The organism is Veillonella rodentium, assembly GCF_900187285.1.
Taxonomy (GTDB): Bacteria; Bacillota; Negativicutes; order Veillonellales; family Veillonellaceae; genus Veillonella; species Veillonella rodentium.
The window spans coordinates 1216543-1331885 of record NZ_LT906470.1 but is presented as its reverse complement, the minus strand read 5'-3'; the positions used below and the strand labels follow the sequence as shown (position 1 = coordinate 1331885).

Below are 115343 nucleotides of genomic sequence, written 5' to 3'. Positions count from 1 at the left end.
TGTGTCAGGTTTTGGGATATAGGTCTTGATAAAGTTACGTAAGTTATTCATCTGACCTAATGTAAACATAGGGGATATGTCTAATATAGCACTATAGATTGGATCTCGTAATTCAGTTGAGATACTTTCATCAAAGTTATGTAAAAATGCACATGGATGTAACTCAATAGGTCTCGTCTGTACATCTTCATTAAAGTTTTCAATGAGGCTACAGTATGACCAGGCTTGGTAGGAAGGGTGCGTGACCTCACGAAGTCCGCCGCTGAGATAGGTAGATACAATATTATCCTTATCTTCTACTTTGAAAGCTTCGCCCCATTGTTTTAATTCAACTATAATAACGTGTTCTTTATTATTCTGATCAAGGCCGGTAATAATAAAATCGACACGCTTTTGGGTGTTTGGAACGATATATTCAATGGCAACACCAGCTAAGTCCGGTATGGCAAGATCACGCATGACATTAGCCATATAGGATAATGAGGTCTGCCATGAATGAATCTCAGATTCGCCAACACGACGATATTTCTCTGTTAATGTTTGATGTAATTTTTTGACCAAGACACCTTGCTCGAAATCGTTGATAAAAGATTGTTTTGTGGATGAGTAGATAATCATTTTGTAATCCTGATTTAAAATGAAGGAATTTTCATGAAAAATGTTGAATAATATTATTATAACATTATGATTAGGTAAAAAAGAAAGTTGAGGAGTGTTTAAAATAGATAAAGTAAAACTTAAATTGCAATATGAAATTGAACAGTATTTAAATTTACTATTTTATTTACTATTTTATTAACTTCTTCTAAAAAGACTTTTTGTGGTGTTTTGTAATGTAATATATTACGTGGTAAGTTGTTACACAGTGAAGAGTTCAGCGTAGTGTATGTTCTGAGATACTTTCTATTTGTTTTACTTTCGGAATAAAGCGACGAAGTAAACCGTTATGTCTTTCGTTAGAGACTCGTTTCCAAGCTGAATAGGGCCTTGTATGATAGATAGTATATCATCTTCAAGGTCAGATATATTTGCAAATACAACTTTAAATTTATTACACCGGATTGTAGTTTAAGGGGTGAATTTAAAGTAGATGAGAGTAAGTGCTACAGAATTTTTTATAAATTGGATAAAAATAAGACCCTTAATAATCATTGGTCGTTTGATACTACTGTTGGATATGCTACACATAAGCGGGGAGGCTTAATGAAATGTGGTGTGTTAAAGTTTTATATAATTATTGTTTAGATTTAAGTAAAGGCATAAATTATTATTGTTGTAAATTAATGTTATCAATATTTATATATGGAGTATAATTAAGATGAATGTTATTGACTGTATTGACTATGTAAGCTATATATATTATATTTTTATATTAATACTATTTTATAAATTTATATATAATGCTTATTATAAGTGTCAATATGAGAAGATTTCTAATATTGGAAATAAAAAATTCTTATATATAATTAGTTGTTGGCTAGAAGAAATATTGATTTTAGCTTTTATTATTCCTGGTGCATTATTAATTACTATAGAATTGTGGGCGAATATTAATGTAACATATCCAATATTAAATAATAATCATAAAGATTTATTGATAGCATCTTTAACAGTATTTTCGATTACGACAGCGATATCATTAATTTGTATTAATTTTGAAAAAAATGTTTTTAGTAAATTTATATTTGAGTCTGATTTACCAATGAATCATAACCAACAGCTTGTAAAGAATATGCTATTTAAAATTAAACTGTTTTCTAGTGGGTATAAACATTTATGGATTTCTACTATATTAATCGCCTATACACTTTGGATTTTATTATGTTTAAGTGATAATACTTTAAATAATGGTCAAATACATTATTTTATTTGGTGGAAACTTATTATTGTGAATGGGGTTTCATTTATGAAAACATTAATAGAGTTTTCTTTTTTGAGTAGTAAATTTTAATTTTGATAATTAGCATTAGTTATAGATAGAAGGATGATTTGTCATAGATTTTGTTTATTATAACTTGAATTGCAATAAATAATGCGACAAAATTAAACCAATTTTCTAATCTCATGTTTAAACATGTCAAATGGGGTTTTAAACCCAAGGCATTTTTTAGGTCGATTATTGATCAACATTAGTGCTTCTGTTAGTTTATCTAGTGTTACTTTAGCTAAATCGATTTTCTTAGGAAAAAACTCTTGAAGTGAACCATTACTATTTTTATTAGATACGCGTTACCATGCTGCATAAGCATCGGCAAAATACATTGGTATTCCAAACTCGGTTTCAACCTGTTCATAGCACGCAAATTCTTTACCACGGTCTATAGTAAAAGTTTTAAGTAATTTACTTGTTAATGTGTTGGATAGCGAAATAATAGCTAAAAACATAGAATCCTTAGTTCGGTCATCCATTTTTATTGCTACATAGAATCGAGTTTTACCTTCAACAAATGTAACTAAACAGCCTTTGCTTTTGCCTCTAGATTAAACCATTGTATCTAGTCTCCAAAGCCAAAAAACTTCCCGGTTTTCAACTTCTTGAGTCCGTTCTTTAATGGTTCTTTTAACATTGAATCGTCCACGCTTTTTTGGTGTACCGGGCTTTTTCCCTTTCCGACGAAGTACTGTTTTCGTTATAGTAAGGAAATCACGATGAATCTAGGAATATATTGTCTTAAAGCTTAGAATTCCAACTAATTCAGCACCAACCAATTCTTCTGGAGACCAAGTTTGTTGTAATCCGGATTCAATTAAAGCCGCTAATTGAGGTGTTAGCTTTATTGGTCTTCCTTTATTAGCAGACTTGCTAGTTGCTACTTGTTGTGCTTTAATCGCAGAGTATTCGCCTTTAACACGATTTAATTCTCTTGCTACAGTAGAATGATGGACACCAATTAAACTAGCAATTTTACGAATAGAGTACCTCTCTTTTCTTAAAATTTCTATTTGACTTCGTTTTTCTATGGTAAGATGTATATAGCTCATATTAGAGACCTCCGTGTCATGTATTTGTGGTTATTTACATTTTACATGAGATCTTCAATATGAGTCTTTTTATTTGTCGCAATATAATTTTACAATTCACGGTTGTAAAATATATAGACAGTATTTATAAATAATAAGGTAAGGCAACTATGGATTATAAATATTATTGTTAGTGTTTAGATTTGTTTATCATTTTCATAGGTATATTTAACCCGTTTAGCATTGCTAATAAAATAAGATTAATATCTTATATATTTTTTTATAAGAATGAGTTATAATAGAGTCACAGAAGGATGTATTTATATACAAGACCTTGTGGAGCATTGTTAATAATGTCAAGCGAAATAATATATTTCGTTTGCTGTACTTGTGTTCTATATAATGAGCATATGCTATTAATAGTAATACACAGGTAACGACACTTGATATTATTAAAGTGTTGTTAAGTTGCTGCTGAAGTATCATCTTTAGTGTCTCCTTAATTATATCAAACATTGTTATTGATTTTAGTGGACGATTATGTAATAAAAATACATATGGTGTAAACTGTTAACCCGTAAACTTTAGCTATGCCACTAAGGCTTGTTTACGGGTTTTGCAATTTTTGGAGACTTTTTATGGATTTTCAAGAATGGGAAAATAGGGTATCTATTTTAAATAGAAAATATAATCATTTTGATTTATGGGTTTCTTATAATAAAGTAAAAAAAGCTTAATTGTAGAATGAAATTGAACAAATAAAAAATCCATAGTGAACCTTGTGTTATGATTTAGGTGCCTAATCAAAATATAACCGAGGTAATCACTATGGACTACAATAATCATAACACGACATTACGCACAAACAAACACTTAAACTTCGAAGAACGATTTTATTTAGAAAAGAGAATCGTTCTAGGAGACAGTATTACTGCAATTTCACGTGCACTGGGCCGTTCCAGAACAACTATTTATACAGAATTAAAACGCGGTACTGTAATTCAAATTCGACAAGGTAAATCTCAACTTGTATATTTAGCTGATTCTGGACAGGCAACCTATGAAAGACAACGTATGGGCTCCTTTAATACCATGAGAGTTGGTGCTATAGAATCTTTTATAAATTGGATTGAAAGCAAAGTTCTAAATGATCATTGGTCCTTTGATGCTGCTGTTGGATATGCTAAACATAAGGGTTTGTTTGTGCGTAATGAAATGGTTTGTGCTAAAACTTTATATAATTATCTTCACAAAGGTGTATTGAGAATAAAAGCAATTGATTTACCATTGGTAGTACGGCGTTCCCAACGAAAATCTATTTCTAGAAAACATAAGCGAGAACTTGGTAAATCCATAGAGCTTCGTGATCCTAATATTGAAACGCGCGAGGAATTCGGACATTGGGAATTAGATACCGTCCGTGGAATAAAAGATAAGACAGACCATGTTTTAATCTCTTTACTTGAGCGTAAAAGCAGATTGTATGTGGCTTTACGATGTCCATCAGCATGGGCTACTGATGTAAAAGAAACACTGCATGCATGGTTAAATACGTTTAAAGATGTTAATCTAGCCTGCTTATGTAAAACAATAACTGCAGATAACGGTTTAGAGTTTTCAGAGATATCTGATTTAGAAAATGAAACTTTGTCTATTTATTTTGCTCGACCTTATTCTGCTTGGGAACGTGGATCGAACGAAAGGCATAATGGTTTACTTCGTAGATGTATACCGAAAGGAATGCCAATAAAAGCCGTTTCGGAGGAAACAATTCAACGAACACTTCAATGGTGTAATAATTTGCCACGCAAGCTTCTAAATTATAGAACCCCTTTGGATGTCTTTCTTGAAGAAGTTAATAAAATTGTAGATTTGGATACTGTTCAATTTCATATTGCAATTTAAGTAAAGTAAAAAAATATATCCAAGATTCTAATAAAATTAAGTCACATGGCTTTTATCCATTAATTCATTTTGAAATACCGAAACCTAAATGGGTGAGATCATATAGGAAGGCCTCAATAAATTTTGATAAAAAGAGACATATATTTTATGCTGCACATATTGATAGCTGGATTTATAGATATTATGCTTATAAATTTAATGAGTCTTATAATCAATATTTAGAATCAAAACACCTAAATGAAGTTGCCGTGGCTTATCGAAATAATCTGAAGCAGAATAATATTGATTTTGCCAATAAAGCATTTTCTTTTATGCGTAATTTACAACAAGAGGATGAAGAATTATATGTCATTATTGGTGATTTTACAGATTTTTTTGATAATTTAGATCATGAATATTTAAAGAATAATCTAAAAATAGTTTTAGATAAGAAAAGATTAGATCCTGATGAATTTGCTGTTTTCAAAAATGTAACAAGAGCATCATATGTTGAATTAGTAGATATTATAAAATGGCATAAATTAAAAGATAATAAAAAATCTCGTCGTCTGATTAATAAGAAAACTTTTAATCGGGGACGAATTCTTAATATTAATTGTTTAGGTAAGAATAAGGTAGAAATTCATTCTGATAAAGGTGATAAGGGTGTTGCACAGGGTACTCCTATTAGTGCAGTGTTATCTAATATTTATATGATAAAATTTGATGAGAGTCTGTCTATTTTAGCTAATAGTAATGGTGGATTTTACCAACGTTATAGTGATGATTTTATTTTTATATTTCCTTCTTCTTTTTGTAGTATTGAGGAGATATTATCTAAACTTAAGGCTTGTGTTGTCGCTGTTCATGGGCTAACCTTTAAAGATGAAAAAAAGCAAATTTTTAAAGTAAGCAGTGATAAAATTGAAAATATTACAAATAAATATAGTAAAGAAAGTAATTTAGATAATCATAAGAGCTGTTTGATTAACTATTTAGGTTTTTCTTTTGATGGACATAATGTATCCGTACGAGGTAAAACATTGTCTCGATATTTTAGTAAAATGGCTATATCGGCTCATGCGATCTCACGGCAGAATAGAGCTATAGACACAATTGATTCTAAGCATAAAAAGATAATACCTTTATATAAAGTATTTAATAGATTTACATATAAAGGGACAAAATGGTATAGGAGAAAATATAAAAATTCTAAGCACAAAAAACATATACAATTAATTGAAAATAAGAATGGTAATTTTCATGATTATATTAATAATGCTCAAAAAGTTTTTTCCCAGGATGAAAATATTTCTTTTGTTACTAAAAAATCAGCTAATTATTTGAGAAAGTTTTTGAATAAAAAATATAAAAAGCTTAATTGTAGAATGAAATTGAACAACTAAAAAATCCATAGTGAACCTTGTGTTATGATTTAAGTGACCAAATATAATCTAACCGAGGTAATCACTATGGACTATATTAATCATAACACGACATTACGCACAAACAAACACTTAAACTTCGAAGAACGATTTTATTTAGAAAAGAGAATTGTTCTAGGAGATAGTATTACTGCAATTTCACGTGCACTGGGTCGGTCTAGAACAACTATTTATACAGAATTAAAACGCGGTACTGTGATTCAAATTCGACAAGGTAAATTTCAACTTGTATATTTAGCTGATTCTGGACAGGCAACCTATGAAAGACAACGTGTGGGCTCCTTTAATACCATGAGAGTTGGTGCTATAGAATCTTTTATAAATTGGATTGAAAGCAAAGTTCTAAATGATTATTGGTCCTTTGATGCTGCTGTTGGATATGCTAAACATAAGGGTTTGTTTGTGCGTAATGAAATGGTTTGTGCTAAAACTTTATATAACTATCTTCACAAAGGTGTATTGGGGATAAAAGCAATTGATTTACCATTGGTAGTACGGCGTTCCCAACGAAAATCTATTTCTAGAAAACATAAGCGAGAACTTGGTAAATCCATAGAACTTCGTGATCCTAAGATTGAAACGCGCGAGGAATTCGGGCATTGGGAATTAGATACCATCCGTGGAACAAAAGATAAGATAGACCATGTTTTAATCTCTTTACTTGAGCGTAAAAGCAGATTGTATGTGGCTTTACGATGTCCATCAGCACGGGCTGCTGATGTAAAAGAAACACTGCATGCATGGTTAAATACGTTTAAAGATGTTAATCTAGCCTGCTTATGTAAAACAATAACTGCAGATAACGGTTTAGAATTTTCAGAGATATCTGATTTAGAAAATGAAACTTTGTCTATTTATTTTGCTCGACCTTATTCTGCTTGGGAACGTGGGTCGAACGAACGGCATAATGGTTTACTTCGTAGATGTATACCGAAAGGAATGCCAATAAAAGCCGTTTCAGAGGAAACAATTCAACGAACACTTCAATGGTGTAATAATTTGCCACGCAAGATTCTAAATTATAGAACCCCTTTGGATGTCTTTCTTGAAGAAGTTAATAGAATTGTAGATTTGGATACTGTTCAATTTCATATTGCAATTTAAGAAAAATATAAAAATAATACTAGTAATATTTAATAGGAAATCATTAATTACAGTATTTTGTATATAGTTATATCGATTAGTGTTATCTTTAAATTTATTAGTAAAGTTTGGGGTAAGTTATAGAGCTTGAGTTTTATGTATTGGTATTATAGCAAAAATAAATAGATAAAAGGCTCCTAATAGTCATCTAGGTGACTATTAGGAACCTTATTTGTCTTTCATGAAATCTCTTTATTTTACTTGTATAATATTTTCATTAGTCTAATGAGAGGGTAGGTATAGATGAGAGATACTGCAAAGCAAATTATAAATTATTGGTATTCACTTGAATGTTTGCAACCGAAAGAGGTACCCAAATATAAAGCAATTCCTAAGAAGTATATTAAAGAGCTTATATTCACTACTGAAAACGATAGAACTACTATTTATCAACAGTCTGTAATAAAACCTTATTGGAGAAATCCAAATTCACGTGTTTCTACGTATGTAGTACCGTTACCAAATGATCCTTATAATTACTCTATTATTGATGAGATTAAATATTTTAAGGATGAAAAGGACTATGTTTTAGATGATGAACTTGCTGTTCTGTTATGTGTAGTTAAAGGGACTGAAGTATTAGAGGCCTTCATTGATAAATTAGAAATTGAATATCCTGAAAAACCATATTTAGGGAATGTGTATAGTGCATCATTTATCGTTGATACAGAGGGATACTATAAAGAGGGCAGTCTACAAATTGCTCCTTTTATTTGGGTGATTCATCAAATGATGTCTCAGCCTGATGTGGAGTTTAAAGATATTAAGTTAGATGGTTGGGATGAGGTTGTTAAAGAAATCGAGGATGGTTTTAATCTTCCTGAGGAAAAGGTATCCCTTGATGAGGCTGCACGTGTGATCAATGCGTATATACAAGAGCATATCTTGGATCCTATGCGCGTTACCATGTTTCGTGCCGGTGATATTTATGGTTATTGCGGTTTTAAGGAAGAGGAGATTCAGCTTGTTAAAGCTGATACAATGCCTATTAATGATTTAAAATCCAGTTTTTTCCTTGATGATTTACAGTTGGTGTTACAACACATTGATACATTAAAGGATAATGATAAGGTATTATCTTATATCAATAGTCTTAATCAGGATATTGAGCATTATGATTTGCTGAAAGATACTGAGCAGATGCGAAATTGGTATAATCCGAAGGTTTTACCATATGGTCGATGGCCTTCAAAGTTTAACTTATCCTTTTTGCAACAAATTGCTGTTAATATTGCTAAGGAGAATCCTAAAGATATCTTTTCTGTTAATGGCCCTCCCGGTACAGGCAAAACCACGTTATTGAAGGATATAATTGCTAGTAATATTGTTGAACGTGCTGCCAAGTTTTGTGAAAGTAATCATGTAAATGATATCTTCAAAAAGGTTGTGGGCCGGGATGGGACCTCTTTTTACTATGATATACCCAGTGATATTGCAGTATATGGCATGCTGGTGCTTTCATCAAATAATAAGGCCGTTGAAAATATTACATTAGAATTGCCAAATATTTCCTCTGTGGAAGAGGGGACTAATGGGTCTACATTATTTCATCCGGATTCCTCTGATCAACAGGTTGATTTATCTTATTTTGCTAAGGATAAGAAGTATCAATTTGTTAAATCTAATGAGGTATATTTTACCTTTTTAGCAGATCGTTTAGCGGAGAGTAATGAACAATGGGGCCTAATTTCTGCGAGACTTGGTAAGAAGTCTAATATAAACACATTTATGCCAGTATTAGATGTATTATCTTCAGATATGTCCTTTATTATGCGTATACCTAGTGCTCAAGATGCTTTTGAAAGCGCTAAAAAACAGTTTCAAGCTCAATATAATCTTGTAAAAGCATTATTTGATTATGTAACAGTATATGAAGACAATATCAAATTGATTCAAGCGTTAAAGCTTAAAACCGATAAGTTACAAGAGGAAGTTCTGGCAATCAATGAAGAGTTAAGTAAATATGATACTTTAGATGATGATTTGTTGAAATTGGTTGAGCATAAAGATAGTATTGAGTCTAAATTAATAGAGTTGAACAGCAAACGTTCTATTGTTGATAAGATTTGGAGTGCTACGAACTGGTCTATTTTAAAAGCCATGAGCAATACTGCATTGTTATCAGTTATTGAAGAGGAGACTACAAATCTTCAAAAGGTTAAAGGTCAATTGGATACATTACATCAGTTAGTTAATGAGCGTGAATCTATAATCAATACGAAAGATGGTCTATTATCTGATATTAAAGAACTTGATAGTACTGTTCAAAAAGCAGAAAATACACAGCAAGATATCCTAGGTATATTAAAAACTAGTGATAAAGATTTTATACATTGCTTTGATGATATAGAATCAAAGTTAATGTCATCTGATGAGGAGCGTGCACAGGCCCACACAGCTTTCTTATATGTGTGTAATTATTTGAATGAATGTAGAGAGCGTTTGTTATATGATGCCTTACAATTACAAAAAGCTGTAGTTATGAGTGATGCTTTCAGAAAAAACATGCAATTACTTAGTCAGTATTGGGGATCATTAAGTGATAGGAAAAAATTGCAGAAAAACTTTGATCTTAATATTATTTTCCCTGCACTAATTAATTCTTTGATGATTGCAGTGCCTGTTATTTCCTCCACCTTTGCTGCTGTGGAAAGGTTTTTGATTAATTGTAAAGCTAAAAACTCGTTAGGTACCATCATTATTGATGAGGCAGGACAAGCGTCACCTCATATGCTTGTAGGAGCCTTATTCCGTGCGCAAAAGGCAATAGTAGTTGGTGATCCTAAACAGATTGAACCGGTACAAACTGTGCAGGATTTATTTGTCGAAAAAATTGGTGGCGAAGGTATTGGTAAATATCGGAGTAAAGCGTTATCTGTACAAAGTTTAGCTGATGCACAAAATCCGTTTGCAGGCATTATTAAAAATCTTGATGGTTCCGAATCTTGGGTCGGTTGCCCGCTTGTTATTCATAGACGTTGTAAAAATCCAATGTTTACAGTCGCTAATGAGTTATCTTATGGTGGTTTTATGATTAATAAGACTACCAATTCGAAAGAGCCTATTGAGCCATGCAAAGAGAGCTGTTGGATAACTTATGATGCAAGTAATATTGAATCTACTACGGGTAAAGATAGATATGTACACGTACAAGGCCAAATTGCTTTTGAACTGATACAAAAATTACGAGCAAGAAATACCAAATTTAAAGATATTTTTATCATTACACCATTTACCAGTGTTGCGTATGGTTTTAAAAAGTATATGGAATCCGTCAGCGATGATATTGTGAACTGGACTAAAGAGGATAATAAGAAAGATTGGTTAGATGATAATATCGGTACGGTTCATACCTTCCAAGGTAAAGAAGCTAAAGTCGTTATTTATATGTTAGGCTGTCAAAGTGATGATTCTGCTAATGGGGCTATAAAATGGGTTAATGCTAACAATGTAAATGTAGCTTTTACAAGAGCAAGGGAATATATCTATGTTATTGGTGATGCGGTGAAATGGGCAGAACTCAATAAAAATCTTGCATTCGCGCAAAAATACCTACCTGTACATACTTTGGAGGATTTTTGAGTAAATTCATGAGTTGTGTAACTCTCGTTTACCATATAATTTTAGGACTATAGCAATAATTGTATTTAATGCGAATAAGAGAGCAAAGCATTCTAAAGCAGTAGTATAGCCATATCCTGCTTCGTGAAAATATGATACGAGCATAGGGCCAACGATGCCTGCCAATCCCCAAGCAGTTAGAATACGGCCATGAATAGTAGAAAGTTGGCGTATACCGTAGAGATCCGCAAGATATGCTGGCATACAGGCGAATCCGCCGCCATAGCAAGTGATAATGAGAAGGATTAAAATTTGAAATGTTAGCGCGCTATTGGTTTGGGCAAGTAAATAGAATGCGACGATTTCTATAATAAAGAATAGTATGTAAGTTTGTGCTCGTCCAAGGTAATCGGAAATAGTAGACCATGCAATACGCCCCCCGCCATTGAAGATACCGATGATACCAACTAGCGATGCAGCTGCTGCAGGTGTCATACCAATGGTTTCTTGTGCCATAGGGGACGCTAAGGATAGGAGGCCTATACCACAAGTAATATTAATAAAGAATACCCACCAAAGGGCACCGAATTGCCAAGATTTCATGGCATCATTGGCTAGCATGCCATGGTTATGAACGTACATGGTGGATTTATCTTTAGTAGTTCGAGTTAGGTGTTTTTGTTGAGGTGCTTTTAAATAGAGAGAAGAGGCGCCCATAATTACGAGATAGATTACGCCGAGGATAATGAAATTATTTACCAATCCAACCTGAGCTATGAGGTATTGCATAAGAGGCCCTGCAATGAGTGAAGCAAACCCAAAACCCATAATAGCTAAACCGGTAGCAAATCCTGGGCGATTTGGAAAGTATTTAACGAGTGTAGACACTGGTGTTATATAACCAATACCTAGTCCAATACCACCGATGATACCGTAGAAGAGATAGAGTAAGGTAAGATTGTGGATGTTAAGTGCATAGGCCGTGCCGAATAATCCGGTTACCCAGAATAACATAGCGAGAAGGCCGCTTTTTTTAGGACCTATTTTTTCTGCAAAGGATCCAAGAAAACCTGCAGATAGTCCGAGCATTAAAATGGCTAATGAGAATGTCCATGTTGTTTGCGATAAGGTAAAACCCATATCTACCATGATTGGACGTGTAAGTACGCTCCATGCGTATACGCTACCAATGGATATGTGTAGACCAATGGCTGCTAATGCAATAAACCAACGATTTCTCATAAGAAAACTCCTTTCGTATAAATGAGATACTCAAATATAGATAAAGAAGCCTTTGTTACGAGAAGGCGATAAAAAAGACCATCTGAACAAAAGCTTGCCCAGACGGTCGGCTATCACACGATGTGCGCTACTGTGCATGTAGTCAATTCTACGAATCCGTCAGCCCAGTAGTAATATATTACAAATATAGCAATTAAGAGGAAATCTTGTCGATGATATAAGTCACTATCGTATGCACTATGAAAATCTATAAATGAAAGAAGGAAAGAAATCCTTAAATTTCCTTCCTTGTTTATATATGATATAATTTATATCAAAGTGAGGGATAAATGGTTTGGACGCCAGACTTCGCTTCTATATTGATTTAATTTAAGCAACGGTCTGACTTCACCGTCAGGCCGTTTTTTATGTCCTAATGCCGTGAAAAGCTAGCTTTAGCTAGATGGCAATTCATTTAGCTGCCATAATAATGGTCGCCACAAGTATGCCAAAAGAAATCATTAACGATAACACTTTGTATGTTTGAAGTATTAGCTTCTTTCGTTTAAGGAGAAATCGAAATAGGTATATCTGGATTGGTTATTGCCTTCCTGTTTAATCCTTATGTAATTCCTATGATGGAGGCAATAGTGATATCATTTATTGAACTAATAAGTGGTAGGATTAAGGCAATATAGATAAATTTGAAGTTGTGGAGGGATGTTCTCTATGAAAACAATTATATTAAATGCGAGTCCAAGAAAAAATTGGAATACCGCCAAGCTATTAAAATCAGCTGCCGAGGGTGCTTTATCGACTGGTGCAGACGTAGAGTATATAGATTTATATGATTTGAGCTTTACGGGCTGTAGAAGTTGTATGCTTTGTAAACGCAAGGATGTAGAAAGATGTCATTGTTATTGGAGGGACGACCTATCACCAATTATTGATAAAGTATTTTCAGCAGATACGCTATTAATAGGTACTGCTATTTATCTAGGAAGACCAACAAGCCAGTATTTTGCATTTATGGAAAGACTGCATTTTTCAGCGCTCTCCTATGATGATTACAGTAATTATTTTAAAGGCAGAATAAACGTAGCTATGTTTGTCAGCATGAATGCGCCGAAAGAATTCTATGATAAATTATATAAAGAAAAATTTGAGGAGTATGCCAAAGAGTTGGAGATGTTAAACGGGGAAGTTACGCTGTATCCATGTTATAACACTCTGCAGGTAGCAGATTATTCTAAATTTAATATGGGAAGCTTTGACGAAAATCTAAAGAAGGTTGCGCATGAAGAGCAGTTTCCAAAGGATTTGGAAGCTGCGTACAGGATAGGAGCGCAACTGAGTCGATAGTTCCTATACCTAATATGGATACTATAAATAGATTTTCTTTATATCATTCTCAAGTCAATAAATTGAAATTTGTTTAAATGGCGTACAATAAAAATAGGGAAAGGAATCATATGACTTTTTTCCCTATTTAGATATGATATAATTTATATCAAAGTGAGGGATAAATGGTTTGGTCGCCAGGCTTCGCTTCTAGTTTTTAAAATTGAAGAAACGGTCTGACTTTACAGTTGAGATTAGAGGTTCCTAATAGTCACCTAGTTGACCAATAGGAACCTCTTTCATTTTGTAATTATTTTCATAAAAATGAATTAACTATGTTACAATACAGTTAATATTAGTGTTTAATGGGGGATGTATGTATGAAGCGTTGTATTACACTACTTAGTCTAGGCTTGTGTTTAGCAGTACCGATGCTTTCACAAGCAATGGATATCAAGCCTCTTATACATGTTACGAATGTACAAAATGGTCAATATGATGAGGCGTTAGATGCAATTACAGATACCAAGTTTTATGGACCGTATCAATTCCGAGTACTAAAAGAAGCAGTAGAAACAAAAGGTGAAACAAAGGATATCGACGGTAGGGTGTTTAGAACCTCCGATGGTGTTTTTATGCATGTGAAGGCTAGATCTATTGATGATACAAGTGCGACCTTAGATAATGAGATTGAAAAAATTGTTAAAGATAGAACGGTTCCTGAACCTACCGTAAAGATGGTATTGCCTATTAAGCATAATGTAATAGAGGTCAACAATGATGGTGTGCGTAGTTTACTAGCTGAATTTATGTATGGGTGGCCGTTGGAGTATCGTACAGATATGGTATTAATGACCGATTATGAAGGAACTCGTTATTATTATAATTTGCAATTTTATAGAGATAAGCTACCTGAAGGTGTTCGCATTGAGCAGTTGCGCCAAATGATTATGGATGCGCAGTTCAGTTATAAATAAACCATATTGCTTCAGATTTTTATATTCGGGCAGACAACAATATTAGTGAATGTATAATATTTAGATAAATAGGCATAGTGAAAGTAAATAGAAAAGAGGGTCCCCTTAGTCAGCTAGTGACCATAGGGAACCTCTTTTGTTGTGCAAGTAATTTATATAGTTAGTAAATTATTATAGAATACTTTTACCCATAGGGAATATAGTTTTGCCGAAAACTTTGTTAACAAGTACGGCACCGGAACCGTAGAATCCCAATAGGGAGATGAATAGTTCAGACCATGCTGCAAGAGCGAAGAAACCTGTTTTGCCGCCTAAGAATAGGTCTGTTGCTAGACCAAAGAATAGGAAACAGATTAGTAGCATAATAGCGAATACAACTTTATTTGTTTTTAAAGCTGCAATAGTACCAAAGATAGAGAAGATTAAAAAGCCCACAAAAGCGAATGCTAATTGTGTTACATCGAAACCTTTTTGAATTTCAGGACCGAAGGAGCCCATTTGGATCAACCAAACTCCAGCCATTGCAGACCAGAATAAACCGTATGCACCGAATACAACGGAGCCGAAAGGATTGTTTTTCTTGAAATCAAAATAACTTGCCATTAATTGGGCCAAAGAACCTAATAAAACAGCCCAAGGTATAATAACGGATGTTGTTGGGCCAGACCAGCCTACGCGGGATGTGGATACCACAAAACATACTACAGCGAGACCAAGTAGACCAAGACCAGTAGGATCTGCTACATTTTCACTCATTTCAACTTTTCTTATTTCCTTTTCCATTTGTTCCTCATTTCTCTGTCAACTAACTACAACCATACAGTAAAATATTCACATGATATTATGCGGTCATCTCCTGTTCAATACACTAGCTATTGAATTGACGGCGTATCTATGTGAAAGCACTGCCCCATAAATGTAACATATATCACATTTTTAAGGCAATAGATTTGGAATAGTAGCTATGCGTAAAAAGTATAATGTGAAAAATGAAATAAAATTGAGTAAATAAAAGAAAAACCGTACAAAATGAGAAGTTTAAGATTTTAACTCCTATTTTTGCACGATTTTAATTTATAAATCTCTTATTTATATGAATTTGCTATAGATTATTGACAAGAATTTAGAATATATCAATGACTATATTCAATATATGAGTAGTGCCTTGAATATGACTAATCTTATTATAAATTCCATGAAACGGTGCATATATTATTTATTTAAGGTTTCAATAATGCTTAGAATATCATCTGCTTTTCGGGCAATATGTGTTACGCCTAGTTCTTGATGGAGAGATTCCGCTCTAAAGCCCCATGTAACACCAATACAAAGTAGGCCGGAGTTTTCTGCAGTAGCTACGTCAACTTCAGAGTCACCTACATAAATAGATTCGTCCGGTGTAGAGCCTAGTTCTTTTAAGGCTTGGAGTACCATATCTGGTGCTGGTTTACGTTGTAATCCTGGTCTTTCACCAATGGCAACAGGTAAGCGGTCGCCAAAGTACTCTTTATTGAGTGGTGTTACACCTTCTTGGATTTTGTTGGATACGATAGCTAATTTATAACCTTGTTCACGCAATACATCAAGCATATCTAGGATGCCTGGGTAGGGCGCTGTTGTGTCTTTTAAATGCTCACCATAGTAAGCTTTGAATTCCTCAATGTATGGCTCTAATTCATGATCAGCTACTGTACTTGGGAGACACTGACGCATTAAATATGTTACTGCATTACCCAGAGCTGCTTTTACCTCTGCTAGAGATTTTTCAGGGAAGTTATGTGTACGTAGAACATGATTTACGGCGTTAGCTAAATCTGTAGCTGTATTGAGTAATGTGCCGTCGCAATCAAAAACGATGGTAGTATATTTCATAGAGGCCTCCGATATTAAATCAATATGTACTTTTTAAGTATATGATAAATATGTAGAAAATCAAGAGAATAGACCTATTAGTTATTATAATTGTGTTACAATAATAGAAGTAATAAGTACAGTGTATAGGAGGCGTAGTATGACTGAAATACAAGCTCTTTTATTGATAAAATCTATTCTCGAATCCGCAGATATTCACGGTATTGAACATATTTTAAGTGAAGATTGTGAGTATCTGTCTACAGGCCGTGGCATCATTGGACGAAACCGCAATGAAACTGTTGAGTTTTTGTCCTCTATGACTGAGTCCATCAAGGCTGATAATGTTCCTGTTACCTGTAGGGTCATGCATATTACGGATGTGTATGAGGAGGATGCGCTATTTCACGAGAACCGTCATGGGTTGACTGTTTCTTATGAAAGCGGAGATAATTATGTGTATATGATTTTTGTAGATGTAAATGATGAAGGACTTGTAGATCGTATCGTTTCAAGCCAAGAAAATTATAGTATTGAGTATGATGATCTTCGGTTTGGCGCTGATGAAAGCGAATATGCTTTTATTTCTGCACCAACCACTGTGAAAGACTGGATTACAGCTCTTAGTATGTGGCTTGAAACTGCGAATGTTGATGTAGACGATTTCTATCAGTACATCGATGAAGACACGCGCGTTGTATTCCAAAAGGGTGATGCTGAATCGATTACCCTTGAAAGTGGTCTTGATGTGGAGGACTATTTTGATCAATTAATGAACCAACACTTTGATGCGGTGCCTCATATCATTCGAGATGAAGAAGATGGATTAATCTTAACCTACGGCCCTATGAGTGCCATTGCTACCCTCAATGAAGAGGGAGCATTAGCTCTTATCAGTATCTATATCGACACCCGTGATGAAGATGAAGCGACTGATGAGGTTGGTTATATCGAAGAGGACTTAACGAAGGAAACTATTATTGAAGAGGATCTATATTAGTCGATACTACTCATTTGATATATCTAATCTAATTAGAATTAATAGATAAAATAAAAACTACCAGTTAAACATATATCTTTTAAACAGATCTTCTGCTATGGAAGGATAAGCCACTAGATATTATGAATAACTGGTAGTTTTTTGTATTATTTACATTTCATCATGGTCTTTAATGAGACCAGCTTTTTTCTTTTTCCAGTAGGAGTAGTAGAAAGGCAAGATTATGATACAGCCGCCTAGACCCCATAATAATTGGTTAGTTTGAGCTTGGGCAAGCATCCATAGGGATGTGCCGATAGCGATGACTGGGATTAAGTAGCCACCAGGGATTGTGTAGGAACGAGCTTTGTCTGCCCATTTACGACGGAAGATAATAACAGCCAAACAAGTTGGTAGGTATTGTGTAAAACGAGATACCGCACTAATGGCTGCTAGTGTTGTAAAGGAACCAGACCAGGCAAGTAATACACTGGCAATGGCAGTAACGATAGCTGCTACATATGGTGCATTGTAACGATTGCGTTTTGCTAAAGCACTTGGTAGCATACCATCTTCCGCCATGGATGTTGCCACACGAGGCGCATAGTAAGCTTCAGCAAAGTTGATACCGCCCATAGAGATTAAGGTACCTACTAATACGATATACATGCCAATAGGACCAACGATCACATTGAATGCATCTTGTACTGGAGCCTTGGTATTTGCCAAGTCAGTACCGAGTACGCCAATAGATACGGCGAGGATTGCCATATATAGGACAGATACGAGAAGCATACACATGATAATAGCACGTGGTAAATTCTTTTTAGGATTTTTCATATCTTCTGCAGCAATGGCAATAACTTCAAATCCTGTATAGGCAAAGAATAGAAGTACTGCTGCTTGTGCAAATGATCCATCTACATAGGTATCTTGTGGGAATACAGGCGTAAAGTTAGCTCCATTTATAAAGAAGATACCAATTGCAATGAATAGGGTAAGCGGAACTAACTTAGAGATAGTAATTAAGTTATTAACGAATTTTGATACATTAACACCAAATATATTTACAATCGTAAGGCCTACAATTAAGATAAATGAAATGACATCCTTTGCAAAATCACCACTTAAAGCTGGTACTGCAGCACCTAATGCTGTAGCAAAGCCAACGGCCATAGCCGCCCAGGCAATAACGGTTACGATCCATTTTAGAACGCCCACTTCAAAGGCCCAGAAATCACCTAATGCATGTTTTGCATATAGATAAGGACCTCCATTACGTGTAAATAGGCTGGCTGCCTCTGCAAAGCAAAGGGCGATACAACCTGCGATAATGGCGTCAAATAATAGGACGCCTAAGCTAGCGGAACCAATTATAGAATATGCTTTGTTTGGTAGTAGGAAAATACCTGTCCCTACAATACCATTGATGCCAAGGAGTACAATACTCCAAAAGTCAAATTTTCCTGTTTCTTTCATGATATAATCTTCCTACTATTTAGTTATATTTTCTCGAACTGCTTTTACGAATGCAGTAAATAAACGTTTTGCATTTTCATCACTTGTAGACATCATTTCTGGGTGGAATTGACAGGCGACTAACCAAGGATAGGATGGGTCCTCTAAACCTTCTACAGTACCATCCTTAGCTCTTGCTACAACTTGTAATCCTTTACCGACGTTTTTAACTGTTTGGTGATGATGGGAATTCGTAATCCAAGTATTGTAACCTATAGCACTAGCTAGTTTTGAGTTGGTCTTAATCTCTACAGTATGGGTACCAAGAGAAGGTGTTTGATTCTGAGAGTGTTTTATTGTACAGTTTTGATCATATTTTAAGTCTTGGAATAAAGAGCCGCCACGATATACATTTAAGATTTGTAAGCCACGACAGATACAAAAGATGGGAATTTGTTTTTCTTCTGCTGCTTTGATTAAGGCAAAGTCAAATTGATCGCGCTCCGGAAATACATCGCCAAGACCTTGCAAAGGTTCTTCTCCATAGTGGAGCGGGTATACATCATGGCCACCGGATAATAGTAAGCCGTCAAGCTTTGCTACCGTTTCGCGAGCTACATCAAGATTTTGGGTAAATGGAATTATAACAGGAATACCACCAGTTTTCTCAATAGAACGAGGATAGTCTTGGTTTACGTAGGAGCGCAATAAATCTACGTAAGGACCACCATTATCTCGTAAGATATTGCCAGATATGCCAATAAATGGTTTCGTCATAATATCACCTCATATGTGTAAAAATCTGTACAACCTTATGTTAGTGTATCAGATTTTATGGATAAAAACACTACTAGATAAAAACACTACTAATAGATATAATTATAAGACTTATAATAGAGAAGATATGTTAAAGTTGATACATTTTACTATATTTTCTTTCAAGATATAGTTGTATATGTTTAGTGCGAAACATGATATGATAAACTACGAATGAACTGTGCGGGAGGGTTACTATGGTTTTTCTAACATCTTTACAAAGTATCATACCTATTGTGCTACTTATTTTGTTAGGATATATATTAAAAGGGCGGGGCATGTTTAATCCTACCTTTAGCGGTAATTTATCGCGATTTATCATGTCGGTTGCATTACCAGCGGGCGTATTTGTATCTGTATTACATCACCTACATACTTCTGATATATGGAATTTACGATATGGCATGTTAGTGGTTGTCCTAACATATGTTATCGCATATATCGTAGCGTTTATTATGATGAAAATGTTGAAAGTTCCTAAAGGACGACGTGGTATTTTTATCAATATGGTAGTAAATGATAACTGCTTGTTTATTGGGTTACCAGTGCAAATTGCACTCTTTGGTCAAGATGCGCTGCCGTATTTCCTGTTATATTACATCGGTAACACTATTTCCGTATGGATGGTGGGAGTATTCCTTATAGAACTAGATCCACTGCCAAATTCTGAAGTAGATTTTAATAATGGCTCCTATAAGATTGATAGTATAAATAATAGTTCAGTATTTACTGAAGGTAAAAGCAAGAAACCTAAATTTGATTGGAAGAAGTTATTACCACCACCATTGATAGGTTTTTTTGTGGCCTTAATCTTCTTGTTCTTTGAAATTCCTTTACTTCCAATTTTGCATACTACCTTGAATTACTTAGGCGATATGGTAACCCCATTATCCTTGATTTATATAGGTGTTGTACTTCATGATGCGGGCTTAAAAAGCATGCGTTTAAATAAAGACTCCATCGGTGGGATTGTAGGACGATTTGTCATTTCCCCGATTATCATGCTCTGTTTGATTATGGCTTTACAATATGGAGCAGACATAGTTCTAGAACCAATTGCAATCATTACCTTTGTTGTACAATCAGCAGGACCTGTTATTGCAGTATTGCCAATTGTAGCTAATGAATCAAAAGCTGATTTGCCATTTGCTACAGGTCTTGTAATGATTAGTACCATACTATTTGTTGTAGTAATTCCAATCATAATGGAAATTTTAACAATGATAGGTATACAGGCTTAAAATAAGAAGATTAAAATAAGTAAATAAAAAATAGGTTCCTAATGGTCATATAGGTGACTATTAGGAACCTATTTTTATGTAAGTATATACAGCTTATCTAAAAAATCTACCAACGAGTGGCATGCTAGCACCATCGTTTTTATTGAGGCCTTTTAAAAGGACCATGATAATTACGTATAGTAGCAATCCTTCAATACCAGTGAGTATAAAGTTAGCCCACATAGGTAGGATGTCTATTAAGTAATGGTAACTCATGAAAATAAGTATACCCATAACACCAGCACTGACCACGTTTTTCCAAAGTAGGGAAATATCAAGGAAGTAGCCTGTGTATTTTTTGATATAAATCAAGTTAAGTAATGCGGCAAAGCCAATATCAGCAACGGTTGCCCAGGCGGCACCGCCGATCCCCAGCCAAGGAATAGCAGTCAGTGTCCAGTTAAGGATAACCTTGATTATGAGAGAAATCCCCATATTTATGACTGGAATACGTGGCCTGTTGAGACCTTGTAAGATACCTGTTGTTACTTGATGCACACCTAGGAAGAATATAGAGAACGCCGTGATTTGCGTTGCTAATTCTGCCTTAGGCGCATTGTAAATCAGTGTAACGGTGGGGGCAGCAAGTACATATAATAGCACTGTAAATGGTACGGTTGCCATAAATGTTAGTCGCATAGAGCCTGCAGTGCGATCATATATACCTTGATGATCGCGTTTTGCAAAGGCATGAGAGATAGCTGGTACAATGCTTGTCGCAAGGGCTGCGGTAATAATGGTAGCCAAGTTGATGAGCGGTACCGCCATCCCAGTAAGGTAACCGAAGAGTTCTGTTACTTCGTTCATCGGGAATCCAGCATCTAATAAGCGACGTGGAACGATAAGTAAATCGAGATTCGCCGTCAACGGTAACATGATACTTGCTAAGGAAATTGGTATGGACAATGTTAAGAGTCGTGACAAAATTTCTTTAGCTGATTCACGGGGACCATCGTAGCTTTCACCAGTACTACTAGCCTTAGGTAATTTGTAGTAATAATACAACAGCACCAGGAAGGCCCCAAAAGCACCTACACCTGCACCCAAGCTAGCGCCACCTGCCGCGGCCGGTAAACCGTAAGGTAATAAAATAGCAGCAGCACCGAGCATAATGATAACCCGTAGCAATTGTTCTACAATTTGGCTAATCGCCGTAGGCGTCATCATTTCATAGCCTTGGATATACCCGCGGAAACAGGAAATCCATGTTACAAAGAATACTGCCGGAGCGAGCGCGATGATAGAGTAGTAGGCACGGCTTTCAGCAATGAGACCACTAGAGATTAACCAATCTGCACCAAAGTACATGGCAAGACTGGCGATAAAACCTGTTATAGTCAACATTGTAAAAGAAATATTGAATACTCTCTTAGCACCACCAAAGTCGTGTAAGGCTAATCGTTCTGCCGTCAAAATAGAGATGGCAATCGGCACACCTGCGCTCGAAATTTGTAATAGTAACAAATAGATAGGAAAGGCCATCTGGTAGATACCGATGCCTTCACCACCCAAGATGCGAGATAGAAGAATCCAGTTGATACTACCGATGGCTTTCACTACGAAACCGGCAATTGTTAAAATTAAGGTTCCTTTTAAAAATCCACTAGCCATTGATTATAGTTTGTTAGAAGAACCTAATACATTTTTAATTTTGTGAGCTACCATGCCTTTAATAGCATCACGAGCAGGTCCTAAATATTTACGTGGGTCAAACTCAGATGGGTTTTGAGCCAAGTATTCACGTACAGATGCAGTCATAGCAAGGCGAAGGTCTGTATCAATATTGATTTTGCAAACCGCCATTTGAGCTGCTTTGCGAAGCATTTCTTCAGGTACGCCTTGTGCACCAGGGATGTTGCCACCAAATTCATTACATTTTGCTACGAATTCAGGCAATACGGAGGATGCCCCATGCAATACGATTGGGAAGTTAGGCAATAATTCGCCCACTTTTTTCAAACGATCGAAATCAAGGTAAGGGTCTCCTTTGAATTTGTAAGCACCATGGCTAGTACCAATAGCGATTGCTAAGGAGTCTACGCCAGTTAGGTGTACGAATTCAGCAGCTTGTTCTGGGTCTGTAAAGCGAGCATCTGCATCGGATACGTTTACATCATCTTCAACACCAGCCAAACGGCCTAATTCTGCTTCTACTACAACGCCATGAGCGTGAGCATATTCAACAACTTGTTTAGTGATTTTTACGTTTTCATCGAAATCATAGTGAGATGCGTCGATCATAACGGATGTGAAACCACCATCTACACAGTCTTTACAGATTTCAAAGGAATCGCCGTGATCAAGGTGAAGAGCGATCGGTAAGTTGCTGTCTTCAAGAGCTGCTTCTACGAGTTTAACAAGGTAAATATGTTTAGCATATTTACGAGCACCTGCAGATACTTGCAAGATAAGAGGAGATTGTTCCTCTTTCGCTGCATCTACGATACCTTGTACGATTTCCATGTTGTTTACATTGAAAGCGCCAACAGCATAGCCGCCTTCATAGGCTTTTTTGAACATTTCTGTAGTAGTAACTAATGGCATGTTGTCCTCCTTGGCTCTAGAGCCTGTCATATCATGTTATTAATACTGTGACTGTTAGTATTTCTAGCGCATATGAGCTAGATAAAAAACTAGTGTTATTGCAATCATATATCAATTCAAGTTAAGTATATCAAGAAACACTATAAAGGGCCAATATTTTTTGTATAACTTATACATAAAATTCGTCTTGTTATGTGACCCATGTGGGTTATTTCTGTGTAGGAGCATTTATTTAGGGTATTATATCAGCTCAATCGCTTAGCAATACTTTCATATCCTCCGGTATTTCTGCATGCAGTTCGAGCCATTCATTTGTTACGGGATGGTAAAAGCTTACGCGCGCTGCATGCAGTGCTTGGCGTTGGATAGATTCTAGATGACCACCGTATAAGTCATCACCAGCTAGTGGATACCCTAGTTGAGATAAATGAACTCGAATCTGATGGGTGCGTCCTGTGTGCAATAAGCACCGTACATGGGTAAACTGATTATAAGATGTAAGCGAGCTGTCAGTTAAACATACATTACTATTATTATTCATCGTAATCACATCATCAGAATTAATCTTACCACTACTGATTTTGCTTGTATTTTTACTAATAATAGTTATATCCGTGCGAGCTGGCTTTCCTTGGACTGTACAACAGCGCTCAATGATACTGCCTGGTTTACGACCTATAGGCCAGTTAATGCTTATAGGCACAGCAGGGAGATGTCCTTCTATAATGGCGTCGTAGCTTTTGTAAAAATGGGTGTATTTTTTATCAAAAGCATGTTGGACCACCGATGTTTTAGCAATGATGACAATACCTGAGGTATCCTTATCTAATCGGTGTACAGGATGGAAATCATAATGCTGATTTGTTTCTTGGTAGTAATGAAGTACACCATTTGCCAGCGTATGATCTCGGACGATAGAAGTAGGGTGCATAAGAATACCAGCCGCCTTATTAATGACTAAAATATATTCGTCCTCATATATGATATCTAAACTCATAGGGCTTAGGCTAAACTCTTGCTCTGGAGTTAACTTCATAACGAGATGATCGCCACCGTGAATGAGCGTATTCCAGGTAGCAAATTTACCATTAACTGTTATGATGCCATTATTTCGTAAACGGCGTCTCATGCGCTGGGAAATATGCTGTTGTTTTATAACATGATTTATAGATTGTGTGTGTACATTAGAGTCTACAATCAAGTCGATTATCGTTGCTGCTTTCATACGTATTATTATAACAAATAAAATATAAATGAAGAATTTTTCATAATTCGTTGTATTTATGAAGGTCCATATAGTATAATTTGAATTATTAAATTTTATACATTATTTATGTGTGAACTTTTTTACTGTAAAACTGTGTGTTTAGTTATAACAGTATATATTAAGAACTATGTATGTATGTTAATGACTGTATGGTTATAGCTTATTCTATAAAAGGAGAGGTTTATGAATATTAACAAGAAATCTGTATTAGTCGCATGTGTGTTAGCGGCTATGTCTACAACAACTTTTGCGGCATCTACTACAACATCTACTAGTAGTACAACGGTAACAAACCACGATACACCAACATCGACTAGTACACGTGTAACCCGTGAGCAACATACAACAACTACATCAACTTCTACTGTGCGCACAGAAAGCTCTAGCTCCATTAAAAGCACTAAAGCTAGTGTAGGCGTAATGACTCCTCAAAAACTTGAAGAACGTAGTGCACTTTCTGGTTATATCGCGGCTGATGTATCAAGTGCATTAAACCCTTATCGTGATGCACCAAAATCTTTGAAATCTGGTAAAGGTACTACTTTCAAAAATGATGAAGTTCTTGAGCATGGTGTATTAGCATCTATGAAACAAGGCGGTAAATGGGGTATTATTCGTCCAGATGGTACTGTTGCTATTGAACCTAAGTATAAAGAAATTAAAGATGTTGATTATAAAACAGGCAATGTGTTAGCTCAAGTAGATAAGAAAACAGAAACTTGGGTTACACCTAAGGGTGTGGAAATCTCTGAAGAGGAAGCTTTAAAAGAACGTGTTAAACAAGAAGCAACTCAAGAGTATCCAAGCGATTCCTATGTAGAGTTTAAAGAAAAAGGAAAATACGGCTTTAAGACTACTGACGACAAAGTAGTGATTGCTCCACAATTCCGTCAAGTTGTGACTGGTTTTAGCGAAGACCGTGCTTTTGTTAAGAATGCTAAAGGTAAAATCGTAGCTATTGATGGTACTGGTAAAGAATTATTTAATGCTCCTTCTAAAGAGGTATATGCATTCCGCAATGGTCTTGCTGAATATCGTCGCTCCGTAAGTGGGTTTAACTTAGGTGGTCTTGTAGGTGGCTTTATCGTGGGAGGTATCCTTGGTGGTGCACTTTTAGGTGGTCAACATTACCACGTAGATGGTTTTGCTTATGATGGTGCAAAACGCGGCTATATCGATCGCTCTGGCAACATTGTTATCGATAGCAAAAAAGATAAAGTATGGCCTATTACAGCTTATGGCACAGTAATTAAAGATGCTGGTAATTTATATTTCGTGAACCGTAAAGGTGAAGTTGTTATTCAACCTGGCGATTATGATGCAGGTGAAATGGATAAATTGAATGGTCTATTAGCGTTAAAAGATAATAAGACTGAAAAATGGGGCATTTTTGATGTATCTACAGGTAAACAAGTAGTGTCCTTTAAATATGATTCTATTTCCTTTGCAGGTACAGATCGTTTAGTAGTCGTGAAAGATCATGTTAAAAATCTTATTGATATGAGTAATGGTAAATCTATGTATTCTGCTCAAACAGAAGCAACTATTGAACCGTTCAACAACGATACTGTAACGTGGGTTCATACTGGTAAAGAGGGCTATACGATCATCGATAATGACGGTCATGTATTATTTAGAGATACAAACAAACTTATTGAAGATGCTAAATCCTTCAACCATGGTTTTAGCTCTGTTAAATCTAAAGGTAAATGGGGTATTATGAATTCTAAAGGGGAATGGATTGTACAACCTAAATATGATGCGGTAAACGTTTTGTAATATCAATTGGCTTTTAGGTCTTTATGAATTGCTATTGTCTTTAGTTATGGTTCATAAACTAAATACAACATAATAGAGTTATATGAGAACTAGCAATGTACATGTATTATGTATGTTGCTAGTTTTTTTGTGTTATTGGCCTTATGTATTGCATTGTGTATCGTATTAGAGAACTTCCACTATACTTATAAAAGCTTCATTAATACATAGCTAACAATTATAATTAAGAAAATCGATTTACCTAGAAAATAAGCCTGTTTTAAGGTATAATTATAGAGATATATTCTGTTTTGGTGTAGTTTTACACTTTCATTTGGAATATGAGGATGATGAAAGTAATGCTATGAACCTTATGCCCAACAGGTTCAGGTGTAGGAGGTATAAAATGGCTAAAGATTGTTCCTTTGATGTAGTGTCCGAAGTGGATATGCAGGAAGTGGATAATGCGGTAAATCAGGCGAGGAAGGAAATCGGCACTCGTTATGATTTCCGCGGCTCTAAGGCGGAGATTAGTCTTGAAGGCGACACTATTAAGATTGTCGGTGATGACGAATACAAATTGAACGCCATTATCGACGTATTAAAGGGTAAGATGGTTAAGCGTAATGTAGCGATCAAAAATCTTGATTACGGCAAGGTGGAACCGGCTGCGGGTGCTACGGTTCGCCAAGTGATTACCATCAAAAAAGGCATTACTAAAAAAAATGCCAAAGAAGTGGTAAAAGCGATCAAAAATATGAAATTGAAGGTCCAAGCGTCGATTCAGGAAGATCAGGTGCGCGTATCCGGTAAGGATAAAGATGATTTGCAAGCGGTTATCCAAATGTTGAAACAGCTGGATATTCCTGTTGAACTGCAATTCGTAAATTTCCGTTCCTAGTTACATGTGTTCATGATAGGGCGTGTTCGATTCTTTTGATCTGCTAACTCTATCGGTGTAGGAGGCCTTATGAGAGTAGAGGACATGAAGGGTGGATATACCACGGGTTCATGCGCTACGGCAGGTATGAAAGCTGGTTTATTGGCCCTCTTAGATAACAATATCGTGGAACAGGTGGTCATTGAAAATCCGCAAGGTCAGTATATTCAGGTGCCTATTAAAGCAGTGGAGGTTTTATCAGATACATCGGCGAAGGTAACCGTTATGAAAGACGGCGGTGACGATCCTGATGTAACTCATGGCAATGATGTGGAAACGACAGTGACCCTTGATGATACTGGTGAACTACGATTCCGAGCGGGCTTTGGCGTAGGGACCGTAACAAAATCGGGCCTTGCTATGCCGCCTGGAGAACCGGCTATCAATCCAGGACCTCGGACGATGATGAACATCGTCTTTGAAGAGCTATGTGTACGTGGACAAGGGGTTACCGTTACTGTTAGCGTACCGAACGGTATGGTATTGGCTAAGAAAACGTTAAACCACACATTGGGAATCGAAGGTGGCATTTCCATTATTGGTACTACAGGTATTGTTAAGCCTATGAGTGAAGAAGGGTTTAAGAACTCGTTAGTGCCCCAGTTGAAAGTTATGAAGGCTAACGGATGTGAAACAGCTGTTCTCGTACCTGGGCGTATCGGTCAAGATCTGGCAGAGCAAGTATTAGGTATTCATAAGAACCAAATGGCAGAAACGAGTAATTTTATTGGATTTATGCTTGAAAAGGCTGTACAGATTGGATTCAAACGAATATTAATCATCGGTCATATCGGTAAATTAATCAAACTAGCTAGTGGTAGCTTCCATACTCATAATCGCATGAGTGATGGCCGTATGGAAAGTATCGTGGCATATGCTGCCTTGGAAGGGGCGTCGCAAGTGGTTTGTGAAGAGTTATTTAATTGCCAGACTACAGAGTCTACGTTCCCTATTTTGGAGCGAGAAGGACTGACTGGTGTATACCAACGTGTTGTAGATCGTGCCTCTCTACGGAGTGAGCGATATATTGCTAATGAAGCAGAGGTAGGCATCATCATTACGACCTTAAAAGGCGAGATTTTAGCAATGGATAAGCATGCAAAAGAGATGGGAGAACTTGAACAATGGCACATACCTTGTATATCGTAGGCATTGGTCCAGGTAATCCTGATTATGTGGTGCCTAAAGGTCTTAATTTAATTAAACATGCTACGGTCCTGGTGGGCAGTGAACGATCTTTAGAGGACTTTCAGGAACCGGGACAAATTACATACCCTGTAACGGGAAAACTCAGTTTACTGTCTGAACAAATTGAGCATGAGCTCAATGACCATGATGTGGTCGTGATGGTCAGCGGTGATACGGGTTATTACAGCCTGTTGCCTTATTTAAAGAAAAAATTTACTGCTAATCCGATTGAGGTCGTGCCGGGCATCAGTTCGATGACATTTGCTTTTGCGCGTCTCAATGAGGTGTGGCATGATGCGGATCTGATGAGCTTTCACGGGCGCCAGCCGGCACCGGAACAGCTCGTCTACAAAGCAGGGAAAAAGATGGGATTTTTGACGGATCCCGAATATAATCCGGCGCATATTGCGCGTATTTTAATTGATGAGGGATGGCCGCCCGAAACGCGTGCAGCGGCCCTTGAGCGATTGAGCTACGATGATGAAAGAATCGTAGACTCCACGCTGGAGGTCTTAACTGAGCTGGAAGGCTTCGGACATTCCGTTATGGTGGTACTGGGATGAGACATTTTTTCGGAATTCCCGATGAGGAATTTATTCGCGGCGATGTGCCCATGACGAAGTGCGAGATTCGCAAAGCCGTTATGAATGAGGCGCGCATCGGGGAAGATAGCAACGTGCTAGATGTAGGTGCAGGGACCGGTTCGATTTCTATCGAAGCGGCCTTAGCTGCGCCGAAGGGGCATGTTTATGCTATTGAGCGATTTGATAAAGGCATCGAGCTGATTCATGAGAACATGAAGAAGTTCAATGTGAATAATATGACCGTCATCAAGGCGAAAGCCCCTGAAGGCATGGAAGAATTGCCTGAGCTTGATGCGGTTATTATCGGCGGCAGCGCCGGCGGCATGGGCGCCATTGTGGATGAAGCACAGCGCTTATTGAAGGTTGGCGGTCGCCTCGTTGTGACGGCGGTAACGATGGAAACTGGTTACACCATTTTGAAGGAACTGAAAGGACGTCCTTTCACCTATGAAGGGTACCAAATGTCCATCAGCCGTTACCGCAAGGCTGGTCCCTATCATTTGTTAGACCCATTGAGCCCGATTTTTATCGTATCTGCAACGCGTATCGCAGAAGGAGAGTAATATGGTTGACGTACATATCGTAGGCGCAGGCCCTGGAGATCCTGAGTTAATTACTCGTAAAGGGTATCGTTTAGTGCAAGAGGCAGACGTTGTTATTTACGCCGGCTCTTTGGTAAACCCTGCCATTTTAGAGGCTTGTAAACCAGGCTGTGAAATCCATAACAGTGCTACTATGAACCTTGATGAGGTGTTGGCTGTTATGAAAGCTTCTGTTGAGGCTGGTAAAAGCGTAGTTCGCCTTCACACAGGTGACCCTGCTATTTACGGTGCTATTCAGGAACAGATGGATGCTCTGGCCGGCATGGGTATTACCTATGAAGTCGTGCCCGGCGTAAGCTCATTTCTTGCAACGGCGGCGGCATTAAAACAGGAATATACATTGCCGAATGTATCTCAAACGGTAATTATTACGCGCATGGAAGGCCGTACACCGATGCCTCCGAAGGAAAAATTGCGCATGCTTGCCGCTCATGAAGCCACTATGTGTATTTTCCTCAGCGTACAGATGCTCGATAAGGTCGTGGAGGAACTCATTGAGGGCGGCTATGACAAGACGACGCCTGTGGCTATCGTGGTGAAAGCATCCTGGCCGGATCAGCGCATTATTCGCGGTACATTGGAAACCATCGCGGAAATCGTGGCCAAGGAAGGCGTATTACGTCAGGCTATGATCGTGGTAAGTCATGTGCTGGATAGTGAATATGAACTATCTAAACTGTATGATAAAGGTTTTGCTCATATGTACCGGAGCGCAAAAGACTGATGAAAAGCAAATCTTTTGTATCCGATACGAATCCAGGTGAAACAAACCATATGCGGCAAACCGGATCGGCAGATGTATCCATGAATGGAAAGCATCAAACGAAGACGGCGATTTTGTCCGTGTCGGAGCGTGGCGCTCTGTTGGGACAACGTATTAAGTCTTTGGTGGCACCTCATGCGGATTGTTATGAAAAATCGAATCGTACTTCCGGTGGGGAGGCAATCTATTTTGATTCCCTGAAAAATCATATCGAGCAGATTTTCAGGGACTACGATCAGGTGCTATGCATTATGGCCCTTGGTATCGTAGTGCGCATGATTGCCCCTTATATTGAACATAAATCTAAGGATCCCGCTATTGTTGTGATGGACGAGGCTGGACATCATGTAATCAGCTTGCTGTCGGGGCATCTCGGCGGTGCGAATGAATGGACACAAGCCATTTCATTAGCTATCGGTGCGGATCCTGTTATCACAACCGCAACGGATGTAAACGGATTGCCGGCACCAGATGTGTTGGCACGCCATGAACATCTGTTGGTGGATGACTTTCAAACGCTTATCAATGTAAATTCCGCCATTGTTGGTGGAAAGCAAGTCGACTACTGTATCGACAGCGGTTTAATCGATGCTGATCATTTGAAACACGCCGCACAACAACATATCGGTAACCATAGTGTGGTGCATTTGGTGACTGTCGAAGAGTTATTCGATAGCGTGAACGGGGTAAATTTCCGCGTTGTCATAACCGACAAGGTTATCCCCGAACATCCGAATCAACTGATTTTACGTCCTCGAACCTATACGGTGGGTATCGGATGTCGTCGAGATACGCCGAAGGAGCTCATTTTAGGCGCTATTCGTTCATCATTGGCGGAACATCAGCTTTCACCAAAGAGCATCGTAACAGCCGCATCGGTTATCGTGAAGCAAGATGAAGTCGGCCTGTTGGAGGCCGTTAAGGTGTTAGGGTGGCCCATTGTATTCTATACGCAGGATGAAATGGCACCGCTCATTGAAGAACAGAAATTAAGTGAATCAACATTTGTAAAAGGAACAATAGGAGTAGGAAACGTATGCGAAACAACAGCACTACTGGCGGCCAGGAGCCGAACATTAATACAACACAAAACGGTGTATCCCAAAACAACAATTGCCATTGCACAGGTAACATCAAGGTAATCGGCATCGGACCGGGTAATGCGGAGTTTATGACGCCACAGGCGCGTGAAGCTATTCTGGCGGCAGACCGCGTGGTAGGGTACTTGACATATCTCGATTTGATTGAGGATCTAATCAAAGGCAAGGAGACTGTGGGAACGGCGATGATGCAAGAGGTGGACCGTTGTCAACAAGCGGTTGATCTCGCTGTAGAAGGGCATCAGGTTGTGGTAGTATCCTCCGGTGACTCCGGCGTATACGGCATGGCGGGGCTTGTGTTGGAATTGGCTAATAAAGTGCCTGCCGACAGACGTCCTTCCGTAGATATCGTACCGGGTCTAAGTGCTGTTAACGTAGCGGCATCCATATTGGGGGCGCCGTTGATGCATGATTTTGCGGTGATTTCCCTAAGTGATTTGATGACTCCCTGGGATCTCATTAAAAAACGTGCTGACCTCTGTGCACAAGGGGATATGGTTATTTCCCTTTACAATCCGCGCAGTAAAAAACGCGTAACGCATCTTGATGAAGTTCGCGATATCGTTCTTAAATATCGTGATCCTAAAACACCGGTCGGCATCGTGCAAAAAGCAGGGCGTGCCGGTCAACATATGATTATTTCCGACCTTGAAAACTTTACAAACGAAGAAGTGGATATGCAGACCCTCGTTATCATCGGTAACAGCCAAACATATGTTGAAAATGGCCGTATGATTACACCGCGAGGCTACAAATTATGATATGGGTCATCGCCGGGACTTTGGATGGACGCACTTTAGCGGTAGACATTCAGGAGCGGACCGGTGAAGATGTACTGGTTACCGTGGTGAGTCAATATGGAGCGGAGTTGGCCGCTCATAAAGGCATTACAGTTCATACGGGACGCCTCGATCAACAGGCTATGCAGAATTTAATCGCGGAACACGATGTACGTTTATTGATTGATGCCAGCCATCCTTATGCGGCTATCGTAACGTCGACGGCTCAGGATGCGGCGAAGGCGATGGATATTCCGTTCGTTCGCTTCGAGCGTAAAGAGGTGCCGCTACCGGATTACGATAAATTGCATATCGTAACGGATGAAGCGGAAGCGGCAAATATGGCAGGCCGATTAGCAAAAGAAAACAACGGTCATATATATTTGACGACAGGCAGTAAGACGATGCATATTTTTGCCAAGTCTGAAGCTTTACGGGATTGTGAAGTATGGACTCGGATTTTGCCGACCGCAGAGGTACTCACCATGATGGAGGACCTCAAGGTGAGTCCGAAACGCATTGTTGCCGTACAAGGTCCGTTTTCATATGATATGAATCGCATCATGTTTCATGATACGAAGGCGAGCGTGGTGGTGATGAAAAACTCCGGCCTCGTCGGCGGAGCGGATACGAAACTGCAGGCCGCCATGGACCTTAATATCCATGTTATTGTTATCGACAGGCCGCGTGTGACCATTGAAGGGCCTATGGTTTCGTCGAATGAAGAATTTTTTAATTTATGGGAGGACACTAATGGATTACGTAAAAAATCCTAAAGCCATTGAAGATAAAAGTATGGAAATCATTTACGATTATGTAAAGGATTTGGGGTTAAGCGATGATGAGATCCGCGTTGTATCCAGAACGGTTCACGCTTCCGGTGACGTGGAATACGCACAACTCGTTAAAATGAGCCCTGATGCGGTACAAAAGGGCATCGAAGCGTTAGATAAGGGGGCAGATATTTACACTGATGTGGAAATGGTACGCACGGGTATTTCCAAACCGGCTCTTAAACTTCGCGGTAATGAAGTACATTGCCTCATCAAGGATGAAAATGTAGCTAAGATGGCGAAAGAATTGGGGGTTACGCGCTCTATCGCAGCCATGCGTACATTCGGCAAACAGTTAGAAGGCCAAATCGTCGCTATCGGTAATGCGCCGACTGCACTTTACGAAGTATTGCGCCTTGCTCTCGAAGAAGGTGTAAAACCGGCCCTTATCATCGGTATTCCTGTAGGCTTTGTGGGGGCGGCCGAATCCAAAGATTACCTCATGGAGGTGTCCCCTGTACCGTATATTACCGTAAAAGGCAACAAGGGCGGCAGTCCGATTGCCGCATCCGTATGTAATGCATTGCTTTATACAGATGTGAAACGCAATGACATGCTCTTTGTAGAAGGTAAACACGAGAAGTAAACTATGGGTACTGCAACTGATCGTAAAGCATTTCGTATGCTTGTTATGATTATTCTGGTGGGTGCCGTCGTATCCAGCATGATTTTTTCGTTATTGTACGGTTCCACATATGTGTCGCTACAGGATATTTGGCAAGCCATTACATCTTCGGAGCTGACATCAACTTCATCTCAAATCATTTGGAATATACGGCTTCCTCGTAATATTGTGGCCGCCTTTGTAGGGGCTTCTCTCGCCGTATCCGGTGCTATTTTACAGGCGGTCATGAAGAATCCACTGGCGGATCCTCAGATAGTAGGGGTATCATCAGGAGCGGGCCTTGCTGGCGTTATCGTTCTGATATTATTTCCCGGCTATGATTATATCGTGCCTTTAGTAGCTTTTTTAGGTGCTATGGGGGCGGCCCTCATGGTCTACGCATTGGCCTGGAAAAACGGCATCAGACCGAGTCGAATTATTTTGGCCGGCGTGGCCGTAGCCGCTTTCTTAGGCTCCGGTATTTCGGCTCTCCTCGTATTTTACGGGGACCGTGTACAAGGGGCCTTGCTTTGGATGGTAGGGGGGTTATCGGCTCGCAGCTGGCCTCAGGTAGAGGTGTTATTTCCGTATGCTATGGTAGGCCTTATCTTGGCCTGCTTAGGTGCAAAGCGCCTCACCATATTGAGCTTAGGGGATGAAACGGCGAAGGGGCTGGGTCTTAAGGTTGAGCAAACACGGTTTATGATGACCGCCGTGGCCGCTCTTTTAGCTGCCGGCGCGGTGAGTATTGCGGGGCTTATCGGTTTTGTCGGCCTCGTGGTACCTCACATGTTGCGCCTGATTATCGGCAATGATTACGCATACTTGTTACCGGGTTCTGCTTTGCTTGGGGCTCTTGTGTTAGTCGTGAGCGACACAGTGGGGCGCGTTATCGCCAGTCCTATTGAAATTCCCGTAGGCATCATCATGGCCTTTTTCGGGGCACCGTTCTTCTTGTATTTGTTGAGGAGGGATAGGTAATGAATCATAACGGTGCTGCGATCAGTGTGGACCGATTGAATATTATTCTGGGCGGCCGTCATATATTACATGATATTTCTTTCACTATTCCGAATCATGAGATTACAGCCCTCATAGGGCCTAACGGTTGTGGTAAAAGCACGCTTTTACGGTCTATTATCGGTCATGTGAAAGCCGATTCCGGCAATGTATCGATTAATGGGAAAGCGCTCGGAGACTATTCACAGAAGGAATTATCCACGTATATGGCATTTTTACCGCAGGTACCTGATATGCCGCGCGATATGACCGTTGAAGAGCTCGTCTACTGCGGTCGCTATCCTCATCAGTCTTGGTGGAAAAATACGGCGAAGGAGGATCGCCTTGCTGTGGATCGGGCACTGGAAATTACGAAGACATCCCGTTTGAGACATCAGATGATGCCGTCCTTGTCGGGCGGGGAGCGGCAACGCGTGTGGATTGCGATGGCCCTTGCACAGGAACCGCAGTTGCTCGTCCTGGATGAACCGACGACCTATTTGGATATCAATCATCAACTGGAAATCATGGAATTGTTGAAACGGCTCAACCGTGAACAGAATATGACGGTCCTTATGGTTCTGCATGATTTGACGCAAGCTGCACAGTACGCCGATTATATGGCGGTCATCAAGGAAGGGCATCTCGTAGTCGATGGAGCGCCTCAGGATATCATGACGGAACAGTTGCTGTTAGACGTCTTTAAGGTACGTGCTGTCATTGAAGATAGAACGGATAAGCCTTATGTAAAAATCCAGGGATTGGCATAAGTATATAAGGTTTATAGGACAGAACGTGTTGTTTTAATGCCGATGCAGTTAGTAAATAACTATGTGCATCGGCATTTTATCTTTTAAGTTAATTGTAAAAATCAGATTGGATATATTGTAAAAAAGGTGATAGTGAAATACGTATTTCACTACCACCTTTTTATTTATTGTCAGAGTGTATAGAATTGATTTGCTCTAAAATGTTACGTCTATTCCGTAGGCTTCTTTTACAAGCTTAGCCATTGCTTCCGGTGTATTGAGTCCCGGATTTAACAGGAATAGTTTAGACGGTAAGTATACAACGTGATTGTTTTGTACCGCTTTCAGATTATTCCATGCAGGGTTGCCTGTCATGGCCTGTTGCATCGCTTTTGTAATTTCTTCTTCCTTGCCCATGGTTACGACAAAGATAATGTCCGGATCATCTTCCGCCAATGTTTCCAACGAGTAAGGCACGGTTTTATCAGTGGTAGCCTTATCGAGATGAGCGGAAACGACGTTTGTCATGCCTAAATCCTTGACCATAGATGCGGTAATGGCTGCATCTGTTTCTGCCGTAACACCCTTACCGGTGGCGCGTAATACGGCCACGCGTGCAGGTGTCCGATCTTTGACGGCATCCTTAACGCGTTGAATGTTACTTTCATAAGTCGCAACTAATGTATCGGCCTTATCCTGGTGATTGGTGAGGTTACCAAGGAATTTGATAAGAGGTACATTGTCCTTGATACCTTCGTAATTAACGAGTACCGTCGGAATATGATTGCTGTTTAAGACGGATTCGTATTTTTTATGCTGTGATTCGAGGCCTAAAACAAAATCAGGGTGCAGGCTGAGCAGTTGCTCTATATTAATATTGGCCGTCTGACCTAATACGGGCAATGCTTCTAATTCCGGAGGCAATGGATCCGTTGTGCTGACACGACTGATGGCTTTACCGTCTACCGCATATAGCATTGAAAGCAAAGAGTTCGATAGAACCGCAATTTTTTCCGGATGTGCCGGTACGGTATAGGTTGTGCTGTCTAAAGTAATATCACGTGTATCTGCGGATGGTGCCGTAGATGTCTTTGTACATCCGCCCAGTACCATGAGTAAACTTAATAATACTGTAGCGGCAATCCAAATGCGTTTCATAATAACTCCTTATCAATTATTTTTGTAATGCATCCCAAGCTTCGTTAGCGCGTTCTACGAAAATTTTACGGATATTTTGGTTTTCCCCAAGACCGTGAAGGTATGTATCAACCTTGAAGCCTTCTTTTGTAAGGATAGATTTGTGAGAATCAGGTTCATCACCGGCCATATCATTATTAGCATGGTCGCCGGCTACCATCATGAACGGCATCAATGTAACATGTTTAATGCCTTTAGCTTTTAATTGAGGGATTATCTGTTCAAGATTTGGAGTACCTTCAACCGTGTAGATAAATGTATTTTTAAGACCTAGGGAATCGATGCGATCCTGGATAACTGCATAGTATGCGTTGGATGGATCCGGAGTACCGTGAGCCATGATAAGCACTGCATCTTCTTTACCCAATTTAGGAAATTGAGATGTTACGGCCTTCAATGTTTCTACTACTTCGTCGGTTTGATTTTCCTGGCCCATCCAGTACATGAGTGGAGTACCAAGAGTCATTTTTTTGAAGTTGTTTTTATATAAGTTAAATACAGCTACGTCATAATTGTATTCCATACCGGGGATAACATCTAATGTTGTAAGTGCAACGCGTGTATAACCGGCTGCTTTCAACTGATCCAATGCTTCTTCAGGTGTTGGGTAGGTAATGCCTTCTTTCGCTTGGATACGGTCACGAATGATATGGCTTGTGAAAGCTGTTACTACTTTTGTATTAGGATGTGCTGCTTGAATAGCGGCTACAGTAGCGTCGATAGTTTTAGTGCGTGTTTCTTTGTAAGTAGTACCGAAACTCATAACAACGATAGCATCTTTGTTTTCTTGGTTTTGAAGCTCTTTAGTTTCATGAGTGCGAACACCGATAGAAGATGCTTCCAATAATGCAGGTGTAGGATTTTTAACCTCTTCATTTAGTTGATATGCTGCGTCAGATACAACCGGTGCACCGAAAGATACGGCAAGACCTAATAGAGCGGATGCTAATGTTAATTCTTTTTTCATTTTAAAACTCCTATCTATAACTACAACTACACATATATACAGTTGCCGTAGTAGACGTATATTGAGAACTATAGATTTACTGTATATATATAACCTTAATGTCATCGTAGCAAAGGCGTATGGGAGTGTCAATAAACCCTATACCTGTAGCAGTATGAAGAAACAGACATTTGTTGCATAAAAATTAATGATAAATATAGGTCAAAGCCTAAGAACTGCTGGAGTATTCTCATTGGTTATAGGGGTATGAATATGGATGTATATATATTTATTTTTGGAAGAAGTGTTTTCTTGAATTGGCTTTAATAGGAAATTTATATTCTATTGCTTAAAAAAATTAATGTTATTATGACGTTATTTTTTGTAAACCTTATGTATAGATATTTTTTTATGATAACTTCATGTATATCTCATTTGATTTCATGAATTAATCACCATATAATAAGTACAGAATGTGTATACAGTAGTTATAGAAAGAGAGTGTTTATGAAATATAGACAACTATTGATGGGAATTACAGCAGTAATGAGTCTTCCATTATCCATACAAGCACAAACTATGGACCAAGTGGAACCGTTGGAACGGGCAAAAGAAGAACAGATAGCGAGAGAGGCGCGGCTAGGAGAGGAACGTATACAGTTACAAGAGGATGCTATAGCATCGTCAAGTACATCATCAGATGGTCATACTATACCGGCAGAGCAGCCAGTACAGGAAGGACCATCTTTTTTTGTGTCTCATATTCGCATTGTGGAGGAGCCGATACATGAGGAAACCGTTATATCCCGTGATTCTATTACGTCCTCCACAATGGAGACCACCACTTTCCTGGATAACAGTGTGCCGGCGAGTACGCGTCTGATAAAAGGCCCTTTATTTTATGACGCGCAGCGTACATCGTTAGTCCTGGATGCACCTAAGGAGTTTTCATTTTTAAGTAAAACGGCACATCCATTTGTCAATCGGAAAATGACTGTTGAGGATATTAATACATTAGCAGAACGGTTAAATATGGCGTTAGTTTCTCATGGGTATATCACGTCACGAATTGGCATTCCTGCACAGTCGTTAGCATCAGGGCAGTTACAGTTTAATTTGCAGGTAGGTCGTATTGAATCTGTCGTATATAAAGAAAAGAGTCCCCATTTACCATGGGAAAATGCGTTTCCATTACGTCCAGGAGATATATTGAATATTCGGGATATTGAACAAGGGCTGGAACAGATGAAACGAATCGGCTCTCAAGCTGTGACGATTGAGCTGGAGCCGGGAACCAGACCATTATCTTCCCGTATTGTTTTACAAACAACAAAACGCCCACCGATTCATGGTGTTATTTCTGTGGATGACTCGGGAATGAAGGATACAGGTAAACTGCAATGGAATGCGTCTATTGGTATTGATCGTCTTTTCAATGCGAACGATGTATTGCGTATCAGTGCTAATCATGATGGTGCCAATGAGGGGTATGTAAAGGGAACTAAAAACCATAGTATTAGTTATTCTATTCCGCGAGGTAAGGATACCTTTAGCATTGGATATAGTCATTTATCGTATCATCAATCAATTCAGTCTATAGTGGGACCTGTGATCAGTTCCAGTCGAGTGAAATCCGTTAGAGGCACGTGGCAGCATGTGTTCCATCGTGATCGAACTACTAAACGCAGTTGGGATGTGAGTATCAGCAAACGTAACTCACATAATTATATTAATGATGTGGATATTGCTGTACAACGGGCTGATACGGCCGCTTTGGAAGTGGGGGTGTCGGAACGGCGCTATATAAAGCAAAATACATTATACTCTCGTGTAGGCGTAAAGCAGGGGGTAGGCTGGTTCGGTTCCCAGCCAGATTTTGGCGGCGATGCACCTAGCACTCGATTTACCCAACTTCTTGCCGATGTAGATTATCAAATACCACGTCGGTGGGGACATCGTCCGGCCAGCATCACTACATCATTTCACGGTCAATGGACCTTAGGCGGTAAGCGGTTATTTTCTCGAGATATGATGAGTATCGGGAATCGCTATACGGTACAAGGTTTTGATGGGGAACGGACGCTTTTAGGTGAAAGCGGTTGGTATGTACGGAATGAAGTGGCCAGCTATATTCCTCGTCTTCATTCCAGTGTATATGTTAATGTAGATGTTGGTGCAGTATATGGACCTAGTACGGATATATTAACAGGACGAATTATAGCCGGTACGGCATTAGGTATACGCGGTCAATTTAAGTCCGGTTTGTTTTATGATGCTTTTGTCGGTGTTCCTTTATATAAACCGAACGGATATGTAACTGATCATGTAACGACCGGGTTCCAAGCCGGTATTCGATTCTAAGCATTGACAATACAGTTGTATATGCGTGAATGCAAGCATGATGCAGTTGTACTGTTCAGTAGTCGTTATGTGTATTGAACTGGCGGTATGCTATAGTGTATGCCGCCTGCTATATACAATGTATAGTGTATTATTATGTGTGGAGAAGAGAGCTGTATGAAACAGAAATCATTACAATATAAAATTGCTATATGGCTCACGATGGGATTATTAGTTGTGGATCCTGTTGTGATGCCTTTTTCGTATGCGGAACATCCGATTGAAGTGGATCGCCAGGCCCCTCAAGATCGTCAGGCTCAAGTCACTCAGGCCGGTAATGGTGTGACGTTAGTTAATGTAACAGGTCCTACGGCCGGTGGTGTATCTCGCAACGATTATACGAAGTTTAATGTGCCTGAGTCCGGGACTATTTTAAATAATTCATATGGTATGTCCAATACTACGCTCGCCGGTTATATACCGGGGAATGCTAATATGGCTCGTGGTGCGGCACGTGTGATTCTTAATGAGGTAACCTCTACGAATCCAACTGCTATGAAAGGTTTTATCGAGGTGGCAGGACAAAAGGCCTCGGTAGTGGTGGCTAATCCGAATGGTATCAGTATTGATGGCGGCGGGTTTATTAATACAGACCGTGCTGTATTGACGACAGGGAAACCGGAGTTCAATGGGGACGGTAATATTCAAACTTATCGTGTAGAACAAGGTGCGGTATCGGTTAATGGAAAAGGGTTAAACGCCAAAGGGGCTAATGCATTACAGATTTTAACGGAAACGGCCCACATTAATGCCGGAGTATGGGCCAATGAGGCGGATGTCCGTACCGGTAAGAATGTTGTGGATGCGAATACGTTAGATACACAGCGCATAGGCACGTCCAATCAAGTTGGCTTGGATGTAGCGGCTATCGGTGGCATGTATGCCAATGCCATTACCATGAAGGGTAGTAATACCGGACTGGGTGTGAATGTGAAAGGTGTCGTCAGTGCTGCAAAAGCTACGAATATTACCAGTGATGGTCGTATTGTTGTTAGTGGTGGCGTGACGAGTAACGGTAATACGGCTATATCAGGACAAGCTGTTACAGTAGGGGCATCCGGAATTGTACAAGGTGATGCAAGCGCTACCGTAGAGAGTCAAACGACGGTAGATAATGCAGGTCTTATTAACTCCGGAGATACTACACATGTGGAAGCGGGCACTGTAGACAACCATGATGGTGGACGTGTGTATGGGGATGTTGTATCTATTAAAGCTAATCACGTTAATAACCATACAAATCGCGAATTAGAAGAACGATATCATAAAGCCGGGGACGCATTAAAAGCGGCAAAGAAAGCACTCGATGATGAATGGAATGCGGACGTAACTGCGTACAAAACTCAAGAAGAGTTAGCTGCTCACAAACAACGTATCCAACACCTTACAAAAGCATATGATGAGGCACAAACACAGTTGACTGCTATCGAAACAGAGTTTGCTGGTCATACATCAGGTACCATAGCAGGTCGCAAAGAGGTGGATGTTGACGCGAAGCATATAAAAAATGAAGGCAGAGGGCTTATATATAGTAGCGGGTCTATGCGTGTGACAGCTAAAGAGGACCTGACGAATACCGGTGCTACGATTAAATCCGCAGGGGCTATGACGATTGATACGCCTGTGGTAAAAAATGAGAATGCGGCATTTGGAGCTAAGCGTGTTTCTGACGGTGTGACTAACAATCCTGATAAGCTTAAAGTGAATGATCCGAATCATAAGCTGGAAGGGCAAGTGTTTGATAAATCAGAGTTCCCGTATGCTGATAATAATGGTGGCTATGGTACACCTCGTGTTATACCGGTACATAGTGCAGAAGATGAAGCGTATAACAAAGAAATGGATAAGGATGAAAATCGTGTTCATAAGTTTACTATTATTCGTAGTCAAACTGAACATACCCATACTGACATTACCCATGATGATCCGGGAATCATCAGCAGCGGTGGGGATATGACTGTATCCGGTGCTATCCATAATACGAATAGCCGTATCGTAGCGGGTGGAACTGTACGTACTTATGGTGCGATAGATAATCAATCTGATGAAGTCAGTGAGAAAACGATTGCGACAGGTACAACGCAGGAAAGTTATACTAAACGGGTTAGAAAGTCCAGTGGTATAGGTCATAAACGTCGTCGGTACTGGAAGGATGAAGTGTTTATGACACCGTCTGTTACCGAACAGAATGTTAAACCTGTGGGTGTCGTAAAAGATCATGCAGAGGATGTGCTGTCGGCTTCAACAATGGCTAAGGTAAGTGAGAGTTTAGATCCATATGGTCTGGGTAAAGGAAACGGTAAGCGTAGCGGCACGATTGATGGGTTATCATTACCTACGGAATCACTCTACAGAATTCATCCGGAGATTACCGCCAATGCCCTGGTGGAGACAGATCCGGCTTTCACGGACCGCAAACAATTTTTATCCTCTCAATATATGATCGATGCCCTTAATCAGGACCCTGACCGTCGTCTTAAGCGTTTAGGTGACGGTTTCTATGAACAACAATTGGTGAATCAGCAGATTCTCGCTGCTACCGGTCGCCAATATTTGACCGGTTATACAGATAATGAGATGGAGTATAAAGCGCTTCTTGAGGCGGGCATTGCCTATGGCAAACAGTTTAATTTAACGCCGGGGATTACCTTGTCTGATGCACAAATGCAGGCGATTACAACGGACATGGTATGGCTCGAAACGAAAACGATGGTTGTCAATGGTAAAGAACAGCAAGTTCTCTATCCAAAAGTATACTTAGCGAAACAATCTGCAAAGAGTCTGAATGCTATGGGCGGTCTCATCAGTGGTCGCACGATTGTAAGCGAGACCGATGTTGATATACAAAACCAAGGTGTGATGACTGCCGATACCATTGTATTGAATGGACAGAATATCCATAATACCGGTACGATTGACGGACGTACTGTGGCGGTTGCAGCGAAGCAGGATGTGAATACTACGGGGGCTATTCATGGCGATACACACGTTGTGGTGAGTGCAGGTCGGGATGTGAATGTGGGCGCTCGTGTTAAGGCTTTGTCGAATCAGGATGTAGTTCGTCGTCAAGGTACAGTAGGTGTATCTGAACCGGGCGGACAATTATCTATTGCCGCCAATCGTGATATACATCTCAAAGGGGCCTTGGTTCATGGCGGTGCTAATACAACGATGGACATCACGGCCGGCCATGATGTGAATCTCGGTACGGAACAGCTGGCTGCGAAAAAAGATATGACCGTCAACAGCGATAATTATAACCGTACGGAACGTCGTACTGAATTAGGTACGACCGTTCTAGGTGATGGTGATGTGGCTATTCGTGCCGGTCATGATGTATCTGTTCGCAACGGTGTCGTAAATAGTGAGCAGGGTACAACGACGATGGCAGCCGGACATGATGTGAATGTGACACCCGGTGAAAGCTATAGCCGTGATGAATATGGTATTAAGTATAAGGAAAAGAGCTTATTATCTAAAACAGTGCGTACGCTACGTACTGATCATGAACATACGGGTGTTTTATCTTCAACCATCGGTGGCAATGCTATTGATATGAAAGCCAACCATGATGTGTCCTTAACGGGGGCTAATGTATTGGGTACGAAGGATGTAAACATTACTGCGGGACATGATGTGCGTACAGATTCCGGTGAAGAAAGACAGCGCGATGATATCTATGAACACAGCAAGAAAACAGGTTTGATGAGTGCCGGTATAGGCTTTACTATAGGCAGTAAAAAAGTAACGGATACACTGGATGGAAAGTATACGAATCAGGTAGAAACATTAATTGGGGCAGCTAAAGGAAAAGTTGCCATTCATGCGAATGAGGCCGCTCATTTGACAAGCGCTTCTATATTAGCAGGTACAAATGCAACGGTACAGGCGCCGGATATGGTCCTTGACGGCAAACATAATACGGCTGATATAAAGCAGACACATGAAGTTAAAACTTCCGGTTTAACTGTAAGTTTAGGAGGCTCTATTGCATCAGCTCTTAATGGTGCCTATGCGTTGCAACAAAAAGGAAAAGATCGACATGATAAACGATTGGCAGCGCTTGAATATGTAGAGGCTGGTAAAGAATTACGTAAAGGACTTACTAATATTAACGAATATAGGGCATATACGCCGGCTAATGTTGTTAATCATGCAGATAGTTTAATGGATTCCGGACTGCAAAAAATGGATTTTAGTGCGAGACTCGATCGGTTGGCATCATCCGGACAGTTAACTGAAAAACAACTGAAGACCGTAACAGGAATGCGTGACCGGTTCGCTGTAGAAGGTGCCCAGGAGTATCAGACAGGTTTTAATGAAATGGCTGATATACAGGGGGATCAGTCTCAATATAAAGCACAAAAGCGTGCTAAGAAGGATGGGTTAGCTAATATTCATGTCGGCATTGGATCCAGTTACAGCAAGAGCGTTACTGAATTACATGATCGCGACTATGCAGGTGGTAAGATTATATCCAATAATACTACTTCCTTATTAGCGAAATCTAATGCACTGAATACAGGAACGATCACGGCTATAGGTGAAACGATACAAGGTAAAACGGTTGATGTAGTAGCTGATAATACGATTAATTTGCAAGCCGCAACTAATACAAGTCGTAAAACAGAAAATAATGATACGAAAAGCTGGTCCGTAGGGGCTAATATAAGTGTGAATGGTGGAGGTATGTTAGGCTTTGATGCTAATTATAATAAAGGTATGCAACGAGAAAATACCGAGAAAGTATCATACGCACCTTCTCGAATAACAGCTAATACGGTCAATATGATTTCCGGTAAAGATACGAATGTAATAGGCTCTACAGTCAAAGGTGATAGAGTTGTTGCCAACGTAGGTGGTAATTTATATATTCAAAGTTTACAGGATAAAGAGACCTATGTGGGGAAACAGAAAAATACAGGATTTAGTGTTTCTACAAATGGAACTCAATTAGGTAATATTTTCGGTGAGCATTCTAAAGGAGATATGCGTAGCAACTATGCCGGTGTAACGGAGCAAGCCGGTATCTTTGCCGGTAAGGATGGTTATACAATTACTACAAAAGGTACTACCACATTAGAAGGGGCTGTTATAGATAGTAAAGCTGCTACAGAAAAGAATGTAGTATCTACCGGTCGCTTAGCGATGAAAGATATTGAAAATACGGCTGAGTACTCTTCGAAGAATACAGGTGTGAGTTATAACCATATAGGAAACTTTAAGTCGCTAAGTCAAGCGGGACAAGATGCGGTATATAATTCGTTAGGACTTTTACCGAAATTATTACCTGAATCGAAGGATTCCGCACATAGCACTACCAAATCTGCTATTGCTGATGGTACAATAACTGTACATGATGAATCTGTAGATATACGTTCGATTTCTAGAGATACCGCTAATAGTCTTAATAAACTGGATACGATCTTTGATAAAAAGAAAGTAGAGGAACGACAGGAATTAGCTCGGCTCTTTGCTAAAGATGCATTTGAACAATTGCATTATTGGGAACCGAAAACTAAAGAAGAGAAAGTGGCTAAAGCGATTGCTCATGGTGTAGTGGCGGAAGTATCCGCTCGAGTTGCCGGTAATAAGCCGGGCAGCGGTTTCTATGCCGGAGTTACCAATGAGGCGTTAATTGGTGACATTCAAAAGGTTGCCAAGACAAATCCTGCTGTGGCGCAATGGCTCAGTGCCGGCGTAGGGGCAGTAGTAAATGCGGGATTAGGAAAACCTGTTATTACCGGGGCGGCTGAAGCGCAGTATGGGACTCGAGATAATGCATATGGTAGGATGAAACAGTCTGATGAGTTATCTGAGTTTGAATCATATTATATTATTGCTTTAGATGGTGGCGTGTATAAGAGAAGTAGAGCTGGCGATGAACTGGTCGATCCATCGGTATTAAGTACTGATTTTATTTCTGGCGTTGTTGTACAAAATCCTGAAAAAGGACATCAATTAGAAGGACAGGAAGTCTTAATTAATTCGGATCTGAGTTGGACTAATATTGATGAACCTATGGGAAAGGTACATCCTTGGAATGAATGGACGTATAAATCAAAAGGGCATATTGAGTCTCAAGGTGAATATAGTGAAGCATTTTCACGTGCAGTTTCTGAAGATATGAAACGAAGAGAGAGTGAACCCTATGTGAGGGATACTTGGTATGATAAAGATACTTTAATGGCTTATAATGAATATAGTGATGGATCTACTGTTTCATTAGGAATGACTTGGGGGCAGTTATTAGAGACACAAGGCTATCCCACTAAACTAGGGGCTGATGGTGCATTTTATACGGGGAGCAGTACTACTGGGTGGCATTATAATCCGAAACCATCGTTAGAAGCAGCAAGACATGCAGAAACGGAATATTTTAAAAATAACAAAAATAAGGATCTTATAAATGCAATGTTTAAACATTCTACTGATGATGTAAATATAGAATTATCAAGAGTAGAAAAAGGCAAGGAACATTCTATGAATTTATTTGGAGTTGTTTATAAAGTTAGGGCAGGGGATAAGCCTAATACCGTGTATAGAACTATTGGAGCTAATCCTAGTTTAAATTTGACTAAGTTGTTAAAAGTTTCAGGTGTAATAAAAGATTCTATTCCAGATACATATATAGTGGACAATAGTGAAAATAGTGGGATTGCTTTTTTGGGAATGGGATTTGATAAAACAACGGTTCCATTTGATAATAGAGATATTGATACAAATAATTCACGATTTAAGGTTTTACATACAACTTTAGACTTCAATGATCCTAACTCTATCGTTACTCTAAAAAAAGTGGAGGACTCAAATTATAATATATATGGACCGGATCAAATCCGTAATCATACTGTATATGATATATCTAATTATATGAATGGAGTTCCAATAGGCATTGAAGCGGAATATACTAATACTTATGAGGTTAAATCTGATGTATCAGAAGAAGATGAGGCATTGGTTAGTAAATCACTTCCTAATATGGACATTGATAATATGAGGGCTGAGGCAGCTGCAGAAATATATCGAGGTCAAGGGAAAAAATATATTAATCGAAGTGATGGTAAAAAATATTTTGTTAAAGAGGGAAAATATGGGCAAAAAGAAGTATTTACTAATAGTGGAACCTTTGTTGCTATAAAAAAATCTATATTTGACGAAGATTTTTATGAGGAAGAAACAGATGATAGATAGAGAGACAGCCCTATTAAAACAAAATATATATGATTTATTGCATAATACAAGAATCCGTAGAAATGATTTTTTATTTATTTTAATAGGCTGTTTTTTTACCTATTTTATCGGGAATGGAGTTATTAATAATTTATCCCTAGATTGTGAGTTAATGTATTATGTAAGATACATTTATAAGTTATTGGGGGTGGGAGTAGTATTAGAATTAAGTAGGCGTAGACTGCATGATTTTGGATGCTCAGGAAAATGGTTATGTATATGGAGTTTAATAGGCGGCGTCGTATATGCTCGATATTATTATGAGTTATATTCTGTTGAAGGGTTATATGTGTCCTTTTTTGAACAAATCTTCCTTGTTGAATTAGCCATTATTTTCATTCCTCTAGTATTGCTGTATTTTTTACCTAGTAATCAATTTCACAATAAATATGGAGATAGTCGTGTTCAGATGGTTTCTTCAGAATGCTCTATTGGATATTTAAGTTCTAAGATAGCATTAGCTAATGAAAAGGGAATTCTAGAATATTTAATGGATATCTATATTTATCAATTATTTTGTTTCAATGGTAGAGCTAAACGTGTAGAAGCAATTATAGGCGTCGCTTCATTAAGTACAATTATGACTTTAAATGTAAATATATTATCAATTCTTCTTACGTTTAAAAATGCAATTGGAGTAGCCTGGCTTACACCTATATCTTTGGGGATATTTTTCTTACTATATTTTTATACTATTTTCTCGATTTTGATGTTATTTGCTCGTCGATTACATGATAGTTTATATAGTACCTTTTGGTTGATATTATTACCGATTCCATTTTTAAATATCTTTATAATCTATAGATTATTTGTAAAAGGCAGTTGGGATATAAGAAGCAGCATAAAAGAAAGTAGTTAATTATCCTGTAAATTATAAATAGCGATAATAAATTTGGCTCAGAGTAAAGATAAACTGTAGAGATTGATGGATAATTGATAAATTTTCTCATTGACTTCCGTGCACTAATCATGTAGTATTATTACATAGTAGTTGATAACAATTTTCATTTATGAACATTGTTTCATGTATGAGCAATATGGAGGTCACATATGAAAGGTATCATTATTGCATCCTTTGGATCAATTTATCAAGATGCGGTGGAAAAATCCATTGGCAGTATAGAACAAAAAGTGCGCACCATGTATGCTGATATGGAGGTACGTCGCGTATTCTTATCCGATGCACTGGTTGAAAAGTGGAATGAGAAATATGATGATAAAATTTCTTCTTTCACAGATATCATGCAGGACTTTGCACGTATCGGAGTGGATGAGGTGTACATTCAACCTGTTACATTGGTATCGGATCAATGTTATCAGTTGATGCGTAAACAGGCTCTAAAATTTTTACACAGTAACGATTACGGATTTTCGCAGGTGAATATCGGAAAACCGCTTCTTACATCGTTAGGTGTAAAAAATTATGCGGATGACTATGAAGCTACGTTAGAAGGTATTATTCGTCACGTGAATACAAAAGCGTTGAATAAATCTGTTGTATTGATGGCGAACGGCCAGAATCAGTTGGAGTTCAGTACGTTGCAGCTGAAAGCGATGTATGGTGCGGCCCCTAATATTGCGGTGTTTACGACGAACGGATTCCCTACATTTAAGCAGGCTCTTACATTGCTTGACCGCATGGGTCACAAAGACGTTCTTGTGGTACCGTTGGCGCTCATCGGCTCTACGCATCTTATGGATTATCTTGGCGGTGAACGTTCCGATTCGATTTATGCGTTGCTTGCGGAAGAAGGCTATAATGTATCTATCTGGAATGAAGGTCTTGGGGAAAATCCATATGTTCAGGATTTATTCCTGAAGCATTTGGGCCAGGCCATTCGCATGTCTGACCGTAGACGTAGTACGCCCAGAGAATCCGTGAAACCGGTTATGACATCCTCTTCTCGCGTTGAAGTACAAGGCTTGATTTCCTAGGGGCGTTACATTATTTTGAACTTAAAAATCCTCTCTATTAGATAACTAGTAGAGGGGATTTTTATATGAGGAGTATGATTTTTTAAATAGGATGTGTGCATATTTTACCGGGATTATCGTGACGTATCAGTGATACTTTCACTATGAAAAATACTTATAATCGCTATTTTATACGTACTATGGTATGACGTCTGTGAAATCTCTATGGTATGATTAACATATAATGATGATTAGATAAGGAGATTTTCATGAAACAAGCGATTTTAGTGGTAGCTTTCGGCTCCACGGTTGACAGTGCTCGTGAACAGAATATTGATTCCGTTGTGAAGTATATTAGTAAATCCTTTCCCGATTATACGGTAAAGCTTGCCTTTTCATCTCGTATTATCGTGAAGCGATTGCGCGAGCGGGGGATTACCATTCCTACTGAGCAGGGAGCGCTGGAACAGCTCATTCAGGACGGGTATACTCATGTGTATGTACAGCCGTTACATTTTACGGGCGGTGAAGAGTTTGATAAGCTGAAACATAACATTCTGGCTCATGAAGGGGAAGGTCGGCTTGAAGTGTTGCGTGTTGGTAGACCTCTCGTGTACTACATGGCACAGGAGGAGCATCCGGATGACTATCAGATTTTAATCGATCGTTTTATCAAGTCTTTGAATATTTCCGGTGAGGACGGTCTACTGCTGGTCGGTCATGGCGGTCTCGGTTCGGGGAATTCTTCGTATGGTAATTTACAATTTAAATTGATTCGTGCGGGTTTCACTAATGTCCGCGTGGCTGTTCTTGAAAATGCGCCATACATTACGGATGTGGCTTTGCCTTGGGACTGGCTGGATGGGAAGCGGCCGAACCGAATTTATGTACATCCTTTATTGCTCGTATTAGGTGATCATGCACAAAATGATCTCTTCGGTGATGCAGATGACAGTGTAATCAACGAAATTGCTGCGGCCGGTTATGAGGTTGAACCGATTAATAGCGCCCTTGGCGAATATGATGTGATCCACGATATTTTCCGTCAACATGTGCAGGATTGCATCGACGATATATATGGTAAGCGCAGTGCCCATCGGCCTGCTATTCCGAATATCAAATAGATTTTTGTATATGTTGCATAAATTGGTTATAATAGAAGTCAGATTGTAAAAATATAAATTTATATTAAAAACTGTTGAAATAGGAGATATACCATGAAAGGTAAGTTATATGGCATTGGCGTAGGCCCTGGTGATTCTGAATTGATGACTGTGAAAGCTGCGCGTATTGTAGGTGAAGCGGATATTATTATTACACCGAAAACGGAAAAGAAAGACGGCTCTGTAGCACTGAATATTGCACAGCCGTACATTCAGGAGCATACGGAAATCGTTCCCGTTGTATTCCCGATGGTCTTGGATGATGCGACTCAACAGGAAGGCTGGGAAGAGGCGAAACGCATTATTCTGTCCTATTTGGATCAAGGTAAGAGCGTCGTATTCTTAACCCTTGGTGACCCTATGTTCTACAGTACATATATGTATGTATATCGCTTGATTGAAAATACGGGTCATGAAATCGAAACGATTCCCGGCATTACGGCCTTTTGTGCTATCGGTTCGCACTTGGGATATCCTATCGTAGAGAAGGAAGAGGTTCTCGCTATTGTTCCTGCTACCGCGCCGAAGGAAAAAATCGATGCTGTACTGGCCGTTGCGGATGATGTGGTTATTATGAAAGTTTATAAGAACTTTGATGAAGTGCAAGAGGTGCTGTTAAAGCATAATATGGCGGATGATGCGGTGATGATCAGTCGCGTGGGTTTGCCTGATGAACAGGTTTTTGTAGGTCTTGATAATATGCCTAAAGATTCAAAACTTAACTATTTATCTACGATTCTTGCAAAGCGCAAGGACCGTTAACAAACACGTCGTAACTACGAGGTAATATCTATGAACACAGTACAGATTCCACGCGTTGTTATTGCCGGCACTAATTCAGGTGTAGGTAAGACGACTATTGTAGCAGGTTTATTAGCGGCTTATGCAGGGGAAGGACGTACGGTGCAATCTTTTAAAGTGGGCCCGGATTATATTGATCCGGGCTTTCATAAAATTGCATCCGGTCGAGATAGTTATAATTTAGATACGTGGCTGGTACCGTCTCACAAGTTGAATCCCTTTTTTGCATCGATGGCGAACGGTGTAGACCTCGCTATTATCGAAGGAGTGATGGGGCTTTACGATGGTGGACGAGAGGGCGTGAGCAGTACGGCTCAAATCGCCAAACAATTACAGGCGCCGGTGGTGCTCGTTATCGACTGCAAGGCTATGGGTGAAAGCGGCGCCGCTATCGCCAAAGGGTTTCGAGATTATGATCCGGAGGTTAATTTCGGAGGTGTTATATTAAACCGTTTGGGATCGGTTAACCATGAGCGCATGATTCGTGAAGGCATGGATAAAATAGGTGTTTCCGTAATCGGAGCTATTTATCGTGATGACCGTATGCATTCACCGGAACGTCATCTCGGGTTGACTCCGGTAACAGAGTCGGATCCGACGGAAGCTATTGCAACGATCCGCAGCGCTGTGGAAAAGATGGTGGACTTAGAGCGGTTGTTTTCTATTGCATCGAGTGCGCCGGCAATTGAATTGCCGGAAGCGACCGATACAACGCATATGCAGAAAAAAGCTAAAATAGGCGTTGCCTATGATGAAGCTTTTTCTTTTTATTATCCTGCCAGCCTTGCGGCATTAGAGAAAAAGGGGGCTGAGCTTGTATATTTCAGTCCTCTCAATGATGTTGAGATTCCTTCTGTTGACGGGCTCATTTTTGGCGGAGGATTTCCGGAGATGTTTTTACATCAGTTATCCGCCAATGAAGCTATGAAGTCATCGATTCGTGAAGCCAGCGAACAGGGAATGCCAATTTATGCGGAATGTGGCGGCCTCATGTATTTATGTGAAACGATTCATGATTTTGAAGGTTCTGTATATGATACAGTTGGTATCGTGCCCGCTAATTGCAAGATGCAGCAAAATCTGCAAAAGGTAGGGTATGTGACGGCTACGGCTAAACGAGATACCTTGTTGGGCGATACAGGGGCGAGCTTACGCGGTCATGAATTCCATTTTTCCACGATGGAGCCTACCATTGAAGATTTCCCGTGGGCTTTTCACCTGGAGGGCGGGCGTAAACCTCAATCCTATGATGGAGGTTATGCATCGAATAATGTGTTGGCATCGTATCTGCATTTGAATTTTGCCGGCACCGATGAAGGGGCTCAGCATTTCGTAAATCGATGTGAGGCATTTAAAAATAACCGATAATAAGGAGTTGCTTATGAGTGATCGTGGTTTGATTTTGGTCAATACCGGCAACGGTAAAGGGAAAACGACAGCTGCTTTGGGTGTAGCGTTACGTGCTGTAGGGCAAGGCTTTAAGGTCTTGATTTTACAGTTTATAAAAAGCGGTAACGGCTATGGAGAATTGGCAGGCCTCGCGAAGTTGGGGGATAATATAGAGATCCGTTCCATGGGGAAGGGCTTTATCTATTATAAGAGAGATGAAATATCTCCGGCGGAATTGGATCGACACAAGAAGGCCGCTCAGGAGGCCTGGCGTACTTTGGTTGATGAGGTTAACTCAGATAAATGGGATCTCATTATCATGGATGAAATTAATAATGCTATTAACTATGAGCTCATCGATGTGCAATCTGTAGTAGATATGCTACAACATAAGCCGGAACGCCTCCATGTCATTTTGACGGGCCGTTATGCAAAGCCTGAGATTATCGAGTTGGCGGATACGGTAACGGAAATGAAGGTTGTCAAGCACGCTTATGAAAAGGGAATCAAGGCTGCCAAGGGCATAGAATTTTAGGCGTTTCCTAGAGTAAAATTACCAAGTATTCTCAGCTGAAAAATAAATCTAAATTTTTCGAAAAAGTTCTTGCGTAAACTATATCGAAAATGTATAATATAGACATAAGCACAGCGTGTGCATGAGATTTATAAACATTAAGTATGTATATAAGAATTAACCAGGAGGTTATTATGGCTGTTCATGACTACATTAAATCCGGCGATTTCGCAACTGAAAAACACGTTCCTGTAATTGAAACTGTGGATACTGTAAAAGCAGGTGAAACTTTCCATGTAACATTGTCCGTAGGTAAGGACATTGCACATCCAAATACGGTAGAACATCATATCGATTGGATTAAATTGTACTTCGTAGCGGAAGGCACTCAATTACCTTACGAAATCGGTGCTATCGATTTCAACGTGCATGGTGACGGTGCAACTGCTAATGAAGGCCCTGTAGTGGCTGTTTCTGAAGGTACTCTTGCAGTAGCGTTGAAGAAATCCGGCAAATTGATTGCTGTTTCTTACTGCAACATCCACGGTTTGTGGGAATCTGAAAAAGATATCGTTGTTGCTTAATTGCAACTTTAATACCAGCTTTCGGGCTGGTATTTTTTTGCATATTTTTGTCCTCGTGAAAAAGATTAAAGTTTATTACTGGTGGAAAATGTGCTGTCAGAACCTTTACAGTGCGGTTCATTTTGTGGTAAAGTAAATGCATATTCATTTTTAGTAAGTTACGTTAAATGAGGGATTATTGTGGCCTTAATCGTTAAAAAATTCGGTGGCAGTTCTGTAGCAACACCGGAAAAAATATTCAATATCGTCGATCGCGTTATTAGAGAGAAGCAATCTGACGATCAGATTGTTGTCGTTGTTTCCGCGATGGGGGACACTACTGATGATTTGGTAGCCCTAGCAAAGCAAGTGACATCGAAACCATATGGTCGTGAAATGGACCGGTTATTATGTACCGGGGAACAGGTTACAATCGCGTTGATGGCTATGGCTTTCATTGAGCGTGGACAAAAGGCCATTTCCATGACAGGGGCTCAAGCGGGTATTACAAGTTCTGACAATTTTAATAAAGGTCGTATTCTTGAGATTGACCCGAACCGTGTGTTTACAGCCCTTAACGAAGGTAATATCGTTGTCGTTGCGGGATTTCAGGGGATTACCGATATTGGCGATATGGTTACCCTCGGGCGCGGAGGTTCCGATACGACTGCGGTAGCTCTGGCAGGTGCGATGGAAGCGGATGTATGTGAGATATTTACTGATGTTGACGGCGTGTATTCGACGGATCCTCGCGTGGCGAAGGAAGCTTTTAAATTGGAAGAGGTCACGTACGGTGAAATGCTTGAAATGGCCCGCCTCGGTGCAGGGGTAATGCAACCTCGCGCCGTAGAAATGGGTTTTCGATATGGCGTACCTATTCATGTGCGTTCTACATTCAGTGATACAACAGGTACAATTATTCGGGAGGATTATACAGTGGAAGCAAATAAACACGTTATTACCGGCGTTGCAGATGATACAAATACAGCAAAAGTGGCTCTCGTAGGCGTTGAGAATAAGCCGGGCATCGCGGCAACCGTATTTAAAGCGTTGGCAGAGAAAAATGTGGATGTGGATATGATTGTTCAATCTATCCGTTCTAAAAATGAGCCTAAGACGGATCTTATTTTTACAATTGCTTTGGATGATGTCGTATTGGCGCGTGAAGTATTGGCGCAACTGCAACAGTCCATCGACATTGAAGCTGTCAATATCGATGAAAAAATGGCGAAAGTATCCATCATCGGTGCCGGCATGTTAGGTCAACCGGGCGTTGCGGCTCAAATGTTCGATATCCTCAGTAAAGAGGGAATCAATATTGAAATCATTTCGACTTCTGAAATCAGTATCTCCTGCCTCGTTGCGGAAGATCGTGTGAAAGATGCGGTACGCGTAATCCATAATGGTTTGATATTAGACAAACGAGGTTAATTCCATATGGATAGTCTCGGTAGTTTTATGGATGAAATGCTCAATGATCAAGGTCGGAAGGAAGGCTTTATCAGCGATTTGCTCGGTAACTTGAAAAATCAGCCGATTCCCACCTTGGAGCAGGCTCAGACGGGATATACGACGATGAGCAATCTGCATGGTATATTCTACGATTATGATAAATCGGAAGTGACCATAACTTATAAGGTTGTTCCGGATATGTATGCGCCGTATACATTGAGTTTCGTACAATTTGAAGCTGTCTTGGAAGGTCTGTTAACCTTGCGTCGCAATAATAAGTGGCAGATGCAACATAATAAATAAGTTTACACCCTATGGTGCCTCGTCTAAGACGATGTATCCGTAGGGTGTTTTATATACAGCATATATTTGATAGTGATTCTTGTCCTGTATATTTAGATGTCGTGTCGTGATATAATAATATATTGAGATAATTAATTATATGTATATAGAAAGAAGGGATGGCATGGAGGTAAATAAAGTTTATTCTGGCTTTCGCCTTAATCGTATTGAGCGTATCGAGGAGATTAACGGTACCGCTTATGAAATGAAACATGAAAAATCAGGGGCTCGTTTGATTTATATCGATTCTCCAGATTCAAATAAAGTATTTAATATTGCATTCAGAACTACACCGCACAACAGTACGGGCGTAGCTCATATCATGGAACACTCCGTACTTTGCGGATCCCGTAAGTTCCCGTTAAAAGAGCCTTTTGTAGAACTTGTGAAAGGGTCTTTAAATACGTTTCTGAATGCTATGACCTATCCGGATAAGACCATGTATCCTGTGGCGAGCAAGAACGATAAGGATTTTCGGAATTTGATGGACGTGTACCTGGATGCGGTATTTTATCCCCGCGTTCGTGAAGATGCGGAAATCGTCATGCAGGAAGGCTGGCATTATGAGCTTGATCATGCGGATGATGAGCTGACGTATAAAGGGGTCGTGTTCAATGAAATGAAAGGTGTTTATTCATCTCCTGATTCCGTTCTTGAACGGCAGATGATGCGTGAACTCTTCCCTGATACGACATATGGGGTGGACTCCGGCGGAGATCCTGATCATATTACGGATTTGACGTATGAAGAATTCCAGGATTTTTACAATGTTCATTATCATCCGTCAAACAGTTATATCTTCCTGTACGGTGAAATGAACATTGAGGAACAGTTACGGTTTTTGAATGATGAATACTTGAGTCATTTCGATGCTATCGATATCCATACTGAGGTTACTCTGCAAACTCCGTTCAAGGAGGGAAAGGTTGTCAGTTATCCGTACAGTGTAGGTTCCGATGAATCTACGGATAACCGCACATTGCATTCTTATGCGTATGTATTGCCGTCCGTAACCCCTGAGCAGAGCCTCGCCTTTGAAATCTTGACGCATGCTCTATTGACATCTCCTGCGGCTCCGTTGAAACAGGCTTTGGTGAAAGCCGGTATCGGATCTGACGTGAGCGGTTATTACTTGGACAGTATTCGTCAGCCCATCTGGACAATTCAGGCATCGGGTTCCGATATGAGTAAGCAGGCTGAATTGCAACGTATTGTGGAGTCCACACTACAGGAATTGTGCGATAAAGGAATCGATAAGGAATTGTTGGAAGCTTCTCTTAACAGCATTGAGTTTGCCCTTCGTGAAGGCGACTTCGGCGGACGTCCAATCGGTCTGGCCTATATCATTCGCATGATGGATAACTGGCTTTATGACCAGGATCCGATTGAATTGCTGCACTATGAAGAGGCGTTAGCTAATATTCGTCACGGTTTACGGGGCTCATATTTTGAGGACTTGATCCGTCGCTCCATTCTGGATAATCAGCATAAAGCATTGGTATCCATCTATCCGGAACGAGGCTTACAGGAACGAAAGGACGCCGAAGTTAAGGAATATTTGGCTAATGTGAAAGCTAATATGGGTAAGGCCGAAATTGAAGGTATCGTTGAACAGACGAAACGCCTAAAAATACGTCAGGAAACTTCGGATAGTGATGAAGCGCTAGCTTCTATTCCTCTCCTTGAATTATCTGACTTAACACCTGAAATGGAAGCTGTTGAACGTTATGAAAGTAAAATCGGGTCCACTACGGTTCATTTTGTGCCTACTTTCACAAAGGGAATCAATTATGTGGCGTTCTATTTCAACTTGAGCTGCCTCACTGAGGAAGAGCTGTTCTATGCAGATATTTTGAGTGACATTATCGGTCGCATAGATACGAAATATCGTTCCTATAAAGAATTGGCAAATGACATCAATTTGAACCTTGGCGGCTTGAGTTCCGATATCACGGCCATAAGCAAGGATGGTAAACGCGATGAATTTGTACCGCTCATGATTGTTCGTAGTAAAGCATTGAATTCCAAATTATTGGATTTATGTCGTCTCATCAATGAAGTCGTGCAATACGCGGATTACAGTAATGAAGGTCGATTGACGGAACTCGTTCAGGAAAGTAAATCTATTTGGGATAATGAAGCATTCCGCAGAGGTAATTCGATTGTGAGTCAACGCGTTATGGCTCAGGTGTCTGCGGTCGGTAAATTCCGTGATGACGGAAATCTCGGATATTATCAAAAGATTAGTGAGCTTGCATCAAATCCTGCTGCACTACCGTTATTGCCTGAAAAATTGGCTGATGTTGCCAGAAAAATCTTCCGTGCAAATAATGTGGATATCATGTTTGTCGGTAAAGACGGTGAATTGGATAACTTTAAAAACCTTATGGAGCCGTTGTTAATGACGTGGAGTACGGAAGCGTTGCCTAATAATACATTGCAAATCAAGCGTGCTGAAGGCAATGAAGGGATCGTCACGGCCGGGAAGGTTCAATACGTGGCTCAGGGCGGTAACTTTATCGATCATGGTTTCAATCATATCGGGCCTATGAGTGTGTTGGAGACCATTTTGCGCTATGAATACCTTTGGATCCGCATTCGCGTACAAGGTGGCGCATATGGTGCATTCGCCAATTTTTACGATGATGGCAATATGATTTTCTGCAGTTATCGTGATCCTAATTTGGTGGAAACATTGAATGTATATAAGGAATTGCCGGATTATCTTCGCAATTTCACATTGACGGATCGAGAAATGCGTAAATATATTATCGGTACTATGAGCGCCTTGGATTTGCCGATGACACCGGCATTGCGCGGTCCTCGCGCAATGGGTATGTACTTTAGCGGCGCAAAACTCGAGGATAAAGTGGAATTCCGCAAACAAGTTATCGCATGTCAACCGGAGGATATTGTAGCTTTGGCCGATGTGGTAGAACCTGTATTAAAGGATAACCATATTTGTACCATGGGTAACGAGCAAAAGATAAAGGATGCAGGGGCTATTTTTGACCATATTATATCATTAGGATAAAAAGACTTATTAAATGTATTAAACAGATATAGGAGTTTAACATGAAGGGACGATTTGCACCGAGCCCAACAGGGTATATCCACCTGGGTAACGTGTGGATCGCCCTTTTGTCGTATATATCGACGAGACAGCAACAGGGGACATATGTGGTGCGCATGGAGGATATCGATCTACAGCGGTCGAAGCGTGAATTGGGTGAGGCTCTTCTCGATGATTTGGAATGGCTCGGGTTTGATTGGGATGAAGGTCCCCGTGCAGGCGGTCCCTTATCATCCTACTGGCAGAGCGAACGTCAAGGGTATTACGCTGTCGTTTTAGACCGGTTAGCCTTGGACCGGCGTGTCTATCCGTGTTTTTGTAATCGTACACGATTACAATCTATCGCTTCGGCACCTCATTCAGATGAAGCAGTTCACCGTTATGATGGACATTGTCGTCATCTTAGCTCTGAGAAAATAGATTTATTGCGATCCGAAAAGGAACCGTCTTTACGGCTTGCCGTGGATAACTGTGAAATGCATTTTATGGATCGTTGGCAAGGATCTCAAAACATCCGTTTAGTTGGTGGACTTGATGATTATGTGTTGCGTCGTGGCGATGGTATGTATGCGTACAATTTGGCCGTTGTTCTCGATGATATTGCCATGGGAATAACAGAAGTTATTCGCGGTGATGATTTGTTGGATACAACGGGGCAGCAATTATATTTATATAAGACATTGAAAGAGTCCTATCAATTTGATTTTAAAGAATTAATACAACACTTTGGTATGCGGTCGGATAATCTTAAGACTTATGATATAGCGTGTGATACATCCCCTATCGTGATTCCTTCTTATGGACATGCTCCTTTATTAATTGACAAGGATAAGTGTCGTTTATCTAAGCGACAGAAAAGTATTACCGTTCGCGAATTGCGCCAGCAGGAATGGGATCCTGAACGCATACTGGGAGAGCTTGTTGTGCAATGTGGACTTTTGTCAGAGACATCGTTGCCATCCCGTAAAATATCGTTAAAGCAGCTGCTCAGTATTGACTTAGATATATCTGCATTATGCAGGAAGTCGATTGTCGTAGATTGTATTGGCTGAGAGTGTATGGTGAAGGATTATACGAATATAAAACTTATATTATAAAATTCGATATAATATATTGACAATGTTCGATATTCTATTATAATGTTATATAAGAGGTGATCAAATGACAATTGAAACAGCTTTAGAGCAAAAGGTGTGGGCCGTTATCGGAGCCACTCATAAGACCGATAAGTTCGGATATAAAATCTACAAATGTCTTAAAGATCACGGATATGAAGTATATCCAGTTAATCCCAATATTACCGAAATCGATGGAGATACATGTTATCAAAATCTTTCTGCATTACCGGTTGTGCCGGCTGTAGTGGATTTTGTAGTTCCTGAGGCTGTAGGCCTGGCTGCATTAGATGAGTGTCATCGATTGGGAATCTTTACCGTATGGTTGCAACCGGGTGCAGATAAACCGTCTGTTGTTGAAAAGGCGAAGGCATTGGGATTGCATGTTATTCAGGATTGCGTATTAGTTCAATTACCGTAGGAGGGTACAATGAGCGAATTAAAAGAATTAAAAACTGCTGAGTATCAAGATTTAGTAAACCAAGGCGGTGTGACCGTTATTGATTTTTGGGCTCCATGGTGCGGATATTGCATACGTATGATGCCGATTATTGAAGAAATCGCCGGTGAATTAGAAGGTAAAGCAAATTTTGTAAAGGTTAATGCCGATGAAGAACCTGAATTGGCACGTTCCTTGCAAGTTGAAGTGTTGCCTACATTTGTAATTTTGAAAGATGGCGAAGTGGTGGACCGTAAAATCGGATTCTTGCCAAAAGGCGATCTTCAAGGTGCAATCGAATCTAAATTCTAATATAGTATTAAATAGAATATAAGCATAATAGAATGTTAGAGGTTAAGCCTCCATTGATGTATTGATTACATTGATGGAGGTTTCTTTTTTTTTCTATTAAAATCGAACATATGTATTTAAGAAAAATGGAGATAAATGGAGTTTAAAGTAGAAAAATCAAAAAAAGTGGTAAAAAAACAGATTTTTTGTTGTGGAAGGTGGGGAATTGTGGTAGAATTTACCATATAGTGGTGGGTAAGGAAGTGTTAGGCGGTGATAAGTATGTTCATAGGCGAATATAATCACACCATTGATACAAAAGGGCGGATGATTATACCTGCTAAAATACGTGAACAATTAGGGGAACTTTGTATTGTTACAAAGGGCCTTGATAACTGCTTAGCTATTTATACACAAGAAGCATGGGACAAGATTTCCATGGCACTACAATCACAATCCTCCACTAAAGCCAGCGTACGTGCTTTAAAACGATTTGTTTTTGGCAGTGCGGCGGAGCTTGAATATGATAAGCAAGGTCGTGTTCTTATTCCCGTACCGTTACGAGAGTATGCGAGTTTAGATAAACAAGCCGTTATTGTCGGAGCCGGGGATCACGTCGAAATCTGGAGTCGCGAAAAATACGATTATTATGATGAACAAGTGGCTGAAAGCATGGAAGAGTTAGCGGAAGGTCTTGAAGGGATCATGTTATAGGAGGCTGTTATGGAATTTAATCATACCAGCGTATTATTACGTGAAACCGTTGATGCCGTCGTAACTAATCCTACAGGTATCTATGTGGACTGCACACTGGGTGGCGCAGGCCATGCCCATGCAGTGGGCGAGATGTTGGCGCCGGAAGGAATGATTATCGGACTGGATCAGGACGAGGATGCTTTAAAGGTTGCTAGAGAACGCTTGTCGGATCTCACATGTCGAGTTTTGACGATTCCTACTAATTTTTCAAATTTAAAAAATGCCCTACAGGAACAGGGCATTTACGAAGTAGATGGTTTTATTTTTGATCTTGGCGTATCCAGTTATCAGTTGGATACACCTGAACGGGGCTTTTCGTATATGAATGATGGGCCTTTAGATATGCGTATGGATAAGACTTCACCGTTGACGGCGGAGGATATTGTTAACGATTATGATGCATCGGAATTATTGCGAATCATACGCGATTATGGTGAAGAACGCTGGGCGAAGCGCATTGTTGAATTTATCGTTGCGGCTCGCCAGGGAAAACGCATTACCACTACAGGTGAATTAGTAAAGATTATTAAACAGGCTATTCCGGCGAAGGCGCGCCAAGACGGACCACATCCGGCGAAGCGCACATTTCAAGCCATTCGTATTGAAGTGAATAGAGAATTAGCCATCTTACATGATAGTTTTGTAGATGCTGTGAGCATGTTAAAACCGCAAGGGAAAATTGGGGTTATTACATTTCACTCTTTAGAAGACCGTATTACAAAACAAACTTTCAGAGAATTGAGTACGGCTTGCATATGTCCTCCGGAATTACCGGTGTGCACATGCAATCACAAGGCTGTTGTAAAAGCAAAAAATAAGGCTATAGAGCCTAGTATAGGGGAGATTGAGTTAAATCCGAGAGCGAGAAGCGCAAAATTGCGCATCGCTGTCAAGTTGTAGTATTGGAAGGGGTTAGAGTATTTATGTTAGCGAGAAAGGCCGTTGCAGGACAAATTAAAAGTGATGTGTTGGTTGTTGCACAAGGGGGAAAACGCACCACCAGTGTGGCTCTTGATTTAAGTCCTATGATGAAACAAGTTGTACGAGCTGTTGCTGTGTTGGTAGGTTTCTTATTGATCATTATGGTTATGAATGCTTACAGCACAAAATTGGGCTATGAAGTGGTTAAAACACAACAGGCTGTAGTACAATTGACAAAAGACAATGATACACTAGATGTAGAGGTAGCTTCCTTAAAATCTCCTGTTCGTATCCAACAAATTGCGGAGGAAGAACTCGGGATGGTTTTGCCTGACTCTTTTGTTTACAGCACAAAAAGCACTGTTACCGAACGTAATGTGCAAGAGAAACAGCAAATTATAGACTAGCAGGCAAAGCAGCTCATACGGGCTGCTTTCCTTTGCGTGTAAAGGAGAGTATAAATGAAACGATTACAAGATATATTAACGACATTACCGACGGCTCATGTAGCGGGTAACACATCTGTAACTATCAATGATATTACGGCTGATTCTCGTGCCGTAAAAGAAGGCAGTCTGTTTATCGCTCTTGATGGGGCCACTGTTGATGGACATAACTATATAGATAAAGCCGTTGCAGCGGGTGCGGTAGCCGTTCTTGTATCAAAATCCGTTTCGGTGAGTGATGATATATGTGTTATTACCGTTGATGATACGCGACAGGCAATGATGGCTTGTGTACCGTATTTTTTTGATTATCCTGCTGATTCGATGCGTATGATCGGCGTTACCGGTACCAACGGTAAAACAACGACGACGCATATGATTCGTCATATTTTGAAAACTCAAGGCTACAAGGTTGGTGTTATCGGTACCGTACATATCATGATTGGTGACACATCGTATCCGATTCATAATACGACACCTGATGTGGTTGATTTACAGCATATTTTACATCAAATGGTCACGGAAGGGGTTACGCATTGTGTGATGGAGGTTTCCTCGCACGCATTGGCTCTCGGACGTGTAGCCGGCGTTGAATTTGATACAGCGATATTTACTAATTTAACGCAGGATCATTTGGACTTTCACAAAACATTTGAAAATTATCTGGCAGCAAAATGCAAATTGTTTGAGCAGGTTAGTGAAAGTAATCAGAAGAAATGCGGTAAAGGTGCCGTTATCAATATCGACGACACATACGGTCATCGCGTAATAGAAAAAACCAAGGCTCCCACAATTACCTATAGTATTGACGGGAAAGGCACATTAAATGCTCATGATGTGGAAATGACACCGAAATCGAGTCGCTATAAGGTGTCTTATGATGGATGTGAATTTACGGTGGCTATGAATACGACCGGTTTATTTAATGTATATAATACATTGGCGGCTATGGGTGCATGTGTATTGGAAGGTATTTCCATGGATGACATTGATAAGGCCCTTAAAACATTCAGCGCCGTTCCTGGGCGCTTTGAACTCATCGAGGAAGGACAACCGTTTGCGGTTGTGGTGGATTATGCACATACACCGGATGGTTTAGAAAACATCTTGCAAACCGCAAAGGCGATTCAGGAGAATCGCATCATCGTCGTATTTGGTTGCGGTGGTGACCGGGATGCTACAAAGCGTCCTATTATGGGTCGTATTGCAGCACAATACGGTGATGTAGTATATGTGACATCCGATAATCCGCGCACCGAAGATCCTGTACAGATTGTGAAGGATGTGGAGGTAGGCGTTAAAGAAGGCCTTCATGAAGGTGCTCATTATGAAGTCATCGTTGATCGTAGAGAGGCGATTCAGCATGCTATTCGCAGTGCAAAACCGGGTGATATTGTATTAATCGCTGGTAAAGGTCATGAAGATTATCAAATTCTAAAGAATAAGACGATTCATTTTGATGATCGTGAAGAAGCGCGAGCCGCTCTTAAGGAGATCTAATATGGCAAAGTTTACATTGTCTCAAGTTCTGGAAGCAACAGGCGGGACGAGTACACATACAAAAACGATTACATTTTCAGATGTATCTACGGATACGCGTACCATTGAAGCGGGCTTTTTATTTGTCGCTTTGAAGGGCGATACTTTTGACGGCCATGATTTTATCGGTACCGCTATTGAAAAGGGCGCTACCGGTGCTGTTGTGGAAAAAGGCCGTACTGTTGACGGTATCATCTGTATTGAAGTGGATAATACATTGACTGCATATCAACAGTTAGCTCGATATCATCGTCGCCGATTCGATATCCCTGTCGTGGCGATTACGGGATCCTCCGGTAAGACCACGACAAAGGAAATGGTGGCTGCTGTTTTAGGTACGGAATTTAATGTATTGAAAACAGAAAAAAACTTTAACAATGAAATCGGTTTGCCTAAAACATTGTTGCGTTTGACCGCGGAACATGAAACCTGTGTCGTTGAAATGGGTATGCGCGGACTCGGTCAGATTGAAGAGCTGGCACTCATTGCGGAGCCTACCATGGGGATTATTACCAATGTCGGTACGAGTCACATTGAACTGTTAGGTTCTCGCGAGGCCATCGCCGAAGCCAAGAGTGAATTAATTCGCTGTCTGCCTGAAGACAGCATAGCCGTTCTCAATGAAGATGACCCGTATGTAAAAGCGATGGATTCATTGGCTAAGGGGAAGACGATTACCTACGGTATTGAAAGCAATGCTACCTGCATCGGCAGTCATCTGCAATATAAAAAGGATGGCATCAAGTTCACCTGCAAGTGTTATGATGAAGTGTTCGATATTTTCCTTCCTATGATTGGTGTACATAATGTTTATGATGCATTGGCGGCTATTGTGGCCGGTCGCGCATTGGGGATTAAATCCAGTACGATTCGTAAAGGATTAGGCGAATTTCCGGGCACACCGATGCGTCAGGAAATCGTATCGTTTCCGGATATTGTCATCTTGAATGATGCGTATAATGCAAACCCTTCATCTATGACTGAAGCTATTAAGGCTTTGGGACAGTTGGAAGGTAAGCGCAAGGTTGCCATGCTCGGTGATATGTTGGAATTGGGTGATTTCACGGAGGAAGAACATCGCAATATCGGAAAACTGCTAGCTGAAGAGGGCTACAGCGTTGTATTTACCTTTGGTGACGCAGCGGCTTTTATTGCGAAAGAGGCGAAAAAAGAGGGATTGATTACCTATCGTTGCAAGAGCCATTTAGAAATGGCCAATTTATATGAAGATATTCGAGAAAAAGGGGATGTGATCCTCGTAAAGGGCTCTCGCGGACTTCGCATGGAACGTGTTGTTGAGGAATTAAAAGAACGGAAATAATAAATAACGGCTAGCCGAGTCTAGCCGTATTATCCTTTTATTAATAAGTAGGGGATGTATATGATTTACGATATTTTACTGGCATTTATAATAACCTTTGTAATTACCGTTATACTCGGTAAAATTGCTATTCCTATGCTGCGTTCGTTACATGCGCAGCAAAGTATCCGTGAAGAAGGTCCGGAAAGTCATCAGGCAAAGGCCGGTACTCCTACGATGGGCGGTGCCTTCATGATGGTCTCTCTCGTTATCGGTGTGGCTATTTTTGCGCCGTGGAACGTGGGAACAGGAATGCTCTTGTTTTTAACGTTGGGACATGCTTTGCTCGGCTTCTTTGATGATTTTGTGAAAGCTGTAAAAAAACGTAATCTCGGTTTGACGGCTAAACAAAAACTATTGGGTCAATTCGTATTAGCAGCCGTATTCTGCTATTGCATTACGGAGATTATGGTAGTGCCCACTACCTTGTGGATTCCTGTGGCTGACCTTCACATCCAAATGGATTGGGCTTATTATGTATTGGCGTTCATCATTATTATCGGAGCTACCAATGCGGTAAATTTGACGGATGGTCTTGACGGTTTGGCCAGCGGGACTTCCGCGGTTGCGGCGATTGCATTTTCTGTTATCGGTCTTATCGTGACGTCTACGACTAACTCTATGGCTGCTGAAAGTGTGGCTTATTTTGGTGCCATAGTAGCTGCCGTTTGCCTTGGCTTTCTCGTATATAATGTGAATCCTGCCAAGGTATTTATGGGGGATACCGGTTCTTTAGCTCTAGGTGGAGCATTTGCGGCTATGGCGATTTTAACTAAAACAGAATTGCTGCTTATTATTATCGGCGGTATTTTTGTAATGGAAGCGTTATCCGTTATTATTCAGGTTATTTCTTTCAAAACACGCGGTGTGCGAGTGTTCAAGATGAGTCCTATACATCATCATTTTGAATTATCTGGCTGGCCTGAACAAACCGTGGTAAACAGATTCTGGTTCGGAGGGGCACTCCTTGCGGTTATCGGTGTAGCATTGGCGACTGTTACATTATAATCATTGTTATATGTGTTTAGGTTAGCTTTCAGAATGTGCGGACGGATCTATAATATTCATGATAAATTTATAGCTATTTATAAGGGAAATACTTAACGGAAGCGATAAATAATGGTATGCTTATAAGATAAGAGTATTATATTTGTTATTAATTTGGGTGATATAGATGGAATATGGAGATAAACAGATACTTGTGCTCGGTGCCGGCGCCAGCGGTATAGGCGCTTCCTGGGTACTGGCTCGGCTAGGTGCTCATGTGGTATTGAATGATTATAAGCCGGTTGCACTGCCGCGACATGATGAAGAGCGTTTGGTTGCTGCCGGTGTCATTATTATTACGGGGCATCAAGATGAATCTCTCCTCGACGGAGTGGATGTTATCGTTATATCTCCGGGAATTTCCTTGGACATTCCCATTGTGAAAGCGGCGAAAAAGCGTCACATCGATGTGGTAAGCGAGGTTGAAGTCGCTTATGAAGTTTCCAAATCACCTATTGTAGCTGTAACAGGTACGAACGGTAAGACGACGACCACTACATTATTGACGAAGGTGCTTGAGAAAACGGGGCAACCCGTAAAGGTGGGCGGAAATATCGGTGACTCTCTCAGTGAAGTGGCCTACTCTATGCCGGCTGGCGGTTATTTGGTGGCGGAATTATCCAGTTATCAATTGGAAACAGTTAAGCACTTCAGACCGTTAGGAGCTATTGTGCTCAACATTACACCGGATCATTTGGCTCGTCATAAGACGATGGAAAAATACATCGCCGCAAAGGAGCGCATTTTTGAAAATCAAATCAGTTCCGATTTTCTCGTGCTGAATGTAGATGATCCCGTTGTAGCTGATATGGCTGAACGAGCATCGAGTCATATTCTTGAAATCAGCCAACAAAAGCCTGTTAGAAATGGCGCGTATTACGCTGATGGCCGTTGTTACGTTGTATCGGATGGTACCCCGGTGGCGGTAATAGGTACAGAGGATATCCATATTCCCGGGAGCCATAATATTGAAAACATTTTGGCCGTTATCGCTTTAACATATGCGTTGGGTATGTCTGCAGATAGTATTTGTGGTGTTGTCAGCAATTTTCATGGCGTGGAGCATCGCCTGGAACGCGTGAAAACCATTTCCGGCGTGACTTTTTATAATGACTCAAAAGCGACCAATGTAGATTCTGTTGTGAAGGCGTTAGAATCTTTTGATCAACCTGTGATCTTACTGGCCGGTGGTCATGATAAAATGACACCGTTAGAGGATTTTATGGAGCTCGTTAAGAAGCGGACAAAGTCCGTTATTTTCATGGGGGCAGCGGCGGAACGTTTTGAAGCGGCCGCTAAAGATGCCGGTGTGGAGCATATTTATCGTGCAGATTCCATGAAAGATGCGGTACGTCAGGCCTATGGATTGGCGGGTGACGGCGATATCGTGTTACTATCACCGGCGTGTGCCAGTTTTGATTGGTATAGCTGTTTTGAAGAGCGTGGAGACGATTTTAAAAGGTGTGTTCAGATGTTGGAAGAGGGAGGACACCATTAATGAAACGCATCATTATTTCAGGTGGTGGAACCGGCGGACATATATATCCGGCGATTACTATATATAAGGAGATTATGAAACAATGTCCTGATGCACAGGTTTTATACGTGGGGACTGAAAAAGGTTTGGAAGCGACGTTGGTACCTAAAGAAGGTATTGAGTTCACCACGTTGCCGGTGCAGGGCTTGCAGAGACGTTTATCCTTAGGTACGCTTGTGACCTTGGGAAAAACCGTATTATCTCTGGTGAGGGCACATTGTATTATTTCCAGATTTAAACCGGATGTGGTGATCGGTACCGGCGGTTATGTATGCGGTCCTATTTTGATGGCCGCAGCATTGCGTAAGATTCCTACTCTTATTCAGGAACAGAATGTCATTGCAGGGATTACCAATAAAATATTAAGTCGTTTTGTGGATGTCGTAGCGATGGGATATAAAGATGCGGGGCTATCATTTGCACAAGCTAAACGCATCGTCTATACGGGAAATCCCGTGAGACCGGATGTATTGGTGGATACCAGAGAAGACGGACGAAAGCATTTTGGTTTAGATGATGATACGTTTACCGTTCTTATCGCCGGCGGTTCCCGTGGTGCTCGTACCATTAATAATGCCATGATAGATGTGCATAAACATTTTAGCGGGCAAGAAGGTATCAAGCTGATTCATATTACGGGTGATGGTGAGTATCAATCCGTTTTATCTCAACTGGGGATTACGGACGGAAACGGTTTGGGTGAATCTTCACTGATTTTGCCGTATTTACATGATATGCCGAAGGCATTGGCCGCTGCTGATCTAGCGGTATTTCGGGCCGGTGCTATCGGATTGGCGGAACTCGCCGTACGAGGGATTCCTTCCGTACTAGTGCCGTATCCGTATGCGGCGGAAGATCATCAGACATATAATGCGCGCATTTTTGTCCAAGAAGGGGCTGCTCATATGATCGTGGATAAAATGTTGCGTTCTCATGATTTGATTGGGGAAATTGAAATGTTTATGGCCAATCGAGATTTGTTGGTACAAATGGGGAAACGAGCTTTGCAGTTGGGAAAACCGAATGCAGCTCATGATATTGCGAAGTTGGCATTGTCGATTGCTAAGTGATAAGGAGAGGTTTTATGTTAGACGGTATTCACAAGATTCACCTCATCGGTATCGGTGGATCTGGTATGCGTGCTATAGCGAATATTTTGATTCAAAAGGGCTTTGACGTATCCGGTTCGGATGTGGCGGAGTCCGCAGTTATTACAAAGTTTAGAAATATGGGTGCTACCGTTCATATCGGTCATGATAAATCATATGTTAACGGTGCGGATGCGGTGGTTCGCTCTACTGCTATTCGTGAGGATAACCCGGAAATCGTGGCGGCCAAGGAACAGGACATTCCTGTTTTGCATCGTTCCGATATTGTAAAAGCCGTACTGGATGTTACCGACGGTATTGCTGTGGCCGGTGCTCACGGCAAAACATCGACTACGTCCATGATCGGTCAAGTCCTGGTAGAGTCTGGTGCTGATCCTACGGTTATTATCGGCGGTGAGGTAGATTACCTTAAAGGCAGCAGTTGTTTAGGTAAAGGGCGTTTTTCCGTCGTTGAGGCGGATGAAAGCGACGGTTCATTCCTGAAATTGCGCCCTCATACCGTTGTGATTACCAATATTGAGGATGATCACATGGATCATTACAAGACAATGGATAATCTGCTTAAAGCATTTTGTGAATTTGTAGAAACGTTACCTACTGACGGCACAGCTGTCGTGTGTGGGGATAATGAAAATATTCGCTATGTCATGATTCAGGTGAAACGCAATTTTATCACTTACGGTTTTGATGAATCCAACGATTATGTGGCTAAGAATATCCATTATGTAGATTCCTCCTTGGTGTACGATGTATATCATAAGGGTATTAATATCAGTCGTATCAGCTTGCGCGTGCCGGGAGAACATAATGTATTGAATTCATTGGCGGCCTTTATTGTAGCCCATGAATGTTGCGGGGTAGAGAATCGATTTATTACAAAAGGTCTGGCAAAATTTATCGGTGCAAAACGACGTTTTGAAACGAAAGGTCATGTTGCCGGCGTATGGGTTGTCGATGATTATGCTCATCATCCGACAGAAATTAAAGCGACCTTAAAAGCGGCAAAGGAGCTTGAAAAACATCGTGTTATCTGTGTGTTTCAACCTCATCGATATTCTCGTACAAGCTTGTTGAAAGATGAATTTGCCACAGCTTTTACAAGTGCTGATGAAATCTATATGACAGATATTTACAGCTCCGGTGAAGACCCGATTGATGGCATCGACGGACGCACCATTCCTGATGCCGTTGAGACTGCTACGCATAAGGTTGTACATTATGTACCGTCCGTTGACGATATGCCGGCCGTGTTGGCGAAGATTGTACGACCTAATGATTTGGTCATCACCATGGGTGCCGGCTCCATTAACCAATATGGACCGAAGTTATTAGCGCTATTGGAAGAAGGTTTATGATGAAAGATAAACAAATAATCGTATTGATGGGCGGACCTTCAAAGGAAGCGGATGTGTCCAGACGTACAGGTGCCGCTATTGCAGAGGCTCTTGTTAGTAAAGGATATAAAGCTAAAACATTGGAATTGAACCCGCGTACATTGTTACAAGACATTGAGTCATTAGGCGGTGAAATCGTATTTAATGCGATTCATGGTCGTTACGGTGAGGATGGAGCTTTACAGGGGTTATTGGAAATGGCTGAAATCCCGTATACCGGATCCGGCATTATGGCTCATGCGGTGGGGATGAATAAAAAAGTCAGCAAGGATGTATTTAAAGGGGCCGGTATTCCGACCGCGGCTTTCGAATCGTATAATGGTAATATTGAGTCAGATAAAGCCATTATTCAACATATTCGTGAGACTTTCACCATCCCCGTAGTAGTAAAATCTGCAACGCAAGGTTCAAGTATCGGTGTTACCATTGTTCGTGATGAAACTCAGTTGGCGGATGCCGTAACGGAAGCCCTTAAGTATGACCCAATTCTCGTGGTAGAACAGTTCCTGGACGGACGTGAATTTACCGTTTCCATCCTGGATGGTCAAGCTTTACCGGTCATTGAAATTCGTCCGCATTCCGGTGAATATGATTATGAAAGTAAGTATACGGCCGGCGCTACAGATTATCTCGTACCTGCACCGATCAGCGATGATATGACGGCTGCGATGCAGAGTATTGGGGAACGAGTATATCGGGAAGTACAAGGAAGCGGTGCCATCCGTGTTGATATCATGACGGATCATGATGATAATTTGTATGTTTTGGAATACAATACGATACCGGGAATGACGGCGACATCCCTGGTACCAAAAGCGGCTAAAGAAATGGGAATGGATTTTCCCACATTATGTGAAAAGATTCTGCTAACGGCCGGTTTGGGGAAATTTTAAGAGTTGAATAGAATGTAAGGAGTTTTTTATGGATGATAATCATAAACATCCATCCAACTCTGGGGAGATGTATTCTGCTGCACCCGCTCGTGATGAACGGGCTGTATTTAGAAAACGAGTGTTAAAAATCGGTGGTGTACTTATTCTCGTGTTGGTGGCACTGTTTACGCTACCTATTCCTTTCGGATCATTAAAAATTATCGGATCCGATAAGGTGACCGTACAAGATGTGATGGTGGCCGGGGATATTCGTGAACCCGTCAATATTTTACAGATCAGTACGGAAAAATTGAAATCCCGTTTATCTAAGGACCTCCGTGTCGAGGAGGCACAAGTGAGTTACGAGTTGCCTTTAACCATGGTTGTTCGCATTGTAGAACGGAAGGCTGTGGCCGTCATACCGGCTCAGTTTGGATACTTGACATTAGATGCGAAGGGGCAGGTCATCGCTTCGGAAAGTGCTATCGAAGATACATCGGTACCTATGATTTCCGGTGTGAAGGCGGGAAATATATTACTCGGTGATACCGTGGTGGATCAACCGATTTTATCGGCTATAGAATATCTTAATGCGCTTGATGAAAGCACATTTAAAAATATTGCGGAAATTAATATCGGTGACCCTGAATCCATCATGGCCTATACGGTATCCGGTATACAGATTCGCATAGGTGATGGCAAGGATTTGGCGAAAAAAGCGGAACTTACACAGTCGATGCTACAGGACATTAAAAAGACGAACGGTAATGTTCAATACATTGATGTAAATATTTCGTCGCCGTATATCAAAACCGATGTTATGCCTGAGGGAAAATCATATCATAACGGGGCAACTACCAAGGATGCTTTATCTACTAAGAAAGATGATATAAAGAAAGACGATACAAAAACAGACGATGCAAAGAAAGATAATCAAGGTCATGTTGAAGATAAAAGGTAGATGATTTCCGTGAGACACGAACGTTGGGCAATTGCCATAGTCAGTTTTATACTGGGCTTTATGGTGGTGAGCCAATATAAAATGACTCAAGATAATATTGAAGAAAATATTCGATTGCAACGTGCCGGTGATTTGGCGGTACAGTTGAAAGAAGCACAACAAGAGCGGGACGCCCTGTTAAAACACATTGAAACTTTAAAGAAATCCGGTGTCGGCGGTGATGCTAAAGCGGATGAACAGCTGATGATGAAAGCGGCGTTGACGAATGTGAAGGGTCCCGGAGTGAGCGTGTTGATCGAGGATAGTTCAAAGCCTATTCAAGGTGGCGAAAATCCAAATCTGTACGTTATTCATGATGAAGATATTTTGCGTATCGTCAATGAGTTGCGTGCGGGTGGAGCGGAAGCCATCGCCATTAATGATCAACGACTCATCGGGACCTCTGAAATTCGCTGCTCCGGACCTACTATTACCGTAAACGGCAAAGTATTCGGTGCCCCTTTTGTGGTTAAGGCCATCGGAGATCCTAAAACATTAAATTCCGCATTGACTATGCGCGGAGGCGTGGTGGACTCTTTGAAACATTGGGGGATTAAGGTCACCATTAAACAAGAGGATTCTGTGGCTGTACCTGCTTTTACAGGTACATTTAGGGAAGAACATATGACGCCCAATGAGTTAGGAGGTAAAGAATGAATATTTACATCTTTGCCATTCTCGGCTTATTATTAGGTTCGCTTTTGGGATGGATAGCACCGTTACACATTCCGTCGAGCTATGCGAACTATACATCGGTAGCGGTTCTTGCGGCGCTCGATGCCGTATTTGGAGGCAGTCGTGCCGCATTAGAAAGAACATTTGATTTGAGAAATTTTATATCGGGGTTCTTTTCCAATGTAGTCATAGCCGTTATCTTGGTGTATATCGGCGATCTCATAGGAATCAATCTGTACTATGTGGCGCTCATCGGATTTGGGCTGCGCGTTTTCATTAATATTGGCGCTATTCGTAAGAATATAATGACAAAACGTTTTTAACTTAATCCATCTCTATGTAGTAGTGGAAAGTTTTTAAATTATAGTGTAAAATAAATGTAATTGTTATAATTTAATCAGTATATTCATCAATAAACTTGGAATTTATATTGATACAATAAATAACGATAAGAGGAGGAAGTTCAATGTCTGATTTTGCAAATATTAAAGTTATCGGTGTAGGTGGCGGCGGTAATAATGCTGTTAATCGCATGGTAGATAGCGATCTTAAAGGTGTACAGTTCTTGTCCGCTAACACAGAAAGCCAGGTGCTTGAATTATCTAAAGCGGATGTGACAATTCAAATTGGTGAAAAAGTAACTAAAGGTCTAGGTGCCGGTGCAAATCCTCAAATTGGTGAGGAAGCTGCACAGGAAAGCCGTGAAGATATCATTAAAGCGCTTGAAGGTGCCGATATGGTATTCGTAACTGCCGGCATGGGCGGTGGTACAGGGACCGGTGCTGCACCGATCGTTGCTGAATGTGCTAAAGAAATCGGTGCATTGACAGTAGGCGTCGTTACTAAGCCGTTCGCTTTTGAAGGTAAACGCCGTCGTGCACAAGCGGAAAAAGGCATTGAATTCTTGACTCAAAAAGTAGATACTATTATCGTTATTCCTAATGATAAATTGTTGCAAGTTGTAGATAAAAAATGTTCCTTAAGCGATGCATTCCGTACAGCTGATGATGTACTTCGCCAAGGTATCAAGGGAATTTCCGACTTGATTCAAGTTCCGGGCTTGATCAATCTTGACTTTGCCGATGTAAAAACTATTATGACCGAACAAGGGGAAGCATTGATGGGTATCGGTGTTGGTGAAGGTGAAAACCGTGCTGCCGATGCTGCGAAAATGGCAATTAACAGCCCGTTGTTGGAAACATCTATCGATGGTGCAAAGGGCATTTTGCTCAATATCTCGGGTAGTGCTAATTTGAGCTTGTTTGAAATCAATGAAGCTGCCGAAATTATTTCTGAAGCGGCGGATCCTGATGCAAATATTATCTTCGGTTCCGTTATCGATGAAAGCTTGGGCGATACAGTTCAAATTACTGTTGTGGCAACCGGTTTTAATTCAAATACTAAGAATGTACCTGAATTCGGTAAAACAACGACTACATCACGTCCGGCATCCAGTACAAATACTAACAGCGGAATTCCGGATATTCCTGTATTCATGAAACGCTAATTTTACGGGTGTATACTATATAACATCTGTTATAACTAACGGTAACTTAGTAAGACACACGGTAAGTGTGTGTATAGGAGGTACGTATGAAAAAATTAGTATTATTAACTCTAGCGGCAACTGTCGTAACAGGCAGTGCATTTGCATCAGCTGTTCCTGTAACTAAAATTAGTGATGGATCTACTAAGGTTCAAGCTGATTATGCGTTCAAACAACATGTGTCTAAAGGTGGCGGCAATAGCAATGATGGCTTTGGCATATCCTTACAACATGATTTGAGCGATAAAACTGCATTGCAATATTCTTATGATAAACTCAATGCTAAAAATGGTGACATTAAAGATCATCAATTGGCTTTAGTTTATAAAGTACATCCAAATATTAATCTATATGGTGCGGGTACCGCTATTCGTACTCATGACACCGAGTTTGGTGTTCAAGCCGGTGTTATCGGTCATGTACCTTTGACTAATAAGGTTAACGGTTTTGCAAAAGCCGGTTGGGGTAATGACATTAAGCAAACTTATCAGGTCGGCGCACAATATGAAGTTCGTCCTGATATCGACTTGAATGTATACTATGGCTATGATAAATATAGCGTAGACAGCAATGATAAAACTGCAAAAGGCTTGCATGCAGGTGTAGGCTACTCCTTCTAAAGGATATGAGACCACTCGAAAGGGTGGTCTTTTTATATGCTATCATTCTAATATGTTTATGTATACAATATATTAGTTTAATACACATTGTATAAATACAAAACATTAGGTATGATAAGAATATATGAATACTTTTTAGATAGGATGGTGTAGGCGATGACAAGTGTTGCAGCAAAACATGCAAAAGGGAAAAAACTTAAAGATGTAATCTTTGTAACCGCTGGACAGGCACAGGCAGACGTTAAGGAAAACGGTCGTGAAAATGTCATTAATGGTACATTGGGGGCAATCTATGATGAAGAGGGAAAACTCGTATTTCTCAAGACTGTTAAAGAAGAATATTTAAGTTTGCCCGATTCGGAATATATAGGATATGCACCTATTGCCGGTATTCCAGAATTTTTGGCAGCTGCTGAAAAAGAATGCTTTAGTGACTTCAGACCGGATGGTTATATTCGCAGTATTGCTACTACCGGTGGTACCGGCGGCATCCATCATTTAGTTCATAATTATACTGAACCCGGTGATGAAGTGTTGACTGCCGATTGGTACTGGGGTGCATATCGTGCGATTTGCAGTGACAACGGTCGCACTCTTGTAACGTATTCACTATTTGACGAGCATAATAACTTTAATCACGAAGCCTTCCAAAATCGTGTTAAAGAATTAGCCGCAAAACAAACTAACGTGGTTATTATATTCAATACACCGGGAAATAATCCGACAGGATATTCTATTGAGGATAAGGACTGGGATTCCATTATTAACTTCTTGAAGGAACTCGTCGTTATCGGTCGAAATAATATTATTATGGGCATCGATGTGGCATATCTTGATTACTCCGGTGAGAAGGAGTCGGTACGTGCCTTCTTCAGTAAATTCAGTCATTTGCCTAAAGAAATTCTTACTTGTGTTTGTTACAGTTTGTCTAAAGGTTTTACCATGTATGGACAACGTGTCGGTGCTATGATCGGTATTTCTGTAGACGAAGAAATTGCAGATGAATTTTTCGAAATCAATAAATCTACAAGTCGTGCTACATGGTCCAATATCTGTCGTCCTGCGATGCGTACGATGGCTAATATTGTGGCTGATCCTGCAAAATTCAAGGCTTATGAGGATGAACGGAACTGCTACTATCAGCTGATTCGTGACAGAGCGGATATCTTTAAACAGGAGGCTGCACAAGTAGGCCTTCCAATGTTACCTTATCGTGGCGGTTTCTTTATTACCATACCTACTGATTCCGGAACAGCTATCTGCGAAGAACTAAAAAAAGAACATGTTTATGTTATTGCCTTAGCAAATGGCATTCGCATAGCAGCTTGCGGAATTCCTAAATTCCAGATGACAGGCTTGGCGGAAAAAATTTATAATGCTATGAAACGCCTTGGTAAATTATGACCATAAGTTTTGCTTATTTTAAAAACTCCTCAACATATTTGTTGGGGATTTTTTTGGATGTGTATAATTAATATAGAAAAAGCGTAAACTCTAAAATGAGTTGCACCCTAAAATTTGGACAGAAATTTGGGGTGCACTTCAAAATGGAATTTACGCTTTTGGCTTATATAGGATGGACATAATCAGTGAATATCCTTATTTTCTTTAATTGCGCTATCAGCACGTTTCGCAAAGTCATCTAAGGCTTGTTTTGGAACTGTTCGCTCACCGGTCTCAGGGTCTACAAATTGAACGCGGTCTAAAGTGCTTGTGACCTGTCCTCGGATAAATGCGAGATATGTATCATAGAGTATCTTTTTTTCGGCTAATTCTTCAGGTGTTAATTCCTGACCGGCTTTTTTCTTTGCCGCTAATTCATTTATGCGTTTAATCGTATCGTTAATATTGCTCATGGCAGACCTCCAATAATATTTATAGTATTGTGTGTTATTGCTATTTGTATATAACCGTATAGATTAGGATGAAATTATATAATGTATGCATTATTTATATTATTCTATCTTATATTAGAATCGCATGATTCATTATAACATAGATGTAAATGAATACGTATGGTAAGATATACAGTGAACGCATTCACACTTTCACAAGTGAGAAAGGAGAGTTTTATGCGCGTTACAAAAGCAATTAAGGCGGAGCAATTAAAATTACTTGAAGAACATTATTTTGATGCAAAACCTGCCCTTACATATACAAATGAATTTGAATTACTGGTGGCTGTGGTATTATCCGCACAGTGTACGGATGAACGGGTTAATATCGTGACGAAACGATTGTTTCCTGAGTTAAATCATCCTGCAAAGATGCTGGAAATCGGAGTGGCCAAGTTGGAGGCATTGATTAAGGATTGCGGCCTGTATAAGTCCAAGGCTAAAAACTTGATTGCCACGTGCCATATACTGGTAGAACAATATCATGGAGAGGTACCGCGTGAATTTGATCAACTTGTACAGTTGCCGGGGGTCGGACGCAAGACCGCCAATGTGGTAGTTTCCGTCTTGTTCGGTACGCCGGCTATCGCTGTGGATACACACGTGTTCCGTGTAAGTAATCGTTTGAAATTAGGTATTGCCAAGACGCCGGAAGAGATGGAATTGAAATTGCAGAAGGCTATTCCAAAGGAGAAATGGGCGGCGGCTCACCATTGGCTGATTTATCATGGGCGCCGTGTCTGCAAAGCCCGTAAGCCGTTATGTGAAACATGTTTCTTACAACATCTTTGCCCATCAGCAGGAAAGGTTTAAAATGAAAGCAAATAATGAACAAATGATAACCCTCTGTGCCGAGTACGGCCTTGATGGGATTGATATCGTCAATGAATTGATGCGTTTTAAGGTGCTGGATCAACTGATTTCAGGAAATGCCAGCTCGCGTGAGTGGGGTGTCACAGCGGAGGATTTATATGCATTGGCGGAAAAGTCCACCGTTGAATCTTTCGGACCGGTTCCCTATGATGTAGAAACGTTTCAGGCCCTTTATGGTCCGTCCTTTACGGTGGAATTATTTGATTTCATCAGTGATACGGGCATTCTTGAAGGACTGGATGTAGGGGCAATATGGGAAACGCCGGTTCGTGAAAGTATAGAGGCTCATAGCAGAACGGGTGAACTCGTATTGTATGCATATGTAGAGGAATATGCCGGTATGGTGGAGGAAATTCTACAATCCTATGAGGACAAAAAGGTTGTTCTCTATACTGCATCCCCTGTATGCTACAGTATTTTATCTCGTCTGTATCCTATGGCTCAAATTATTGACCGTTGGCCTCATCGCAGTTACTTTGATCATATCTTTACCGGAACTGTCGGAATGTTTCAGTCCTCCGAGGATATTGTGGAAGAGGTGGCTAATGGCTTACATAATCTAGTGCCTGAAGGGACCGCTCAATTATTTTTACCTGCTACGATGGTTCAGAATCAGCTGGGATTGAATAATATGGCACTACAATTCTTCTTGAATCAGAAACGCGTGGAATCGATTCGCGAGTGGACTCCGCTAGGGGCTTATGAAATCGTCTACGGAAAAGAGGAGGTCAGGAAGATGCGCGTAGGTCTGCGTGAACGCGTAGGTGATGAGTGGAAGGCGATTAATTATATCCCGTTACCGCATGGTGTATTTGCTCAACTACCTGTATTTACGGTGCTAAATTACGGGTTATCCTTGCGCTCTATTTTGTTGCCCGGCGGTCAGACCGATGTGGCTTTAGGACAGGACGGTATTTATTGTCTTGATAGTCGCGTATCGGAATTGGGACGTGCTGCACTCCGTGAAAGTGGTGCATATTACTTAACATTCAAGCGTCATAGTGATTATGTAGAGGTAGGTATGACTACGGATGCACCAGAGGATGGCGTTTACTGGATGTTCCCTGATGAAGAGTTGGTTTACATGTGGTATACGTACTTTTCCAGTACGATCGGACAAACTTTAGTACAGGAAACTTCTATGCTCGTACAAACGGAAGAATCTTTCGGTTATATGCTCAGCAGCATACGTCGCCGTGTGCTTGATGTAAACGACGAATCTACATTGGTCGACTCCGTAAAAAGTGCAGATGAAGCGTATGTATCTGCCGTTGAAGGCGCAAATACCGAGTGGCAGCACACGATGGATGACTTGGGCAGTCGCGTGATGCCGCCCACAACATCCATTGATATAGAGGATTACAGTGATTACAAAAAATAATTGTCAATCCTATATAATTAGTTTAAAATATACCGTATCTTAAAAGATATAAATCTATCTCGTATGACAGGGATAATACATATTACACAGATGTGTAAGAAAGGAGGACTCATGGCAGTTATTAATTTTGAAATTTTCAAAGTTATCGGTACATTGTCCGAAGATAAAGATGGTTGGAAAAAACAATTAACCTGTACAAGTTGGGGAAAATATAATCCTAAATTCGATCTTCGTGCTTGGGACAGCGAATATACGAGCATGAAAAAAGGGATTACTCTTTCTCTTGAGGAAATCATCGCATTGCGTGATATTCTCAATGAAAGTGATTTGGAATCTATCCTTGCGGAATCTATCGAAGAGAAGCAAGCATCTAAGGAATAGTGCACCGCAGTCAACTTGCATTTGACTATATGTCGTGCTATAATCTATAAGAATAATATTGATTGCTGGAAAGAGGTGTATAGAATGAAACAAGGTATTCATCCAGACTATAAAGAAGCTACAGTAACTTGCGGTTGTGGCAACACATTCAAAACTGGCTCTGTAAAAGAAGACCTTCGTGTAGACGTTTGCTCCAAATGCCATCCGTTCTTCACGGGGCAACAACGCGCAGCACAAGCTCGTGGTCGTATTGAACAATTTAACAAACGTTACGGCAAATAATTTGTTTTGTAATGTAGCATGTATTGGCAGGGCTGTTGGCTCTGCCTATATTTGTTTATGAGAGGAGCTCTTGTGAACAGAGAACGTATTAAAAAGTTTGTCGGAGGACAAGCTGTTATTGAAGGTGTCATGATGCGCGGACCCGGCTATACGGCAACGGCTGTACGTGAGCCGTCCGGTTCTATTGTGGTGCAAAAAGAAGTAACCACATCCATCAGTGATAAATATCCGATCTTGAAAAAACCATTTCTTCGCGGTTGTATAGCTCTTTATGAATCGTTAGTTATCGGTATGAAAGCATTATCTTTTTCCGCTAAGGCTGCCGGTGATGAAGATGAAGAAATGTCAAATAGTGAAATTGCTATCACTATGGTGATCTCTACGATTTTCGCGATTGCCGTATTTTTAGCTTTGCCTACGTTTATCGTGAAATTCATTCCCGGTGTACAGGAGAATCATATCATTTTGAATCTCATTGAAGGTATTATCCGGTTAGCGCTATTCTTATTATATATATGGGGTATCGGATTGACGAAAGATATCCAACGGGTCTTTCAGTATCATGGGGCAGAACATAAGACGATTCATACTTATGAATTGGATTTGCCTTTGACGGTAGAGAATGTTCGAAATCAAACGCGTTTACATCCGCGCTGTGGTACGAACTTTTTGCTCATCGTCATGGTCGTGAGTATATTTGTATTTGCCTTTTTAGGATGGCCTAATCTGGCGGAACGCATTGTCAGTCGAGTATTACTCATGCCTGTTGTCGCAGGTATTGCATACGAGCTCATTCGATTGGCAGGGCGTAGTGATAATTCCGTTGTGAAAGCTATGGTCAAACCCGGACTTGCATTACAGTATATGACGACCCGTGAACCGGAGGATGATCAGATTGAAGTGGCAATACGCGCTTTGGAAGAGGTACGCCCTCCTGAGTCTAAAGCTTATGAAGAGGAATAAATATGTTAGTTGATAAATTACAAGTTATTGAAGATAAGTTTATGGATCTGGAGCAGCGCATCAGTGATCCTGAAGTGATTGCCCGTCAAGATGAATGGCGTAAATTAACACGTCAGCATTCTCAATTATTTGAAACAGTTGAAACATTCCGTGCTTACAAAAAAGTATTAGCCGGCATTGATGAAGCTATGGAAGTTATCGAAGATAAATCCATGGATGAAGAGTTCCGTGAAATGGCACAAGAGGAATTGAAAGAGCTGAAACCTCAAAAAGAGGAACTGGAAGCTAAATTGCAGATTCTGTTGTTGCCTAAAGATCCTAATGATGAAAAAAACATCATTATAGAAATTCGCGGCGGCGCCGGCGGTGATGAGGCGGCATTATTTGCAGGTGACTTGTTCCGTATGTACACGAAATATGCGGAAAGCCAAGGTTGGCGCTGTGAGATTATCGATGCAAATGAACCGGAATTGGGCGGTTTCAAAGAGGTCATTTTTTCCGTTGATGGAGATAGCGTCTATTCCAAGATGAAATTCGAATCCGGTGTACATCGCGTACAACGTGTACCGACTACGGAAACACAAGGTCGCGTACATACATCTACAGTAACGGTAGCCGTATTGCCTGAAATGGAAGATGTAGATATTGAAGTTAACGAAAGAGATCTTAAAATCGATACATATCGTGCCAGTGGAGCCGGCGGTCAGCACATTAATAAAACGGAGTCTGCCGTTCGCATTACGCACTTGCCGACAGGTATCGTCGTAGCTTGTCAGGACCAACGGTCTCAGCTACAGAACCGAGAAAAGGCGATGCGTGTATTGCGTGCAAAATTACAGGATAAGGCGGAACAAGAGGCAACGGCCAGTATGGCAGCGGACCGCAAGAGTCAAGTCGGTACAGGTGATCGCAGTGAACGTATCCGCACCTATAATTATCCGCAAGGTCGCGTAACGGATCATCGTATCAATTTGACATTGTATAAATTGGATGCCATTTTAAACGGTGATCTCGATGAGCTTATTCAGGCATTAAATGCGGCGGATCAGGCGGCAAAGATGCAGGAGGCTAATACAAATGCATAAGGAGATTTGGACAATCGGTCGTATTCTCCAGTGGACAGAGCAGTACTTTCAAAGCAAGGAGATGGATTCACCTCGACTTGATGGGGAAGTACTGCTTTCTCATGTGTTGGGCAAAGACCGAATTTATCTATATACCCATTATGATCAACCTCTAAATCAGGAAGAGCTCGATGCGTTTCGACCGCTTGTTCAGCAGCGTGCAAAAGGATACAGCGTGGCTTCCATTACAGGTGAAAAGGATTTTATGGGCCTTACATTTGCCGTGAATGATAAGGTACTCATTCCTCGTCCCGATACGGAAACGTTGGTGGAATATATATTGAATACATATCCTAAAAATTCAAGTTTACGCATTCTCGACGTATGTACAGGCCCGGGAACTATCTTGTTGAGCCTGTTACACTATTTGCCCTCTTCATCCGGTGTAGGCGTCGATATCTCCGCTGATGCATTGTCATTAGCGAAGAAAAATGCAGAATCTTTCGGGCAGGAAAATCGCATCAGATTTATGGAGTCCGATATGTTTAGTGCTTTAGCTGGCGGGCAGGAACAATTTGATCTCATCGTATCAAATCCTCCGTATATTAGAACGGGGGATGCAAAGACGTTAACACAAGATGTGCTTAACGAGCCTCATATAGCGCTCTTTGGCGGTGCAGACGGACTTGACTTCTATCGTATTCTCGCTGAGGGGTGTTCAGATTATCTTAAGACTAAGGGTCGCATTGCTTTTGAAGTGGGCTATGATCAGGCCGATGCGGTGGAGAATTTGTTACAGGATACAAATCATTATTCAAATATTCAGTTTTTAGCCGATCTGGGCGGGCATAATCGCGTGGTGACGGCTATATGTGAGGGTTAATATGGATACAAGAATCATCTCTAATCCATCAGAGGCAGATTTAGATCTGCTGGCTGAAACATTGCGAAGCGGTGAATTGGTGGCGATACCGACAGAGACGGTCTATGGCTTAGGGGCGAACGGTCTGGATGCCGAGGCTATGGATAAAATCTATGCCGCCAAGGGTCGGCCCTCTGATAATCCTTTAATCTTGCATGTGCCTGATGGTGAAAGTATACGTCCATTAGTGAAAGATATATCTGTAACGGCACAAGCTCTGATTGATGCGTTCTGGCCCGGTCCATTGACAATTACATTGCCGAAATCCGATCTTGTACCGGATCGTGCTACGGGAGGCTTATCGCGTGTGGCCTTACGTTGTCCGGATCATTATTTATGTCGTGATTTGTTAAAGCGTGCCGGAGTACCTGTTGCGGCGCCCAGTGCAAATATTTCGGGACGTCCCAGTCCTACGACGGCGCAGGATGTATATCATGATATGAACGGTCGCATCCCTTATATATTAGATGCGGGGCCCTGTACAATCGGTGTAGAATCGACAGTTGTTGAAGTACATGATGATAAAGTTATCATTTTACGTCCTGGCGGTATTACCAAATCGATGTTGGAAGATGTGTTACCTACTGTCGTATATGATACGGCTTTAATCAGTGAATCGACAAAACCAAAAGCACCGGGTATGAAGTATACTCATTACGCTCCCGATGCTTCGATGTATGTCGTCGTAGGAAAACCATCAGATGTGGCAGAGGCTTTCAAAGAACTTTCAAAAGGTTGCAGGGGCCCTATCGGCTGTTTGGTGAGCCATGAAACGCATGTTCTCATTGGAATGGATGAGCGTTTTCAATGCCACTGTTTTGGTCAGCATGGGGATGCATTGGCCTTGGGACATGACTTTTACAAAAGCCTATTACAATTTAATGAAAATCATGTTACCCTAATCTTGGCGGAAGGCGTAGAACCGCACGGTTTTGGCGTAGCAGTCATGAACCGTATGGAGAAGGCTTCGAGCCATCATGTCATTTATAAATGATCATATTTTACTGTTAATTTTATAAAAATGTCCACTGTTAATAGAAAAATGTATTTACATATTGGATGAATTTGCTATAATGTATAAATAGCCACATAAGTGGCTGAGTAAGGATGTTATTATGAATATTTTATTTGTATGCACCGGTAATACATGCCGCAGTCCTATGGCAGAAGGCATTACGAGGGCTTTAGCAGCTGAGCAGGGGAAAGATGTTACGACGTTGTCGGCTGGTCTATTTGCCGCTTATGGTGCAAAACCGACGGATGAAGCGGTCGTTGCCATTCGCTCCATTGCGGATATTTCAGGCCATGAATCGCGTCCGTTGACGATGGAACTAGTGAATGCGGCGGATCTTATTATCGGTATGACACAGGATCACAAATCCGTTTTGCTCCGTCAATTCCCTTTTGAGGAAAAAAAGATTAAAACCATTTCCGAATGGGGCGGTCAGGACGGTGACGTATCAGATCCTTATGGAGCTGATCAAACCGTGTATAATCAATGTGCGGAACAAATTTATCACTTGGTGAAGGAAGGCCTTAAAACGGTGCCTGAGAAAGCATAGGAGATGAAGATATGAAAGTTGCTGTCGGCTGTGATCACGGTGGATTACATTTAAAAGAAGAGATTAAAGAGTTATTATCTGATTTAGGTCATGACGTGGAAGATTTCGGTACATATACATCGGAATCTTGTGATTATCCGGATATTGCCGTACCGGTAGCTAACGCCGTCGTATCCGGTGAAATGGACCGTGGTATTCTGATCTGCGGTACCGGCATCGGTATCGGTATTGCGGCTAATAAGATGAAGGGTGTACGTGCAGCTCTTTGTCATGATTCTTTTTCCGCAAAATATAGTCGTGCCCATAATGATGCGAATATCCTGACTATGGGGGAACGCGTTATCGGTCCCGGTCTCGCAAAGGACATCGTTACTATTTGGATGGCAACGGATTTTGAAGGCGGTCGTCATGAACGCCGTGTGGAAAAGATTAAAGCCTTAGAGAAGTAATACATCGTTACCTTATACGCATATATTTACATGAGGAGGATACTTATGAGTTTCTTAGAAAAACAAGACCCTAATATTCAAGCCGTTATCAATCAGGAGTTGGCGCGTCAACGTGACAAATTGGAAATGATTGCCTCTGAAAACTTCGTTTCTCAAGCAGTAATGGAAGCTCAAGGTAGTGTATTGACAAACAAGTATGCGGAAGGCTATCCCGGTAAACGCTATTATGGCGGTTGTGAAAACGTTGATGTCATCGAAACATTGGCGATTGAACGGGCAAAACGTCTTTTCGGTGCGGAGCATGCTAATGTACAGCCTCATTCCGGTTCCCAAGCTAATTTCGGTGTGTATTTTGCACTATTACAACCGGGAGACACTATTGTGGGTATGAATTTGTCCCATGGCGGTCATTTAACTCATGGTTCTCCGGTTAATGTGTCCGGTACATACTTCAATGTAGTTCCTTATGGTGTAGATGCAGAAACGCAACAAATCGATTATGATGAGTTCCGCAAGATTGTCTTGGAAGCAAAACCTAAATTGATTATTGCCGGTGGTAGTGCTTACAGCCGTCAAATCGATTTCAAAAAAATGGCTGATGTGGCACATGAAGTAGATGCGATTTTCATGGTGGATATGGCTCACTTCGCAGGTCTTGTTGCAGCCGGTTTACATCCGAATCCTGTAGAGTATGCTGATATTGTAACGACAACAACTCATAAAACATTACGCGGTCCTCGTGGCGGGATGATTCTTTGCAAAGAGAAATATGCAAAAGCAATCGATAAAGCAATTTTCCCCGGTATTCAAGGTGGACCTTTAATGCATGTAATCGCTGCAAAAGCCGTTGCTCTCGGTGAAGCTTTACAACCTGAGTTCAAGGTATATGCACAACAGGTCATCGATAATGCGAAGGCGTTGGCTGCGGCACTACAAGACAAAGGATTAACTATTGTATCCGGCGGTACAGATACACATGTGATGCTCGTTGATGTTCGCAATACAGGTCTTACCGGTAAAGAAGCGGAACATTTACTTGATGAAGTAGGGATTACATGTAATAAAAATACTATCCCGTTTGATCCGGCCAGTCCATTTGTAACAAGCGGTATTCGTTTAGGTACACCGGCGCTTACAACTCGCGGCCTGCAAGTGAAAGACATGGAAGAAATCGCTGATATTATTGCAACAGTGCTTAAAAATCCTGAAGATAAAGCTGTTCACGAAGCGGCAAGTAAACGAGTTGCTGCACTTTGTGGGGCATATCCGTTATACTAATCTTTCGTTATATAAATTTGTATAAATTGTAATTAAGATATAATTCATATGAATATTTTTAAAGGGGATGTGCTTAGGCATGTCCTCTTTTATTATGAATATAATCCTGGTATCGGCCCGGTTGATATAATATTTTTATATCCTATTAAACGCATTACGATGTATCTCTTTTTATATGATACATATTATTTATATGGCATGATTTATCAATCTATGGTAGAGTAGGTATGATAGTTTAATGCTACCTTTAGAGAACTGAGTATATTGTTTTTATAGGAGGACCGTCATGAAAGTTAATGTTATGACACATCCGTTGATTCAACACAAAGTTACATTGATGCGTGATGAACAAACAGGTTCTAAGGATTTTAGAGAATTACTTGATGAAATCACTTTGCTAATGGGGTATGAAATTACCCGTACTTTACCGCTTGAAGATGTGGAGGTGCAAACACCGTTAACTAAAATGATTGGTAAACGTATTGCAGGTAAAAAGTTGGGTATCATTCCTATCTTACGTGCCGGTCTTGGTATGGTAAGCGGTATGTTAAGCTTGATTCCTACGGCTAAAGTAGGGCATATAGGCTTATATCGCGATCCTGAAACATTAAAACCTGTAGAGTATTATTGTAAATTGCCGACCGATATAGGCGAACGTGATTTTATCGTTACAGATCCTATGTTGGCAACAGGTGGTAGCGCTGCTGCTGCGATTACCTTATTGAAAGAAAAAGGGGCAAAGAATATTAAACTCATGTGCCTGGTAGCCGCACCTGAAGGGGTTGAAGTTGTAAATAGGGAACATCCTGATGTACCTATTTATGTAGCCGCACTCGATGAAAAACTTAATGATCATGGATATATCCTGCCGGGATTAGGCGATGCCGGCGATCGCATCTTCGGTACAAAATAAAATCTGATTAAACTGTTCAGTAGAGAAAACTACTTAGCTGTTTAGTTATAGCTTACTGTATCTTGATTATCATAGCTTACAGTCTTTGAAACATAAAACGATAGAACTCATCAGTAATTGCTGCTTTAGTTATTACCATGGCTTCTATCGTTTTTGATATTTATGATTGGTTTTATTTATATCTATTAGCTGCTTATATCTAGCTGCTTATATCATGATTAATTTCCGGTGTTAGTTCGTTAACCAAACCATTTAGGGTTGAATAAAATTTGCATAGGGGGTACAATATCATTGTAAAGGTGTTTTTTATTTTAAGTGGGACAAATTTTGTTCACATGGGACGAAAACGGTTACCAAAGGGTAAAGGAGGAGCCCGATGAACGAGTTTCTAATGGTGTGTGAACGTATTGTTCCTGAAATTGTAAGTGTCTTAAAGGAACGATACAAAATATTAAATTATCTTGTTTATGAAGAACCTATCGGACGAAGGACATTGGCGGCGGTCACTGATTTGCCGGAGCGTACCGTACGCAGTCATATTGAACTGATGCGAACCAATGGTTTGGTGGATATTTATAAACCCGGGATTTATCTCACTGACGAGGGGCAAGCAATTGTTCCCAAGTTACGAAATTTTTTGAATGAATTGGATCGTATCGGTGAATTGGAACATCGATTGACTGAGGCGCTTCATATTAATCGAGTTATCATTACACCTACAGATGGGACATTAATGGTGAAAAAGTTGGGATATACAGCTTCAAAATTATTACAGAAGCTGTTAAAGCCAAATGTTGTTGTCGCTATCAGCGGTGGTAGTACCATGGCGGCATTAGCGGAGGAGATGCCTCTTTTACCGCTGGAGCCTACGGTAGTGCCGGCTCGAGGCGGTGTCGGAGAGGTTGTGGAATACCAAGCGAATGTAATCGCTTCGGTACTTGCTGAACGTCTTCGCGGAACCTATAAAATGCTCCATTTACCGGATGGACTTTCACAAGATTCATTACATATGCTCATGACCTGTGAACCGCAAATCAAAGAGATTGGGGATCTCATCAATAGGACTGATGTGTTGCTGTTTGGTATCGGTACGGCCATGCGTATGGCGGATCAGCGTCATATTGGGGATGATATTCGTCAAATACTGATAGCAAATCATGCGGTAGGTGAGGCTTTAGGCCAATACTGTGATATTGAAGGCAATTTAATTTATTCAACAAATAATATCGGCTTGTCCTTGCCGGATGTTGCAGAGGTGCCTAATGTTATCGCTGTAGCGGGAGGCCAAGATAAAGCCGGTGCCATTATCGGGGTTATGAGGGCTTGTAAGAAAGGCATTCTGATCATCGATGAACAGGCCGCTGAAGGTATGCGTCAATTATTACAGATTCCTGCTTTATAGGAAATTGTAATATATATAATTTAAGGTATTTAGACTATAAATTTTTATATTTTTGTTTAGGAGGATCTAACGATGGCAGTAAAAGTTGGTATTAACGGTTTTGGTCGTATCGGTAAATGTGTAGTACGTGCAGCGATTAACAATCCTGATGTGGAAGTAGTGGCTATTAATGCAACCGGTGATAATGAAGGTACCGCATTATTGTTAAAATACGATTCCGTACATGGCACAATTCCTAATGAAGTAACATTTGATGACGATAACATCTATATTGATGGCAAGAAAATTCGTGTATTCCACGACCGTGACGCTTCTAAATTGCCTTGGTCTGAAGAAGGCGTAGAAATCGTTATGGAATGTACCGGTAAATACCGTGATGCTGAGGAAGCAAAGGTTCATTTGAATCAACCGACTGTTAAAAAAGTATTGATTTCCGCACCTGGTAAAAACGAAGACTTAACAATGGTTATGGGCGTTAACCAGGATATGTACGATCCGGCAAAACACCATATCATTTCCAATGCATCTTGCACAACGAACTGTTTGGCTCCATTCGCTAAAGTATTGTGCGATGAATTCGGCATTAAACGCGGAATGATGACTACCATCCATTCCTATACAAATGACCAGAAAATTCTTGATGCGCGCCATAAAGACCCTCGTCGTGCCCGTGCGGCGGCCATGTCTATCATCCCTACTACAACCGGTGCGGCAAAGGCTGTGGCTAAGGTATTGCCTCAATTGAAAGGCAAACTTGACGGTTTCGCATTGCGTGTACCGACTCCGGATGTATCCGCTACTGATCTCGTGTGTGAACTTGAAAAACCGGCTACTAAAGAAGAAATCAACGAAGCATTGCGTAAGGCTGCTGCCGGAGAATTAAAGGGAATTCTTGGCGTATCCGATGTGCCGTTGGTATCCTGTGATTTCGGCTCCGATCCACGCAGTTCCATCGTTGATGCCGATTTGACGATGGTTATGGACGGTAATTTGGTGAAAATTGTTTCTTGGTATGACAATGAATGGGGCTACTCTGAGCGTCTTATCGATATGGCTGCATTCGTGGCAAGTAAAGGCTTATAATCGGGAGGCTTTTATGAAACAGACAATTGAGGATTTACAAGTAGCGAATAAAACAGTATTTGTACGTGTTGATTTTAATGTGCCTATGAAAGACGGTGTCATCACCGATGACACGCGTATTCGTAGTGCTTTACCGACGATAAACTATCTGATTGAAAAGGGTGCAAAGGTTATCCTCGCATCACATTTCGGACGCCCAAAGGGGGAACGTAAACCGGAAATGTCCTTAGCACCATGTGCTACACATTTATCTGACCTCATCAATAAGCCGGTAGCATTTGTGGATGATTGTATCGGGCCGAAGGTTGAAGAAGCGGTAAAAGCATTACAACCAGGCGATGTGTTGATGCTTGAAAACTTACGTTACCACAACGAAGAAACTAAAAACGATCCTGCGTTTGCGAAACAGTTGGCGTCTTTGGCTGATGTGGCCATCAATGATGCCTTCGGTGTATCTCATCGTAATGCGGCATCTGTAGTCGGTATCGCTGATTATATTCCTATGGGTGCAGGCTTTTTATTGAAAAAAGAAATCGATGCATTAAGTGCAGCTGTTGTACATCCCAAAACACCTATGGCGGCTATTATAGGCGGTGCTAAGGTAACTGATAAGATTTCTGTTATCTCGAATTTATTGCCTAAGGTGGATGTAATGATCATCGGTGGCGGCATGGCTAATGCTTTTATTAAAGCTCAAGGCTGTAATATCGGCAGCTCCTTATTTGAAGAAGGGCAGGAAGCGATTGCGACAGATCTTGTGATGGAAGCCCGTGTGGCAGGTGCTAGACTTTTAACACCTATAGATGCGGTGGTGGCTGATGCTTTCAGCAATGATGCTAATACTAAAATCGTCGATGTGGATCAGATTGAAGATGGTTGGATGATTTTAGATATCGGACCTAAAACACGTGAACTTTACATAGAAGCGTTGGCCCCAATGAAAACGATTATTTGGAACGGCCCTATGGGCGTATTTGAAATGGAAAACTTTGCAGCCGGTACTAATGCGGTAGCGAAAGCTGTAGCTGAATCTGACGCGATGACTATCGTCGGCGGTGGTGATTCTGTGGCTGCTATTGAAAAGAGCGGTTTAGCAGATAAGATTAGTCATATTTCCACCGGTGGCGGCGCGTCGCTTGAATTTTTGGAAGGCAAAATTCTACCTGGTATTGCTGCATTGACTGAGGCATAATATGAGAAAACCTATTATTGCGGGAAATTGGAAAATGAATGGTACAATCGCATCAGGATCTATATTAATTGAAGCGTTCAATAACGTCTTACAAGATATGGATTTGTCCTGTGATGTAGTGGTATGCCCTCCCTTTACAGCCCTTGAACGTGCGGTTACATTGACGCGAAATACGGCGATTGAAGTAGGTGCGCAAACGATGGACTACCATGATGCAGGTGCTTTTACCGGTGAGATTTCTCCGCTTATGCTCACAGAGGTGGGGGTATCTTATGTGATTATCGGTCATTCTGAACGCCGTGAATACTATGGTGAAGCGGATGAAACGGTAAATGCGAAAATCAAGAGTGCCTTTCGTCACAATTTGATACCTATTGTCTGTGTCGGTGAAAGCTTGGAGCAACGTGAAGCCGGACACACATTGGAGTGGATAACGTCTCAATTAAAAGGCGCTTTACAGGGTATTTCTAAAGAACAGGTGAGCCAGTTGATCATCGCGTACGAGCCTATATGGGCCATCGGAACCGGTAAAACGGCGACGGCAGCTCAGGCGGAAACTGTATGTAAATCCATTCGGGATTATATCCGATCCGTATATGGTCATGATGTGTCGAATGAAGTGCGCATTCAATATGGTGGCAGTGTAAAATCGGATAATAGCAAACAAATTTTAGGGCAGCCTAATATCGATGGAGCCCTTGTAGGTGGTGCATCCCTCGTGGTGGATGACTTTGTAGAAATCATTAAGGCGGCTAATATGGCGGACGTCTGATAAGAGGTATTAAAATGGCTAAATTAGAGGCCCCGGTTATGCTGGTTATCTTGGATGGCTTTGGCATGGGGGATCAATTAGATAAGACCAATGCTGTCGTGCAGGCGAAGCCGCTCTGTTTTAATCAATTATGGGATACGTATCCTCATACAACATTAGAGGCTTCAGGGCTTGCTGTAGGCTTGCCGGATGGACAGATGGGAAACTCTGAGGTAGGTCATTTAAACCTCGGATCCGGTCGTATCGTATATCAAGATTTGACACGTATCACAAAAGATGTGGAATCCGGTGACTTTTACAAGCGTCCTGTTATGAAGGAACTGTATGAAGTCGCTAAAAAGCAAAGTCTTCACATTATCGGTCTTGTTTCCGACGGTAATGTCCACTGTTCGCTAGAGCATATTAAAGCGGTCATTAAAGGTGCTCATGATTATGGCATTGAACGGGTATATGTACATGCTCTGCTTGATGGTCGCGATGTAGCACCACAATGTGCGAAGGTTTATCTGAAGAATTTAGAATCCTATATGGCGGATGTTCATTGCGGTAAGATTGCCACAGTCAGCGGACGTTATTATGGCATGGACCGTGATAATCGTTGGGACCGTGAGGAATTGGCCTATAATGCCATTGTGAATGGTCGAGGTGAAACGGCAACATCCGCCTGTGAAGCGGTGCAACAGTCTTATGATAAAGATGTGACGGATGAATTTGTTATCCCTACCGTTATTGATTCTGGGGGAACCATCAAGAATGGAGATGCGGTAATCTTCTGTAATTTCCGTCCCGATCGGGGGCGTGAACTCACCAAGGCATTGGTATTACCGGAATTTGACGGTTTTCAGCGTGAACCGTTGTCCATTTATATGGCAACAATGACAAAGTATGAAGACGGCTTGCCTGTACATATCGTGTATGAAAAGGATACGTTGCCGGAAACACTGGGGGAAGTATTGAGTACGGACGGTTATCGTCAGTTACGCATTGCGGAGACGGAAAAGTATGCTCATGTGACGTACTTCTTTAATGGCGGTAAAGAGGAACCTTTTGATGGTGAAGATCGAATCCTGGTGAAGTCGCCGCAGGTAGCGACATATGACCTGCAGCCGGAAATGAGCGCTTATGAGGTGACGGATCGTGTCGTGGAGGCTATTGAATCGTCTCAGTACGATATGATTATTCTAAATTTTGCGAATCCTGATATGGTCGGACATACGGGCAGTTTTGAGGCGGCGGTTAAGGCCGTTCAGGCTGTAGATTCATGTTTGGCGCGAATTGTAGCGGCCATTCGCAGTAAACATGGACATTTACTGGTTACAGCGGATCATGGGAATGCAGAGGTTATGGTGAATCATGAAACCGGTAAGGTTCATACGGCACACACAACGAATCTTGTACCGCTCATCTTGGTCAGCGATGAACATAAATCAGACCATTTAGAAACGGGTAAGCTCTGTGATATCGCGCCGACATTGTTGGATTTAGGCGGTATTAATAAACCGGCATCGATGACGGGGCATAGCTTATTGTGTAAATCTTAGTAGGGCAGATATTTCTTTATATGAACGCAGGTGAATTGAATTTCTGGATTATAGAAAAAATACACCTGTATTTTGATTATAGTTTTTTATATGAGGTGACAACATGGTAGTAATTGAGCAAGTCGTGGCAAGAGAAATTTTGGATTCTCGCGGTAATCCGACCGTTGAGGTAGAAGTATGTTTGGAGGATGGTACTATTGCTACTGCGGCTGTTCCATCCGGAGCATCCACAGGTATGTTTGAAGCTGTAGAATTACGAGATGGTGATAAAAATCGCTATAACGGAAAAGGCGTATTGCAAGCTATCGATAATGTAAATGCAAAAATAGGACCGGCTCTTATCGGTTATGATGCTACAGAACAGGTGGCTATCGATAATTTGATGCTGGAACTAGATGGTACGGAAAATAAATCCAATTTCGGTGCCAATGCCATCTTAGGTGTATCCATGGCTGTTGCTCGCGCCGCTGCCGAGTCTCTGGACTTGCCGTTATTCATGTATCTGGGTGGATTTAATGCAAAGGAACTGCCTGTACCGATGATGAATATTTTAAACGGTGGCGCTCATGCTGATAATAATGTGGATATTCAGGAATTCATGATTATGCCTGTAGGGGCTGAATCTTTCAGTGAAGCCCTTCGCAGTTGTGCAGAGGTATATCATACATTAAAATCTGTGCTGAATAAAAAAGGTTTGAGTACCGCTGTAGGTGATGAAGGCGGCTTTGCTCCAAACTTGTCATCTAATGAAGAGGCGTTGGAGGTCATTTGTGAGGCTATTAAAGTTGCCGGTTATGAACCTGGAAAAGATTTTAAATTGGCAATTGATTCCGCATCTTCTGAATTCTATAAAGATGGAAAATATAACTTGGCCGGTGAAGGTAAAGTTAAAACCGCAGCTGAAATGGTCGAGTTCTATGAATATTTGGTGGGTAAATATCCAATCGTATCTATCGAGGACGGTCTTGCCGAAGAAGACTGGGACGGTTGGAAATTGTTGACAGACCGCCTTGGTGATCGTGTGCAACTTGTTGGTGATGATTTGTTCGTAACGAATACAAAACGTTTGGCAAAGGGGATTGAGCTCGGTGTAGGCAATTCCATTTTGGTAAAAGTAAATCAAATCGGTACACTTACAGAGGCTTTTGATGCGATGGAACTCGCTAAACGTGCCGGTTATACATGTGTTGTATCTCATCGCTCCGGTGAAACTGAAGATACTTTCATTGCAGATATTGCAGTGGCCGTCAATGCCGGTCAAATTAAAACAGGTGCACCGGCTCGTTCTGAACGTGTTGCGAAGTACAACCAGTTGTTGCGCATTGAAGAAATGCTGTATGAAACAGCTCAATATAAAGGCCATGATGTCTTTTATAATTTGAAAAAATAATAAACATAATAATTTGAATTACTCAGTTACTGTTAAATTCAGTTTCGTTTAACAGCATTAGGCAAGAATATGCTGATATCAGCGCCCTTCGGGGCGCTTTTTTATTTGTGTGTATAAGTCATGATTTTTCGCTTCGTGGATTTTTAGAAATAAAAGAGGAATTTATGATATTGTGTCGAAACAATATACGCCATACGTTAGGGTGAGGTAAAAACATACCGCAAGGTTTAGGAGGTGACCATGTATGTAGATGTAACGTTGGATGATATTATTCTGTGTGCTTTGCAACATAATGTGAGCGATATTCATTTTGATCCGATGGAAGAAGGTGTGTATGTCAGGTTTCGTCAAGATGGTTTATTACAGACGCATATGACACTGCCTGATGAGGAGGCGGATCTCGTCTTAAATCGAATTAAGGTATGTAGCGCTCTCGATATAAGTGAGAAGCGATTACCTCAAGATGGACGGTGGGTATGGAAGCATCGCAATGAATCTGTGACGATGCGCGTTTCCACACTCCCCAGTCTGTATGGTGAAACTGTAGTGTGTCGCCTTATGGGAAATGAAGGGAGTCATAAAAGTCTTGAAGCGTTAGGTATGCCGCATCATATATTTGAACATATAAAAAAACTATTGCAAAGACCGTATGGACTTATGTTAATTTGCGGTCCTACGGGTAGTGGTAAAACAGCCACGCTATATTCTATGTTACGAATGCTTAATTTACGTGAAACAAAGCTTATCTGTCTGGAAGATCCGGTTGAGGCGGAAATTAAAGGTGCCATTCAAATCGGTATCAATGAGAAAATCGGCTTTACTTTTGCCAAAGGACTGCGCTCCGTACTGCGTCAGGATCCGGATACGATTATGATTGGAGAAATCCGGGATCGGGAGACCGCGGAGCTGGCTGTTAAATCAGCTCTGACAGGACATCGTGTGCTCTCTACGATTCACACCAATACTGCTATGGGCGTTGTCACACGGCTTATGGATATGGGCGTGGAGCCCTATCTGATTCGGGCTACTTTAATAGGCGCCCTTGCCCAGCGTTTAGTCAGACGTTTTGATGGAACTGTATATCATGGTAGAACTGCTTTATTTGAGTATTTGGAGATACCTCTTAATGAGGCTGATTGGGATAATCTGGACTCGCATCTATTATTATCTCTTGAGGACTCAGCAAATGATGCAGTGCAGAGACATATAACATCTTTGGAGGAGGTGCATCGTTGTGGACTCTTGTTGTAAGATAGTTGATCTTGAAGGTATTGTGCAGCAAGCTTTGGAAAAATCTTCTACAGATATTCACTTACAATGTGGACAGCTGATTTATTTACGAAGTGGAGACGGATTAAAGCCTACACATATGATTTGCACAACTGAACTCATTGAGGATATCTTACAGCGATGCGGTATAGAATCTGACGAATGGCAGTCTTTAGACGAAGCATGCTCCTGCTGCGGTGTACGAATCAGGGTTCATTTATATCGTGCTAATCATATTATATGCGGCACGTTGCGGCTTTTATGCCATCATAAATTGGGTTTGGATGATACCGGTGAAGGCAAGTTATTGCAAAATTTATGTGCCGCTCATGACGGATTGCTTTTGGTATGCGGTCCGACGGGTAGCGGTAAAAGCTATACCTTAGCGTGTTGCATTGATTATATTAATCAAACAATGGAAAAACACATTATTACACTGGAGGATCCCATCGAGTTCGAGTTCGTTGCGCAGAAATCCCTTATCCATCAACGCCAATTGGGTTGTGACATCATTTCTATGTCCTCAGGAATACGGGATGCACTGCGTGAAGATCCCGATGTGATTATGGTAGGCGAACTGCGTGATCGGGAAACACTGGAGGCGGCTTTACATGCTGCTGAAACGGGGCACTTGGTAATGGCTACGATGCATACCCAACGGGCTGTAATGGCTGTACATAGAATGATTTCACTTTTTCCGAGTGAACAACAAGAAGAGGTACGCAGCCAAATCTCTCAAGTGTTACGTGCAGTCATATGTCAACGGTTATTGCGGTGGAATCAACAGTTCATCACGATTCGAGACATCTTACTGAATACGCATGCGGTGGCTAATCTTATACGGACCCGAAAAGAGCCGCAAATTGTTTCCATACAGGAAACACAGATGCCCATGAAGACGTTGGAGATGTCGATACGCGATGTAAAGGCCCAATACGGTGGATATCAACAGTTACATTCTTTGCTTGATCAGCAATTGTCATAGGAGTAAGCATGGATGCATATGAATATGTAGTAAGAAATGATGCGGATGAAACCGTAAAGGGTGTATTGTGGGGTGAATCCGAACGAGAAATAGCACTTCGATTAAAACGTGACGGATTCCGGATTTATCGTATTAACCGCAAAGAAAAATCAAAGGTACAATCATGGAGTCATGAAGTGGTGGCCGATATAACTTATCAGTTGGGACTACTGATAGAGTCCGGAGTCCCTTTGAGACGCGCTCTGCATTTGCTTTGTAATGGCCGTAGAGCATTAGTGTACAGGGCTCTTTACGAATCAATTGAGCGAGGGCAACCTTTGTCTCAGGCCTTTCGGAATGAAGGCTGTCCGCCCATCGCATTGGCTCTGCTTGAGAGCGGAGAGGCATCGGGTACGTTAGGAGAGAGTTTGCGGTATATTTCACATCATTATGAATGGGAACGGCAACTGCGTCAAAAGATTATCAGCGCCATCTCATATCCGGCATTTCTCTTAGTTCTGATGAATTTATTTTTCTTTGTCACCGTATTGTTTATTATTCCGTCCTTTCAGAAGGTGTTTGAGACGATGCATATTGAATTGCCGATGATGACTAGAGCTCTATTTGCATTAGGACAGGGGTTAAAGGATCATCCGGCAACGGCAATAGGTATTCATTTTCTAGTTGCAGCCTGTATTCTATGGGGCTATAAGCAATATCGTATACGGCATGCAGTACATCGTAGGTTATGGCGGCTGGCTCATCGTCATCAATGGTTAACCTGTATGTATTATACGAGTATGCTCAAGATTTGGGCCTTGTTGTTGGAGGCGGGGCTTTCTATTATTCAAACTGTAGAGATTACCCAACCTTTATGGCCTAATCTATATGGTCGTGAATGCAGTGAATACGTGAAAAGAGAACTGTTAAGCGGTCACTCTTTATGTGAAAGTTTAGAAACTGCACATATAGGGAATACTTTCATATGGCAAATGGTATCTATCGGAGAGGAAAGCGGAGAACTCGTAACGATGTTAAAACACTGCGGTCGCTATTACGAATTGATATTGGCAAAGTATATAGGGCGTTTAGAGAGACTGTTGGAGCCGATTCTGTTAACGGTTATGGGAATTGGTGTAGCTGTCCTCGTTGTATCTGTTATGTATCCGTTGTTTACATCAATTTCATCTCTCAGCGGATATTGAGCGACATATCGTTATTTATGAAGGTTTATTTTGATTATAAATTAGAGTTGTTATTGTAAAGGAATAAAAAATAGTTTTTGTGTGAAATGAAAAGGAGAACAGTATGAGTTACATGTTACGGTTTGTCAATACAGTTGATGAAAGATTACATCGCTGTAGTCAATGGGTTTTAAGTCATCTGAAATTAGGGCATGTTCAGCAGGACCTTAAAAGATCGCGCAAAGGCGGGTTCACCTTGGTGGAATTAATGGTGGTAGTTGCTGTTATTGCAATATTGGCGGCCATCGCGATGCCACAGTTTATGAGCGCAGCGGATAAAGCTAAAGCGGCTAAGGAAACTGCTGATATTCAGATTATTAAAAATGCCACTCAGTTGTATATGATTGTTAAGGTTGTAAGTTTAAAGAAGTACTTATTTACTGTACTTTTTAATGGTTGAATATCCAATTCGTCAAAAATCGTCAAAAATTTTATTTAAAAATATTAGCAACTGCATTTGATGCCGCTGCTTTCATTTCATCGTTATAATGCACATAGGTTTTCATCACCATTTGTGGTGTATCACCAAGTAGTGATGATACAGTTTTCACATCTAGTCCATTTGCTAATAGCTTTGTAGCATAGGTATGTCTAAGGTTATGTGCCGATAGGTTATCTCCAAAGCGTTTTAAATAGGTGTTGATTTGCCATTTAACACCATTTTTCTTGTATGGGTTTAATACAAGGTCATGTTCAAACTCTAACTCATGTGATTTGTATTCTATTAGTATGTTTTCTAATATGGGCGGAATTGGCAAAATTCGTACCGAATTGGCGGTTTTGGTTTTCTCAAAGGTGATTGCACCTTTACGGAACGAAAGTTGCTTGTTGATGTGAATTTGGCGATTTTTTAGTGATATATCATTCCAAGTTAGTCCGTATACTTCACTAAACCTCATTCCTGTATATCGTGCTATCTGTAAGAAATAATAGGCTTGTGGATATTTCTCACGCATGAACTTTGCGAATTGGTTTAAATCTTCATCTGTTATCGTATGGATCATATTCTTACGTTCCACACGTGGCAACCTAACACCATTACATGGATTATCTGAAACTATTTTGTATGGGTTTATCGCTATGTAGAATATCCGACTAACTACTTTATAATACGTTGTAATTGTAGTAGGTGATGAAACCATCTTATTTACTACATTCTGAATGTGTAGCGGTTTAATGTCAGACAATTTCATATCGTGAATTGATTTGTAAGCACATATAGCGTGATTGTACATAACCAAAGTACTGTGCGCAATGTGTGCCTTTTTTATTTCAAGGAACATATCCGCAAATTCCTTGAATGTTAATTCTTTTAATTCTGTATCTTTTGTAAGTAGTGCGGTTTTGTCTAACTCTTTAACTATAACGTGTCCGTATTCTTTTGCCTCACGTTTAGTTTTGAACCCTTGTTTCGATTTCTGTTTCCATTTGTAGCCGTCTTTGTAAGCTACAATGATTTGAAACCCTTTATCCTTTTTTCTGATAGTGAAATTGTATTGCATAATTCACCTCATAATATATGTGTGTAGAAGTTGATACCCTCAAACTCAATTTCCCTTGCGTGTGCCATGCGTTCGATTAAATCAATATGAGCATGACTATACATATCATCATTTAATATATGACCTATCTCATGAAGTATACCTTTACGTTGTACATCAATAGGTTTATCACTATTAACGAGAATGGTGTAAGTACCATCATCGTTTAGTTTTAATACCGCAGTTTGTGTAGGTCTTAACTTAGTGTAAATCAAAACTATATTCATAATACTTAACCCCCTTATGGGGATATTGTACATAAAATAATGTGTATAAAATTCCTCATTATTTATTGGTTACTAAACTGAACAACCAAACCAAAACAGAAGTAAGCCATATAGACATTGAAGAAACAATACCTATGCTTAATATAAAGTTGGGTTTGTAATTAACAAATAATACATTTAGTAGAATTGAAATGATTAACCACGGAACAAAAACTCCATAAGGTTTGTTTTGTTTTGAATATAATAATACAAATAATATAGTGGCTATGATACCTACAATTCCAGCAATAGTAGGATAGCCAAAGAAATAAGCCACTATAGATATAACAGATAATAGCAATTCCATATTATTTACCCTCACGTTTCTTTAACATTTCAATCGTATTAATTACAAACTCAATATCATCTTTGGACATATTCTTACTAGCATCGAATAATAGTCTAAGATTAGGGTTATCTTTTACGGCTTGTGCATATTCTGAAACTTCACGATCTTCATAATATTTCAAACCCATTAATTCTTCAGGTGTAGTATTTAATGCCTTAGCGAAAGCAAATATTTTAGATTGAGATAAATCTACTTTACCGCTTTCAATCTTTGCAATACTGGTTCTATCTTTATATCCAACTTTTTTCGCTAATTCATCTTGCGACATTTTCAGGTTTTCTCTTAATGTTTTTATATTGTCATATAGTGTCATGTCAAATCACCTCTTAACGCTATTATCTATTATGATTTTAAATGTAATGTGAAATAAAATCAACTTTTATAATAAAAAGTGTTGACATACATTCACCACGATGTTATATTATGAGTGTGAAAGAAATTCACACAACAAAAAAATAAAAAGGGGGTGTAGAATGAACATCTTAAAACAAATGATTGATAACAAGGGATATAAGTTATCTCATGTAGCAAGTGAGTTAAACCTTACTAGAGAGGGTTTATATAAGAAGTTGAGAGGTGATACAGAATTTAAAGCATCTGAAATTGCAAAGCTAGTTGAATTGTTAAAGTTATCTAGCAAAGAAACTAGAGAAATTTTTTTTAAATAAGATAGTGAATTAAATTCACATAAGGGGATGAGATATGGAGAGCCTTGTATACACAGTAGAGCAAGTAGCCGAACTGTTACAAATCTCAACAACATCTGTATACAACCTAAGAAATGATGGAAAGCTAACACAGTTACCGATAAGCGGTGTGAAATTTAGCAAAAGAGAGGTTGAAGCATTAGCTGGTGTTGAAGATGAATATAACGCAATCGGTTATAGGAAACTACAAAGCGAGGTGGAAAGCCTAAGAAAAGAAAACCATAAGTTAAAGAGTGAAATAAAAAAAATCACCAGCCAAATGCTAGTGATTGTAGGAGGTTATGTAGATGATTAAGTTGTGTTATTGGCTTAGAGCGCTTGCAGCATTAATAGCCGTTGGTGCTATGGGAAGTTTACAACTAGATACTATTGATTGGTGGACATGGTTCTGTCAAACAATGCTTGGAGTTGTAACTTGGGTATTAGTTGGTTATTGGATAGATGATATTAAATACTATTCAAATAAAAAAGTCCGCTAGTGAAAAGTGTAGAAGAAGTTTCAGCGGACTTTGTAGAGAGTATGTGAAATATCTCTACTTATATTTTATCACAAGTATAAGGAGAATTTAAATGCCAAGTTTATATGAACTAAATAAAGATTATAAAGAGTTGCAAGCGATGTTAGAGGTGGCTGAAACCGAAGAGGATATGCAAGCCATCCAAGATACTTTGGATATGTTAGATTGCAGCATCGATGAAAAAATCGAAAATACTGCAATGTTTATCCGCAATATCAAAGGTGATATTCAAGCATTTAAGGATGAGTCAAAACGGCTAAGTGCTAAAGCTAAGACTTTAGAAAACATGACAGAACGATTGAAAAATAACATTGATCATGTCATGAAAGAAAACCAACTAACAGAAAAGAAAGTTGGACAATTCAAATGCTACTACAAAGAAAGCGAAACAGTAGAAATTGATGATTTGTATGCATTGCCTGATGAGTTTAGAAAAACAACAATTACTGCCGATAAGGTTGCAATCAAGAAAGCAATCAAAGCAGAACAAGAAGTAGCTGGTGCAAGAATTGAAAAACACATGAACTTGCAGATTGGTTAGGTGAAACATGGAAAACATAGAAAAAATAACTGATAGCCAAGTAATTTTAACTCAAAGGGTTGGTGATATTCAACATAAGTTGAAAGCACCTAAAGGACAATACAATTCCTTTGGTAAATACAACTACCGCAGTTGTGAGGACATTTTAGAGGGTGTTAAACCATTGTTAAAAGAACATGACTTAGCACTTCTTATTGATGATGAAATCGTACAAATTGGTGAGCGATACTATGTAAAAGCTACCGCAAAAATTACTGATGGTAGAGAGATTGTAAGTGCGACTGCATATGCAAGAGAACCTGATACAAAAAAAGGTATGGATGAAAGCCAAATTACAGGTGCTACATCATCTTACGCTAGAAAGTACGCACTCAATGCGTTGTTGTGTATCGATGATACAAAAGATGCTGACACAATGGACAATAGCAAAAAGCCAGTACAACAAACACAAGAAACTGTATACAACTGGCAAACGCTAAAAGCTAGAGCCACACAAGGTGGTATTAGTGAAGATGATTTAAAACACTATCTAAAAGAAACGCTAAAGGTTAATGAGTCAAAAGATATGACACAAGAACACTACCAACAAGCGTTTAATTGGGTGAATGCACAAAGGTACGCTAAACGATGAAATGGAGCGTAAAAGGTATTGAACTATTACGTTCGCCACTAGGTGTAATGGTAGTAATACCTGCGCCACAGGACAATGATCTATCAAAGATTAATACTGACAAAGAGTACACAGTAGAAATCAAACGTAAAACTAAATCAAGAAGTCTAAATGCCAATTCTTACTGCTGGCTTATAGCACAGAAGATTGCAGTTGAATTAAGCAAGAATAGTTACACAACAAAAGAAGATGTGTACAAAAAAGCTATCAAGGACTGTGGACATTTCACATATGTTCCAGTCCGAGAAGATGCAGTTGAACGCTATATACAAATATGGCAATCACACGGCATCGGATGGTTAGCCGAAGATGCTGGTGAATGTAAAAGCATCAAAGGTTATCACAATATTATGTGTTACCACGGCAGCAGCGTATACAACACAAAAGAGATGGCACGATTGATTGATTGTCTAACAGATGAATGTGAACAACTAGGCATCAAATTAGAACCTAGTGAGTACATTCAATCACTCATAGAGGGGTGGGAGAGTGAACAACAGAAAGAAAAGAGATAACAAACTGTATTCGGTAACAAGGAAACAGGCATATGAACGTGATAACGGACAATGCGTTATATGTGGCTACAGGGCGGAACAATGCCACCACATAGTGTTTCGTTCACAAGGTGGTTTAAGTGAATTGAGAAATCTAGCTTGCTTGTGTATGCAATGCCACAATCAAGCACATGGAGTGTTCGCAAAAGAGATACGCAAACACTTGTTAGAGGAAGTAGAAAAGAGGACAGATGAGTATGAAAAAAATTGATGTAGTTGAACTATATATAACAAAACGAATTAACTTGTTAGAACGTGAAAATGGCGAATATAAAATTCATCAAAAAGAAATCACCGAACTAAAAGATGTACTAGATGTAATCGCAAAAACAAGAAGTGTTAGATGTGGTAAGACTTTAACCAAGATTAATGGTTTTGATGTTGATAAACTCATCAAACAAACTGTCAGTAGTTTATAAGGGTTAGCCTATGGCAGAACGAAGAATGATGGCAAAGTCCATTATTAAATCAGACCAATTCCTTGATATGCCAGCTACAACACAAAACCTATACTTTCATATGTTGCTAGATGCAGATGATGATGGGTTCGTAAATGCACCTAAATCTATCATGCGGATAGTTGGTGCTAAAGAAGATGATATGAAGTTGCTTATAGCTAAACAGTTTGTAATTGGTTTTGGTAGCGGTGTTATCGTAATCAAGCATTGGAAGATACATAACTACATCCAAAGTGATCGTTACAAACCAAGTATCCAACCTGAAAGAAAGTTGCTAGAAATTACTGCAAACAAGGAATATCAGTTAAATACAGACCATGTATCCACAATGGATACAGAATGTATACAAGATGTATCCGTAGGTAAGGTAAGGTTAGGTAAGGCTAGTATAGGTAAGGTTAGGTTAGATAAGACTATAGAGGGCGAATGTGAGAAACCACATTCACCAAAGCGTAAAACTTTTACTAAACCTACTATTGATGAAATACAAGATTATTGCATTGAAAGGAATAACAAAGTAAACGCTGAACATTTCTATGACTACTACGAAAGCAATGGCTGGAAAGTAGGAAAGAACTCCATGAAAGATTGGAAAGCAGCGGTTAGAACATGGGAGCGTAGCGAATACAGAAAACCTACTATCAAAAAGAATAGCAAGGAAGATGCAATCAACGTAGTTAATAACTTGATGAATAAGTTAGGGGGTGTAGATACTGAACAACCAACAACAGACTTTGAAAGCACTATCGATGTTACAGATAGCGTGGTCTACTGATATGTCAGAGCAACGAATGATGTTGTATGTAACAAAGTTATCTAATGTAAACCCAGTTACCCTTGAACAAGCGATAAGCAATCTGATTGATAGATGTAAATTCTTACCAACGATTGCAGAAATTAGAGAGGAATGTTCCGCATTAAGTGCCTTTGTAAATGCACATGAGGAACTTCCTACTGCACAAGATGCTTGGGAAAGGGTGTATCAAGTAGCACGATCATATGGCTACGAAAATGGGTTAGACAAATTAGAGGGGTTAACAAAACAATGTGCTAAAGCAATATGGAAATCGTTTGACCCTCAAAATGGCGATAACTTCAACGAAACATCATGTAGGGCGCAATTTGTTAAAAACTACGAAGTGCAAGAAATTAGAGAGCGTGAGCGATTGAGATTGTCTAATTCGATTAAAGACAATCACTTGTTGTTAAAAGCAAGGGAGAAATCAGAACGTGAACGTGCATTGATTGGTGCTGGTCAAAAGCAAATCGAAATGACCTCTACAGGTAACTTAGTAGAGGTAGCAAAAGAACCAGTAGATGTAACAGAAATAATCAACAAAAGCAAAATATCTGATAAAGGTAAAGAACTTTTAAAACAGGCGATAGGGGGTTAAACGTGAGGGAAAGAGTAAAAGAGTTTGATGTAAGCGTGAATGTATCATTCAATGTTAGTTTTCAAGTGCTGGCAAATAACGAGGCACAAGCAAGAACCAAGATTGAAAACTTACTTGAAATCATGAGGAATGAGGCAACAATAGATTGCCACATTCACCCTAGCTACGATGTGTTTATTGATGATGTAGAGGCTGAACTAAACCAGCTTAGTTATTGGTAAGGGGTATAAATGCTAAGTAAAAAACGAAAGATGGTAATCACTATTGAGATACCTCTAAATGTAGATACACAAGAAGAGGCAACTCAACAGATGCAAATGATTATGAAAGCTGATGCACGAACTTTTGAAAGCCTAGAGGAAATTATCAAGGTGTACAAAGGAACGATGTGCATTGAACAAAAGATTTAAAGGAGCAACGAATGAATACAGTACAAATTTTAGGTAATCTTACACGTGATCCAGAAGTACGCTATACACAAAGTGGAAAAGCAGTAGCGACTTTCAATGTAGCAGCAAGCAATACTTTCACATCAAGCGATGGTGAAACAAAAGAGCAAACCGCTTTCATTAATTGCGTAGCATGGGGAAAGCTAGGTGAAAGCATTGGGAATTTGAGAAAAGGCAATAGAGCGTTTGTAGAGGGTAGACTTCAAACACGTTCATATGAAACTGCAGATGGACAAAAACGATATGTAACAGAAGTGGTAGCAAACTTTGTAGGTACATCCTTAACGAATGATGAAACTGCATCTAGTAACTTTGATAGTTTTGAACAACCGCAAGATGAAAATGTTCCGTTCTAGGTGGCCAATGTGAAAATATTAGATGCGTGTTGTGGTTCTAAAATGTTTTGGTTTGATAGAGAACACGAAGAAGTTGTTTATATGGATAACCGCACATTAGATACAACACTATGTGATGGTAGGAAGTTGATTGTAAAACCTGATGTAATCGCAGATTTCCGCAAGATGCCTTTTGAAGATGAAAGTTTTCACCTTGTGGTGTTTGACCCACCGCACTTATTAAAAGCTGGCGATAAATCATTTCTAGCATTGAAATATGGGCGATTAGAACAAACATGGCAAAAAGATATAAAACAAGGACTATCGGAGTGCTGGCGAGTGTTAAAACAAAACGGAACACTAATATTTAAATGGAATGAGGAACAAATCACATTTCCGATGGTAAAACCTTTATTACCACATGAACCGCTAATTGGCCAACGTAGGGGAAAGACAATATGGTTAGTCTTTTATAAGGAGTAAGTATTAAATGGATGCACCATGTAAGGGATGCGAATACAGAGAGGTAGCTTGCCACGTAAAGTGTCCAGCATATCGAATGTACAAACGCAAAAGGGAAACGATGCAAGAGAATACAATCAAACAAAATGATGTATTAGCGTATCTTGGGGATAACGTAAAGAAAGTAAAGCATCGTATGAGAAAAGCAAAGTATGGATGCATGGTGATTGATTAGAGGTGAATAGGAAAGAGGATGCATATATGGGGGTTATTTGATGATGGCAACGGCTGCTATCGTCAAGCGGTAGATGAATACAACATGAATACAGAGGGGGGGTGGCACACGATCACATCAATAGGAATTGGTGATGCGTGTATCAACCAAGACCTTGCAGTTAATATGCTGCATAAACCAAACGCATTATGGGAGCAGTTGGACAAGCTAGATAGACCTGATGTTATTCTAGCTAGTCCACCTTGCGAAAGCTGGAGCGTAGCAAGTGCAATGAAAGGTGGAAACGCTTGCTGGAAACAAGAGAAAGATATGACGATAAACCTATTTGGAGAGTACGAACAGGGAAGTAAATTCACAATCAGAAATCACATTGATTATGAGAACTACCAATTCAAGTATGACAAGTCATTCCTAACACGTATCAATGGTGAGATGTGCATATACAACACATTGAAAATCATTGAGCGGTATAAGCCTAGGGTATTCGTGATTGAAAACCCAGCATATGGGCGGATATGGGAATACATCAAAAATGTAATAGGGTTCGATATTCCTTATGAGAATTTAACCTATTACAACAACTATGATTACCCAGTTAAGAAACCAACAAAGTTTGGTAGCAATATTGATTTGAAGTTATTGAAAGATGATATAAGGAACACCATTAAATTCAATAAGTTAAATACAACTGGTGCTAATCGATATAACACAAGGTCGCATATTCCGTTGGAGTTAGTAAAAGATATTTTAAAACGATGTGAACAGTATGTAGAGGGGGTAATGATCATTGCCGATTAACAGTAAGGATAAAGGCAAGCGTGGTGAAAGAATGTGGCGAGATGTGTGTAGGTCGCATGGGTTCGATAAAGTCCGAAGAACTGCACAATATTGCGGAAATACTGGTGATGCCAGCGATTGTGTTGGACTGCCTAACGTACATCAAGAAGTCAAATTTGTTGAAAACTTGAATGTACGTAAAGCATACGAGCAAGCCGAACACGATGCAATACAAGCGGATAATGGGGATATGCCTATAGTAGCTTGGAAAAAGAGTAATCAAAAGTGGCTTGTAATAATGAGTGCAGATGATTGGTTCAAATTGTATAAGGAGAGTGAATGGAGTAATGGCGGTTAATATGAGTGAGCTTGTACCAGACAATAATCTTAATTGGCTTGCATTAGCAGCGTGTGTGTACGGAAACATAAGTGCTGGTAGAGCGTTGTGTTGTTTAGGCTTGAAAGGAACAAAACCACAGAAAACATATACACGTGTAAGTGATTTAGATGGAAATTCATTATTAAAAATGCATGGTAGTGGAATGTCATTAAGGGCAATCAGTTATAAGGTTGGTGCAAATTATAAGACAGTCAAACGTGCATTAATTATGTTAGGGGTGGAGTTTTGAGAGAACAAATGAAAGTAAAGTTGGTTAGTGAATATGCACAACTGCCAACAAGGGGGAAAGTAAACTCCGATTTACCACAAGTATCGGCTGGGTTAGACCTATATTGTCCGTTTAGTGTAACGATACCAGCGGATAGTAAAAGACAAATTCCATTAGGTGTGGCAGTTGAAATTCCACAAAATCATATGGGTTTATTGACACCTAGAAGTAGCATGAGTAAAACACCGCTACGATGTGCCAATAGCGTTGGAATAATCGATGAAGATTATAGAGGTGAGATTAGCATCGTATATGAAAATGTTTCGTGTAAAGATTACACGATTGCTAGAGGTGATCGCATCGCACAATTAATCATCGTACCAATTAAATTGGTTGATGTAGTAGAAGTAGATGAACTAACCGCAACAGAACGTGGTTCTGGCGGTTATGGTAGCACAGGTAAATAAGTTTTCTAAATTAATTAACATAAAAGGAGAAATTAACATGAACAACAAATTAGTATTAGCAACAATGGTTATGGCAGCAGTTACAGGTAGCACATTTGCAAATGGTTTGGTAGTAGGTCAAGTAGAACCAAACACTACTGCACCTGTGGTTAGTGGTTACAACTCCGCAGCATTAGGTGTGAATACAGTAGTTACTGGTACAAGCACAATCGTTTTAGGTCGAGATAATAAAGTTAGCGGTAACGATACAACTGTTATCGGTTATAACAACGGAACAGTAAGTGCTAACCAAACTACAATCATCGGTTACAACAACAAAACAAATAGCAACCAAGAGCAAGTGGTAATCGGTGCTAACTCCGAAACCGCAGGTCAGGGTGCAACAGTAATCGGAACGCACGGCAAAGCTACTGCATGGGATGCTTACGCAGTAGGTAACAATACAATCGCAGATAAAAGTAACAGCGTGGCACTAGGTACTAATTCCGTTACAGATGATGCAGTACCAACAAAACAAGTAGTATTGAATGGGGTAACCCATGTGTTCGCTGGGGAAAACCCTCAATCTGTAGTGAGTGTAGGTTCTAAAGATAGAGCAGGTTTTGGTGGTGTGAAGTACTATAACCGCCAAATTACTAATGTAGCAGCTGGACAAGTTGATGCAGCATCTACCGATGCAGTTAATGGCAGCCAACTATATGCTGCCTACGATGAAATCGCATCTATGGGTGCAAAACTTGCGAAACATGATAAAGATATTAAGTGCTTGAATATTCGTGTAGACCGCAATGTGAACAACATCAAGAATTTAACCGCTAAGGTGGATAACAATTACACAACGATTACTAACTCTATCAACGCAACAAACGAGCGTGTAGGGGCAAATTCTAAAGCCATTCAAGATAATACAGATGCTATCAAAGTAAATGCTGGCAACATCAAAGCAAATACAGATGCTATTAATCGTCATGAAACAGTAATCAACAATCACACAACGATCATTAATAATCACGAACAACAATTACAATCTCACGAACAAACTTTAGTAGACCATGCGAACGTGTTAGAAAACCATGAAAACCGCATCGAAAGCCTAGAACGTGGTATGACACGAAATGTAGAACGTGAAATTGGTAAAGCTGGTGCAGCGAATGCAGCATTATCCGCATTACACTACTTAGGCTATAACAAAGACGATAAGATGACATTCTCCGTTGGTTATGGTCATTACAAAGGACATAGTGCGGTAGCGTTAGGTGGTTTCTATGCACCAAACGAACACGTAATGTTTAGCGTAGGCGGTACATTAGGTAGTGAAAAAATGGTAAATGCTAGTGTGAACTTCCGATTGGGTAAAGGTTCTGAATATGAATTGAACCACAAAGGCAAAATCAAAGAACTTGAAACATTGGTTACTCAATTAGTAGCAGAAGTCGAAGAATTGAAAGCAAACAAATAATGGATGAATTGACTAAAGAACAAGAGTTAGAGTTAAAACTAGCAATTTTACGAATTAATTATGAAAGCGAGTATATAGCTAACAAATTAGAATGTGAAAGGCGCATTAGGGAAACAAACCGAAAGATGAATAACATGATTGGTTATATGTCTATTGGTGGTTTGATAGTAACAATAATCTTTTTTGTGATTGTTATATTTACATTAAGGTAGTTGATTGAGTAGGAATATGGGCGGTGAAATATCCGCCCTATCATAAGAGGTGAGTAAAATGGCAAATTGGTGTGAGGGCTGGGTTAAATTCAGAGGAACACTAGAAAATCTAAAGCGTTTTATTGAAAATGAGTTTGAAAAATCAGATCCGATTATTATAGGTGAAGAGTTAAACCCTTGTATGGTAGAGCAAATAACTTTTTTAAAATCATTGGTTCGTACATATGTGGATGCTAATGATATATCAAATGCCAATTATGAAGTTTTTAGTAATGATGATGGAATAGGTATATTCATAATTAAGCTAAATCATGCGTGGAATGTTCAAAGACAAGGCTATAATGAACTAGCAAAAAAGTACAATCTTGATATACGTGGTAAGTGTTATGAGGCTGGTTGTAACTTCGTTGAAGAATTTGAAGTTAATCGTTGTGGTGAGGATGTATTTTACAAGGTGTACGAGTTCAACGATTATTACTGGGAATGTGAATGTCCTACATTAGGTGGTTGATATGACGGCTTATAGCGGTTACGTTGAACACTCCGACTTCTACATAGCACCTCAAAGCTATCAAGATGCATTTGATTTCTTATGCCAGCTTGCGGTAGAGAGTGAAGAGGATGTGTTCTATATCGGTAAGGTAAGTGAAAACATTGATGATTTTGATTTGTATGATGTAGTTGAATTTAAATGGAATGAGGATAGAGGAGCGTGGGTGCAATATGATCACAGATAAACAAGGTAGAGAGTGGTTACTTCAAAAGTTATATGATGAGGGCTGGAAATATTATATTAAGAATATCGGTGATACTGCATTTGTAACAACAAAAAGACCAGTTACGAATGGTGGTATATTAGATATAAATAGTGGTGGTCATGTAAAGTGCATTAATAACATAAGCAAAATAATGCCACAAATAGAGCGGAATGAAGTGTTAAACATTGCAGCAGAATTAGGTATTGTTGATTGGTCGAAAATAGAGGTTGATACACCTATATTGGTTAGTGGAGATGGTAAATATTGGTACAATAGATATTTTGCATCATTTGATGGTGCTAATGTAATGGCATGGGAGTATGGGGCAACATCATGGAGTGTTGAAGATGCTGAGAACGAAGTGTTTAAATGGAATTATGCAAAACTAGCAGAGGTATAAATACATGGATTTTATAATCGTTAAAATTCTTATGTATGTATTGTCAGCTATGTGGGGTGTTAGAATATGTGATAAATATGGGTATGAGTGTTTGGTTGAGTTTATTTTGTTTATAACGATAACGTGTTTAATTGTGTCTATGTATATGTGAGGTGAAGTGCTTGGGAGAATATGACGAAAAACAACTAATAGAAAAGGCGGTTGAGTACCTGCAACCAGTTAAGTTAATTGATGTACAGATTGCATCTATCAAAGAAGAAATCAATCAGTTAAGAGCAAACCTTACGTCTATGGGTGCTATAGACTATTCAAAGGATAGAGTAACCGGCGGTGGAACTCCGCAAGGGTTAGAGGGTAGCGTAGCTAGATTTCTTGATACAGTAGCAGAACGTGATAAGCGTATTGATGAGTTATCAAAATTAAAATGCGATGCGATCACTAAGATAGATGCACTAGATGAAAAGCTAGGGGCAATCATCTTGCGTTATGAGTTTATACTCAACAACACAACAGAAGATGCTTATAAAATGATTGGGTGTTATTCCACGAAACAGGCGAAACGATACAAGCAAAAAGCATTATTGGAGTTTGGGCGAAAACTTGTCCTATAATGTCCGCAAATGTCCGTGATTGTCCGTACACCTATAGTTTGCTATTAGGTATAATATATATGTAGAAGTTGCCACTAAGCGACTACTACTCACTCTTTCCTTAGGACAAATCAAAACACAACAACAAGCGCACCCAAATAAGAGTGCGCATTTGTTGTATATGGGCGAAATGGAACGTATAGCGCTAACGGTCGCAGAGTAGCAGCGCAACCATATTTGATTTGGTGAGTGAAACACTATACTTTTTTCTAATTTCAATTTTGAAGTATGTGTTAAGACAAAAATTTTATATGTAAATTTACTGCTAACTAATGAGGGCGGGTCGAATATCCTCACAATATATAGCTTATACATTATTAACCTTAAAGATATGAACCTGCCCTAATTGGTTATACACATTGAATACTGACAACTAGCAGCCTCCAAAAGAACTTTATTCATATTTTGTTGTTACTTAACCTAACACGATTACGATCCATCAAAATGTTAGTTGTTGGTATTGAGTGTGTAAGTGATTATTGAAAACTAGGTGTGTTTCTATTTTCCAACTTTGTTTTTTATTCATAGTTGAACCTCAAAAGCATAAATTGTCATGTCATCAACAACGCACCTAGTTTTGAGTGATTAATACAAAGAAACAGAATAAAACTATCACATAATGGGGTATATCCACGGCGATATACTCCAATTTTTGTATAAATCTATCATAAAGGGGAGATTATGACGGATGTTTTGTGTTGTAAAAGTAAATGCTTAAACAACAAAAAAGGAGTGTGTACCGCAAGGACAATAGAATATGACGGCTTATGTCAAACATATATTACTTGTGGCGGTGCAAGTAAAGGTAATTACGGCTTATGTGTTAGATCACATGGCAAATTAAAAAGGAAAGGTGGCGAAGTGCTTAAATGATTAATGCGATTAAACAATTCTTAGAGGATAGAAAACTATTCAAACAAGCAGCCAAGGACTTGAACAATAAAGAGTTACAGGCTAAGGCAAAATATGCTTACGAACATCGTGGCGATACAATGATTACACTCATCGATGGTTTAGCTATCGTATGTGCAGTACTAATATTAATTGGTATTGTGTGGTGTTGGATGTGAATTACCAACCAACAATAAAGAAACTACTTAAAGCGTTACAAATGAACGGCAGGCGATATGTAGTCGATGTAAGGCAATCATGGAGTAAATATGATAAGCCTTGCAAGATATATATTGTCAGTCGAATGTACACAGAGGAAGAGTACAAACTAACATTCCCTGAAAAGTACAAAAAGGGTAAGACCTTTAAACAAGGACAACTCTATAAAAAAGAAAGTGAGTACAGTAGCACCAAGCAACACGAGGTGTTACTTTTTTTAGTTAGAACATATAAAGGTGGTGATTGATATATGGCAGATGCTAACACCTTAACAGAAAAAGAACGTATTTTTGCAGATGAGTATATCAAGACTACCAACGCAACACAGAGTGCTATCAAGGCCGGATATAGTGAAAAAACTGCATCAAGCAAAGGTAGTCAGTTATTAAGAAAAGTAAAGGTGCGCCAATATATAGATGAAGTGATGGATAAACGCAGTAAAAACACGATTGCTACTGCTGATGAAGTCCTACAATATCTATCTAGGGTAATGAATGGCGAAGAAAAAGATGCATTTGGTTTAGATGTGTCAGTAGCTGATAGAACGAAAGCAGCTGAACTCTTAGGTAAACGGCATATGTTATTTACCGATAAGGTGAAACTTGATGCAGAAATAGAGATTGATATATCAGACCGAATGAAACAAGCAAGGGTGAAATCTGATGAAGTACAACAAGGCACAACTGATTGATGCGTTGGGTTCGTTCACTCATGATCCATTAGGCTTTGTTTATTTTGCTTTTCCATGGGGAGAAAAAGGAACACCTTTAGAAAACTTTGATGGTCCTGACGAATGGCAAGTGAAGACTTTCAAGAAAATAGGTGAAGAACTACGTAAGGGTAAGTCATTAGCTAAGGCAATACAAATTGCAGTTGCATCAGGTCATGGTATTGGTAAGTCTGCTTTTTCTTCATTGTTGATATTATTTGCTATTGCTACACATGAGAATACACGAGGTGTGGTTACTGCTAATACTGATACACAGTTAAAGTCTAAGACTTGGGCTGAGTTGAATAAGTGGTACAACCTATTTATAGGTAAAGAGTTATTCACCTATACTGCTACCGCATTGTTTAGTGCTGATAAACAGTATGAAAAGACATGGCGCATTGATGCTATCCCATGGAGTGAAAGTAACCCAGAGGCATTCGCTGGTCTACACAATCAAGGTAATCGTATTCTTATCATCTTTGATGAGGCATCCGCAATATCTGACAAGATATGGGAAGTAACAGAGGGTGCATTAACGGATAAGGAAACAGAAATTATATGGTGTGTGTTTGGTAACCCTACACGTAATAGCGGTAGGTTTAGAGAATGTTTTAGAAAGCATCGTAACTACTGGACTACATATCAAATAGATAGTAGGACTGTTAAAATCTCAAACAAAGCTAAGCTGCAAGAATGGGTTGATATTCATGGTGAGGATAGCGACTTTGTTAAGGTTCGTGTTAGAGGGTTATTCCCTAGTGCATCTGATACACAGTTTATATCCGCAGAGATAGCAGACGAGGCACAGAAACGAGTATACAAAGTTGGACAGTTTAATAACTTACCAACGATTATTGGTGTTGACCCTGCATGGACTGGTGGCGATACATTAGAAATTGTAATGCGTAATGGCTACTCTATGAAGTGTTTGGCAACCATTGAAAAGAACGATGATGATATGCGAATGGCACAACTCATCGCACAACTTGAAGATGAATACAAAGCGGATGCGGTATTCATCGACCAAGGGTACGGAACTGGTATTTACAGTATTGGCAAGTCAATGGGTAGAAAATGGCGGTTAGTTGCCTTTGGTGGTAAAGCACCTAATGATATGTATCTCAACATGAGAGCGTATATGTGGGGCGAAATGAAAGAATGGCTAAAAGAGGGCGGTTCTATTCCACCTAACGACCAAGGTCTATACGATGATATAACAAGTCCTGAGGCTATCATCGATAAGAATGGACGAATACAGTTAGAAAGCAAAAAGGATATGAAAGAACGTGGCTTACCATCTCCGAACAAGGGCGATGCATTAGCCTTGACCTTTGCGTTCAGGGTCAATAAAAAAGTGAATGTAGGGAGTAGGGTTCATGCTAACACAGAGTATGATCCATTTAAACGATAAGGGGTGATTAGTAAATGTGCATGAAAAATAAGATGCCTGATACACCAATGCCAGCACCTGCACCAACTGTACAAACAGATGATGCAACTACAATGACTGGTGAAGATTGGTATGCTAAAAAGCGTAAAGGCAAACGTGGTTATGAAAGTACAATTCTTTCCACGGCAACAACTGGCACTAAGAACACATTAGGGGGTTA

At 40.1% G+C, this 115343-nt stretch carries 117 protein-coding genes, 3 pseudogenes and 1 riboswitch (2 of these 121 only partly in view); of the genes and pseudogenes, 102 read left to right on the top strand and 18 right to left on the bottom strand.

Annotated elements, in window-relative coordinates:
* Both CKV62_RS06105 and CKV62_RS09665 read right to left on the bottom strand, forming a co-directional pair.
* Positions 1 to 618: the beginning of a DUF2075 domain-containing protein gene (locus CKV62_RS06105; RefSeq protein ID WP_095066173.1), read on the bottom strand. It extends 1365 nt beyond the left edge of the window; only the first 618 of its 1983 coding nucleotides appear in the window; it begins with the start codon at positions 616 to 618; its stop codon lies off the left edge, out of view.
* A gap of 119 nt (positions 619 to 737) precedes the next feature.
* Positions 738 to 1035, bottom strand: a pseudogene (locus tag CKV62_RS09665) (IS30 family transposase); the annotation flags it as partial.
* 283 nt (positions 1036 to 1318) lie between these two features.
* Between CKV62_RS09665 and CKV62_RS06100 the strand changes: the two are divergent.
* Positions 1319 to 1951, top strand: coding sequence for a hypothetical protein (locus CKV62_RS06100; protein WP_095066172.1), 633 nt, complete (start codon positions 1319 to 1321; stop codon positions 1949 to 1951).
* A 92-nt stretch (positions 1952 to 2043) separates the two neighbouring features.
* Here CKV62_RS06100 and CKV62_RS09660 read toward each other — a convergent pair.
* Positions 2044 to 2982 (bottom strand): annotated as a pseudogene (locus tag CKV62_RS09660) (IS30 family transposase).
* An 807-nt stretch (positions 2983 to 3789) separates the two neighbouring features.
* Between CKV62_RS09660 and CKV62_RS06090 the strand changes: the two are divergent.
* The 4 genes from CKV62_RS06090 to CKV62_RS06075 all read left to right on the top strand — a co-directional run bounded on the left by CKV62_RS06090 (position 3790) and on the right by CKV62_RS06075 (position 11015).
* Complete coding sequence (locus CKV62_RS06090; protein WP_095066171.1) at positions 3790 to 4866, top strand: IS30 family transposase; 1077 nt, start codon at positions 3790 to 3792, stop codon at positions 4864 to 4866.
* Positions 4867 to 4958: 92 nt separating this feature from the next.
* Positions 4959 to 6251, top strand: a complete 1293-nt coding sequence (locus tag CKV62_RS06085) for a reverse transcriptase domain-containing protein (RefSeq protein WP_169835178.1) — start codon at positions 4959 to 4961, stop codon at positions 6249 to 6251.
* A gap of 66 nt (positions 6252 to 6317) precedes the next feature.
* Positions 6318 to 7394: an IS30 family transposase gene (locus CKV62_RS06080; RefSeq protein WP_095066169.1), complete on the top strand. Its 1077-nt coding sequence runs from the start codon at positions 6318 to 6320 to the stop codon at positions 7392 to 7394.
* 282 nt (positions 7395 to 7676) lie between these two features.
* Entirely contained in the window at positions 7677 to 11015 is a 3339-nt protein-coding gene (locus CKV62_RS06075) for an AAA domain-containing protein (protein WP_095066168.1), read from the top strand.
* Between the two features lie 6 nt (positions 11016 to 11021).
* Here the strand turns inward: CKV62_RS06075 and CKV62_RS06070 are convergent, their stop codons facing one another.
* Positions 11022 to 12236 carry an L-lactate MFS transporter gene (locus CKV62_RS06070; RefSeq protein WP_095066167.1) on the bottom strand — a complete coding sequence of 405 codons (1215 nt, stop codon included), beginning with the start codon at positions 12234 to 12236 and terminating at the stop codon, positions 11022 to 11024.
* A gap of 89 nt (positions 12237 to 12325) precedes the next feature.
* Positions 12326 to 12413: riboswitch (ZMP/ZTP riboswitch) on the bottom strand.
* A 398-nt stretch (positions 12414 to 12811) separates the two neighbouring features.
* Between CKV62_RS06070 and CKV62_RS09655 the strand changes: the two genes are divergently transcribed.
* The 3 genes from CKV62_RS09655 to CKV62_RS06060 all read left to right on the top strand — a co-directional run bounded on the left by CKV62_RS09655 (position 12812) and on the right by CKV62_RS06060 (position 14533).
* The gene (locus CKV62_RS09655) at positions 12812 to 12913 is read left to right on the top strand and encodes a hypothetical protein (protein ID WP_422821970.1); all 102 of its coding nucleotides are present in this window, start codon (positions 12812 to 12814) and stop codon (positions 12911 to 12913) included.
* Positions 12914 to 12944: 31 nt separating this feature from the next.
* The gene (locus CKV62_RS06065) at positions 12945 to 13577 is read left to right on the top strand and encodes a flavodoxin family protein (protein WP_095066166.1); all 633 of its coding nucleotides are present in this window, start codon (positions 12945 to 12947) and stop codon (positions 13575 to 13577) included.
* A gap of 359 nt (positions 13578 to 13936) precedes the next feature.
* On the top strand, positions 13937 to 14533 hold the full coding sequence (locus tag CKV62_RS06060; protein ID WP_095066165.1) for a hypothetical protein: 597 nt from the start codon (positions 13937 to 13939) through the stop codon (positions 14531 to 14533).
* Between the two features lie 171 nt (positions 14534 to 14704).
* On the opposite strand, the gene CKV62_RS06055 is transcribed toward CKV62_RS06060, so the two are convergent.
* Complete coding sequence (locus CKV62_RS06055) at positions 14705 to 15316, bottom strand: acetate uptake transporter (protein WP_095066164.1); 612 nt, start codon at positions 15314 to 15316, stop codon at positions 14705 to 14707.
* Positions 15317 to 15745: 429 nt separating this feature from the next.
* Positions 15746 to 16405 (bottom strand): HAD family hydrolase, encoded by a 660-nt coding sequence (locus CKV62_RS06050; protein WP_095066163.1) that lies wholly within the window; start codon positions 16403 to 16405, stop codon positions 15746 to 15748.
* Between the two features lie 139 nt (positions 16406 to 16544).
* On the opposite strand from CKV62_RS06050, the gene CKV62_RS06045 reads away from it, so the two are divergent.
* Complete coding sequence (locus tag CKV62_RS06045) at positions 16545 to 17384, top strand: hypothetical protein (protein WP_095066162.1); 840 nt, start codon at positions 16545 to 16547, stop codon at positions 17382 to 17384.
* Between the two features lie 150 nt (positions 17385 to 17534).
* Here CKV62_RS06045 and CKV62_RS06040 read toward each other — a convergent pair whose 3' ends face one another.
* A complete protein-coding gene (locus CKV62_RS06040; RefSeq protein ID WP_095066161.1) occupies positions 17535 to 18842 on the bottom strand; it encodes an APC family permease in 1308 nt (435 codons plus the stop codon).
* A gap of 15 nt (positions 18843 to 18857) precedes the next feature.
* The gene (locus CKV62_RS06035; protein ID WP_095066160.1) at positions 18858 to 19598 is read right to left on the bottom strand and encodes a gamma-glutamyl-gamma-aminobutyrate hydrolase family protein; all 741 of its coding nucleotides are present in this window, start codon (positions 19596 to 19598) and stop codon (positions 18858 to 18860) included.
* A gap of 236 nt (positions 19599 to 19834) precedes the next feature.
* Here CKV62_RS06035 and CKV62_RS06030 point away from each other — a divergent pair, with 236 nt between their 5' ends.
* Positions 19835 to 20878: an AEC family transporter gene (locus CKV62_RS06030; RefSeq protein ID WP_095066159.1), complete on the top strand. Its 1044-nt coding sequence runs from the start codon at positions 19835 to 19837 to the stop codon at positions 20876 to 20878.
* 93 nt (positions 20879 to 20971) lie between these two features.
* Here the strand turns inward: CKV62_RS06030 and CKV62_RS06025 are convergent, their stop codons facing one another.
* From CKV62_RS06025 to CKV62_RS06015, 3 genes are all read right to left on the bottom strand, one after another.
* A complete protein-coding gene (locus CKV62_RS06025; RefSeq protein ID WP_095066158.1) occupies positions 20972 to 22528 on the bottom strand; it encodes a putative polysaccharide biosynthesis protein in 1557 nt (518 codons plus the stop codon).
* Between the two features lie 3 nt (positions 22529 to 22531).
* Positions 22532 to 23461 (bottom strand): class II fructose-1,6-bisphosphate aldolase, encoded by a 930-nt coding sequence (gene fba, locus CKV62_RS06020; RefSeq protein WP_095066157.1) that lies wholly within the window; start codon positions 23459 to 23461, stop codon positions 22532 to 22534.
* 250 nt (positions 23462 to 23711) lie between these two features.
* On the bottom strand, positions 23712 to 24686 hold the full coding sequence (locus tag CKV62_RS06015; protein ID WP_095066156.1) for an RluA family pseudouridine synthase: 975 nt from the start codon (positions 24684 to 24686) through the stop codon (positions 23712 to 23714).
* Between the two features lie 225 nt (positions 24687 to 24911).
* Here CKV62_RS06015 and CKV62_RS06010 point away from each other — a divergent pair, with 225 nt between their 5' ends.
* The 12 genes from CKV62_RS06010 to CKV62_RS05955 all read left to right on the top strand — a co-directional run bounded on the left by CKV62_RS06010 (position 24912) and on the right by CKV62_RS05955 (position 35648).
* Positions 24912 to 26507 (top strand): WG repeat-containing protein, encoded by a 1596-nt coding sequence (locus CKV62_RS06010; protein WP_095066155.1) that lies wholly within the window; start codon positions 24912 to 24914, stop codon positions 26505 to 26507.
* 385 nt (positions 26508 to 26892) lie between these two features.
* Entirely contained in the window at positions 26893 to 27387 is a 495-nt protein-coding gene (locus tag CKV62_RS06005; protein ID WP_095066154.1) for a YajQ family cyclic di-GMP-binding protein, read from the top strand.
* Positions 27388 to 27456: 69 nt separating this feature from the next.
* Positions 27457 to 28575: a cobalt-precorrin-5B (C(1))-methyltransferase CbiD gene (cbiD, locus tag CKV62_RS06000; RefSeq protein WP_095066153.1), complete on the top strand. Its 1119-nt coding sequence runs from the start codon at positions 27457 to 27459 to the stop codon at positions 28573 to 28575.
* The gene (gene cbiE / locus CKV62_RS05995) at positions 28551 to 29177 is read left to right on the top strand and encodes a precorrin-6y C5,15-methyltransferase (decarboxylating) subunit CbiE (RefSeq protein ID WP_095066152.1); all 627 of its coding nucleotides are present in this window, start codon (positions 28551 to 28553) and stop codon (positions 29175 to 29177) included. Before cbiD ends, cbiE begins: the two co-directional genes overlap by 25 nt.
* The gene (gene cbiT, locus CKV62_RS05990; RefSeq protein WP_095066151.1) at positions 29174 to 29761 is read left to right on the top strand and encodes a precorrin-6Y C5,15-methyltransferase (decarboxylating) subunit CbiT; all 588 of its coding nucleotides are present in this window, start codon (positions 29174 to 29176) and stop codon (positions 29759 to 29761) included. Before cbiE ends, cbiT begins: the two co-directional genes overlap by 4 nt.
* Position 29762: 1 nt before the next feature.
* Positions 29763 to 30524, top strand: coding sequence for a precorrin-4 C(11)-methyltransferase (gene cobM / locus CKV62_RS05985; protein ID WP_095066150.1), 762 nt, complete (start codon positions 29763 to 29765; stop codon positions 30522 to 30524).
* A gap of 80 nt (positions 30525 to 30604) precedes the next feature.
* Positions 30605 to 31705, top strand: a complete 1101-nt coding sequence (locus CKV62_RS05980; RefSeq protein WP_095066713.1) for a cobalt-precorrin 5A hydrolase — start codon at positions 30605 to 30607, stop codon at positions 31703 to 31705.
* A gap of 29 nt (positions 31706 to 31734) precedes the next feature.
* Positions 31735 to 32424, top strand: coding sequence for a precorrin-3B C(17)-methyltransferase (cobJ, locus tag CKV62_RS05975; RefSeq protein WP_231968413.1), 690 nt, complete (start codon positions 31735 to 31737; stop codon positions 32422 to 32424).
* The gene (gene cobK / locus CKV62_RS05970) at positions 32421 to 33218 is read left to right on the top strand and encodes a precorrin-6A reductase (protein ID WP_095066149.1); all 798 of its coding nucleotides are present in this window, start codon (positions 32421 to 32423) and stop codon (positions 33216 to 33218) included. The genes cobJ and cobK overlap by 4 nt, the downstream gene beginning before the upstream one ends.
* Entirely contained in the window at positions 33196 to 33861 is a 666-nt protein-coding gene (locus tag CKV62_RS05965) for a precorrin-8X methylmutase (RefSeq protein ID WP_095066148.1), read from the top strand. Before cobK ends, CKV62_RS05965 begins: the two co-directional genes overlap by 23 nt.
* Before the next feature lie 3 nt (positions 33862 to 33864).
* Positions 33865 to 34860: a FecCD family ABC transporter permease gene (locus tag CKV62_RS05960; RefSeq protein ID WP_095066147.1), complete on the top strand. Its 996-nt coding sequence runs from the start codon at positions 33865 to 33867 to the stop codon at positions 34858 to 34860.
* On the top strand, positions 34860 to 35648 hold the full coding sequence (locus CKV62_RS05955; RefSeq protein WP_095066146.1) for an ABC transporter ATP-binding protein: 789 nt from the start codon (positions 34860 to 34862) through the stop codon (positions 35646 to 35648). Before CKV62_RS05960 ends, CKV62_RS05955 begins: the two co-directional genes overlap by 1 nt.
* Before the next feature lie 195 nt (positions 35649 to 35843).
* Here the strand turns inward: CKV62_RS05955 and CKV62_RS05950 are convergent, their stop codons facing one another.
* Together CKV62_RS05950 and CKV62_RS05945 are read right to left on the bottom strand one after the other, a co-directional pair.
* On the bottom strand, positions 35844 to 36785 hold the full coding sequence (locus CKV62_RS05950) for an ABC transporter substrate-binding protein (RefSeq protein WP_095066145.1): 942 nt from the start codon (positions 36783 to 36785) through the stop codon (positions 35844 to 35846).
* 16 nt (positions 36786 to 36801) lie between these two features.
* Positions 36802 to 37791, bottom strand: a complete 990-nt coding sequence (locus tag CKV62_RS05945) for a sirohydrochlorin cobaltochelatase (protein ID WP_095066144.1) — start codon at positions 37789 to 37791, stop codon at positions 36802 to 36804.
* Positions 37792 to 38277: 486 nt separating this feature from the next.
* Between CKV62_RS05945 and CKV62_RS05940 the strand changes: the two genes are divergently transcribed.
* From CKV62_RS05940 to CKV62_RS05790, 31 genes are all read left to right on the top strand, one after another.
* The gene (locus CKV62_RS05940) at positions 38278 to 40131 is read left to right on the top strand and encodes a ShlB/FhaC/HecB family hemolysin secretion/activation protein (protein WP_095066143.1); all 1854 of its coding nucleotides are present in this window, start codon (positions 38278 to 38280) and stop codon (positions 40129 to 40131) included.
* 156 nt (positions 40132 to 40287) lie between these two features.
* A complete protein-coding gene (locus tag CKV62_RS05935) occupies positions 40288 to 47364 on the top strand; it encodes a two-partner secretion domain-containing protein (protein ID WP_095066142.1) in 7077 nt (2358 codons plus the stop codon).
* The gene (locus CKV62_RS05930; RefSeq protein ID WP_095066141.1) at positions 47354 to 48262 is read left to right on the top strand and encodes a DUF805 domain-containing protein; all 909 of its coding nucleotides are present in this window, start codon (positions 47354 to 47356) and stop codon (positions 48260 to 48262) included. The genes CKV62_RS05935 and CKV62_RS05930 overlap by 11 nt, the downstream gene beginning before the upstream one ends.
* A gap of 191 nt (positions 48263 to 48453) precedes the next feature.
* Positions 48454 to 49338 (top strand): sirohydrochlorin cobaltochelatase, encoded by an 885-nt coding sequence (locus CKV62_RS05925; RefSeq protein ID WP_095066140.1) that lies wholly within the window; start codon positions 48454 to 48456, stop codon positions 49336 to 49338.
* Positions 49339 to 49586: 248 nt separating this feature from the next.
* Positions 49587 to 50441: a sirohydrochlorin cobaltochelatase gene (locus CKV62_RS05920; RefSeq protein WP_095066139.1), complete on the top strand. Its 855-nt coding sequence runs from the start codon at positions 49587 to 49589 to the stop codon at positions 50439 to 50441.
* A gap of 93 nt (positions 50442 to 50534) precedes the next feature.
* Positions 50535 to 51242, top strand: coding sequence for a precorrin-2 C(20)-methyltransferase (gene cobI, locus CKV62_RS05915; protein ID WP_095066138.1), 708 nt, complete (start codon positions 50535 to 50537; stop codon positions 51240 to 51242).
* Positions 51243 to 51272: 30 nt separating this feature from the next.
* Entirely contained in the window at positions 51273 to 52649 is a 1377-nt protein-coding gene (locus CKV62_RS05910; protein ID WP_095066137.1) for a cobyrinic acid a,c-diamide synthase CobB, read from the top strand.
* A 13-nt stretch (positions 52650 to 52662) separates the two neighbouring features.
* Complete coding sequence (cobO, locus tag CKV62_RS05905) at positions 52663 to 53205, top strand: cob(I)yrinic acid a,c-diamide adenosyltransferase (protein ID WP_095066136.1); 543 nt, start codon at positions 52663 to 52665, stop codon at positions 53203 to 53205.
* A gap of 173 nt (positions 53206 to 53378) precedes the next feature.
* A complete protein-coding gene (locus CKV62_RS05900) occupies positions 53379 to 53768 on the top strand; it encodes a class II SORL domain-containing protein (protein ID WP_038115472.1) in 390 nt (129 codons plus the stop codon).
* Positions 53769 to 53948: 180 nt separating this feature from the next.
* Entirely contained in the window at positions 53949 to 55178 is a 1230-nt protein-coding gene (locus tag CKV62_RS05895; RefSeq protein WP_095066135.1) for an aspartate kinase, read from the top strand.
* 6 nt (positions 55179 to 55184) lie between these two features.
* Positions 55185 to 55502, top strand: coding sequence for a hypothetical protein (locus CKV62_RS05890; RefSeq protein ID WP_054673655.1), 318 nt, complete (start codon positions 55185 to 55187; stop codon positions 55500 to 55502).
* Positions 55503 to 55665: 163 nt separating this feature from the next.
* Positions 55666 to 58575 carry an insulinase family protein gene (locus CKV62_RS05885; protein WP_095066134.1) on the top strand — a complete coding sequence of 970 codons (2910 nt, stop codon included), beginning with the start codon at positions 55666 to 55668 and terminating at the stop codon, positions 58573 to 58575.
* A gap of 41 nt (positions 58576 to 58616) precedes the next feature.
* Positions 58617 to 59666: a glutamate--tRNA ligase family protein gene (locus CKV62_RS05880; RefSeq protein WP_095066133.1), complete on the top strand. Its 1050-nt coding sequence runs from the start codon at positions 58617 to 58619 to the stop codon at positions 59664 to 59666.
* A gap of 109 nt (positions 59667 to 59775) precedes the next feature.
* Positions 59776 to 60150 carry a CoA-binding protein gene (locus CKV62_RS05875; RefSeq protein WP_095066132.1) on the top strand — a complete coding sequence of 125 codons (375 nt, stop codon included), beginning with the start codon at positions 59776 to 59778 and terminating at the stop codon, positions 60148 to 60150.
* A 9-nt stretch (positions 60151 to 60159) separates the two neighbouring features.
* Entirely contained in the window at positions 60160 to 60480 is a 321-nt protein-coding gene (gene trxA, locus CKV62_RS05870) for a thioredoxin (protein ID WP_095066131.1), read from the top strand.
* 261 nt (positions 60481 to 60741) lie between these two features.
* Positions 60742 to 61173 (top strand): division/cell wall cluster transcriptional repressor MraZ, encoded by a 432-nt coding sequence (mraZ, locus tag CKV62_RS05865; RefSeq protein WP_095066130.1) that lies wholly within the window; start codon positions 60742 to 60744, stop codon positions 61171 to 61173.
* A 9-nt stretch (positions 61174 to 61182) separates the two neighbouring features.
* Positions 61183 to 62115 carry a 16S rRNA (cytosine(1402)-N(4))-methyltransferase RsmH gene (rsmH, locus tag CKV62_RS05860; protein WP_095066129.1) on the top strand — a complete coding sequence of 311 codons (933 nt, stop codon included), beginning with the start codon at positions 61183 to 61185 and terminating at the stop codon, positions 62113 to 62115.
* Between the two features lie 23 nt (positions 62116 to 62138).
* On the top strand, positions 62139 to 62543 hold the full coding sequence (gene ftsL, locus CKV62_RS05855; RefSeq protein WP_038115456.1) for a cell division protein FtsL: 405 nt from the start codon (positions 62139 to 62141) through the stop codon (positions 62541 to 62543).
* Positions 62544 to 62597: 54 nt separating this feature from the next.
* Entirely contained in the window at positions 62598 to 64082 is a 1485-nt protein-coding gene (locus CKV62_RS05850) for a UDP-N-acetylmuramoyl-L-alanyl-D-glutamate--2,6-diaminopimelate ligase (RefSeq protein ID WP_095066128.1), read from the top strand.
* Position 64083: 1 nt separating this feature from the next.
* The gene (locus CKV62_RS05845) at positions 64084 to 65442 is read left to right on the top strand and encodes a UDP-N-acetylmuramoyl-tripeptide--D-alanyl-D-alanine ligase (RefSeq protein WP_095066127.1); all 1359 of its coding nucleotides are present in this window, start codon (positions 64084 to 64086) and stop codon (positions 65440 to 65442) included.
* Positions 65443 to 65502: 60 nt separating this feature from the next.
* Entirely contained in the window at positions 65503 to 66489 is a 987-nt protein-coding gene (gene mraY / locus CKV62_RS05840; protein WP_095066126.1) for a phospho-N-acetylmuramoyl-pentapeptide-transferase, read from the top strand.
* A gap of 166 nt (positions 66490 to 66655) precedes the next feature.
* Complete coding sequence (gene murD, locus CKV62_RS05835; RefSeq protein ID WP_095066125.1) at positions 66656 to 68026, top strand: UDP-N-acetylmuramoyl-L-alanine--D-glutamate ligase; 1371 nt, start codon at positions 66656 to 66658, stop codon at positions 68024 to 68026.
* Positions 68026 to 69135: an undecaprenyldiphospho-muramoylpentapeptide beta-N-acetylglucosaminyltransferase gene (gene murG, locus CKV62_RS05830; protein ID WP_095066124.1), complete on the top strand. Its 1110-nt coding sequence runs from the start codon at positions 68026 to 68028 to the stop codon at positions 69133 to 69135. The genes murD and murG overlap by 1 nt, the downstream gene beginning before the upstream one ends.
* A gap of 14 nt (positions 69136 to 69149) precedes the next feature.
* A complete protein-coding gene (gene murC, locus CKV62_RS05825) occupies positions 69150 to 70529 on the top strand; it encodes a UDP-N-acetylmuramate--L-alanine ligase (protein ID WP_095066123.1) in 1380 nt (459 codons plus the stop codon).
* A complete protein-coding gene (locus tag CKV62_RS05820) occupies positions 70529 to 71461 on the top strand; it encodes a D-alanine--D-alanine ligase family protein (RefSeq protein WP_095066122.1) in 933 nt (310 codons plus the stop codon). Before murC ends, CKV62_RS05820 begins: the two co-directional genes overlap by 1 nt.
* A gap of 28 nt (positions 71462 to 71489) precedes the next feature.
* The gene (locus CKV62_RS05815) at positions 71490 to 72401 is read left to right on the top strand and encodes a cell division protein FtsQ/DivIB (RefSeq protein WP_095066121.1); all 912 of its coding nucleotides are present in this window, start codon (positions 71490 to 71492) and stop codon (positions 72399 to 72401) included.
* Positions 72402 to 73097 carry a DUF881 domain-containing protein gene (locus CKV62_RS05810; protein ID WP_095066120.1) on the top strand — a complete coding sequence of 232 codons (696 nt, stop codon included), beginning with the start codon at positions 72402 to 72404 and terminating at the stop codon, positions 73095 to 73097.
* Positions 73094 to 73438 (top strand): small basic family protein, encoded by a 345-nt coding sequence (locus CKV62_RS05805; protein WP_095066119.1) that lies wholly within the window; start codon positions 73094 to 73096, stop codon positions 73436 to 73438. The genes CKV62_RS05810 and CKV62_RS05805 overlap by 4 nt, the downstream gene beginning before the upstream one ends.
* Positions 73439 to 73581: 143 nt before the next feature.
* A complete protein-coding gene (gene ftsZ, locus CKV62_RS05800; protein ID WP_095066118.1) occupies positions 73582 to 74622 on the top strand; it encodes a cell division protein FtsZ in 1041 nt (346 codons plus the stop codon).
* Between the two features lie 86 nt (positions 74623 to 74708).
* On the top strand, positions 74709 to 75281 hold the full coding sequence (locus CKV62_RS05795) for an outer membrane beta-barrel protein (RefSeq protein ID WP_095066117.1): 573 nt from the start codon (positions 74709 to 74711) through the stop codon (positions 75279 to 75281).
* A 156-nt stretch (positions 75282 to 75437) separates the two neighbouring features.
* Entirely contained in the window at positions 75438 to 76685 is a 1248-nt protein-coding gene (locus CKV62_RS05790) for a pyridoxal phosphate-dependent aminotransferase (protein WP_095066116.1), read from the top strand.
* A 182-nt stretch (positions 76686 to 76867) separates the two neighbouring features.
* Here the strand turns inward: CKV62_RS05790 and CKV62_RS05785 are convergent, their stop codons facing one another.
* Positions 76868 to 77137 carry a DUF896 domain-containing protein gene (locus CKV62_RS05785; protein ID WP_095066115.1) on the bottom strand — a complete coding sequence of 90 codons (270 nt, stop codon included), beginning with the start codon at positions 77135 to 77137 and terminating at the stop codon, positions 76868 to 76870.
* Between the two features lie 216 nt (positions 77138 to 77353).
* On the opposite strand from CKV62_RS05785, the gene nth reads away from it, so the two are divergent.
* From nth to CKV62_RS05675, 22 genes and pseudogenes are all read left to right on the top strand, one after another.
* Positions 77354 to 77989 (top strand): endonuclease III, encoded by a 636-nt coding sequence (nth, locus tag CKV62_RS05780; protein WP_095066114.1) that lies wholly within the window; start codon positions 77354 to 77356, stop codon positions 77987 to 77989.
* A 1-nt stretch (position 77990) separates the two neighbouring features.
* A complete protein-coding gene (locus CKV62_RS05775; RefSeq protein WP_095066113.1) occupies positions 77991 to 79430 on the top strand; it encodes a hypothetical protein in 1440 nt (479 codons plus the stop codon).
* 111 nt (positions 79431 to 79541) lie between these two features.
* Positions 79542 to 79811 (top strand): YdbC family protein, encoded by a 270-nt coding sequence (locus CKV62_RS05770; RefSeq protein WP_038115399.1) that lies wholly within the window; start codon positions 79542 to 79544, stop codon positions 79809 to 79811.
* An 84-nt stretch (positions 79812 to 79895) separates the two neighbouring features.
* Positions 79896 to 80093 carry a 50S ribosomal protein L31 gene (gene rpmE, locus CKV62_RS05765; RefSeq protein ID WP_004696185.1) on the top strand — a complete coding sequence of 66 codons (198 nt, stop codon included), beginning with the start codon at positions 79896 to 79898 and terminating at the stop codon, positions 80091 to 80093.
* Positions 80094 to 80150: 57 nt separating this feature from the next.
* On the top strand, positions 80151 to 81056 hold the full coding sequence (locus CKV62_RS05760; protein ID WP_095066112.1) for a DUF1385 domain-containing protein: 906 nt from the start codon (positions 80151 to 80153) through the stop codon (positions 81054 to 81056).
* A gap of 2 nt (positions 81057 to 81058) precedes the next feature.
* Positions 81059 to 82141 (top strand): peptide chain release factor 1, encoded by a 1083-nt coding sequence (prfA, locus tag CKV62_RS05755; RefSeq protein WP_095066111.1) that lies wholly within the window; start codon positions 81059 to 81061, stop codon positions 82139 to 82141.
* The gene (gene prmC / locus CKV62_RS05750) at positions 82134 to 83003 is read left to right on the top strand and encodes a peptide chain release factor N(5)-glutamine methyltransferase (RefSeq protein WP_095066110.1); all 870 of its coding nucleotides are present in this window, start codon (positions 82134 to 82136) and stop codon (positions 83001 to 83003) included. Before prfA ends, prmC begins: the two co-directional genes overlap by 8 nt.
* 1 nt (position 83004) lies before the next feature.
* On the top strand, positions 83005 to 84036 hold the full coding sequence (locus CKV62_RS05745) for an L-threonylcarbamoyladenylate synthase (protein WP_095066109.1): 1032 nt from the start codon (positions 83005 to 83007) through the stop codon (positions 84034 to 84036).
* A gap of 121 nt (positions 84037 to 84157) precedes the next feature.
* Complete coding sequence (locus tag CKV62_RS05740; RefSeq protein ID WP_095066108.1) at positions 84158 to 84604, top strand: low molecular weight protein arginine phosphatase; 447 nt, start codon at positions 84158 to 84160, stop codon at positions 84602 to 84604.
* An 11-nt stretch (positions 84605 to 84615) separates the two neighbouring features.
* On the top strand, positions 84616 to 85053 hold the full coding sequence (gene rpiB, locus CKV62_RS05735; RefSeq protein WP_095066107.1) for a ribose 5-phosphate isomerase B: 438 nt from the start codon (positions 84616 to 84618) through the stop codon (positions 85051 to 85053).
* Positions 85054 to 85098: 45 nt separating this feature from the next.
* Complete coding sequence (locus CKV62_RS05730) at positions 85099 to 86331, top strand: serine hydroxymethyltransferase (RefSeq protein ID WP_095066106.1); 1233 nt, start codon at positions 85099 to 85101, stop codon at positions 86329 to 86331.
* 286 nt (positions 86332 to 86617) lie between these two features.
* On the top strand, positions 86618 to 87244 hold the full coding sequence (upp, locus tag CKV62_RS05725) for a uracil phosphoribosyltransferase (RefSeq protein ID WP_038115384.1): 627 nt from the start codon (positions 86618 to 86620) through the stop codon (positions 87242 to 87244).
* A 376-nt stretch (positions 87245 to 87620) separates the two neighbouring features.
* On the top strand, positions 87621 to 88646 hold the full coding sequence (locus CKV62_RS05720; RefSeq protein ID WP_095066105.1) for a sugar-binding transcriptional regulator: 1026 nt from the start codon (positions 87621 to 87623) through the stop codon (positions 88644 to 88646).
* 72 nt (positions 88647 to 88718) lie between these two features.
* The gene (gene gap, locus CKV62_RS05715; RefSeq protein WP_095066104.1) at positions 88719 to 89729 is read left to right on the top strand and encodes a type I glyceraldehyde-3-phosphate dehydrogenase; all 1011 of its coding nucleotides are present in this window, start codon (positions 88719 to 88721) and stop codon (positions 89727 to 89729) included.
* Positions 89730 to 89742: 13 nt separating this feature from the next.
* Entirely contained in the window at positions 89743 to 90921 is a 1179-nt protein-coding gene (locus CKV62_RS05710; RefSeq protein WP_095066103.1) for a phosphoglycerate kinase, read from the top strand.
* Position 90922: 1 nt separating this feature from the next.
* The gene (gene tpiA, locus CKV62_RS05705; RefSeq protein WP_095066102.1) at positions 90923 to 91693 is read left to right on the top strand and encodes a triose-phosphate isomerase; all 771 of its coding nucleotides are present in this window, start codon (positions 90923 to 90925) and stop codon (positions 91691 to 91693) included.
* A 14-nt stretch (positions 91694 to 91707) separates the two neighbouring features.
* Entirely contained in the window at positions 91708 to 93234 is a 1527-nt protein-coding gene (gene gpmI / locus CKV62_RS05700) for a 2,3-bisphosphoglycerate-independent phosphoglycerate mutase (RefSeq protein ID WP_095066101.1), read from the top strand.
* A gap of 103 nt (positions 93235 to 93337) precedes the next feature.
* Positions 93338 to 94624, top strand: a complete 1287-nt coding sequence (gene eno / locus CKV62_RS05695; protein ID WP_095066100.1) for a phosphopyruvate hydratase — start codon at positions 93338 to 93340, stop codon at positions 94622 to 94624.
* A gap of 240 nt (positions 94625 to 94864) precedes the next feature.
* Positions 94865 to 95875, top strand: a complete 1011-nt coding sequence (locus CKV62_RS05690) for a GspE/PulE family protein (protein ID WP_095066099.1) — start codon at positions 94865 to 94867, stop codon at positions 95873 to 95875.
* Positions 95859 to 96878: a type IV pilus twitching motility protein PilT gene (locus CKV62_RS05685; RefSeq protein WP_095066098.1), complete on the top strand. Its 1020-nt coding sequence runs from the start codon at positions 95859 to 95861 to the stop codon at positions 96876 to 96878. Before CKV62_RS05690 ends, CKV62_RS05685 begins: the two co-directional genes overlap by 17 nt.
* An 8-nt stretch (positions 96879 to 96886) precedes the next feature.
* Positions 96887 to 98062 (top strand): type II secretion system F family protein, encoded by a 1176-nt coding sequence (locus CKV62_RS05680; RefSeq protein WP_095066097.1) that lies wholly within the window; start codon positions 96887 to 96889, stop codon positions 98060 to 98062.
* A 103-nt stretch (positions 98063 to 98165) separates the two neighbouring features.
* Positions 98166 to 98453, top strand: a pseudogene (locus tag CKV62_RS05675) (prepilin-type N-terminal cleavage/methylation domain-containing protein); the annotation flags it as partial.
* A 79-nt stretch (positions 98454 to 98532) separates the two neighbouring features.
* Here the strand turns inward: CKV62_RS05675 and CKV62_RS05670 are convergent.
* From CKV62_RS05670 to CKV62_RS05655, 4 genes are read right to left on the bottom strand one after another with little or no spacing between them, the layout of a single operon-like run.
* Complete coding sequence (locus tag CKV62_RS05670) at positions 98533 to 99603, bottom strand: tyrosine-type recombinase/integrase (protein ID WP_095066095.1); 1071 nt, start codon at positions 99601 to 99603, stop codon at positions 98533 to 98535.
* An 8-nt stretch (positions 99604 to 99611) separates the two neighbouring features.
* Complete coding sequence (locus CKV62_RS05665; RefSeq protein ID WP_095066094.1) at positions 99612 to 99869, bottom strand: ImmA/IrrE family metallo-endopeptidase; 258 nt, start codon at positions 99867 to 99869, stop codon at positions 99612 to 99614.
* Between the two features lie 58 nt (positions 99870 to 99927).
* Positions 99928 to 100215, bottom strand: a complete 288-nt coding sequence (locus CKV62_RS05660; RefSeq protein ID WP_095066093.1) for a hypothetical protein — start codon at positions 100213 to 100215, stop codon at positions 99928 to 99930.
* 1 nt (position 100216) lies between these two features.
* Positions 100217 to 100570 carry a helix-turn-helix domain-containing protein gene (locus tag CKV62_RS05655; RefSeq protein WP_095066092.1) on the bottom strand — a complete coding sequence of 118 codons (354 nt, stop codon included), beginning with the start codon at positions 100568 to 100570 and terminating at the stop codon, positions 100217 to 100219.
* 160 nt (positions 100571 to 100730) lie between these two features.
* Between CKV62_RS05655 and CKV62_RS05650 the strand changes: the two genes are divergently transcribed.
* From CKV62_RS05650 to CKV62_RS05505, 27 genes are all read left to right on the top strand, one after another.
* Positions 100731 to 100925, top strand: coding sequence for a toxin-antitoxin system, antitoxin component, Xre family protein (locus tag CKV62_RS05650; RefSeq protein ID WP_095066091.1), 195 nt, complete (start codon positions 100731 to 100733; stop codon positions 100923 to 100925).
* 34 nt (positions 100926 to 100959) lie between these two features.
* On the top strand, positions 100960 to 101259 hold the full coding sequence (locus CKV62_RS05645; RefSeq protein WP_095066090.1) for a helix-turn-helix domain-containing protein: 300 nt from the start codon (positions 100960 to 100962) through the stop codon (positions 101257 to 101259).
* On the top strand, positions 101252 to 101443 hold the full coding sequence (locus tag CKV62_RS05640; protein ID WP_095066089.1) for a hypothetical protein: 192 nt from the start codon (positions 101252 to 101254) through the stop codon (positions 101441 to 101443). The genes CKV62_RS05645 and CKV62_RS05640 overlap by 8 nt, the downstream gene beginning before the upstream one ends.
* A gap of 91 nt (positions 101444 to 101534) precedes the next feature.
* Positions 101535 to 102023, top strand: coding sequence for a siphovirus Gp157 family protein (locus CKV62_RS05635; protein WP_095066088.1), 489 nt, complete (start codon positions 101535 to 101537; stop codon positions 102021 to 102023).
* A gap of 7 nt (positions 102024 to 102030) precedes the next feature.
* Positions 102031 to 102654 (top strand): ERF family protein, encoded by a 624-nt coding sequence (locus CKV62_RS05630; RefSeq protein ID WP_095066087.1) that lies wholly within the window; start codon positions 102031 to 102033, stop codon positions 102652 to 102654.
* Positions 102651 to 103208: a hypothetical protein gene (locus CKV62_RS05625; protein ID WP_095066086.1), complete on the top strand. Its 558-nt coding sequence runs from the start codon at positions 102651 to 102653 to the stop codon at positions 103206 to 103208. Before CKV62_RS05630 ends, CKV62_RS05625 begins: the two co-directional genes overlap by 4 nt.
* Complete coding sequence (locus CKV62_RS09650; protein WP_095066085.1) at positions 103183 to 103458, top strand: HNH endonuclease; 276 nt, start codon at positions 103183 to 103185, stop codon at positions 103456 to 103458. The genes CKV62_RS05625 and CKV62_RS09650 overlap by 26 nt, the downstream gene beginning before the upstream one ends.
* Positions 103445 to 103666 carry a hypothetical protein gene (locus tag CKV62_RS05615; protein ID WP_157728921.1) on the top strand — a complete coding sequence of 74 codons (222 nt, stop codon included), beginning with the start codon at positions 103445 to 103447 and terminating at the stop codon, positions 103664 to 103666. Before CKV62_RS09650 ends, CKV62_RS05615 begins: the two co-directional genes overlap by 14 nt.
* 10 nt (positions 103667 to 103676) lie before the next feature.
* Positions 103677 to 104480 carry a replisome organizer gene (locus CKV62_RS09515; protein ID WP_197696271.1) on the top strand — a complete coding sequence of 268 codons (804 nt, stop codon included), beginning with the start codon at positions 103677 to 103679 and terminating at the stop codon, positions 104478 to 104480.
* Between the two features lies 1 nt (position 104481).
* Complete coding sequence (locus tag CKV62_RS05605; RefSeq protein ID WP_157728920.1) at positions 104482 to 105099, top strand: hypothetical protein; 618 nt, start codon at positions 104482 to 104484, stop codon at positions 105097 to 105099.
* Positions 105100 to 105101: 2 nt separating this feature from the next.
* A complete protein-coding gene (locus CKV62_RS05600; RefSeq protein ID WP_095066082.1) occupies positions 105102 to 105320 on the top strand; it encodes a hypothetical protein in 219 nt (72 codons plus the stop codon).
* Between the two features lie 9 nt (positions 105321 to 105329).
* Positions 105330 to 105509: a hypothetical protein gene (locus CKV62_RS05595; RefSeq protein ID WP_095066081.1), complete on the top strand. Its 180-nt coding sequence runs from the start codon at positions 105330 to 105332 to the stop codon at positions 105507 to 105509.
* A gap of 11 nt (positions 105510 to 105520) precedes the next feature.
* Positions 105521 to 105904 carry a single-stranded DNA-binding protein gene (locus CKV62_RS05590; protein WP_095066080.1) on the top strand — a complete coding sequence of 128 codons (384 nt, stop codon included), beginning with the start codon at positions 105521 to 105523 and terminating at the stop codon, positions 105902 to 105904.
* 9 nt (positions 105905 to 105913) lie between these two features.
* Positions 105914 to 106366: a class I SAM-dependent methyltransferase gene (locus CKV62_RS05585; protein WP_095066079.1), complete on the top strand. Its 453-nt coding sequence runs from the start codon at positions 105914 to 105916 to the stop codon at positions 106364 to 106366.
* Positions 106367 to 106598: 232 nt separating this feature from the next.
* Positions 106599 to 107378 carry a DNA cytosine methyltransferase gene (locus CKV62_RS05575; protein WP_095066077.1) on the top strand — a complete coding sequence of 260 codons (780 nt, stop codon included), beginning with the start codon at positions 106599 to 106601 and terminating at the stop codon, positions 107376 to 107378.
* Positions 107368 to 107715, top strand: coding sequence for a hypothetical protein (locus tag CKV62_RS05570; RefSeq protein WP_095066076.1), 348 nt, complete (start codon positions 107368 to 107370; stop codon positions 107713 to 107715). Before CKV62_RS05575 ends, CKV62_RS05570 begins: the two co-directional genes overlap by 11 nt.
* A complete protein-coding gene (locus CKV62_RS05565) occupies positions 107705 to 107986 on the top strand; it encodes a hypothetical protein (RefSeq protein ID WP_095066075.1) in 282 nt (93 codons plus the stop codon). Before CKV62_RS05570 ends, CKV62_RS05565 begins: the two co-directional genes overlap by 11 nt.
* Positions 107983 to 108432: a dUTP diphosphatase gene (dut, locus tag CKV62_RS05560; protein ID WP_157728919.1), complete on the top strand. Its 450-nt coding sequence runs from the start codon at positions 107983 to 107985 to the stop codon at positions 108430 to 108432. Before CKV62_RS05565 ends, dut begins: the two co-directional genes overlap by 4 nt.
* A gap of 37 nt (positions 108433 to 108469) precedes the next feature.
* Complete coding sequence (locus CKV62_RS05555; protein ID WP_169835177.1) at positions 108470 to 109891, top strand: YadA-like family protein; 1422 nt, start codon at positions 108470 to 108472, stop codon at positions 109889 to 109891.
* 270 nt (positions 109892 to 110161) lie between these two features.
* The gene (locus CKV62_RS05545) at positions 110162 to 110614 is read left to right on the top strand and encodes a hypothetical protein (protein WP_095066071.1); all 453 of its coding nucleotides are present in this window, start codon (positions 110162 to 110164) and stop codon (positions 110612 to 110614) included.
* Between the two features lies 1 nt (position 110615).
* Complete coding sequence (locus CKV62_RS05540; RefSeq protein ID WP_095066070.1) at positions 110616 to 110840, top strand: hypothetical protein; 225 nt, start codon at positions 110616 to 110618, stop codon at positions 110838 to 110840.
* Positions 110827 to 111261: a hypothetical protein gene (locus tag CKV62_RS05535; RefSeq protein WP_095066069.1), complete on the top strand. Its 435-nt coding sequence runs from the start codon at positions 110827 to 110829 to the stop codon at positions 111259 to 111261. The genes CKV62_RS05540 and CKV62_RS05535 overlap by 14 nt, the downstream gene beginning before the upstream one ends.
* Positions 111262 to 111422: 161 nt before the next feature.
* Positions 111423 to 111872, top strand: coding sequence for a hypothetical protein (locus CKV62_RS05530; protein WP_095066068.1), 450 nt, complete (start codon positions 111423 to 111425; stop codon positions 111870 to 111872).
* 908 nt (positions 111873 to 112780) lie between these two features.
* Positions 112781 to 112981 carry a hypothetical protein gene (locus tag CKV62_RS05525; RefSeq protein WP_095066067.1) on the top strand — a complete coding sequence of 67 codons (201 nt, stop codon included), beginning with the start codon at positions 112781 to 112783 and terminating at the stop codon, positions 112979 to 112981.
* A gap of 290 nt (positions 112982 to 113271) precedes the next feature.
* A complete protein-coding gene (locus CKV62_RS05515) occupies positions 113272 to 113712 on the top strand; it encodes a terminase small subunit (protein WP_095066065.1) in 441 nt (146 codons plus the stop codon).
* On the top strand, positions 113684 to 115144 hold the full coding sequence (locus CKV62_RS05510) for a terminase (protein WP_095066064.1): 1461 nt from the start codon (positions 113684 to 113686) through the stop codon (positions 115142 to 115144). Before CKV62_RS05515 ends, CKV62_RS05510 begins: the two co-directional genes overlap by 29 nt.
* 20 nt (positions 115145 to 115164) lie before the next feature.
* A protein-coding gene (locus CKV62_RS05505; protein ID WP_157728918.1) for a hypothetical protein crosses the window boundary here: on the top strand, positions 115165 to 115343 show its 5' portion. It continues 1 nt past the right edge of the window; 179 of the gene's 180 nt are visible here — the first part of the coding sequence; its start codon is at positions 115165 to 115167; its stop codon straddles the right edge of the window (only 2 of its three bases are visible, at positions 115342 to 115343).

Bases quoted from the DNA above. Each gene is read 5' to 3' on its own strand.
- CKV62_RS06100 (WP_095066172.1), top strand. From the start codon at position 1,319: ATGAATGTTATTGACTGTATTGACTATGTAAGCTATATATATTATATT.
- CKV62_RS06090 (WP_095066171.1), top strand. From the start codon at position 3,790: ATGGACTACAATAATCATAACACGACATTACGCACAAACAAACACTTA.
- CKV62_RS06080 (WP_095066169.1), top strand. From the start codon at position 6,318: ATGGACTATATTAATCATAACACGACATTACGCACAAACAAACACTTA.
- CKV62_RS06075 (WP_095066168.1), top strand. From the start codon at position 7,677: ATGAGAGATACTGCAAAGCAAATTATAAATTATTGGTATTCACTTGAA.
- CKV62_RS06070 (WP_095066167.1), bottom strand. From the start codon at position 12,236: ATGAGAAATCGTTGGTTTATTGCATTAGCAGCCATTGGTCTACACATA.
- CKV62_RS06065 (WP_095066166.1), top strand. From the start codon at position 12,945: ATGAAAACAATTATATTAAATGCGAGTCCAAGAAAAAATTGGAATACC.
- CKV62_RS06060 (WP_095066165.1), top strand. From the start codon at position 13,937: ATGAAGCGTTGTATTACACTACTTAGTCTAGGCTTGTGTTTAGCAGTA.
- CKV62_RS06055 (WP_095066164.1), bottom strand. From the start codon at position 15,316: ATGGAAAAGGAAATAAGAAAAGTTGAAATGAGTGAAAATGTAGCAGAT.
- CKV62_RS06050 (WP_095066163.1), bottom strand. From the start codon at position 16,405: ATGAAATATACTACCATCGTTTTTGATTGCGACGGCACATTACTCAAT.
- CKV62_RS06045 (WP_095066162.1), top strand. From the start codon at position 16,545: ATGACTGAAATACAAGCTCTTTTATTGATAAAATCTATTCTCGAATCC.
- CKV62_RS06040 (WP_095066161.1), bottom strand. From the start codon at position 18,842: ATGAAAGAAACAGGAAAATTTGACTTTTGGAGTATTGTACTCCTTGGC.
- CKV62_RS06035 (WP_095066160.1), bottom strand. From the start codon at position 19,598: ATGACGAAACCATTTATTGGCATATCTGGCAATATCTTACGAGATAAT.
- CKV62_RS06030 (WP_095066159.1), top strand. From the start codon at position 19,835: ATGGTTTTTCTAACATCTTTACAAAGTATCATACCTATTGTGCTACTT.
- CKV62_RS06025 (WP_095066158.1), bottom strand. From the start codon at position 22,528: ATGGCTAGTGGATTTTTAAAAGGAACCTTAATTTTAACAATTGCCGGT.
- fba (WP_095066157.1), bottom strand. From the start codon at position 23,461: ATGCCATTAGTTACTACTACAGAAATGTTCAAAAAAGCCTATGAAGGC.
- CKV62_RS06015 (WP_095066156.1), bottom strand. From the start codon at position 24,686: ATGAAAGCAGCAACGATAATCGACTTGATTGTAGACTCTAATGTACAC.
- CKV62_RS06010 (WP_095066155.1), top strand. From the start codon at position 24,912: ATGAATATTAACAAGAAATCTGTATTAGTCGCATGTGTGTTAGCGGCT.
- CKV62_RS06005 (WP_095066154.1), top strand. From the start codon at position 26,893: ATGGCTAAAGATTGTTCCTTTGATGTAGTGTCCGAAGTGGATATGCAG.
- cbiD (WP_095066153.1), top strand. From the start codon at position 27,457: ATGAGAGTAGAGGACATGAAGGGTGGATATACCACGGGTTCATGCGCT.
- cbiE (WP_095066152.1), top strand. From the start codon at position 28,551: ATGGCACATACCTTGTATATCGTAGGCATTGGTCCAGGTAATCCTGAT.
- cbiT (WP_095066151.1), top strand. From the start codon at position 29,174: ATGAGACATTTTTTCGGAATTCCCGATGAGGAATTTATTCGCGGCGAT.
- cobM (WP_095066150.1), top strand. From the start codon at position 29,763: ATGGTTGACGTACATATCGTAGGCGCAGGCCCTGGAGATCCTGAGTTA.
- CKV62_RS05980 (WP_095066713.1), top strand. From the start codon at position 30,605: ATGAATGGAAAGCATCAAACGAAGACGGCGATTTTGTCCGTGTCGGAG.
- cobJ (WP_231968413.1), top strand. From the start codon at position 31,735: ATGACGCCACAGGCGCGTGAAGCTATTCTGGCGGCAGACCGCGTGGTA.
- cobK (WP_095066149.1), top strand. From the start codon at position 32,421: ATGATATGGGTCATCGCCGGGACTTTGGATGGACGCACTTTAGCGGTA.
- CKV62_RS05965 (WP_095066148.1), top strand. From the start codon at position 33,196: ATGGATTACGTAAAAAATCCTAAAGCCATTGAAGATAAAAGTATGGAA.
- CKV62_RS05960 (WP_095066147.1), top strand. From the start codon at position 33,865: ATGGGTACTGCAACTGATCGTAAAGCATTTCGTATGCTTGTTATGATT.
- CKV62_RS05955 (WP_095066146.1), top strand. From the start codon at position 34,860: ATGAATCATAACGGTGCTGCGATCAGTGTGGACCGATTGAATATTATT.
- CKV62_RS05950 (WP_095066145.1), bottom strand. From the start codon at position 36,785: ATGAAACGCATTTGGATTGCCGCTACAGTATTATTAAGTTTACTCATG.
- CKV62_RS05945 (WP_095066144.1), bottom strand. From the start codon at position 37,791: ATGAAAAAAGAATTAACATTAGCATCCGCTCTATTAGGTCTTGCCGTA.
- CKV62_RS05940 (WP_095066143.1), top strand. From the start codon at position 38,278: ATGAAATATAGACAACTATTGATGGGAATTACAGCAGTAATGAGTCTT.
- CKV62_RS05935 (WP_095066142.1), top strand. From the start codon at position 40,288: ATGAAACAGAAATCATTACAATATAAAATTGCTATATGGCTCACGATG.
- CKV62_RS05930 (WP_095066141.1), top strand. From the start codon at position 47,354: ATGATAGATAGAGAGACAGCCCTATTAAAACAAAATATATATGATTTA.
- CKV62_RS05925 (WP_095066140.1), top strand. From the start codon at position 48,454: ATGAAAGGTATCATTATTGCATCCTTTGGATCAATTTATCAAGATGCG.
- CKV62_RS05920 (WP_095066139.1), top strand. From the start codon at position 49,587: ATGAAACAAGCGATTTTAGTGGTAGCTTTCGGCTCCACGGTTGACAGT.
- cobI (WP_095066138.1), top strand. From the start codon at position 50,535: ATGAAAGGTAAGTTATATGGCATTGGCGTAGGCCCTGGTGATTCTGAA.
- CKV62_RS05910 (WP_095066137.1), top strand. From the start codon at position 51,273: ATGAACACAGTACAGATTCCACGCGTTGTTATTGCCGGCACTAATTCA.
- cobO (WP_095066136.1), top strand. From the start codon at position 52,663: ATGAGTGATCGTGGTTTGATTTTGGTCAATACCGGCAACGGTAAAGGG.
- CKV62_RS05900 (WP_038115472.1), top strand. From the start codon at position 53,379: ATGGCTGTTCATGACTACATTAAATCCGGCGATTTCGCAACTGAAAAA.
- CKV62_RS05890 (WP_054673655.1), top strand. From the start codon at position 55,185: ATGGATAGTCTCGGTAGTTTTATGGATGAAATGCTCAATGATCAAGGT.
- CKV62_RS05885 (WP_095066134.1), top strand. From the start codon at position 55,666: ATGGAGGTAAATAAAGTTTATTCTGGCTTTCGCCTTAATCGTATTGAG.
- CKV62_RS05880 (WP_095066133.1), top strand. From the start codon at position 58,617: ATGAAGGGACGATTTGCACCGAGCCCAACAGGGTATATCCACCTGGGT.
- CKV62_RS05875 (WP_095066132.1), top strand. From the start codon at position 59,776: ATGACAATTGAAACAGCTTTAGAGCAAAAGGTGTGGGCCGTTATCGGA.
- trxA (WP_095066131.1), top strand. From the start codon at position 60,160: ATGAGCGAATTAAAAGAATTAAAAACTGCTGAGTATCAAGATTTAGTA.
- mraZ (WP_095066130.1), top strand. From the start codon at position 60,742: ATGTTCATAGGCGAATATAATCACACCATTGATACAAAAGGGCGGATG.
- rsmH (WP_095066129.1), top strand. From the start codon at position 61,183: ATGGAATTTAATCATACCAGCGTATTATTACGTGAAACCGTTGATGCC.
- ftsL (WP_038115456.1), top strand. From the start codon at position 62,139: ATGTTAGCGAGAAAGGCCGTTGCAGGACAAATTAAAAGTGATGTGTTG.
- CKV62_RS05850 (WP_095066128.1), top strand. From the start codon at position 62,598: ATGAAACGATTACAAGATATATTAACGACATTACCGACGGCTCATGTA.
- CKV62_RS05845 (WP_095066127.1), top strand. From the start codon at position 64,084: ATGGCAAAGTTTACATTGTCTCAAGTTCTGGAAGCAACAGGCGGGACG.
- mraY (WP_095066126.1), top strand. From the start codon at position 65,503: ATGATTTACGATATTTTACTGGCATTTATAATAACCTTTGTAATTACC.
- murD (WP_095066125.1), top strand. From the start codon at position 66,656: ATGGAATATGGAGATAAACAGATACTTGTGCTCGGTGCCGGCGCCAGC.
- murG (WP_095066124.1), top strand. From the start codon at position 68,026: ATGAAACGCATCATTATTTCAGGTGGTGGAACCGGCGGACATATATAT.
- murC (WP_095066123.1), top strand. From the start codon at position 69,150: ATGTTAGACGGTATTCACAAGATTCACCTCATCGGTATCGGTGGATCT.
- CKV62_RS05820 (WP_095066122.1), top strand. From the start codon at position 70,529: ATGAAAGATAAACAAATAATCGTATTGATGGGCGGACCTTCAAAGGAA.
- CKV62_RS05815 (WP_095066121.1), top strand. From the start codon at position 71,490: ATGGATGATAATCATAAACATCCATCCAACTCTGGGGAGATGTATTCT.
- CKV62_RS05810 (WP_095066120.1), top strand. From the start codon at position 72,402: ATGATTTCCGTGAGACACGAACGTTGGGCAATTGCCATAGTCAGTTTT.
- CKV62_RS05805 (WP_095066119.1), top strand. From the start codon at position 73,094: ATGAATATTTACATCTTTGCCATTCTCGGCTTATTATTAGGTTCGCTT.
- ftsZ (WP_095066118.1), top strand. From the start codon at position 73,582: ATGTCTGATTTTGCAAATATTAAAGTTATCGGTGTAGGTGGCGGCGGT.
- CKV62_RS05795 (WP_095066117.1), top strand. From the start codon at position 74,709: ATGAAAAAATTAGTATTATTAACTCTAGCGGCAACTGTCGTAACAGGC.
- CKV62_RS05790 (WP_095066116.1), top strand. From the start codon at position 75,438: ATGACAAGTGTTGCAGCAAAACATGCAAAAGGGAAAAAACTTAAAGAT.
- CKV62_RS05785 (WP_095066115.1), bottom strand. From the start codon at position 77,137: ATGAGCAATATTAACGATACGATTAAACGCATAAATGAATTAGCGGCA.
- nth (WP_095066114.1), top strand. From the start codon at position 77,354: ATGCGCGTTACAAAAGCAATTAAGGCGGAGCAATTAAAATTACTTGAA.
- CKV62_RS05775 (WP_095066113.1), top strand. From the start codon at position 77,991: ATGAAAGCAAATAATGAACAAATGATAACCCTCTGTGCCGAGTACGGC.
- CKV62_RS05770 (WP_038115399.1), top strand. From the start codon at position 79,542: ATGGCAGTTATTAATTTTGAAATTTTCAAAGTTATCGGTACATTGTCC.
- rpmE (WP_004696185.1), top strand. From the start codon at position 79,896: ATGAAACAAGGTATTCATCCAGACTATAAAGAAGCTACAGTAACTTGC.
- CKV62_RS05760 (WP_095066112.1), top strand. From the start codon at position 80,151: ATGAGAGGAGCTCTTGTGAACAGAGAACGTATTAAAAAGTTTGTCGGA.
- prfA (WP_095066111.1), top strand. From the start codon at position 81,059: ATGTTAGTTGATAAATTACAAGTTATTGAAGATAAGTTTATGGATCTG.
- prmC (WP_095066110.1), top strand. From the start codon at position 82,134: ATGCATAAGGAGATTTGGACAATCGGTCGTATTCTCCAGTGGACAGAG.
- CKV62_RS05745 (WP_095066109.1), top strand. From the start codon at position 83,005: ATGGATACAAGAATCATCTCTAATCCATCAGAGGCAGATTTAGATCTG.
- CKV62_RS05740 (WP_095066108.1), top strand. From the start codon at position 84,158: ATGAATATTTTATTTGTATGCACCGGTAATACATGCCGCAGTCCTATG.
- rpiB (WP_095066107.1), top strand. From the start codon at position 84,616: ATGAAAGTTGCTGTCGGCTGTGATCACGGTGGATTACATTTAAAAGAA.
- CKV62_RS05730 (WP_095066106.1), top strand. From the start codon at position 85,099: ATGAGTTTCTTAGAAAAACAAGACCCTAATATTCAAGCCGTTATCAAT.
- upp (WP_038115384.1), top strand. From the start codon at position 86,618: ATGAAAGTTAATGTTATGACACATCCGTTGATTCAACACAAAGTTACA.
- CKV62_RS05720 (WP_095066105.1), top strand. From the start codon at position 87,621: ATGAACGAGTTTCTAATGGTGTGTGAACGTATTGTTCCTGAAATTGTA.
- gap (WP_095066104.1), top strand. From the start codon at position 88,719: ATGGCAGTAAAAGTTGGTATTAACGGTTTTGGTCGTATCGGTAAATGT.
- CKV62_RS05710 (WP_095066103.1), top strand. From the start codon at position 89,743: ATGAAACAGACAATTGAGGATTTACAAGTAGCGAATAAAACAGTATTT.
- tpiA (WP_095066102.1), top strand. From the start codon at position 90,923: ATGAGAAAACCTATTATTGCGGGAAATTGGAAAATGAATGGTACAATC.
- gpmI (WP_095066101.1), top strand. From the start codon at position 91,708: ATGGCTAAATTAGAGGCCCCGGTTATGCTGGTTATCTTGGATGGCTTT.
- eno (WP_095066100.1), top strand. From the start codon at position 93,338: ATGGTAGTAATTGAGCAAGTCGTGGCAAGAGAAATTTTGGATTCTCGC.
- CKV62_RS05690 (WP_095066099.1), top strand. From the start codon at position 94,865: ATGTATGTAGATGTAACGTTGGATGATATTATTCTGTGTGCTTTGCAA.
- CKV62_RS05680 (WP_095066097.1), top strand. From the start codon at position 96,887: ATGGATGCATATGAATATGTAGTAAGAAATGATGCGGATGAAACCGTA.
- CKV62_RS05670 (WP_095066095.1), bottom strand. From the start codon at position 99,603: ATGCAATACAATTTCACTATCAGAAAAAAGGATAAAGGGTTTCAAATC.
- CKV62_RS05665 (WP_095066094.1), bottom strand. From the start codon at position 99,869: ATGAATATAGTTTTGATTTACACTAAGTTAAGACCTACACAAACTGCG.
- CKV62_RS05660 (WP_095066093.1), bottom strand. From the start codon at position 100,215: ATGGAATTGCTATTATCTGTTATATCTATAGTGGCTTATTTCTTTGGC.
- CKV62_RS05655 (WP_095066092.1), bottom strand. From the start codon at position 100,570: ATGACACTATATGACAATATAAAAACATTAAGAGAAAACCTGAAAATG.
- CKV62_RS05650 (WP_095066091.1), top strand. From the start codon at position 100,731: ATGAACATCTTAAAACAAATGATTGATAACAAGGGATATAAGTTATCT.
- CKV62_RS05645 (WP_095066090.1), top strand. From the start codon at position 100,960: ATGGAGAGCCTTGTATACACAGTAGAGCAAGTAGCCGAACTGTTACAA.
- CKV62_RS05640 (WP_095066089.1), top strand. From the start codon at position 101,252: ATGATTAAGTTGTGTTATTGGCTTAGAGCGCTTGCAGCATTAATAGCC.
- CKV62_RS05635 (WP_095066088.1), top strand. From the start codon at position 101,535: ATGCCAAGTTTATATGAACTAAATAAAGATTATAAAGAGTTGCAAGCG.
- CKV62_RS05630 (WP_095066087.1), top strand. From the start codon at position 102,031: ATGGAAAACATAGAAAAAATAACTGATAGCCAAGTAATTTTAACTCAA.
- CKV62_RS05625 (WP_095066086.1), top strand. From the start codon at position 102,651: ATGAAATGGAGCGTAAAAGGTATTGAACTATTACGTTCGCCACTAGGT.
- CKV62_RS05615 (WP_157728921.1), top strand. From the start codon at position 103,445: ATGAAAAAAATTGATGTAGTTGAACTATATATAACAAAACGAATTAAC.
- CKV62_RS09515 (WP_197696271.1), top strand. From the start codon at position 103,677: ATGGCAGAACGAAGAATGATGGCAAAGTCCATTATTAAATCAGACCAA.
- CKV62_RS05605 (WP_157728920.1), top strand. From the start codon at position 104,482: ATGTCAGAGCAACGAATGATGTTGTATGTAACAAAGTTATCTAATGTA.
- CKV62_RS05595 (WP_095066081.1), top strand. From the start codon at position 105,330: ATGCTAAGTAAAAAACGAAAGATGGTAATCACTATTGAGATACCTCTA.
- CKV62_RS05590 (WP_095066080.1), top strand. From the start codon at position 105,521: ATGAATACAGTACAAATTTTAGGTAATCTTACACGTGATCCAGAAGTA.
- CKV62_RS05575 (WP_095066077.1), top strand. From the start codon at position 106,599: ATGCATATATGGGGGTTATTTGATGATGGCAACGGCTGCTATCGTCAA.
- CKV62_RS05565 (WP_095066075.1), top strand. From the start codon at position 107,705: ATGGCGGTTAATATGAGTGAGCTTGTACCAGACAATAATCTTAATTGG.
- CKV62_RS05555 (WP_169835177.1), top strand. From the start codon at position 108,470: ATGAACAACAAATTAGTATTAGCAACAATGGTTATGGCAGCAGTTACA.
- CKV62_RS05545 (WP_095066071.1), top strand. From the start codon at position 110,162: ATGGCAAATTGGTGTGAGGGCTGGGTTAAATTCAGAGGAACACTAGAA.
- CKV62_RS05540 (WP_095066070.1), top strand. From the start codon at position 110,616: ATGACGGCTTATAGCGGTTACGTTGAACACTCCGACTTCTACATAGCA.
- CKV62_RS05535 (WP_095066069.1), top strand. From the start codon at position 110,827: ATGATCACAGATAAACAAGGTAGAGAGTGGTTACTTCAAAAGTTATAT.
- CKV62_RS05525 (WP_095066067.1), top strand. From the start codon at position 112,781: ATGATTAATGCGATTAAACAATTCTTAGAGGATAGAAAACTATTCAAA.
- CKV62_RS05515 (WP_095066065.1), top strand. From the start codon at position 113,272: ATGGCAGATGCTAACACCTTAACAGAAAAAGAACGTATTTTTGCAGAT.
- CKV62_RS05510 (WP_095066064.1), top strand. From the start codon at position 113,684: ATGAAGTACAACAAGGCACAACTGATTGATGCGTTGGGTTCGTTCACT.